This window comes from Pseudomonas sp. NPDC087598, from assembly GCF_044743525.1.
GTDB lineage: Bacteria > Pseudomonadota > Gammaproteobacteria > Pseudomonadales > Pseudomonadaceae > Aquipseudomonas.
The window spans coordinates 1-93,097 of sequence record NZ_JBIUWQ010000023.1; the positions used below are offsets into that span (position 1 = coordinate 1).

The window sequence follows — 93,097 nt, forward strand, 5'->3', positions numbered from 1 at the left end:
CCACTTCGTCCACCGTTTCGCAGTGTTCCGCGACAGCCTCACAGGCAGCGCCGGGCAACTCAGCTCGTTCCAGGCCCTGATGCTCAGCCTTGCCGGCCGTGTCGGTGCAGGCAACATCGCCGGTGTCGGCATCGCCGTGACCCTTGGTGGTCCGGGTGCGGTGTTCTGGATGTGGGTGACCGCACTGGTCGGCATGTCCAGCAGCTTCTTCGAATGCACCCTGGCCCAGGTCTACAAGCGCGCCGAAGGTGATGGCCTGTACCGTGGTGGCCCGGCCTACTACATCCAGCACGGCCTGAAACTGAAAGGCATGGCGGTAGTGTTCTCGATCCTGCTACTGGTCACCTACGGCTTCGCCTTCATTGGCCTGCAGTCCTACACCGTGACCCATTCGCTGCAGAACGCCTTTGCCTTCAACCCACAACACACCGGTATCGTCCTGGCGGTGTTGCTGGCCATCACCTTCATCGGCGGCATCAAGCGCATCGCTTCGGTGTCCGACCTGCTAGTACCGATCAAGACCCTGGCCTATATCGGCGTGACCCTGTACGTGATCGGCACTCAGATCGAACACGTGCCAGCCATGCTGGAAACCATCTTCAAGAGCGCCTTCGGTCTCGACCCGGCCTTTGGCGGCCTGCTCGGCAGCGCCATCGTCATGGGCGTGAAGCGTGGCGTGTTCGCCAACGAAGCGGGTCTGGGCAGTGCGCCGAACGTCGCCGCCGTGGCTGCCGTGAAGCACCCGGGCGCCCAAGGCGTGGTCCAGGCCTTCAGCGTGTTCCTCGACACCTTCGTGATCTGCACCTGCACCGCGCTGCTGATCCTGCTGTCGGGTTTCTACACCCCGGGCTTCGAAGGTGACGGCATCGTCCTGACCCAGAACTCGCTGGCCGCCGTGGTCGGTGACTGGGGTCGCATGTTCGTCAGCGTCGCGCTGTCACTGTTCGTCTTCACTTGCATCCTCTACAACTACTACCTGGGCGAGAACAGCTTGCAGTTCCTCACCCGCAATCGCGCTGCGCTGATGGTATTCCGCGGTCTGGTGCTGGCGCTGGTGGTATGGGGTTCGATGCAGGACCTTTCGACCGTGTTCGCCTTCGCCGACATCACCATGACCTGCCTGGCCTTCGTCAACCTGGTGGCCCTGGCCATGCTGTTCAAGGTCGGCATGCGTGTGATGCGCGACTACGACGATCAGCGCCGCGCCGGCGTCAAGCAGCCTGTGTTCGACTCCAGCAAATTTACTGATCTGGATCTGGACCTGAAGGCCTGGCCGACCACTCAGCCGGCCGCCGCTGGCAAGACTGAAGCCGAGCCGCAAGGCGTGCCTGCAGCGCAACGCTGACAGATGAATGACGGGCGCATCCCCTGCGCCCGTCAGTTATTGTGATGCAATAACTTGTAGGAGCGAGCCTGTTGTGGTCGCTGGCTTTCAGCCAACATCCCTGTTGAATGATGAACCGCTATCGCGAGCAGGCTCGCTCCTACAGTGTCATCTCTTGTGGAGACCTCAGATGATTGCCAATTCTTACCCCGCCGCCCAAAACGTCATGGTGCTCTACACCGGTGGCACCATCGGTATGCAGGCCAGCGCCAATGGCCTGGCCCCGGCGTCCGGTTTCGAAGCGCGGATGCGCGAGTACCTGCACAGCCAGCCAGAACTGATCGTGCCGCAGTGGCGCTTTCGCGAAATGTCGCCGCTGATCGACAGCGCCAACATGACCCCGGCCTATTGGCAGCAACTGCGTGAAGCAGTGGTCGACGCCGTGGATGTGCAAGGCTGCGACAGCGTGTTGATCCTGCACGGCACCGACACCCTGGCCTACAGCGCTGCAGCGATGAGCTTCCAGTTGCTGGGGCTGAATGCTCGCGTGTGCTTCACCGGTTCCATGCTGCCGGCGGGCGTCACTGACAGCGATGCCTGGGAAAATCTCGGTGGTGCGCTGGTTGCTCTCGGCCAAGGCCTGGCACCGGGCGTGCACTTGTACTTCCACGGCGAACTGCTGGCGCCGACCCGTTGCGCGAAAGTGCGCAGCTTCGGTCGCCATCCGTTCAAGCGTCTGGAGCGTCAGGGCGGCGGCGTGAAAGCATCGTCGATTCCGGCTGCGCTGAACTACAACCAACCCAAGCAACTGGCCAAGGTCGCCGTACTGCCACTGTTTCCCGGCATTGGCGCCGAGGTCCTCGACGGCTTGCTCGACAGCGGCATTCAGGGTCTGGTGCTGGAGTGTTACGGCAGCGGCACCGGCCCGAGCGACAACCCTGAGTTTCTGGCCAGCCTCGGTCGCGCGCGGGATAACGGCGTGGTGGTGGTGGCGGTCACGCAGTGCCATGAAGGTGGCGTCGAGCTGGATGTGTATGAGGCTGGCAGCCGTCTGCGTGGCGTTGGCGTGTTGTCCGGTGGCGGCATGACCCGTGAGGCGGCGTTCGGCAAATTGAATGCGCTGCTCGGTGCCGGCTTGGCGACAGACGAAGTCCGTCGACTGATCGAACTCGACCTCTGCGGCGAACTGATCTGACACACCACACGACCCTGTAGGAGTGAGCCTGCTCGCGATGGCAATCTTTCATTCAACATTGATGTTGGCTGCCAGACCGTAATCGCGAGCAGGCTCACTCCTACAAGGGAGTTTCGTCCGGCATGTAACTTGCTGCGTTCCAGTCATCCCAAGGCTGGAAGATCCTATGCTGCACTCCCACCTCACCACCCTCAACGCCGTCTCTTTGGTGCTCAACACCTTCAAGGATCAGGGCCTGTCCAGTGACGCCTTGCTCACGGGCAGCGGCATAAGTGCGGCGGATCTGGCCCGGGCCGATACGCGCATCACCACCAATCAGGAGATGCAGGTCTGTGCCAACGCGGTCGCGCTCAAGCGCGACATCGGTCTCGAACTGGGCCGGCGCATGCACGTTTCCTGCTACGGAATCCTCGGTTACGCATTGCTCACCTGTGCCACCTTCGGTGACGCTTTGCGCCTGGCGATCCGTTATCCGGCGCTGCTGGGAACACTTTTCGAACTGAGTCTGGAAGAGGACGGCGAGCGTGTCTGGTTTGTCGCCGCCGACTATCGCGAGAGCCCGGCGATGGCGGTGTTCAATGCCGAGTTCTGCCTCGTTTCGCTGAAAGTCATCTGCGATGACTTGCTCGGTCATCCGCTGCCGTTGCTGGCCACACGGTTCGAACACGCAGCACCGGACTACCGCGCCAGCTACGCCGAACACTTCGCCAGCCCGCTGCACTTTGCCGCCAAGGACAACGCTTTCGCCTTCGACCGGCACTGGCTCGATCAACCGCTGCCGCTGGCCGACAGCATCACCCATCAAGCGATGGCCGAACGTTGCCGCAAACAGAATCTGGAGTTCACCGGGCGTCAGGCCTGGCTGGGACGGATTCGTCAATTGCTCAGCGCGCAGTTGAACGCCGCGCCGGGGCTGGAAGGCCTGGCTCAGCAGATGAAATGCTCACCGCGCACCTTGCGCCGGCATCTCAAGGACATGGGCAGCAGCTATCAAGAATTGCTCGATGAACTGCGTTTCGAGCGCGCCAAGCAGATGCTGTGTGAGGAGCAACTGCCGATCTACCGCATCGCCGAGACACTGGGCTTCAGCGAAACCGCGAGTTTCCGCCATGCCTTTGTGCGCTGGAGTGGCGTGGCGCCCAGTCAGTTCAGGCCTTGAGATAAATCAGGCACTGCGTCGAGGACTGCACTACATTACGCGGCCTGATTCTGTCGCCGGTGTTTTTGCTCGATGGCCCTTTTTCGTAACTGCGCACAACGTATCCTATTCGCTGTTCTGATCAACCTGCCCATGGCTGCCCATGCCATTGAGCTGAACTGGTGGGGGCTGCCGCCCAAAGCGCTGGTCGACACGCCCGAGTACGCTCGCACCATCATTCCGATGCCCACTGCTGCCGAAACACCGACGCCGTTAGTGGGGTTGCTCAGTGGCTTTCGCGGTCTGTTCTACCTGAACGTCTATCGCGATCAGGACTACCGCGAACGCACGCAAAAACTCGGGCCGATTCCGCTGCTCACCGCCGACGAGTTTCGCAGCTGCATTACTGACTTCCAGTACTTGAATCTGGGTTCGTCCGCCAGTCGCACCGATATCGCACCCGGCATCGTGGTCGATACGCTGACGTTCGACTGCGTCAAAAGCAGTGGCTGGGAAACCAAGCGCTACCTGCTGATCGATTGGCGCGCACCCGGCACGCCGCTGCTGGCGCTAGGCCGGATCCGCAACGATCACCTGCTGTCGTTCCAGCCGTTGCAGGACACCCCGGCCACAGTGCTCGACACCTGGCTCAAAGGTGTCGAAGGTGCCCGGGACGCCATGCGTTACAACGTACCCGACGCTCCGCTGAGCATTGAGGTCGATCCACAACCTTACGTTGCCGGCGACGGCGCCCTGCAACTGTGGGACCTGCATCGGCAACTGAGCCAGGCCAGCGACAAAGGCCCGGGGCTGAAGAAAGTCGATGAGCTGTTTTTGAATCAGGACTTTCGCCGGATCGGTGCTGACCAGAAAGAATTCATCGGCCAGCTCAACGACATTGCGTTCTGGAAAAGCGAACTGACACCGGATGAAGGCTCCCGGCAATGGCTGCTGGAGGTAGTGCGTCGCGCCCCGCAACGTATTCCGGTGTATTTGAACCTCGCGGATCAGGCCTGGCAAGGCTATGAAAAAGCGCCTGCCTACACCACCCAATACGCCATGGCGCTGGAGTATTACCGGATCTATTGCGGCCTGCGCCTGCAACGCAACCTGAGCGTGCCCGAGCGCGTGGTGCAACGGTTGGGCCTCAGCCAGGCCGAGCCTCAAGCGTGCCAGGCCCAATGGCCATTGATCGAGGCCGTCGACAATCAGGACGAGCCGCGCGTGCGGCAGTTGCTCGACAGCGGCCTGCAAGCCAAAACCCTCGGCGAGGACGGCCGCAGCGCCTTGTTGCACGCACTGGATGCACCGAACTTCGCCATCGCCCGCCTGCTGCTCGAACGTGGCGCCGAAACCCACGGCATCAACGGCAACGAACCGCTGGTGATGCAGGCACTCAACAAGGATCTCAAGACCGACAAGGATCCACAGCAAGGCCAGCGCACGCAGTTCCTGCTCAACGCCGGGGCCGCCATCGACGAACCCGATGCGCGGGGCGAGACCCTGCTGATGCAGCGCGCATCGACTAAGGATGACGAGGTGTTCAACTGGCTGTTCCAGCACCCGCAGAACCTCGATTTGCGGCAAAGCAAGGAACAGCGAACCGCGCTGTACGAAGCGATTTACCGCAACAACTATCCGGCGGCAAAACGTCTGGTCGACGCCGGCGCGCAGCTGAATTTTCTCTATCCTTCCGGACGTTGCTACAAGGGTGATCGCCTGGACTCGGTGCTCTATCTGCTGGCGAGCCAAGCCCCAAGAGGCAACATCGACAAGGAACTCGACCATCAGCAAATGTTCGGGCTGTTCACACTGATGCTGGAAAAAGGCGCCGACCCGACGCTGGGAAATGATTGCAGCGAGGATGCCTACAGCAAGTTGCGCAAGGTGCTTGAACAACGCGAGCGACCGGATTGGCTGGAGGCGCTTGACCGCCATCAAGCCGCGCCGGATAAAACCGCCAGTCGTCCCTGAATCCGTATGGCGCCCCACCGAGGGGCGCCTTGGTCTGTGATGGGGCGATTTGCGGTCAGACTTTTTGGCCAGATCAATCCCCTTTTGGCCTTTCCTGCCGTTCTCCGAATCGCTTTGCGCCGCAACACTGGGCACAACCGAATCAGCCCTGCGGAGAACAACAAATGCTGACGATCTACTCGGACGATCACCACCTGCACCATGGCCGCTGCGAATTGATCGATGGCCAGCTCAAACCGTGTTTCGAGATGCCGTCGCGCGCCGATCATGTGCTGCAACGCGTGCAGAACCAGCATCTGGGCCCGGTCGAGGCACCGAAGGATTTTGGCCTTGAGCCGATCGCCCGCATCCACAGCCGCGACTACCTCGACTTTTTCAAAGGGGCGTGGCAACGCTGGACCGAATTCAACACCGACGGCGATCTGCTGCCCTACACCTGGCCGGCGCGCACCTTGCGCGCGATCAAACCGACCAGCCTGCATGGCCAACTCGGTTACTACAGCTTCGACGGTGGTGCGCCGATCACCACCGGCACCTGGCAAGCGGCGTACAGCGCAGCGCAGGTCGCGCTGACCGCGCAAGCGGCCATTCAGCATGGCGCACACAGTGCCTTTGCCTTGTGCCGACCACCGGGACATCACGCGGCCAGCGATTTGATGGGCGGTTATTGCTACCTCAACAACGCTGCCATTGCTGCGCAGGCATTTCTCGATCAGGGCCACAAAAAGGTCGCGATCCTCGACGTCGACTATCACCACGGCAACGGCACGCAGTCGATTTTCTATGAGCGCAGCGACGTGTTGTTCACTTCGATCCACGGCCACCCGGAAGCGGAGTTCCCGTTCTTTCTCGGCTATGACGATGAGCACGGCGAAGGTGCCGGTGAAGGGTTCAATTTCAACTATCCGCTGCCGGCCGGGTCGGGCTGGAATGTCTGGAGCGCAGCGCTGGATCAGGCCTGCAACCAGATCGACCGCTACGGCGCCGACATCATTGTCGTCTCGCTCGGTGTCGACACGTTCAAGGACGATCCGATCTCGCAATTCAAACTCGACAGCCCGGACTATCTGGCAATGGGCAAACGCATCGCCGCCCTTGGCAAACCCACGCTGTTTGTCATGGAGGGCGGTTATGCAGTGGAGGAGATCGGTATCAATGCGGTGAACGTGCTTGAGGGCTTCGAAAGCGCCCAATAATCAGCCCGTCGCCAGAGACCCGCAACTGCGGGTCTTTTTTTGCCTGCAAGCTGTATGTACCGCACACCGCCGGCACGCGACTTTTACCTTGCCCTGACCCGGCGCCATTTAGCGCGCCGCCCTTGTCAGAGCAGGAATTGCCCATGCCCGAAATCTCCTTGCCCAGCGCCGTTGATGTACTGACGCAACTGGTGACCGGCCCCTCGCTGCGGGAAGTCGCCACCCAGGCGCTGCGCCCCGCGCTGAAAACCCTGTATCCGAATCTGGATATCGATCCGCAACAGGCCATGGTCGTGACCCCGACCTGGATCGTCAAAGACGACCGTGTCGTTCGCGGCGGCAATCAGGTCGAATCCCTGACCGACGTGCTGGTGCGGCTCGGCCTGTCCGGTACCACCGTCACGTATCTGGACGATGAACAGTTTCTGACCCTGCATCCCGGCAGTGAGTCAGCGATCCAGTTACCCGTGGAAGTCGACGCGCTCGCCAGCCTGCTCAACGAACTCGCGCCGCTGCTGTTCGTGGCGTACCGCGAACAACAGGTTGAGTACTGGAATCAGCACACGTCGCTCGCACAGCCGCGCTGGTATCAACTGTCGGATGCTTTGCACAACCTGTGGAATGTCGACGAGAGCCTGGGCTGGGACGAGCATCAGCTAGCCATGGCCCACGCGGTTTTCCGTCACCCCGACAAACAGCAACGGCTGTCCGCAGACAAATACAAAACCCGCGCGTGCCTGATCGACCTGGATCAGGGCAACGGTGAAAAGCACACTCACCTGCACGTTCTCGATACCGCCGTGCTGGTCGGCATCCACGAGAAGCGCACGCTGATCGTTACGCATTCGCTGGTGAATGGCTTCCGGCGTTTCGATTCGATGGAGGAGCTTGGGAGTGCCCTGCCGCGTCGGTATCGAGAGAACACCGCCGCCGGTGGCCTGCACTGGCGGCTGTTCGAGCCCGACGGCAATTTTTTCGATCAACAGGCTTGCACGCTGATCGCTCTGGAGGCCGACGCCCTCGGCGAAATCAACTTCTTTCAAGGCTCGACCCTCAACAACCTCTTCCCGCAAAACGGCACGGGCGGCGATCACTCAGAGCCGGCGCCACGCCTCAAACCGCACGTCGACCGTCTCCAGCCGATGCTGCCGCCCTGGCTCGACAACGCGAATGCAGCCGATCAGACCGGCTTCAGCCGACACCTGCTGGACCTGACTGTGGTGCAACACCAGAACGCCGGTAAGTCGTTTCAAAGCGAGGTCGACAATCTCGACACTTTTACCCGCGATGCGTTGACCCGACAGATCCTCACCGATCACCCCAAGGCCGGCGAGGTAAAAATCGACGAGATCGAAATCAGCATCACCAGCCTGGAGGTCTGGGGCACGTTTGTCTTGCCGTTCAATAGCGACAACCAGACGTTGTCGCTGAGCGAACTGACCCTGCAAAACCTCGAAGGGTTGCCGCTGGGCAACAAGACCGTACGCTATCGGGATGGCAGCGCTTTGCCGGACTGGCTCACCGTGACCTACGTGGAAAAACTGGTCACCACCGTAAACATCGGCAAGACCTATCCGGCGTACCTGAAAAAGCTTCTGGTCGACGATAACGTCCAGGCCGCAGCCCTGCAGAAGTTGTATATCCGCCAGTTGCCGATCGAACTGCCGATGCTGGCGCTGCAACACAAGATCCGTGGCGAGGCCGGCATTGATGAACAAGGTTATCGCTACCTCCTGGCCGCCCTGAGTGACAGCGCCGAGGGTCGCTTGGTCGACGGGCAGGAAATCATCATCAGTCCGCTGGCGTTCAATGCCCACCGCATCAGCTCAAGGGCCGACACCGTGGTCAACATGTTTGTCATCGGCCCGCGTCAGTCCGACAAGGGTCCCTACCTGCTCTATCGACCGCTGTTCGAAAAACCGCTGATTCAGTATCCGAGTCGCACCAATCTGCTTTATGCGATCAAGCACTCGCGACTGCTGCGCGAATCGGTGCTCGCCTGGTTGCCGGATGATGTTCGTTTCAATTACAGCCAGTACGTATTCCCGGCCAAGATGCCGTCGGTGTGGGTCATTCCACAGACCGTGGTCAATCCGGTCAGCGCCATCGACATGCTCGGGGTGGTCAAGCTTCACACCAGCGCAATCACCGGCGATATCGTCGAGACGCTGCACAAGGCCAACGTTGCCGCCCTCCTCACTCAGGCTGATCGCCAGACGGTCTCGAATGCCGAGGCGCGCTGGGCCACGGTAAAACGCGGCGGCTGGATGCTGTTCAACGCCGCCCTGCCGTTTCTTGGCCGTGGCGTCAGTACCGCCGCCTGGATCTGGCAAATCATGGACGACCTGCAAGAGATCAGCGATAGCGAAAACCAGCAGAGCGGCAAGATCGCCTGGACGGCATTGGCGGATATCCTGCTGGCGCTCGGCATGGTGCTGGCCCATCGCGCCGCCGTCGGCAAGGCAACGCGGCGCAAGACCGGCACCGTGTCGGAAACGGCAGAACAGTTGACGCCAAAAGTCGTTCCCGAAGCCATCAAACCCGTGCGCATGCAGGACGTTACCAGCCTCGAACTGCCAGTCGGTCATGACACCTCGCTCAATGCGAGCGCGGCACTAGGGCGCTCACGTCCCGGTCTTGAGTCACTCCTCGACAGCCTGAAAACCATAAAACCCAAAGGGCTCGGCGCAGCGGCCACCGAGGGTCAGCACCAGCACCTCTACGCTCACCAAGAAAAATGGTACGCGCCCGTCGGCAAGCGCTGGTTCGAAGTGCAATTCAACGACAACGGCGATGTGCAAATCATCGATTCGCATCAAGTGCCCGCACGTACAGGGCCCTTGCTGACCCGCACGGCGAGCGGGCAATGGGTCGTCGATTTACGCCTGCGTCTGCGCGGAGGCGCCCTGCGCAGCCGCATCGCGCAAGCACGCCTGGAAAAACAACAGAGGCTGACTCAGTTGAAGAGCGACATCAGCGCCTTCGATGTGACGATGAAACCCAAGCAGGACACACTGGCCGACTTTCATACCGCGTTGCTTGAGGCACTGCCGGAAAAAGTCGAAGCGATACGCAAGGAGTACCTCGACACCATTGAAGCGCAGCTCAGCCAATACACGGTCCACATTGACAAGCTCAAGGCCCTGAATCTGGCGGAGCCGATACCCAACTACCGTACGGCCATGATCGACCGGCTGACCATGCAGATGTTTCTGTGTCACTCCTGGTTTCTCGAACGCAATGGCGAGTACGGCAGTACCCTGACCACGACGATGAATCTGTTCGAGAACAAAGTGACGTCGCAGGCCGATCACGTCGCGGCCTTCGAAAAACTGAATGGGCTGACCGGCAAGTTCATTGCGAAACTGGAGTTCGCCCACACGCGCTTCGATGAGCTGAAAATGCTTGGCAAAGAGGGGGTCGAGACCCAACGTAATTACCAGACCAAGCTCCCCGCCTATGAAATCAACGACCTGAAAATGCTCGAGATCAGCCTGGGGCAGAAACTCTGTCTAAAGGCTGTCCCGCCAGACAGGGCGACTGAGGCTAGAGTAGCGCTGGAGAACGTCATCGAAGATGCCGCCCTGAACATTCAGAGCTCGATGGACCTGAGCACTGATGAAAGCCTGGACAACCTCGCCGAACGGATAGAAGCCACCAGCAATCTGGCCGAGCAATTTACCGCCATCGACCAGCGCTTCGTCGATCTGCTCGTCGAATATCCCAAGCACTACCAGCCCGAGCGTTTGGCGCAGGTGCGCAAGCGGATCAACGAATTCAGCGAAGCCACGATAAACCGCCTGGGAAACCTGTTGCGCGACCAGATTCTGCTCGGGCCGAAGCCCGGCCCTTCCCGCCCCTGGGCCGGTTCCGGCAGAAAAATCATCAAGACCCGCTACAAAGGCACGCTTGTCGGTGAAGTCCGCAAAAGTACCGATGGCCAGGACACTGACCTGGTGGAGGTGCGAGCAAAAGTTTCGGGCAGACTCATCGCCACGTTTCACGAAAAAACGCCCGGGGAGTGGGTCGAGCGCATCACACCGAAACCGTCCCCGACCAAATCCAGGCCGAATCTGAACAACAGCCTTGCAGCGGGACAAGCCTTGATCGACGACCTGCCAGCGTTCCACAGACGAACCGAAGGCCACGTCAAACGTGCCAAACGCATACCCGCCGAGGCTGAAGCCCTTTATCAAGTACACGCCGTGAGTCTGCGCAGCGCCAGAGAGGCAATCGACCAGGCCTTGATCGCCAGCAATGAGCCGGCAGATCGCGTGGCATCCGAGTTGGTGGACGCACTCGACAGCGCAGCGGCAGCCCTCGACAAAAAGGGCCGCAAAACGCGTATTACCCTGATCAAGCAACAGCCGCCGACGGCCGCCCACGTGCAATGGTTGAAAAACATCGGAGAAGTGAAAATCGCCAAAATCGGTCTCCGCCGTCGGTTCAAGGGGCGGGCCAATGACTTTCTCGATGAATATGAAGTCAGCGACGCCAGAACCGGTACAGCGTTGTGGTACGCGCACCTTCACTATGACAACGCTAAAGACCCGGTCACTGCGTCAAAGGCGCGCCATATGAAAACCCTTGAGCAGCGGCACCTTGGTGGTGCCTACGAAATGCATAACCTGAACAATCAGGAACTCATTGCCATTCATCGCAGCGGGATGTCGCTTAAATTGGCCGAAGAGTTGTTTTTCCCACCTGCCACGCCTGACGCAGGCGCATCAGCGCCGCATTGATCGCCGGCTCAGGCACAGCGGCAAAGCCCAGTACCAGACCGGCGCGCTGATCTGGAGCGATCGAGGAATCGGGCAGCCAGTAATGGCTCAATCCGTTGATTTCCACGTCTACACGAGCAGCCTGTTCAATCAGTTGCTGCTCGCGGGCGATGCTCTCCACGGGCACGGTCAGGTGCAATCCTGCTGACACTGCCGGCAGTTTGCCGACGCCGGCAATGTCCGCCGGCCAACCGTCGAGCAAGGCATTGCGACGGCTGAGCGCGGCCCGGCGCATGCGCCGGATATGCCGCTGAAAATGCCCGGCGGCCATGAACTCGGCCATCACCGCTTGCGTACTCACCTCGGAATGCCGGACGTCCACCGCCCGGCGTTGCGAGAAAGCTTCCACCAGCCCCGGTGGCAACACCAGATAACCAAGGCGCAACGCCGGGAAGGCGACTTTGCCGAAAGTGCCGACATACAACACCCGTCCCTGGCGATCGAGGGCGGCCAAAGGTGCCAATGGCGCGCCGGTGTAGCGGTACTCGCCATCGTAATCGTCCTCGACGATCCAGCCTTGGCTACGTTCGGCCCAGGCGAGCAATTCCAGACGCCGCGCCAGACTCATCACCACCCCTGTCGGGTATTGATGGGAGGGCGTCACATAGGCCACGCGACAATCACCGGCCGCCGACAGCGCTGCGCAATCCATGCCCTCTTCATCCACCGCGATACCGTGCAAGCGACCACCCGCCACAGCGAAGGCATGACCCGCCGCGCGGTAACCGGGATTTTCGATGCCAACGCCATCGCCCGGCTCCACCAACAGCTGTGCACAAAGGCTGATGCCTTGTTGCGCGCCACTGGTGATCACAATTTGTTCAGCCGAGCACTGCAAACCGCGTGAGCTGCGCAAATAAGCCGCAATCAGGCTGCGCAAGCGCGCATCGCCGGCAGGATCGCCGTAGCACAATTGCTGAAGATCCGGTTTGCGCCAGAAAGCCGCGTTGAGCTTGGCCCAGACGTCAAACGGGAACAGATCAAAAGCCGGCACACCCACTCGAAATGCCCGTGGCGGCCCACTTGGAGGACGAGCCAAATGGTTGTTCTTGACCCGACTCAATGGTTCGCTGTGGATAACTTTGCTGGATGGATCAACAGGTAAATCCAGCCAATTTGTGGATAAGGCTGTGGGTAAGCCTGTTGAAAACCCTGTGGATACTTTTGTGGATAGTTTTTTGGCGGAAGACGCGGTTTGCGGTAATTGAGCGACGTAGGTGCCATCGCCAACCTTTCCTTCGATAAAGCCTTCGGCATACAACTGATCGTAGGCTCGCACCACGCTGTTGCGGGAAATACCCAAAGCCAGCGCCAGATCCCGACTGGCCGGCAAACGTGTACCGCTGGCCAGACGGCCGTCGAGCACGCGCAAGCGCAACGCCTGATAGAGCTGACGCGTCAGGCCCTGACGGCGATCAAGCTCGATACCGGCCGGATTGAAGGGCATGGACAACGTGGACGAATCAGGCATGGCAATGGACCTATGAAATTGGTCATCAATGGCTCTTACAACAGACCAATAGCCTGCCTACGATGCAGACATTCGCCAAGGAAAATATCTCCATGTACACGCCGCGCCCCTTTGCCATCGACGAGTTGTCGCAACTCCACGAACTGATCCTCGCCACCCGCCTCGCCATTCTGGTGACCCACGGTGAAAACGGTCTGCAGGCCAGTCATGTACCGGTGCTGCTGCATTGCGAGCAAGGTGAGTACGGCACGCTGTACGGGCATCTGGCCAAGGCCAATCCACAGTGGAAAGACCTGCGCGACGGCGCCGAAGCCATGCTGATTTTTGCCGGCCCCGACGCCTACGTCAGCCCGGGCTTTTACCCGAGCAAGGCCGAACACGGCAAAGTCGTGCCGACCTGGAACTACATCGCTGTGCACGCCTACGGTCACGCGGAAACCTTCAGCGACGGCGGGCGACTGCTCGACATCGTCAGCACCCTCACCGACCGCCATGAAGCGGGCCGCGCGCAACCGTGGAAGGTCGACGACGCCCCCGCCGACTACATCGACGGCATGCTCAAGGCCATCGTCGGTTTCGCCATTCCCATCGACCGGCTGGAAGGCAAGCGCAAGCTCAGCCAGAACCGCAGCGCCGAAGATATTGCCGGCGTGCGCGAAGGTCTGGCCGCCAGCCCCGACATCAACGACCAAACCCTTGCCCAATTGATGCGTTAAGGAAAGCCCATGAGTCAGATCGAGATCCGTCAGGTCAGCGCCGACGACCACGCCGCGTGGTTGCCGTTGTGGCAGGCCTACCTGCGCTTCTACAACACCGAATTGCCGGACGCCGTCACGCACAGCACCTGGCAGCGTTTCCTCGACCCGAGCGAGCCGACCCACGCGGCATTGGCGTGGGCTGACGGCAAGGCTGTGGGCATGGTGCATTACATCTACCATCGCTCGAACTGGAGCATCGAAAACTCCTGCTACCTGCAAGACCTGCTGGTCACGGAGCACACCCGCGGCACGGGTGTCGGTCGCCAACTGATCGAACACGTCTACGTCACCGCCAAGGCTGACGGTTGCTGCAAAGTCCATTGGCTGACCCACGAAAGCAACGCCACCGCGATCCAGCTCTACGAGCGCATCGCCGAGCGCCCGGGCTTCATCCAGTTTCGCAAAGCCATTTAAGGAGAGGCACGCATGAGCATTTCACCGGCCGACTGGAAAGGTGTCCCCGCCCCCACCGCCACCCTGCTTGAAGGACGCTTCATCCGCCTGGAACGACTCGACCCGACGCGTCACGGCGATGGGCTGTTCGCCGCACTCGAGGGTCCGGGCGCCGATCCGAAACTCTGGGATTACTTGCCCTACGGCCCGTTCCCCGAGCGCAGTGTGTTCAATGACTGGCTGAACAATCACGCGGCGAGCAGCGATCCGTATTTCTTCAGCGTCATCGACCGCGCCAGCGGCCAGGTGCAAGGCATCCTCAGCCTGATGTCGATCGTCCCGGCCCAGGGTCGCATCGAAATCGGCCACGTCACCTTCGGCGCACCGATGCAACGCTCGCCGAAAAGCACCGAGGCGGTTTACCTGCTGGCCAGGCACTCCTTCGAGCTGGGCTACCGGCGCCTCGAATGGAAGTGCAACAACGGCAACGCCCGCTCCAAATACGCGGCCGAACGCCTGGGCTTCAGTTTTGAAGGCGTGTTCCGCCAGCACATGGTGGTCAAAGGCCAGAACCGCGATACGGCGTGGTACTCGATTCTGGATTCGGAATGGCCGGCGATTGCGGCAGGGTTCGAGCAGTGGTTGAGTGATGCCAACCAGACGCCGACCGGACAGGTGAAAGGCTTGGTCGAGTGCCGCGCCTGAATCGTTAACAGCAAAAGATCGCAGCCTGCGGCAGCTCCTACTCAAGTTAAATGCAGGAGCTGCCGCAGGCTGCGATCTGTTGATCTTTAACTGATATCTCGCCGAATCCGCACAACGCCCATCTTCATCCCAAACGGACGAAACACGGCGTTCAGCGACTTCAGCGTCTGATTGCCTTCGCCGTGCTCGATGTGCACCAGGGTTCGAACCGAGATTTTGCACATCTTCGCAAACTGGGTCTGATGCAGGCCCGTCACTTCTACGCGCAGGCGGCGAACGGCCTCACCGATCTCAAGCGTTCCCTGGGCCGATGCTTCTTGAATGTTTTCGATGAGCAGCGTGCGCTCGGCAACGGTCAGGCTCATTTCAGGTCCCACTCTTTCAAGCGTTGCTCCAGATTTCTCAGGTGAATCCCCGGATGGTTCGAAGATGCAATAAAGTGCATTTTTTTGACGAGTCAGGCCAAAATATCTGCAACAAAATGCAGATATGCCACGGTCTATTCTGGGGCAAACACAAAGTAATGCGGATGGATGTTTGACATCATTTTGTAAAAGCCGCTGAGCATAACGACTCGCTTACAACCGCGAGTCATCCGTCCACGCTGGAATGTAACGTCCATCCCACTTCTAAAAGCAAAAGATCGCAGCCTGCGACAGCTCCTACATTTGCCTTATGCAGGAGCTGCCGCAGGCTGCGATCTTTTGATCTTCGCTTAAGCGAGTTTCTGCGCAAGCACCGCAATGTGCTCCGGTCCGATCCCGCAGCAACCGCCTAGGTGACTCGCGCCACGCTGCTGCCAATCAATCGCCCAATGCAGATAACCCGGCGGATCGAGATCGTCACGCAACGGGTCGAGTCCGTCATTGGCCGTCGCTTCTTTTGGCTGCGGTGGAAACGCATTGGCATAGGCGCCAATGTGAATCCTCACCCCCAGACGTTCGAAGGTGTCGCGCGCCGCATCAATCGCCGCGCCGATCACTTCCGGCTGACTGCAATTGAACAGCAGCGTCTCGACGCCCAACTCAGCCGCCGCAGCCGCCGCCTCTGCAACCGGCTCGCCGGAGCGCAAACGCGGCACTTCGTCGGTGTCTTCATCCTTCAAGGTAAACGACAACCAGAACGGCTTGCCGTCCTGCGGCAGCCCTGCGTGGATGGCGCGTGCTTCGATGATCGAGCTCTGGGTTTCCGCCAGCCATAGATCAACGTGGGGGGCCAGGCCATTGACCAATGGCGCCAGCAACTCTGTCACTCGGCCAGCCTCGAACAGATCCGGACGATACGAACCGAACAGCGGCGGTAACGAACCCGCGACCTGTACGGCTTTGCCTGACGCCTTCACCGCACGCCGCGCCAGCTCACCGGCCAACGCCGCCAGCGCTTGCCCTTCAGCGGCGAAACGTTCTTCGCCAATGTGGAACGGCACCACCGCGTAACTGTTGCTGGTGATCACATTGGCGCCACTGGCGATGTACGCGGCATGTACCGCTTCGACCGCTTGCGGTGCTTCGCTGAGCGCCAGCGCCGACCACTCCGGCTGGCGGAATGGCGCCCCGGCGCGTTGCAACTCACGGCCCATGCCGCCATCGAGAATAATCGTGCTTCCTGCGCCCATATGCTTTTCACTCATATGCTTATGAAAATAACTCACTATCAGAGTCGTTCTTATAACTATTTAATACGCACCATTCGGTTAATAACAACCTCTTTTTTGTTCAGGGATCGACTGTGAAATTTCAACCGCTATTGGCCTTGGGCCTGACAGTTCTGGCCGCTTCCACCCAAGCCTTCGGCGGCACCACACTGGATCGTGTCGAGCAGAAAAAAGAGCTGGTCGGCGTGCTGATGGAAAGCTATCCGCCGTTCTCGTTTCTCAACGATCAGAATCAGCTCGACGGCTTCGACGTCGATGTCGCCAAAGCCGTGGCAGACAAACTCGGGGTCAAGCTGCGCCTCGAAACGCCGTCCTGGGACGTCATCGCTGCCGGCCGCTGGAGCGGGCGATACGACATCTGTATCTGCTCGATGACCCCGAGCAAGGCCCGCGCCGAAGTGTTCGATTTCCCGGTCGAGTACTACGCCTCGCCCGCTGTGATCGTGGTCAACGCCAAGGACGATCGCATCCACGGCGCCAAGGATCTGAGCGGCAAGAAAATCGGTCTCACCAGCGCTTCCAGTTATGAAAGCTACCTGAACAAGAGTCTGGTCATCGAAGGCGCTGAAGACACGCAGTTGCAGTACCCGTTCGAAGACGTGCAGATCGCCCCGTACGATACCGACAACGTCGCGTTCCAGGACTTGGGCCTGGGCGCTGGGGTGCGCCTGGATGCAATCCTTACCAACCTAGTCACCGCGCAGCCACGCCTGAACGAAGACCAGCGCTTCAAACTGGCCGGCGCGGCGCTGTACTCGGAGCCGAACTCCGTTGCCATCGAAAAGGGCGATGCGCAATGGGACGCCAAAGTGCGCGAGGTGTTTGCGCAACTTAAACAGGACGGCACCTTGAGCAAGCTGTCGCAAAAATGGATCGGCGCCGATATCAGTCAATGACTTCTTTCCCGACACCTCCAAAACCAGCGGTGACTGAATCACCGCTGCGCCGATTCTTCGGTTTTCGTACGCGGCTGTACCTGACATGGGCGGCGATGTTCTGTCTGTTCGCCGGGTTCTTCCTGAGCTTCGACCTGAAGTTCTCGATCATCCTCGACAAACTGCCCAATCTTGTCGGCCTCAAACTCGCACCCAATGGCTTTCTACAAGGCGCGGCGCTGACCCTGTTTCTGTGTGTGTGCTCGATTGTCGCTTCGTCATTGCTGGGCTTCGTTACCGCCTTGGCACGACTGTCGAAAAGCGCGGTGGCGTTCGGCATCGCCAGTTTCTACGCCTCGTTCTTTCGCGGCACGCCACTGCTGATTCAGATCCTGCTGATCTACCTCGGTTTGCCGCAACTGGGCATCGTGCCCGGCGCGATCGTCGCCGGGATCATCGCCTTGTCGCTGAACTATGGCGCCTATCTCAGCGAGATTTTTCGCGCCGGGATTCTTGGCGTTCCCTACGGCCAGCGAGAAGCTTCACTGGCGCTGGGCATGCGCGACTCGGTCATTCTGTGGCGCATCACCCTGCCCCAGGCAATGCGCACGATCATCCCGCCCACGACCAACCAGTTCATTTCGATGCTCAAGGATTCATCGCTGATTTCGGTGATGGGCGTTTGGGAAGTGATGTTTCTGGCGCAGTCCTACGGACGCTCAAACTATCGCTACATCGAGATGCTGACGACGGCGGCGATCATTTACTGGCTGATGTCGATCGGTCTGGAACTGATTCAGGCGCGGATGGAACGGCATTACGGCAAGGCTTACGTACGCCGCTCCTAAGGTGAACCGCAACGCAACAGACATCATTCTGTAAAAACCCATCGCTATACAGGACGGCCCGCTTATAACAAAAAGGCCTTCCGCTCATGCCGTTCTCGCCCCAACGTCTTTCGCTCGCCATTGCCCTGTTGATCTCGGCCACCGCCGCTCACGGTAAAACCGTACAGATCGACACCGCCACCACGGCGTCGCAAACCCTCGGTGGCAGCGATACGTTGACGATTTCGGCGCCGGGCAGCATCACCAACAGCGGCAAGACCGTGAGCCTGAAGGACAAGACCAGCGGTGCCGGGGTGGTGATTGATAACGCCGGCAAAATCATCTCCACCGGTGGCCGCGCCATCGACAGCAGTGGCGACCTGACCCAAGCGCGCAACTACGCCATCTACAACCGCAGTGGCGGGCAGATTCTCGGCGCCAATGACGCTCTGCGCATCGACAGCAACTTCGTCAGCGGCAGCCTGTTGATCGATAACAGCGGCATCATTCGTTCGACCACCGGCCAAGGGCTGGATCTGGATGCGTTGCGCAGCGACGGCGTGAAAACCACGATCATCAACCGCGAAGGCGGCTTGATTCGCGGCGATGCCAGCGACGGCATGAAGACCGGCGCCAACGCGACGATTACCAACTACGGCGAGATCTCCACGGGCGACTCGCACAATGCCGACGAGAAGTTCGACGGCATCGACATCGACTCTGCAAGCGGCGTCAGTGTGACCAACTATGGGGTGATTTCCGGCGGTCGTCACGGCATCACCACCGACCTCGGCGCGACGCTGGTCAACTATGGGCAGATCACCGGCAGAAACGGCTCGGGTTTCGGCTCCGACGGTGACGGCACGGTGATCAACCACGGCACCATCACCGGCGCCTATTCGGGCTTGCAGGCGAACGGTGACGGCGATGGTGTGGACATCGACAAGATCGCCCACATCGAAAACTACGGCACGATTCAAGGTGTAGGCGCCGGCGGTGTCGACAAGGGCGGTTTCGCCAATGGCAGCGAAGGCATTGCCCTCGGCGGCGGCTACATTCGCAACGCCAGCGGCGCGCTGATCAGCGGCGCCAACAGTGCAATTCTGGTCGATGACGGCAGCGGCGGTTCCGGGTTGGCGGCGACCACGCTGGAAAACTTCGGCACGATTCAAGGCCTCGACGGTTTCGGCGTGAAGTTCGTCGGCGAGTTCGCCGACGTCGTCGTCAACGGCGGCACCATCAGCGGCAGCAATGGCCTGGCACTGGATCTGGGTAGCGGCAACGACAGTCTGACCTTGCGCAATGGCAGCCGCTTCGTCGGCGCCGTGGACGGCGGCAGCGGTTATGACCGGGTGGTGATGGACGATGCGGCGGGCGGCAGCTTCGGCGAGAGCCGCAACTTCGAATGGCTGGAAGTCAGCCAAGGTGCGTGGACGCTGACCGGCAATGGCGATTTCAGCGACGGCGGCGCAGTGCGCAACGGCGCGACGCTGATCAACCAGGGTGGTATCGCTGGCAACCTGACAGTGGATGCCGGCGGTGTATATGCCGGTGGCGGATCGGTGGGCAACCTCAACATCAACGGCACATTGCGTACCGACACAAGCCTCGGTCGCGTATCGGTTATGCATGACCTGAACATGGGCAGCAGCGCCACCCTCGCCTACGGCGTCAATGCCGACGGCAGCAGCGCGCCGGTGCAGATCGGCGGCACGGCCAATCTCAATGGCGCGACCCTGGCGGTGAATCCCGGCAGCGGCACCTATCCGTGGCAGAGCCATTACACCGTGTTGCAAGCCGCGCAGGTCAACGGCACCTTCGGCAAAGTCACCAGTGACTACGCGTTTCTAACGCCGACACTGGCCTATACGCCGACCCAAGTCGATCTGACCTACACACGCAACGACGTGGCTTTCAATGATTTCGCCGCCACCGGCAACGGCGGCAAGGCCGCCAACAGTCTGGCCTCGATGGGCAAGAACAACGCGCTCTACAACGCCCTGCTCAACACCACCCAAAGCACGGCCGGTGCAGCGATCGAGCAGCTGGTCGGCGCCAGCAATGCCAACCTGACCAGCGCCACCCTCGGCGCCAGCAGTCAGGTAGGCAGCAGCATGCTCTCGGCCATGCAGCAAATGGGCGGCAGCACGGGGTTGATGGTCGGCCTCGATCAGCGCGATACCCCCGTGTTGGCAGCGAACGGCGTACCGTCCGCCGCCCGCAATCTGAACGATCCAAACGCTCGCGGCCGACTCTGGCTGCAAGCTATCGGCGGCTACGGCAAGCTCGACGGCGAACACGGCAACAGCGGCCTGGAACAACGTACCAAGGGCAGCGTGCTCGGCGCCGACTGGTCACTCAATCCGCAATGGCGACTGGGCGTGCTCGGCGGTTATTCGAAAACCGATCTGGACGCTACCGGCGTCGATGGCAACGTCGAGAGCTGGCACGCAGGCGTTTATGCATTGCATCAAAACGGCCCGATGTCTGTGCGTCTCGGCGCGGCCTACAGCGGCCATCAGGGCGAGAGCAAACGCACCGTCGCCTTCAATGGTTTCAGCGATCGTCCGAAAGGCGATTACGACGCCGACAGCCAGCAAGCCTTCGCCGAACTCGGTTACGCCATGGGCAGCGGGCGTCTCAGTGCCGAACCTTTCGCCAACCTCGGCTACCAGCGCTACCACCGCGACAGCTATCGGGAAAAGGGTGGCGCGGCGGCGCTGCAAGTCGACAGCCAGACCCAGGACAACTTCAGCAGCACCTTCGGCTTGCGTCTGGCGCACCTGAGCAGCCTGGACAATGGCATGAGCGTGACACCGCGCATGGCCGCCGGCTGGAAGCACACCTATGGTGATGTCAGCAGTTCGACGCGTCAGGCGTTTGTGGTCGGTGGCACGGCGTTCAGCGTTGATGGCAGCTCACTGGATCGCGACAGTCTGGTGCTGGAAGCCGGGCTGGATGTGGGTATTTCGGCACGGCATACGCTGGGCGTGGGCTATAGCGGCGAGATCGGCAGCAACAGTCGCAATCATGGATTGATTGGGCAGTGGCAGATGAGTTTTTGATTTGAATAGCCGGCGAGGTCCGGGTTGGTTGTAGGAAAAGGGATCGGTGCAGCCGAGTAAAAGCACCGGTTCGTACCACCGAGGCGATTTTCTACAAAACGATCCGACGTCGCCTGCAAGGCTGCGGGAAGTAGCCGACATCGGAAATTTCGGTGCATCAATAGAGTGGGGTCTCCTGTCAACAGAGGCCTTTCTTGATGCCCGCTCAACACAAATTCAAACCGAAATACCTGGCTCTGGCCATTGCGCTTACTGTTTGTGGCGTAGAGACCTCAGTCGCTCAGAATGCAGATGACCCGGTTATTGTTGCCGCCGCGGAAGGAAGCAAACCGCGTAAAAAACCCAAAGCGGTTGCTCCTGCTGCGCCAGTCATATCCGAGGCAACCATTGATGATTTCGAGCCTATCGAGGATATCTTTGCGATCCCGGACTTTATCGGCGCGCTGGAACATTCCTCCCCTTCGACAGAGCCGAGTGAGGACTCGACAACCCAGTCGCCAGGGACACAACCAGCCAAAGCCGTTGTTACGTTCGATGATGCATTCTATGAAGCTCTCGAATTCCCCGAGCCAGCCGCTGGCGAAACCGCAATTGCCGAGACAGATGAAAACCCGTTCGACGATTTTCAGAATGCCTATACCACGCAGCTCACATCCCTCTCGGAAGCATTCCAAAACAGCGACGGCGCATTAAAACTCGGGGACGGGGACGACCTGCTAGTTATCAACAACGGTGACCGGTGGGCAGGCCGGCTAGACGGTGGCGCAGGCACCAACGCCTTGCTCTTGAACGCCTCCGAGGGAGGCGAAATTGGTGAAACAGCCAACTTTGAAGGCATGCGAGTCGCTCGAGGAAACTGGCAACTGCGCCATGATTTCAACGGTAGTGCCGAGGTTAAAACGAGCGCTGGCCTGATCAACAACGGTTCGATCAAAGGTGATGCTTACGTTGACGCAAATGCCGTTTACGGCGGATCCGGTGATGTCAAAAACCTGCACGTAGAGGGTTTCCTGATCGCCAACCCCGGCCTTGGATCGCCAAAAATCAACGGCAATCTGACGTTAGGTGAAGGGGCGACAGTTTCCTACGCAGTAACCCCTGACAAGTTCTCTGATGCCATTTTGGTTGACGGTACCGCCACACTGGGAAATGCCGATCTCGTTGTTTACGGTACCCCCGGCGAATACGCCGACAGCACAGTACGTCCGGTTTTGCGTGCTGGCAAAATCGACGGTGAATTTGCAAGAGTCAGTACCAACCTGGCGTTCATGACGCCGACGCTTTCTTACACCGAAACTGCCGTCGCACTGACCTATCAGCGCAACGACATACCACTCGCACAAGTGGCAACATCCACCCAAGGTCAGGCCTTGGCCCGCAGCGTTGATACACCGAAGGCTGCAACTATCAACACCGCCGTTCGTGCCCTTGTGAACAGCAGCAAAACATCCGCCCCCATCGCCATCGAACAACTCGCCGCCGGCAGCAACGCCAACCTCGCCAAAGCCACGCTGAGTAGTATCACACCCGTGAGCACCAGCATGCTCTCAGCCATGCGCCAACTGGATAACCGCACCGGCCCCGCCCACGGCTCGGGTAACTCACCTCGTCAGGCCGCTGGCGGTGCAGATTCCGGTCGCGTCTGGGTACAGGCACTCGGCCATGGCGGCAAGGTCGATCGCGAGTTCGACAGCACTCTGAAACATGCCACTCAAGGTCTGGTCATGGGCGCTGACTGGCGGCTCGATGAGCAATGGCATGTCGGCCTGCTGGGCGGCAAATCGCAGACCCGACTCGATGCCCGTCAGTACGACGGCGACCTCGACAGTTGGCACCTCGGTGCCTACGCCGTGCGTCAGGACGGACCGCTGGCACTGCGTTTGGGGGCGACCTATGCCAGCCACGACGGCAGCAGCAAACGTCGGGTGGCGTTCAAGGGTTTCAGCGACCGTCTCAAGGGCGACTACGACGCGAACACCCAGCAAGCCTTTGCCGAACTGGGCTTCAATCTCGGTCGTAACAACGTGACACTGGAGCCCTTCGCCAGCCTCGGCTATCAGCGCTATCAACGCGACAGCTACAGCGAAAAAGGTGGGGATGCGGCACTGAAAGTCTTTGGGCAAACCCGCGACAACCTCAGCAGCACCTTCGGTCTGCGCACGGCGAAAATCACTCGCCTGGACAACGGCATGAATCTGACGCCGCGACTCAGTGCCGGCTGGAAACACACCTTCGGCGAGCTCGACATCGATACACGGCAGCAATTGGTCAAGGGTGGCAAGCGTTTCGAAGTGGCCGGTACGGCGCTGGATCGCAACAGCCTGGGCGTCGATGCAGGCCTCGACTTCGGCCTGTCTGCAAATCACACCGTAGGGCTGGGTGTCGCCGCTGACTTCGGCACGGAAAGTCGTACTCACAGTGTGATGGGCCAGTGGCGAATGGCGTTCTGATGATCTGAACACCGTCACTGTGGGAGCGAGCCTGCTCGCGAAGAGGGAGTGTCAGTCGACATGTTCTTTGACCGATAGACCGCATTCGCGAGCAAGCCCCCTCCCACAGGGGGACAGCGTTAATCGGAAAACCCAGGCAAAAAAAAAGGGGAGCACCATGCTCCCCCGAGGTTTAAAGCGTTTGATCGCGGCTGTTATCTCAGCCTTCGATCTCGATCAGGATTTCGCCCGGATTCACCCGGTCGCCTTTAGCGACGTGGATGGCCGTGACCTTGCCGGCAATGGCGGCCTGGACTTCGGTTTCCATCTTCATCGCTTCGGTGATCAGTACAGCCTGGCCAGCCTTGACGGTGTCGCCCTCCTTGACCAGCACATCAACGATGTTGCCCGGCATGGTGGTGCTGACGTGGCCCGGCGCGGACGCCTGTTTGCGTTTGCTGCTGCCACCGCTGACGAATTCGTTGAGCGGTTCGAACACCACTTCTTCCGGCATGCCATCGATGGACAGGTAGAAGTGACGCTTGCCTTCGGCCTTCACACCGACACCGGTAATGTCGACGCGGTAGGTTTCACCGTGGACGTCAATGACGAACTCGGTCGGTACACCTTCGCCACCCGCCGACGCCACAGCACCAGCCTCGGGAATCGGCAGCAGCACTTCAGGCACGAGGGTGCCGGCGGCACGCTCTTCGAGGAACTTGCGGCCGATGTCCGGGAACATGGCAAACGTCAGCACGTCTTCTTCCGACTTGGCCAGGGCGCCGATATCGGCACGCAGCTTGGTCATTTCCGGCTTGAGCAGATCGGCCGGACGCACGTCGATGACTTCTTCGCTACCGATCGCCTGACGACGCAGTTTCTCGTTGACCACGCCCGGCGCCTTGCCATAGCCGCCCTGCAAGTACAGCTTCACTTCGTTGGTGATGGTCTTGTAGCGCTCGCCGGCCAGCACGTTGAAGAACGCCTGAGTGCCGACGATCTGCGAAGTCGGCGTCACCAGCGGTGGGAAGCCAAGGTCTTCACGCACGCGCGGGATTTCCGCCAGCACTTCGCCCATGCGATTCAGCGCGCCCTGCTCTTTCAGCTGGTTGGCGAGGTTGGAGATCATCCCGCCCGGCACCTGGTTGACTTGCACTCGGGTGTCGACGGCGGTGAACTCGCTTTCGAACTGGTGGTACTTCTTGCGCACGGCGTAAAAGTACAGGCCGATTTCCTGCAGCAGTTCCAGATTGAGGCCGGTGTCGTATTCGGTGCCTTTAAGGGCCGCGACCATCGACTCGGTGCCCGGGTGGCTGGTACCGGAGGCGAAGCTGGAGATCGCGGTATCGATGTGGTCGGCGCCGTTTTCGATGGCCTTGAGCTGGCACATGGTCGCCAGGCCAGCGGTGTCGTGGGAGTGGATGAACACTGGCAGCGACTGCTCGGCTTTCAAAGCACGCACCAGTTCACCGGTGGCATATGGGGTCAGCAAACCGGCCATGTCCTTGATCGCTACCGAGTCGCAACCCATGGCTTCCATCTGTTTGGCTTGAGCCACAAAAGCGTCGATGGTGTGCACCGGGCTGGTGGTGTAAGCGATGGTACCTTGGGCATGTTTGCCAGCAGCTTTCACCGCTTCGATGGCCACGCGCAGGTTACGCACGTCGTTCATCGCGTCGAAGATGCGGAACACATCGATGCCATTGACCGCAGCCTTGGCGACGAAGGCTTTGACCACGTCGTCGCTGTAGTGGCGGTAGCCCAACAGGTTCTGCCCGCGCAGAAGCATTTGCAAGCGGGTGTTAGGCAGCGCCGCGCGCAGTTGGCGCAGACGTTCCCACGGGTCTTCTTTCAAAAAACGTACGCAGGCATCGAACGTCGCGCCGCCCCAGCATTCCAGCGACCAGTAGCCGACTTTGTCGAGCTTGTCGCAGATCGGCAGCATGTCTTCGGTGCGCATGCGGGTGGCGAGCAGCGATTGGTGAGCGTCGCGCAGGATGGTGTCAGTGACAAAAATCTTCTTGGACATTGTTGTATTCCTCACAGGCCTGCGTGGGCGGCGATGGCGGCGGCGATGGCCAGGGCCAGCTCTTCGGGTTTGCGCTTGATCGAGTAGTTGGTCAGTTCAGGGTGGCTTTCAACGAAGCTGGTATTGAACTGGCCGCTACGGAATTCCGGATTGCGCAGGATTTCCTGGTAGTACGCGGCGGTGGTCTTCACCCCCTGCAGACGCATGTCGTCGAGGGCGCGCAGGCCGCGATCCATCGCCTCTTCCCAGGTCAGCGCCCAGACCACCAGTTTCAGGCACATCGAGTCGTAGAACGGCGGGATGGTGTAGCCGGTGTAGATCGCTGTGTCGGTGCGCACGCCCGGACCGCCGGGGGCGTAGTAACGGGTGATCTTGCCGAAGCTCGGCAGGAAGTTGTTCTTCGGGTCTTCGGCGTTGATGCGGAACTGCAACGCGAAACCACGGTGCTGAATGTCTTCCTGCTTCACCGACAGCGGCAGGCCGGAGGCGATGCGGATCTGTTCGCGGACGATGTCGATCCCGGTGATTTCTTCGGTGATGGTGTGTTCCACCTGCACCCGGGTGTTCATCTCCATGAAGTAGACCTCGCCCTCGGCGAGCAGGAACTCCACGGTGCCGGCGTTCTCGTAGCCGACAGCCTTGGCCGCACGCACCGACAGGTCGCCGATGTAGGCGCGCTGTTCCGGGGTCAGTTGCGGGCTCGGAGCGATTTCGATGAGCTTCTGGTTGCGCCGCTGGATCGAGCAGTCACGCTCGAACAGATGCACGACATTGCCGAAGCTGTCGCCGAGGATCTGCGCTTCGATGTGCTTTGGATTGACGATGCATTTTTCCAGGAACACTTCGGCAGAACCGAAAGCCTTGGTGGCTTCGGAAATCACCCGAGGGAAATTCTGTTCGAGTTCTTCACGGCTGTTGCAGCGACGGATACCGCGACCGCCACCACCCGAAGTGGCCTTGAGCATCACCGGGTAACCGATACGGTCGCCTTCGGCCAAGGCTTCTTCGATGTCGGCAACGTTGCCTTCGGTGCCCGGCGTGACCGGTACGCCGGCCTTGATCATGCTGCGGCGCGCTTCGGTCTTGTCGCCCATGCGGCGAATGACTTCTGCCGACGGGCCAATGAATTTGATGCCGCGCTCGGCGCAGATGTCTGCCAGCTCGGCGTTTTCCGACAGAAAACCGTAGCCGGGATGCAGTGCATCGCAACCGGTTTCAACCGCCAGGTTCACCAGCTTGCGCGGATTGAGGTAACCGGCCAGTGGCTCGGCACCGATGCTGTGGGCCTCGTCCGCACGCTTCACATGCAAGGCATGACGGTCGGCGTCGGAAAAAATCGCAACCGAGCGAATGCCCATTTCGGCGCAGGCTCGCACGATTCGTACGGCAATCTCACCACGGTTGGCGATCAGGATCTTTGTTATCACTTGGAGGTTCCCTTGAGCCGGTGGCACCACGACCTGCTAGACCCAGGTCGACGCGTGACCAAATGTTTCAATTTAGTCGCAGGTCCACACTAGCGCTCATGAGGGATTAACAAAAATGAATAAAAATTGGGTCAGGCATAAGTAAAGACTTATAGTCAGCGCATCCTCCCGTGTTCAGAGTCGGTAGAAAATGCGTAAGTCCTTGATGCGTATGACATTACGTCAATTGCAGATCTTCAACGAAGTGTGCGATTTGCGTTCTTACAGCCGCGCAGCGGAGGAAATGTCGCTCACACAACCGGCTGTCAGCCTACAGATTCGTCAGCTTGAAGAGCTGATCGGGCAGCCATTATTCGATTATGTCGGCAAAAAACTCTACATGACCGAAGCCGCTGAAGCACTTCAGCGCGCCAGCCGGGACATTTTCGGACGCCTGGAAAACCTCGACATGCAGCTGTCCGACATGCAGGGCTCGCTGCAAGGGCAACTGAAACTGGCGGTGGAATCCAGCGCCAAGTATTTCGTGCCTCACCTGTTTGCAGCGTTCAAGCGCCAGCATCCGGAAGTCAATCTGCAACTGACCGTGGTCAACCGTGGCCAGGTGATCCGACGCCTGTCTGACAACCGCGACGACCTGGTGATCATGTCGATGGTCCCGCAGGACATGGGTCTGGAGTTTCTGCCGTTTCTCAATAATCCAATTGTTGCCGTAGCGCGTCCGGATCATCCGCTGGCACACATGGGACCCTTGCGTTTGCAGGACCTTGAACCGTACACGCTGCTGATCCGTGAGCCCGGCTCGGGTACGCGATTGGCGTGTGAGGAGTATTTCAAGGAGAAGCGTGTGCACTTCACCCAGACCCAGGAGGTCGCTTCGGCAGAAGCCCAACGCGAATGCGTGCTGGCGGGTCTGGGCCTGGCGCTGTTGACGCGCCACGCCCTGAACCTGGAGCTGGCGACCGGCGGCTTGGTGGAGTTGCCGGTCGAGGAGCTGCCGCTATTCCGTAGCTGGTGCCTGGTGCAAGCCAAGGCCAAACGGCTGTCACCGGTGGCGCACGCCTTCCTGGCGTTTATCCGCAGCGAACGCGTGCAGATCAGCGCGCTGGTTGAGCGCTTCGACGGGAAGCTGCGGGCGCTGCCTGCCAGTGATTGATTTCGGGAAAGTCGCCGATTTCAGCCTCAAGCTGACGAAGCTCGAAGCGATCTTCGATAGCGCGGCGAAATTCCATGCGGCGCTGGTCTTCCTGCTGACGACGGGTTTTCGCGGCGCTGTTGCGTTCTTCGTAAGGCTGAGCCATTTCGAGTCTCCCAAGGCGTTTACGGGAGTTTCACGATAGGCGGAAGGGATGACGGTTTGGCTGCCGGGGGATGACAGTGCGATGAAACTTTGCAGATTGCGTTTCATTGTGGCGAGGGAGCTTGCTCCCGCTGGACTGCGAAGCAGGCCCGGCCTTTTCAGGGCCGCTGCGCGCCCCATCGGGAGCAAGCTCCCTCGCCACAAAAGCAGTCATCAGTCATCCAGCGCTTTCACGGCTTTTGGCGACAGCCGCAAGCTGCGCAGGCTGCGCTTCACGCTCTTGAGGTGGTTGACCAGGCTCGGCCCGCGCGCCATGGCCACGCCCATCGCCAGCACGTCGATCACCACCAGGTGAGCGATACGCGAGGTCAGCGGCGTATAGATTTCAGTGTCTTCGTGCACATCGATCGCCAGGTTGACGGTGGACAGCTCCGCCAACGGCGTCTGGCTCGGGCACAACGTGATCAGCGACGCCCCGCTCTCGCGAACGAGGTTGGCGGTGATCAGCAGGTCTTTCGAACGCCCGGACTGGGAAATACAGATCGCCACGTCGGTCGGCTTCAACGTCACCGCCGACATCGCCTGCATGTGCGGGTCGGAATACGCCGCTGCGGTCAGTAGCAAGCGGAAGAACTTGTGCTGGGCATCCGCCGCCACCGCGCCTGACGCGCCGAAGCCGTAGAACTCGACCCGCTGCGCCTGCGACATCAGGGTCACCGCACGCTGCAACTCCACCGGATCGAGCTTCTCGCGAACCTCCATCAGCGTGTGCAACGTGGTATCGAAAATCTTCAGGCTGTAATCGGCGACCGAGTCGTCTTCATGGATCGCGAACTGGCCGAAGCTGGCACCCGCCGCCAGGCTTTGCGCAAGCTTGAGTTTCAGATCCTGAAAACCGGAACAACCGATGGCGCGACAGAACCGCACGATGGTCGGCTCACTGATGCCGACGCTGTGGGCCAGGTCGGCCATGGAACTGTGCATCACGGCCGCAGGGTCAAGCAGCACGTGGTCGGCGACCTTGAGCTCCGACTTGCGTAACAGGTGACGTGACTGGGCGATGTGTTGCAGCAGATTCAAGGGGCTGGACTCTTCTTATGGTCGGGGATGTAGCAAGCTTGTAGTTATACTACATGAATCGGCTTTTTGCCTGCTCAATGCGTAACTCCATGTCCCTATATCAGGCGCGATGGCATCCATGTAGCCCTTAATGCGGGTTTTCCTGTTCACGCAAAAGCCCGGCCAGCCCGGCAGCTTCCACCGGTCGGCTGATCAGATAGCCTTGTACTTCATCGCAACGCTCGGCGCGTAAAAAATCCAGCTGTTCCTGCCGCTCGACCCCTTCGGCCACCACTTTCAGCGACAAGCCATGAGCCATGGCAATGATCGCCCGGGTAATCGCCGCATCTTCACTGCCCTCGCCCAGACCACGAATGAACGCCTGATCGATCTTCACGTAATCCACCGGAATGCGCTTGAGATAACTCAGCGACGAATAGCCGGTGCCGAAATCATCGATGGCCAGTTTCACCCCCAGATCGCGCAGTTGCTGGAAGGTCGCGATGATGTGCTCAACGCTGTCGAGCAATTGGCTTTCGGTCAGCTCCAGCTCAAGGTAGTGCGGCGCCAGCCCGGTTTCTTCGAGCACCTGACGCACCAGGCTGACCAGTTTGCCCTGGCGCAGCTGATGCACTGACAGATTCACCGAAACCCGGATCGGCTCCAGCCCCTGACGCTGCCACTCGCACGCCTGCCAGCAGGCCTGACGCAACACGAACTCGCCGATCGGCCCGATCAGACCGGTCTCCTCGGCCAGACCGATGAAATCCCCCGGCGGCACCCGGCCCATCGTCGGATGATCCCAGCGCACCAGCGCCTCCGCCGCATTCAGACGTCCCGTTTGCAGACACAGCTTCGGCTGATAGAACACCTTCAATTGCTGCTCATCGATGGCTTTGCGCAGCTGGTTTTCCAGCTGCAAACGCTCAAGGGTGCTGGCCTGCAAGCTCTCGGTGTAGAACTGGAAGTTGTTACCGCCCAGATGTTTCGCGTGCTGCATGGCCATGTTCGACTGACTGACCAGCGCAGAAATCTCCCGCGCATTGTCCGGCAACATGCTGATGCCCATCGACGCGCTGACCACCAGTTCATGCCCATCGACCGTCAGCGGCAGACGCAACTTGGTCGACAGCCGCGTGGCGACACGGGCCAGGCTCGACAGGTTGCCGTAGGCATCGAACAGCACCGCAAATTCATCACCGGACAGCCGCGCGATAGTGTCGGCTTCCGGCAAGGCATTAATCAGGCGACGGGCCATTTTCTGCAGCAACTGGTCAGCGACTTCATGACCGAGGCTGTCGTTGAGTAACTTGAATCGGTCCAGATTGATGTGCAGCAGCGCCAGACTGCGCCGCCCGCCCTGCCGGACCCGTTGATGCGCTTCGTGCAGGCGCTCGCGGAACAGCGAACGGTTGGCCAGCCCGGTAAGTTCGTCGTAGTGCGTCAGGTAACGCATGCGTTCTTCGGATTCGCGTCGAGCGGAAAGATCGGAGAAGAAGCCGACGATATGACTGACATTTCCCCGACTATCGCGCACCGCATTCAGTTGCAGCCACTGCGGGTACAACTCGCCATTCTTGCGGGTCTCCACCAGTTCGCCCTGCCAGCTGCCGTGCTGTTCCAGCGCGTGACGGATCGCCACGTAATGACGACGGGCATCACGGCTGCACGGCAGCTCGACGACGTTGCGCCCGAGCATGTCGTCGATGTCATAACCGGTGACCCGACTGAAAGCCTGATTGATCGCGATCAACGCGTAGTTGGGGTCGAGAATCACGATGCCTTCGCTGGCTGCTTCAAATACCGTCGCCGCCAGTCGCTGCTGCTCTTCAAGGCTTTTGCTGGCACTGATGTCGCGCCGCGTGCCGACCATCCGGATTACTCGCCCGCTGTCGCTGCGCTCCACGGCGCGACCACGGTCTTCGATCCACACCCAGTGGCCGTCGCCATGACGCACGCGATACTCGATCTGATAATCCTCGGTGCGCCCCTTCAGGTGTTCGACCAGTGCATGCTTGAGCGGCGGCACGTCTTCCGGATGCAGGCGCGGCTTGAGGTCGCGCAAAATAGCGGTGACGTATTCAGGAGCAAGGCCGAACAACTCCTGAATCTGCGTGTGGTGGACCTCGTCGCTTTGCAGATTCCAGTCCCACAGCCCCAGCTCACTGGCCTTCAATGCCAGCGCGAGACGCGCTTCGCTTTTGCTCAGGGCCTGATTGGCCGCGTCGAGTTCGCGGCTGCGCTGGGCGACACGGTCCTCCAACTCGACCTGCGCTTCACGCAACTTACCCTCGGCACAGCGGCGATGGTCGATTTCTGTCGCCAGTTCATGATTAAGTTGCTCGCTGCGCATTTGCGTCTGTTGCAGGTGTTCGATCAGGCGCTGATTCTGAAAGCGCCGCACCAAGCCGCGATCAATCAGCCGATTGACCTGCCACGCCACCACGCTCAACGAACCCAGCAGGATCAGCCCGAGCCAGCCCCAGCCTCGCGCCAATTCATCGCCGCCCCAAAACAGAAAACCGATCGCCGGCAGCAGGCACGGCAAGGTAAACGACAGGAACGCTGGCAGGCTGACCGCATAAGCGACGCTGGCCGACAGCGTCGCGGCGCCGATCAGGCCAAACACCCAGGCCTGTTGCATGAAGTTGTCGGCAGGCACCAAAGCGATGCCGGCGCCGGCCAGGGTCAGGCCGGTCATGGTCGAACCGATCAGAAACATTCGGAACCAGATGGGTTGGGCCTGACGGTTAGGGATCGCCGAATCGAACGCCGCGACCTGAATCACCCGCAACGCCACCAGCGACAGCAACCACACCAGCCAGACGCTGACCACGAAATAGCGCTGCGGGCTCCAGAGCAAACCGGCGCAGACCAGACCATTGATCAACATGAACAGGGTGGGCAACAAGGAGCCCTGATACAGCAGGCGCGTGCGCTCCACCGCCATTTCGACGGCATAGTGCTTGCGGATAACCCGGGGTTCCACGGAGGGGCCCGACAGTTCGGCGCTGAGGGTCATGGGCAACGTTCTTGTTCTTATAAGGAGGGCGTGCGCCCGAAACGTGGACGGAGCATACACAAGCCGCCCCCTTTGCCAAACTGCTCCAGATCATAAATTGAGCGAAACTTTATCTCCCTGTCGCACCGGCAAAACCCGCCAAGCGAGACGGACCAACGCCTGTAGCCGGTGACCGACCGGTCGTCATCGGCAGCACTTTCATCGGCTAATGCAAAGCTCGGTTTGCCCGGGCCTGCGGCGCACCCTAGAATGCCCCGATGCGCGATGATCTCTCCCTTCTGCTGAACTCTCTCAACGATGCCCAACGCCAGGCCGTAGCTGCCCCCGTTGGCCGTCAGTTGGTCCTGGCCGGTGCTGGCTCCGGTAAAACCCGAGTGCTGGTGCACCGTATCGCCTGGTTGATCCAGGTCGAAAACGCCTCGCCCCACTCCATTTTGTCGGTGACTTTCACCAACAAGGCCGCTGCCGAGATGCGTCATCGCATCGAGCAGTTGCTGGGTATCAACCCGGCCGGCATGTGGGTCGGCACCTTCCACGGCCTGGCACACCGCTTGTTGCGGGCGCACTGGCAGGAAGCGGGCTTGAGCCAGACCTTCCAGATTCTCGACAGTGATGACCAGCAACGTCTGGTCAAGCGGGTGATCCGCGAGCTGGGGCTGGACGAACAGCGCTGGCCGGCCCGTCAGGCCCAGTGGTTCATCAACGGGCAGAAAGACGAAGGTCTGCGTCCAAAACACATTCAGGCCAGCGGCGATTTGTACCTGGCGACCATGCGCGGCATTTATGAGGCCTACGAGGCCGCGTGCCAGCGCGCCGGCGTCATCGATTTCTCTGAGCTGCTACTACGCGCCCTCGATCTGTGGCGCGATCACCCGGGCCTGTTGGCACATTACCAAAAGCGTTTCCGGCACATTCTGGTGGACGAGTTCCAGGACACCAACGCCGTGCAGTACGCCTGGTTGCGCCTGCTCGGCAAGGGTGGCGACAGCCTGATGGTGGTCGGCGACGACGATCAGTCGATTTACGGCTGGCGCGGCGCGAAGATCGAGAACATTCATCAGTACTCATCGGACTTCCCGGACTCCGTGACTATTCGCCTGGAGCAGAACTATCGCTCCACCGCCGGCATCCTCAAGGCTGCCAACGCGTTGATCGCCAACAACACCGGGCGTCTCGGTAAAGAGCTGTGGACCGACGGCGGTGATGGCGAGGCGATCAACCTGTACGCCGCGTTCAACGAACACGACGAAGCACGCTACGTTGTCGAAACCATCGAAAGCGCGCTGAAAACCGGCCTGGCTCGCAGCGATATCGCGATTCTGTACCGCTCCAACGCCCAATCGCGCGTTTTGGAAGAAGCCTTGCTGCGTGAACGAATTCCTTACCGCATCTATGGCGGTCAGCGCTTCTTCGAGCGCGCGGAAATCAAGAATGCCATGGCCTACCTGCGCTTGCTGGAAGGGCGCGGCAACGATGCGGCGCTGGAACGGGTAATCAACGTCCCCGCTCGCGGTATCGGCGAGAAAACCGTCGAAGCAATCCGCGACCATGCCCGTCACAGCGATGTGTCGATGTGGGAAGCGATGCGCCAACTGGTCGCCAATAAAGGCCTGACCGGTCGTGCGGCGGGTGCGTTGGGCGCGTTTATCGAGCTGATCGAGAACCTTGCCGCCAAGTGCATGGAAATGCCGCTGCATTTGATGACGCAAACCGTCATCGAGCAATCGGGCCTGATCGCCTATCACGAAGCGGAAAAAGGCGAGAAAGGCCAGGCCAGGGTGGAAAACCTTGAGGAGTTGGTCAGCGCCGCGCGCAACTTCGAAAACACCGAAGACGACGAAGAGCTGACGCCCCTGGCGGCATTCCTCGGCCACGCCTCGCTGGAGGCCGGCGACACGCAGGCTGACGAGCACGAAGACAGCATTCAACTGATGACGCTGCACAGTGCCAAGGGTCTGGAATTCCCGTACGTGTTCCTCGTGGGCATGGAAGAAGGCCTGTTCCCGCACAAGATGAGCCTGGAAGAACCGGGGCGTCTTGAAGAAGAGCGTCGTCTGGCTTACGTCGGCATCACCCGGGCAATGCAGAATCTGGTGATGACCTATGCTGAAACCCGACGCCTGTACGGCAGCGAAACCTACAACAAGGTTTCGCGTTTCGTCCGCGAAGTGCCGAAAGGTCTGATTCAGGAAGTGCGCCTGTCGAACAGCGTCAGCCGACCGTTCGGCGGCAACCAGTCGATGAGCGGCAGCAATCTGTTCAGCGGCAGCGAGATTCCGGAAACCGGCTTCAGCCTTGGGCAAACCGTACGTCACTCGATCTTCGGTGACGGCGTGATCCTCAACTTCGAGGGCGCAGGCGCGCAGGCCAGGGTGCAGGTGAACTTCAGCGAAGGCAGCAAGTGGCTGATGCTTGGTTACGCGAAGCTTGAAGCCATCTGAAGCCGGTTTCGCTTTTCTGTGGGAGCGAGCCTGCTCGCGAATGACGTCACCGCGGTTGATCTGATAAACCGCAGTGTGGCTTTCGCGAGCAGGCTCGCTCCCACAGGGTTAGGTGTTGGCTGATTGATCAAGGATATTTCCATGGGCTCAGGCTTCTTTTCCTCCTGGACATTCTGGGCCCTGCTCTCGGCAACTTTCGCCGCATTGACGGCGATCTTCGCCAAAGTCGGCATCGAAAACGTCAATTCCGATTTCGCCACCCTGCTGCGCACCATCGTGGTACTCGTCAGCCTGGCCTTGATTTTGTACGCCACGGGCCAATATCAGTCGTTGGGATCGATATCCGCCAGGAGCTATCTGTTCCTGTTGCTGTCCGGTCTGGGCACCGGCGCGTCGTGGTTGTGCTACTTCCGCGCATTAAAGGTAGGCCCGGCGTCACTGGTCGCTCCAGTGGACAAGCTCAGTGTGGTGCTGGTGGCGATACTTGGCGTGATCTTGCTGGGCGAGAAACTCGATCTGCGCCAATGGGGCGGTATCGGCTTGATCACTGCTGGCGTGGTGATGCTGGCATTTCGTCGCTAAGCAGCTTTCTCACTGAACCTGTCGCTCTTTCCTACAGCCAAATGTACATGGCCTTATTGCCCCGACCGAGCTGAACGTAACCTGTCAGGCAAAAGCCCGAAACACTCTCTCGCTAGCCAGTGCCACTTCAGCTGTGCAACATGGCGCGCGTGTCTCCACAAACGGGAATTCCCTTTATGAAACGTTTTCTTAGCATCGCCATGGCGTTGTGCATCGGCCTGACGATGAGCCTCGACGCCAATGCCAAGCGCTTTGGTGGTGGCAAAAGCGCCGGCGCTGCGCCGACGCACCAGACCAGCCAAATGGCTCCTTCTTCTCCAGGCATGGGCGGCGCTGCGGCGACCGCTGGTGCTGCCGGTGCCGCCGGTGCTGCTGCCAAGGCTGGCGGCGCTTCGAAATGGCTCGGCCCTCTGGCCGGCATCGCCGCCGGTGGCCTGCTGGCGTCCATGTTCATGGGCGGCGGCTTCCAGGGCATGCAGATCTTCGACATCCTGATCATGGCCGTGATCGCGTTCGTGATCTTCCGTTTCATCGCCGCTCGTCGACGCAAGCAACAGGAGCACCTGGCTCCGGCCGGCGCGCCAATGCAGCGTGAAGCGTTCGAGCAGAAGCCTGCTGCCATGGGTTCGATCTTCGGTGGCTCGGCTGCACCGGCTGCCGCTCGTCCGGTCATCAACGCTCCGGCATGGTTCAACGAACAGAACTTCCTTGCCGCCGCGCGCAGCCACTTCCAGGCGCTGCAGCAGCACTGGGACGCCAACGAAATGGACAAGATCGCCGAGTTCGTGACCCCGCAAATGCTTGAGTTCCTCAAGCGTGAGCGTGCAGATCTGGGCGACGCCTTCCAGTCGACCTACATCGACAACCTCCAGGTGCAACTGGACGGCGTCGATGACCGCGCCGACAAGACCATCGCCACCCTGACATTCAGCGGTGTGTCGAAGACCTCGCGTTTCGACCAGGGCGAAGTGTTCAGCGAAAGCTGGAACATGGAGCGTCCGCAGGGCGACAACCAGCCTTGGCTGGTCGCCGGTATCCGCCAGAACGGCTGATCCCTCCTGCGTCAGTCAGGTAACAGTGAAAACCCCGGACTTGTCCGGGGTTTTTCTATTTCGCGGTTGCATCTATAGCGAGCTACTGTATAAACCGGCCCATATAAACCGCGCCATTCAAGCAAGAGGATCCCGGACGTGGAAGAAATCATCGAACAACTGCGCGAAGCCAACGAACCCGTACCGGTTCCACTGGAATTGCCTGACGAAGACCAACTGGTGGAAGTCGAAGAAGAACTCTTCATCAACATTCCGTTTGTCTTCAAAGAGTTTCTGCTGACCGTCAGCGACGTGGTTTACGGCAGTCTGGAGCCGGTGACTGTCACCGACCCGCAATCGCATACCTATTTGCCGGATGTGGCGGCGAATGCCTGGGACGCCGGCGTGCCGCGCGACCTGATTCCGATCTGCCAGGACGGCGACAACTACTACTGCGTCGAAGAAGACGGCACTGTGGTGTTGTGGTCGGGCGAAGAAGAGCTGATCACCGAAGAATCCTGGGAATCGGTGTGGCACTGGGCGCGGGACGTCTGGCTGGAAAGCTGATTTGCCCAACGCCCCGGGTGGTCAATGCCCCGACGATTCCTTGTGATTGTCGAGGGTTTCCAGCAAAGCCACCTGCATCCGCGTGTGCACTCGGATGAACCAGCGCCAGAGTAGCGCCGCCACGGCGGCCGCGACCACGGCGATCAGCACCAGCAACTTGTTGGTCGGCAGAATACTGGCCGACAAGGCTGCCAGCAGCAGGAAAATCACCAGCAGCGAGAGAATCGGGATCACCTCGGAGATCACCCGGCGCACTCGCTGCGTGTGCCTTCCAGCCATCTCAGGCTTCACTCCCATCTCGGCCAGCAGCATCGACAACGCCTTGAGCTTGCGATAGGCGGCGATCAGGAATGGCAACGACAGCAGCAACGCCCCGCCCCAGATCAACGCCTTCTGCCAGCTCGGATCGCTGATCCAGTCGTGCAGCGACAGCGAGATTCGTTCAGCGAAAAACGCTCCGGCGAAGAAGATCGCAATCACCAGCGCAAGATTGACCCCCACCTGCAACAGAATCCGCCGGATCATCGACGCCAGTATGGCGCCCTCGCCTTGCGGCTGGATACTGCGCAGCCATTCGCCATACATACCGAACACACGCCCGAGACGCTGCGGCATCGCGGCAGACAGCTTGATCGACAGCGGATCCGCCGCGCGAATCAGGTACGGTGTCAGCAGCGTGGTGATCACCGACACCGCCACGGCCACCGGATACAGGAAGTTGCTGGTGACCTGCAGGGTCATGCCCAATGCGGCGATGATGAAGGAAAATTCGCCAATCTGTGACAGCCCCATCCCCACACGCAGTGAGGTGCGTCCGTCATTGCCGGCGATAAACGCACCGAGCCCGCAGGACAACATCTTGCCCAGCACCACGGCTACGGTGATGACCGCAATCGGCCACGCGTATTGCAGAAGAATCATCGGATCGAGCATCAGGCCGATGGCGACAAAGAAAATTGCACTGAAGAGATCACGAACCGGCTCGATCAGCCGCTCGATCTTCAGCAGTTGCCGCGACTCGGCCATGATCGCGCCGATCAGAAACGCACCGAGCACCATGCTGTATTCAAGCTTGACCACCAGCAGGCAAAAGCCGAAACACAGGCCCAGCACAGTGATCAGCAGCATCTCGTTGCTTTCGAATTTGGCGACGTAAGCCAGCAAACGCGGCACCAGCAAAATGCCGATGACCAAAGCGACGATCATGAACAGCGACAACTTGCCGACCGTGGAAAACACTTCGCCGGAGCTGACTGTACCGCTGACCGCGATGCTGGAAAGCAGCGCAATGATGCCGATGCCGAGGATGTCCTCGACGATCAGCACGCCGAAGATCAACTGCGCGAAACGCTCGTTCTTCATCTTCAGATCGTTGAGCGCCTTGACGATGATGGTGGTCGAGGAGATCGCCAGAATCGCGCCGAGGAACAGCGAGTCCATGGTGTTCCAGTCAAACCAGCGGCCGATTTCGTAACCGATCCAGATCATCAGAATGATTTCGAGGAACGCCGCAATAAACGCCGTGGCGCCGACCTTGAACAGCTTGCGCAGGCTGAACTCCAGCCCGAGGCAGAACATCAGGAAGATCACCCCCAGCTCGGCGAGGGTCTTGATCGTTTCTTCGTCGTGGATCAGGCCGAACGGCGGGGTGTGCGGGCCGATGATGAATCCCGCAACGATGTAGCCCAGCACCACCGGCTGCTTGAAACGGTGAAACAGAACCGTCACCACACCTGCGACCAACATGATCACTGCCAGGTCTTGAATGAAACTGATGGCATGCATGGCGTGGGCTCCTTGAATGACGAGGCTCGCAGTCAGGCATCAGAAAGATCTGAGCGAGCGGGGTAAAAATCCGCTTTTCGTGTGGGAATTGCCCTTGAGGCGGGCTTTTGCAGGGTAACACCGCGACTTACGCCTGAAAGGCGGTGCAATATATGGAAACAGATCGATCCCGGCGTGACGGCGGCCAGTCGCCCGGCGTCCCGATAACGGTGCTTTTGAAAAGCGACCAGGCGCCCGTAGAGGCGCTTCCAGCAAACCAGCCTTGATCCGTGAGAACGTTATGGAACCCGGAAACGCCCAGCTGTCGATGACGGTACTGATGACCCCCGACATGGCCAACTTCTCTGGCAATGTCCACGGCGGCACCCTGCTCAAATACCTCGACGAAGTGGCCTACGCCTGCGCGAGCCGTTATGCCGGCCGCTACGTGGTGACGCTGTCGGTGGATCAGGTGATTTTCCGCGAGCCTATCCATGTCGGCGAACTGGTGACTTTCCTCGCGTCGGTCAACTACACCGGCAATACCTCGATGGAAGTCGGCATCAAAGTGGTGACCGAGAACATCCGCGAGCGCTCGGTGCGCCACACCAATAGCTGCTTCTTCACCATGGTCGCGGTGGATGACCAGCGCAAACCGGCTGCGGTGCCGCCGCTGCAACCGCAGAACAGTGAAGACAAACGCCGCTACATGCAGGCTCAGCAGCGCCGGCAGATTCGCCAGGAGCTGGAAAAACGTTATCAGGAGATCAAGGGCGACGCCTGAGATTGGTAGCGATCTGATGAAAGCTTTCGCGAGCAGGCTCGCTCCCACATAGGATCGGTGGCGTACACAAAACCAAATGTGGGAGCGAGCCTGCTCGCGAATAAAGGCAACGCGGTCTTACAGACTGATCGCGGTCGCCTCGAATTTCACCCGCGGATGCGCAATCCGATCCTGCGCCCGCACCAGTTGCAGCTCATAACTGGCGCAGGCCTGAGTCTCCAGCAGCACTTCATGCACCGCCGCCGCCGTGAATTCGAATGCGGCAACCAAGCTGTCGCCCAGCAACACCCGCGCCAGAAACAGCCCGGACGTCAGATCGCCCACGCCCACCGGCTGACGCGGAAATGCCAGCATCGGGCGACGCAGATGCCAACTGCCCTCGGCGGTCACCAACAACATCTCAAAACCATCAGCCGGTTTACCCGGGTAATCCAGATGCTTGACCAGTACGGCTTTCGGCCCACGCGCCAACAGCGCCCGCGCCATCGCCAGGCAATCGAACAACGACTGCGGCTTGCGTCCGGAGAAGCTATCCAGCTCCAACTGATTCGGGCACATGAAGTCCGCCACGGCGGCCGCCTCGTCCAACAGAAAGTCGCTGACTTCGGCCGGCACACTGCAACCCTTCTCCGGATGACCCATCACGGGATCGCAGAGATACAAAGCCTTGGGATTGACCGCTTTGATGCGCGCCACGCCACTGAGAATCGCCCGGCCCTGCGCCGCGCTACCGAGATAGCCGGACAGTACCGCGTCGCAGTTGCCCAGCTCGCCGATGGCGGCGATACCGTCGATCAATTCGGGAATCTGCTGCGGCGGCAGCACTTCGCCCGCCCATTGGCCGTACTGCGTGTGGTTGGAAAACTGCACGGTGTTGAGTGGCCAGACATTCACCCCGACGCGCTGCATCGGAAAAACCGCAGCGCTGTTGCCGGCGTGGCCGAACACCACGTGGGACTGGATGGCGAGCAGATGAGGCGTACGTTTCATTCGGGGTTTTCCGTAAAACGATTGAAATTCAAGCCGCGCAGTATGCGACGAAACGCAGCCTGTACGACAGACCAGCGACGCAGTTAAGCTGACGCTATCTTTTGGAGTTCCTTGTTGATGCTGACCCTCGAAAACATCTTCGTGCTGATGCTGTTCGCCGCTGCCGGCACCTGGTTGTGGCACAACCATGGCTTGCGCGAGCGGGCGCTGGAGCGGGTCAAGCAGCACTGCCTGAACGTGCGTGTCGAGTTGCTCGACGGCAACGTTGCACTGAAGAAAATCGGTTTCATCAAGGACGCCAACGGGCGTCGACGCCTGGCGCGGGTGTACAACTTCGAGTTCACCGTGACCGGCGAGACCCGTCACAACGGCACCATCACCCAATTTGGCGCGCACAGTGCGCAGATCGAGCTGGCGCCTTACCCCGCTCCGTTCGACGATACGCCGCCGGTCGTCGAGGTGCACAAGCCACGGGCCGAGGTGATCGAGCTGAGTCAGTGGCGGCAGGAACACACCAAGTGGAAGCCGTGAATCAGCTCGCCTGAATCCGGCACTGCGCCAATCCGGCCTGTAATTCAGCGATATTCTGTGGATCGGCGAAGATCAGTTCGATCCGCGAGTCCCTGCGCCATTCACTGGTTTGCCAAACCAGCGCTGCATTATCCAGTGCATTGGCCGAGATCCAGCCATCGCTGCTGTGGATAACCATTTTTGCTCTGTTCCAGATCAGGCCTTTGAGCCAGTCGTGGAGGCGTTGTCGGTCGAAGGTCTGGCCCGGATGCCAGCGCCAACCGATGCTCCAGCCGCCCTCTTGGGCCTGACTCAGACAAATCGGCTGCGTCGGATCGTTCCAGATGGGCGGCAGTTGCGCCGTGCCGTTGGGCATGACCAGGTTATCCACAGCCGCCACCGCTTGAATTGCCAATCCCGGCAATTCACTCACTGATAGCTGCGCCTGCTGCGTCCAGATCTGCCTGACGGGCGGCAACTGACTGGATATTGTCTGTCGGGCCGCTTCATCGAGATTTTCAGCCTTGTTCAGCAACAGCAAACCGGCGCTGGCCAATGCCTGCTGTTGCGCTACCGGCAATGGTTTACCCGCCTGGAGTGCCTGGGCATCCAGCACCAACACACACGGCTGAACCGCGAGGACGCCCAGCCATGGCGCCTCGCTTAGTTGCTTGAGCAATTGCGCAGGATGGCCCAAACCGGACGGTTCTATAAACAGCCGATGCGGCCTGGCCTTGCGCAGCAAACGTCCAAGACCGATCTGAAACGGCGCACCATTCACGCAACATAAACAGCCCCCAGCCACTTCGCCCAGTGCGATACCATCGCCGTCGCGGGTCAGCAGCGCGGCATCGAGGCCGATCTGGCCGAACTCGTTGATCAACACCGCCCAGCGTTCATCCGCCGGCCGTTGCGCCATCAGTTGGCGAATCAGGCTGGTCTTGCCGGCGCCTAGCGGGCCTGCGATGACATGGGTAGGAATGTTCTGCAACATGGCTGGCGTTTGTCTGTGGAGAGTTTCTGAGGGGTCGAAGATGCGCTTAATCGGATGGTCGTTGCTGTTGCTGCTGGTGTCGAGCGAAGTCTTGGCTCAGGCCTGCGTGGTGCACAGCCAGAGCGAACGGCTCGACGTCAAAGTCTGCCAGCAGAACCGCAACATCCCGGAAAAACTGTTTAACGACGGCTTCTGTCAGCCAACGCTGGCCGGGCAAAAAGTCGACGTGCAGTACGTCGATCAATGCCCGAGCGGGGCATTCGGCGTGTGCAGCAACGCCCAAGTCGCCAATATGCCCTATCGTCAGGATATCCACTATTACGGCATTGCCACCGATGCAGCCTACTTGAAACCGTACTGCGAAAGTCAAAGCCAGGGCGCGTGGCTCAAACCTTGAAGCGCTAGCCGAGCCAGTCGAGGGTCAGCATCAACCGGCGCTCGTCGGGCGCCAGTTGCGGCGAGCGGTGGATCAGACCGAAACCTTCGTTGCCGTGCCACTTTTCGCCTTTCAATAGCGCCACTTCGCCACTCGTGAGTCGCTGAATCTGCCAGACCTCGTGCGGCTCGGCATTTGCCTGACCAAGCTGACGACGATCCATTTCGCCTTCCCTGAGCCATTCACTGCCAATGCCCGCGTAGGTGGTGATAAGTCGCACCGGTACATGATCGACGTGGAAACGCGGGCACATGGCTTTATCCAGCACGCGCAAGCGCAGGCCAATGCGTCGCGCGCCGAGCAGGCAGGCGAACGCGCCGACCAACCATTTCAAGTCAGCGATAAAGCCTTCGTAGCCCTCCAGATCGCGAAAGCCTGAAGCCAAACCGGTGAGGTCAGGATCGACGTCTTCGTCCGTGATATCCAGGTACAACGACTCTGCCAAGGGTTCGTTGAGCGACAGTAGCAAACTGGCAAACTCGGCAATGTGCAGCGGTAGCTGTCGCTGCCAGATGGCAAGGTTTACATCATCTTCAAGAATCCGTATCAGCGTTTTTGGCGTATTGCCTTGATACTGGTGGCGCGTCCGGTCCTGGAGCATTTTCAACGCGAGCATCAGGCCACCTCTGCGTGCCAAGGGCCGAACGGATCTGCCAGCAAACGCCAGCCTTCCACACCGAGCGCCATTTCCTCGTCGGTCAGCAGGCAATCATCAAGTTCGTCTGAGAGCTGTGGGAAGTTGATGTTCTGGCCAATAAACACCAGTTCCTGACGGCAGTCTCCTACGCTCGCCGTCCAGTTTTCCATAATCGCCACGGTGCTTTCCTGATCTTGCGGCCATTGGTCTTTAGGTACAAAGCGCCACCAACGCCCGGCAAAACCATGACGCATCAAACCACCGGCCTGCGACCAACTGCCGGCGTCATTCGGCTTGCTTGCCAGCCAGAAAAAACCTTTGGAGCGCAGCAATTTGCCGTTAAGCCATGGGCGGTCGATGAAGTTGAAGAAGCGTTGCGGATGAAAGGGTCGTCGTGCGCGGTAGGCGGTAGAGGCGATGCCGTATTCGTCGGTTTCCGGGACGTGCGCACCGCGCAACTCCTTCAGCCAACCCGGCGCTTGCGCGGCTCTTTCGAAGTCGAAACGACCGGTATTGATGATGCTCTCCAACGGCACTTCACCCATCACCATCGGGATGATTTCAGCCTGGGCGTTGAGGCGCTTGAGAATGGCGGTCAGTTCTTCACGCTCCCGCTGGCTGATCAAATCAATCTTGCTGATCAGCAGCACGTCAGCGAACTCGATTTGCTCGATCAACAAGTCGGTGATGGAGCGTTCGTCCTCTTCACCAAGAACTTCCCCGCGAGAGGCGAGGCTTTCCGCGGCCTGATAGTCGAGGAGGAAATTCACCCCGTCGACTACAGTGACCATGGTGTCCAGCCGGGCAATATCGGCGAGGCTTTGCCCTTGTTCATCACGGAAAGTGAAGGTCTCCGCGACGGGCAATGGCTCGGAGATGCCGGTGGATTCGATCAACAAGTAATCGAAACGGCCCTCTCGGGCGAGTTTGCTGACTTCTTCAAGCAAATCCTCGCGTAACGTACAGCAGATACAGCCGTTACTCATTTCCACGAGTTTCTCTTCTGCGCGGTTCAGGCTGACATCACGCTGAACTTCGCTGCCATCAATATTGATCTCGCTCATATCGTTAACGATGACTGCGACGCGCAGCCCTTGGCGATTACGTAGTACGTAATTCAAAAGTGTACTTTTTCCGGCGCCCAAAAATCCGGAAAGAACGGTCACAGGCAGTGCGGCTGACATTGGGTAATCCTCTTCAGGTAGCAGCCGATCTGCGCTTTTGCGTAGCGCTGGACGTTCTTGGGCTTCAAACAATGGATTCGCAGGAAGCTAAACGCTTGAAATCGGCCGAATCAGGCTCAGTTCAAATTGATGTTATAGTATAACAATATGAATTAGCCAGCCCCGCTCTTGCTCTTCACGACCAAGAGTCGGAAGCTGCGATCAATACGTCGCTCAGGAAATGTCATGAAAGAAGCGCTGAAATGCTCAATATTGAGCCTCGCGTTATTAACTGCCGCCAACGCTTGGGGACAAAATCCTGCGCTTGCCACCTGCACACGCAGCGCCAATCTGCTGGCCTGCATGGACGCCGATGGCAATGCCTACAGCGTCAACTCTGTTGGCAATACGCTTTACCTGCGTGGCTTCGAAAAGAACGGCCAAAGATATTGGGCACAAACCAACAGCCGCTTCGGTCAACTGACGTTCTTCACCGGTATCGCCTCCGACGGTGAAGCCTGGGTGGGCTACACCCGTCGGGTGGGTTGGACGACCATCAATCGCTTCTCCAGCTCGGGAGGCAGCAGCGCTAAATTTACCTGTAGCCGGATTACTGGCTGCTAAACCAGGCCTTTGTGTTGTTCCTGTTGCCAGGCCAGGAAGCTGTCGATCGGCGGATTTTTCTGAAAATAGCGCTGCAAACCTTCATATAACCCGTCCGCAATGGCTTGCTGATGCCTCTGGGTGACCAGTCGCTGACTATCGCGAGCATTGGAAATGAAGCCGGTTTCGACCAGGATAGATGGCACATCAGGCGACTTCAGCACAGCAAATCCTGCCTGCTCCACACGCTTCTGATGCAGCGTGGTAATCCCCGCCAGACTCTCCAGAATCGTGCTACCGAGTTGCAAGCTGGCAGCAATGGTGGCGTTCATCGACATGTCGAGAATGACGCCCGCAAGCATCGGATCCTTATCTTTGAGGTTGAGCAGACTGGTAGCGCCGAGCAGGTCTGCGCCGTTCTCGCGCTGCGCCATGAATCGCGCCGTCGCCGATGTCGCGCCACCTTCGGAGAGGCAGTAAACCGATGCGCCTGAGGCCGTCAGCCGTGGTGCTGCGTCAGCATGCACCGAGATAAACATGTCAGCCTTGTGCTGACGGGCAATCTCCACCCGCTTGCGCAAGGGCACGAAGAAGTCATCGTTGCGCACCAGTTTTACGTCAAAACCCTTCTCTTTTTTCAGGCGTCTGGCGAGTAATTGAGCGATGGAAAGCACGACATCCTTCTCACGCTCACCCTTGGCGCCAACTGCGCCGGGGTCTTTTCCGCCATGGCCTGGATCGACAACCACAATGATGTCGCGCTTTCGATGAGCCTTAATCGCGGGTGTTTCACGTGGAACCATTGCGACTGTTGACTCTCGTTTGGCGCTGACCAGGTCCAATACCAGCCGATGACCCTGCCCATCCTGAGGGGCCAGCAGGAAGCTGTTTAGTAGTACCGGAGCCTTCAGATCGAGAACGATACGGATATCGCCCCGCCCAATTTGCCCAGATCGAATCGAGCGAATCACCGTATCGCTGAGTGCCAGTTGACTCAGATCTCCATTCAGCGCGGCACCGCTCACATCAATAATCAGTCGCTCAGGGGCGCTGAGACTGAACGCTTTGTAGCGAACCGCTGCGCTTAAATCGAACACCAATCGAAGCTTTTCAGCGGAGCGCCAGATCCTCGCCTGACGGATTTGCGTAGCAGAAGCGGAGGCACCGATGGGTAAAGCGAAGGCCGCGCTGGCCAGAATCAGATTGAGCAAATGACGTCTGTGCATATGAAAGCCTGTTCATGAAAAAGGCATCGTGATTTGAATTGTTATAATGTAACATCCAATTCAATCAACACGACGGTCCCGTACATGAATTCTCTGACACTCCCGGATATCGCCGCGCAGTCCGCTCGCCAAGCCTTGCCACTCGAATGGGTGGGTATGCGCGGCATAGCTTTACCGGTGGTGTTGGATGGCCAACGCTTGAGCGCGAAGGCTGATGCAGGCGTGAGCCTTGATGATGGTGACGCGCGTGGCATTCATATGTCGCGCTTGTATCTGGCTCTGGAATCTCTCGAAAAAGAGAGCCTCTGCCCCGCTCTATTGCGTCGAGTACTTGAGCATTTCCTCGACAGCCACGACGGGTTATCCAGCAACGCGTATCTGAATATTCATACCGATTTGATGCTGAGAAGGCCGGCGATGGTCAGTCCTCTGGCTGGATGGAAGTCCTATCCTGCGATCATTTCAGCCAGCCTGAAAAAAGGATTGTTCCACGTGGAACTCAAAATCGAGGTGCCCTACTCCTCAACTTGCCCTTGCTCAGCAGCCTTGGCGAGACAATTGATCCAGCAACAATTCATTAACGATTTCGCCAACAAGCCTCTGCAACACGCCGAAATCCTCACTTGGCTAGGCTCGTCCCAAGGCATTGTTGCCACGCCACACAGCCAACGCAGTACCGCTCAACTGCACGTGCACCTCGACGAGTTCATAGATGAATTGCCGCTCAGTGCGATCATCAACGACGCTGAAGCAGCACTGGGCACCGCCGTACAAACAGCGGTGAAACGCGCAGACGAACAAGCCTTTGCCCTGGCCAATGGACAGAACCTGATGTTCTGCGAAGACGCCGCTCGCCGTTTGAATCTCGCTCTACGCCGCTCCCCGGGAGTCAGCGCATTCCACTTGCGCGTGATTCACGCCGAAAGCCTGCACGCCCATGACGCTGTTGCAGAAAGCACCTGGCGCCGAGAGCTAGCATGATTCGCTGCCAAGCCCTGAGCTGGGGCGCACCCGGCCAATCACTCACCTCGCCCCTGACCCTTGAGCTTGAAAGCGGCAGTCTGACGGCAATCATCGGGGCCAATGGTTGTGGCAAAAGCAGCCTGCTGAAAGTCATTGCCGGACTGCAAAAGCCCTTGGCAGGACAGGTCACCCTGAGTGTTCCACGTCAGAGTGGTGTGTCCTTCCTCCCGCAACAACAGCATCTGGATCGTCAGTTTCCGATCAGCCTCCAAGAGCTGGTTGCGGCGGGTTTCTGGGGGCGCCGACTTTCCACCCAGTTGCGCGCCCAACGTCTCGCGACGGCACTGGACGCCTGGCACCTGAATGGCCTCGACAATCGCCCGCTCATGGCCCTGTCCGGTGGTGAACTACAACGCGCCCTACTCGCGCGATTGAGCCTGACCGACTCCCCTGTGCTGCTACTCGACGAACCCCACGCTGCTCTCGATGAGCTGGGACAACAACTGCTTTGGCAACACATCCACGCCTGGCAGGCCGAAGGTAGAACGCTGGTTGTGGTGTGCCATGACCTCGCTGCCGTTCGCCAACACATCCCGAAAACGTTGCTGATCAAAAACCGGGACTGTGTTTATGGCTCGAGCGCAGAACTCATCCAGCAATCCCCGCACATGCAGGTGGCCTGATGCTCACCGTCGCTCTCTGGCAACCATTCAACGAGTTCGTCTTCATGCGCCGAGCATTGCTCGGCGGCCTGGTGCTGGCCTGCAGTACAGCACCGCTCGGTGTGTTCTTGATCCTGCGTCGCATGAGCCTGATCGGTGACGCCGTCGCCCACGGCATCCTTCCAGGCGCAGCGCTCGGATTCTGGTTCGCAGGTCTGAGTTTGCCGGCGCTGACACTCGGCGGTCTCGGTGCAGGTTTGAGCATGGCCGGCATCGCCGCATGGATCACCCGCCGTACCGGCCTGCGTGAAGACGCAAGCCTCGCCGCGATCTATCCCATATCGCTGGCCAGCGGCGTGTTGATTCTGGGTATCGCCGGTAAACGCCTCGACCTGCTGCACCTGTTGTTCGGCTCGGCATTGGCTGTCGACGGACCGACCCTCACCGGCATGTTGTGGGTCTCGGCCGTCAGCCTGATCGCCATGGTGTTGATCTACAAACCGTTGCTGCTCGACACCCTCGATCCACTGTTCCTGAGAACCGTCAGCCGCCTAGGCCCACTCGCCCACGGCGTATTCCTGACCCTGGTCGTACTGAATCTGGTGATCGGATTCCAGGCGATCGGCGCACTCATGGTCGTCGGACTGATGATGCTGCCCGCCGCGGCCTCACGTTTCTGGAGTCGACGCTTGCCGATCCTGATTGCCATCGCCGCCCTCCTCGGCTGCTTGTCGGTTTGGCTCGGTTTACTGCTGTCTTTCTATTACTCGCTACCCAGCGGCCCGGCCATCGTATTGGTCGCCGGCGCCGGTTATCTGCTGTCCGTGGTGTTCGGACCGGTACACGGTCTGCTGCGCCGCCCCCCGTTGCTCACATCCCAATGAGGTGTTTCCCGATGCGCGTTCTACTCGTGCTGTTCAGTCTGATGCTGTCGATGTCGTTGTCGGCGGCGGCGGCGGAGAAATTGCCGGTGGTCACCAGCTTCAGCATCCTCGCCGACATGGTTCATCAAGTCGGCGGTGAGCACATTCAGATCACCAATCTGGTCGGCCCGGACGCTGACGCGCACACCTACGAACCGACACCGGACGACGCCAAAGCGTTGCTCAAGGCCAAATTGATCATCAAGAACGGCTTGGGTTTTGAACCATGGCTTGATCGCCTGGTGAGCAGCGCCGACACCCAAGCCGCAGTCATCAGTGCCACCCATGGTGTGATTCCACGTTCGCTGGATGAGGACGGCGAAACCGTTCCCGATCCGCACGCCTGGCACAATCTGGCCAACGCCGAGTTGTACATCGCCAACATCACCAAGGCGCTGATTGCGGCCGACCCGACGAACAAAGCGGACTATGAGCGCAACAGCCAAACCTATTTGAAGCAGATCTACGCCCTGCTCGACGAAGCCAAGGGCAAGCTCGGTTCGCTACCGCCGGGCAATCGCAAGATCGTTACCAGCCACGACGCCTTCGGTTACCTCGGTCAGGCGTATGGCATCGACTTCATGGCCCCGCAAGGATTGTCCACCGAACGTGAGCCGTCGGCGGCAGAAGTGGCGGCGCTGATTACCCAGATCCGCCAGGCCAAAGTCAAAGCGGTGTTCATGGAGAACATCAAGGACGCGCGATTGCTCAAGCAGATCGCCGACGAGAGCGGCGCGCACATTGGTGGCACTCTCTACTCCGATGCCCTGGCTGCCAGCGGGCCAGCCAGCACGTTCACCGGACTGTTCGAATACAACCTCAACACCCTCTACGACGCGCTGAGCCAACCATGATCCGCAAGAACCCTTCAGGCGATCTGCCGCAAATTGCCGAGTCGGCCTACGTCGACAAAACCGCGATCATCTGCGGCAAAGTAGTGATCGGTGAGAACGTCTTCGTCGGACCGTACGCGGTGATCCGCGCCGACGAAGTCGATGCGTCCGGCGAAATGGAGCCGATCACCATCGGCGCCAATTCAAACATTCAGGACGGCGTGGTCATTCACTCCAAGTCCGGCGCGGCGGTGACCATTGGCCAATACACGTCCATCGCTCATCGCTCGATCGTGCATGGTCCCTGCGTGGTCGGCGACCGCGTGTTCATCGGCTTCAACAGCGTGTTGTTCAATTGCGTGGTCGGCAACGGCTGTGTGGTGCGTCACAACTCGGTGGTCGACGGGCGCGACTTGCCGGATGCGTTCTATGTGCCCTCCACTACTCGCATTGGCCCTAACACCGACCTCTCGTTATTCCCGCCGGTGAGTGTGAGTGCCTCGGAGTTTTCCGAAGACGTGGCGCGCACCAACGTCGATCTGGTGCGCGGCTACAAAGCCTTGCAGAACGAGTTCTGAATCATGAGCAGTGTGCTGATCCGCAACGCACGGCTGGTCAACGAGGGACGGGAGTTCGACAGCGATCTGCTGGTCAGCAACGGTCGCATCGTCAAGATTGCCCGCAGTATCGAAGGCGAGAACGCCACCGTGGAAATTGATGCCAGCGGCCAATGGCTGCTGCCGGGCATGATCGATGATCAGGTGCATTTCCGCGAACCCGGCGCGCCGGCCAAGGGCAGCATTCACACCGAATCGCGCGCGGCAGTCGCCGGTGGCATCACCAGTTTCATGGACATGCCCAACACCCACCCGGCGACCCTCACCCTCGAAGCATTGGCCGACAAGAAGCGTCGGGCGGCAATCAGTTCGGTGGCCAATTACGGCTTTCACTTCGGTGTCAGCCAGAACAACCTCGACACCGTGGCCGCGCTCAATCCTTGCGAAGTGGCCGGGGTCAAAGTGTTCATGGGCGCCTCGACCGGCAACATGCTGGTGGATGACCCGCAGATTCTTGAACGACTGTTCGCCGACGTGCCGACGATTCTGTTGGCCCACTGCGAGCACACGCCGAGCATCAACGCCAATGCGGCCAGCCTGCGAGAACGCTTCGGTGAGCATCTGCCGCCAGAGGCTCATGCGCTGATTCGCAATGCCGAAACCTGCTATCGCTCCTCTTCGCTGGCCGTGGATCTCGCCAGACGCCATGGCACCCGTTTGCATGTTTTGCACCTGACCACCGCTTGCGAACTGGCACTCTTTGAAGATAAACCGCTGGCACAAAAACGCATCACCGCGGAAGTTTGCCTGCACCATTTATTGTTCGATGATCGCGACTATCCAGATCTCGGCAACCTGATCAAATGCAATCCGGCGATCAAGACTCAGGCCGACCGCGATGCCTTGCGTGAGGCACTCCTGAGCAATCGACTGGACGTGATCGGCAGTGATCACGCGCCGCACACCTGGGCCGAAAAGCAGCGACCTTACGCCGATGCACCTTCGGGTTTGCCATTGGTACAGCATGCGCTGCCGGCATTACTGGAACTGGTGGCGGATGGCGTGTTGCCGATGACTACGCTGGTAGCGAAGACCAGCCACCGCGTCGCGGACCTGTTTGCCATTCCCGATCGAGGTTATTTGCGTGAGGGGTATTGGGCAGATCTGGTGTTGATTCAACCGCAGATGCTGGAGGTGTCTCGACAGCCGATACTGTCGCAGTGCGGCTGGACACCGTTTGCCGGTCGAAGCTTTCGGCATCGGGTGAGCACGACGTTGGTGTCGGGGCAGATCGCCTGGCACGAGGGTCGCGTGAATGATGGGTGTCGAGGGTTGCCGCTGCGATTCATGCGCTGAGTAATCTTCGCCAGATACCCAACTCTGTAGCATTCGAGTGAAACGAGGCTGCGATCTTTTGATCCGGATTCTTGAAATCAAAAGATCGCAGCGTGCCGCAGCTCCTACAGGGGCAGCTTTTAAGCTCTCGGTTTGACGGTGCCGCAATCCTGACCCAGCCACACCGCGCGGGTTTCCAGGCTGCCCTTCTGATTGATGCCGATCGCATTGAACGTACCGTTGGCAACGGTGGTGAATTCGCGATCACTGAGGAACGTAGCCACACCCGTACCCTGCGCTTTCGGGCAGCTGAAACGGAACTTCCATTGGTTGCCGTTACGCTCGGTGATCTGCTGTTTGCAGCCCGATTGCGGATCGGCCAGCGGAATATCGTTAGTCGCCACTTGCTCAGGCGTCAGGCAAGCGCGGATACCCTTGCCGCCGATATTGATGCCGTTCTTCTCCAGCGCCGCCCGCTGTTGCGGTGTCATCTGGCCCTGAAGCTGGCCAAGGATCGATTGCACATCCATCGGCTGATCATCGACTTTCACATTGCTTGAGGTCATTTCCCACAGACCCGGCTGCAGCATTTGCGCCTGCGCAATCACCGGCAATGCCAAACCCAGGCCCAGCGCCAAACCCAGCAGACGAACGTTCATCGAGTAACTCCTGATCAGTAGTGGCCGTTAGACGTCGGCCGATTGCTTCGGTTCATGCACCAATTAAATAGCGACATTCGCCACAGAACATGGTCTGTTAAGGCATTGAATCTTGCGGAGCAAGGCTGCCCCATGGATTATTTCGGACCGCACATTTTCGGTTATTTGATCGCCCTGATACACACCTTAGGCTTGATCGCCGCGATTCACGCAGTGCTGACGGTGCGCACGGCCCAAGGCTCGATCGCCTGGGCATTGTCGCTGATCTTCATTCCTTACCTGACGCTAATTCCTTACCTGGTGTTCGGCCGCAGCACCTTCGATGGTTACATCAAGGCGCGCCGCCAGGCCAACGAACAAATGCGTCAGGCCATCTCCGAGCTGAACTGGCGCCCCTGGGTGGAAGAAGCGCTGACCGCCCGCGCCTCGAATGCCTACGCATCGCTGCGCGCCATGCCGAAACTGGGGCGCATGCCGTGTCTGGCGAATAACGAAGTTCGTTTGCTGGTCAACGGCACGGCAACGTTCGAGGCAATCTTCCACGCTATCGACCAAGCGAAGGAAGCGGTGCTGATCCAGTTTTTCATCATTCACGATGATCGTCTCGGCCAGCGCCTGCGTGATTTGTTGCTGAAGAAAGCCGCCGAAGGTGTGGCCATTCATTTGCTCTACGACCGCATTGGCAGTCACGCCCTGCCCCACAGTTATGTGCAGGCGCTACGCGATGGCGGCGTCGAGGTCAAAGCGTTCGCCACGCGCAGCGGTTGGCTCAATCGCTTTCAGGTCAACTTCCGCAATCACCGCAAGATCGTCGTGGTCGATGGCGTGCTCGGATTTGTCGGCGGGCACAACGTCGGTGATGAATACCTTGGCGAGAAACCACCGCTGGCGCCGTGGCGCGATACGCATGTGCAAGTGCGCGGCCCGGTGGTGGCGTGCATGCAAGAATCGTTTGCCGAAGACTGGTTCTGGGCCGCCCGTGCCCTACCCCCGCTGATTTTGCCGGATGAATACCCGGATGACGGCGTGCTCTGCCAACTGCTCGCGAGTGGTCCGGCAGATGCCTACGAAACCTGTTCGCTGTTCTTCGTCGAGGCTATTCACGCAGCGACGGAGCGCGTATGGATCACCAGCCCCTACTTCATTCCTGATGAAGCCGTGTTCGCCGCTTTGCGCCTCGCGGTGTTGCGCGGCGTCGATGTGCGTTTGCTGCTGCCGTCGCGTCCTGATCACCGCATCGTCTACGCCGCATCCAGCCTTTACGCCTTCGAAGCAGTTCGTGCCGGCGTGCGGGTGTTCCGTTACGAGCCCGGTTTTCTGCATCAGAAAGTGGTGTTGATCGACAGCGAAATCAGCGCCATCGGCAGTGCCAATCTGGACAACCGCTCGTTCCGGCTGAATTTCGAAGTAATGTTGCTGACCGTCGACAGCGCCTTCGCCGCCACAGTGGAGAACATGCTCATCGCGGACTTCGAGCAATCCTACGAGATCGCCAAAGAAGAAAGCCGGGAGATCCACCGCCTGCAACAACTCGGCATGCGGATCGCCCGGCTGATTTCACCGATTCTTTGACAGCCCCCTCTCCAAGAGGAAAGGCAACAGCGGGTATCAAGGGTGATAGATGTCGTCGCGAGTCCATGGCAGTTCATGGCTGCCATCGGCGTGCGCTTTCACTGCAAGGATCTGGTGCAGATTGATCCAGCCACGGGCGAACGCGTAAGCGCAACCGGCGAGGTATAGGCGCCAGATCCGTAGCGCCTGATCGGGCACCAGTTTCCCGGCGGCTTCCAGGTTGTCTTCCAGTCGCTCGCTCCAATGGTCCAGCGTCCGCGCGTAGTGCAGACGCAGACTTTCGACGTCGACAATCTCCAGCCCTGCTTCACTGATCTCCGCCGAGATCATCGCCAGATGCGGCAACTCACCGTTGGGGAACACGTATTTCTCGATGAAATCGCCGGCTCCGCGACCCACCGGACGGCCATCAGTGTGTTTGGCGGTGATACCGTGGTTCATCACCAGACCGCCCTCTTTCACTGCACCGAACAGGGTTTTGCAGTATTCGGCGAGGTTGGCGTGACCGACGTGTTCGAACATGCCGACGCTGACTACTTTATCGAATCGACCGTCCTGCGGCAGATCGCGGTAGTCGAGCAATTGCAGTTCGACCTGGTCTTCCAGGCCTTCGGCTTTGACACGTTCGCGCGCCAGCTCCAGCTGTTCCTTACTCAGGGTGATGCCGAACACCTTGGCGCCGAATTCCCGCGCAGCATAACGTGCCAGTCCGCCCCAACCGCAACCGACATCCAGCAGATAGTCACCGGGCTGCAAACGCAGCTTGCGACACAGGTGACGGAACTTGGCTTGCTGCGCCTGTTCCAGCGTTTCGCTGCCAGTCTCGAAATAGGCACAGGAATACGCCATATCGCTGTCCAGCCAGAGCTGGTAGAACGCGTTAGACAAGTCGTAGTGGTAGGAAATGGCTTTGGCGTCGGTTTCCTTGTCGTGCACCGAACGCACAGGCTGACTGTCGTCATCTTCGCCCAGTAAGGCATTACTCAGTTCGTCGCAGACCCGGATGACCTCGCTGATCGAGCCCTCCAGTTCGAGTTTGCCTTCAACGAACGCCGCCCCTAATGCGTCCAGGCTTGGATGGGTGAACTGGGTGACCATCTGCGGGTCCTTGACCACGATGGTGACGCTGGGCGTCGGCCCCAGATTGAATTCATGGCCGTCCCAGAGTCGCAAGCGAAGCGGAAGCTGCAGATTCTGTAAGGCCGGTGGAAGTTGCGCGAGCATGGAAAATCCCCCTTGTTTCAGACGTCAGATCTGAGGGTAGACCATCCTGAAAAAATAGCAGGCTATCGATTTGATTAGCCGAAACTATCGTTGCAGACGCTCCAGCAAACCATCCTGCACCCACTGTTTCAGCCAGGTAACCGCTTGAAGTGGCGCGTCCTCACCATAAGTGACTGCCAAATTTGCGCACAGTTCGGCGAAGCTCCAGCCTTCATTGAGCAGGCCATTCAGCGCAGCTGCTTCAGCCGAATCAAGACTGCGGTAATTGCAAATAAGCTCGTGGCGCCAGATCAGGCAGGCGTTAGGTGTATCGAGCGCCGCACTGGCAGGGAAATCAGTGTCCTCCTTGACCGAGCGCCACAGCGCGAGACTGTTGAAGCGGCACTCAAGCCACTGCAAAGAAGGTATCGGTTTGAACTGCAGCTCTGGCCATTCTTCCGGGGCCAGCGTCGCCATGTTTTCAATCGTCAGCGGTTCACCCGCCGGCGCATCAAAGGCCAGGGTGAATGCCCACTCCAGCGCGGCCATTTCGGCCAGCGGCGCACTCTGTTCGGGCACCAGATACTCGCGAATAAAACCTTCAAATCCCTTGCCCAGCCAACGCAGGCTGTAGTGCGCCGACGGGTATTGGCGAAGGTAGGACGTAGCGAGCAGGTCAAACTCCTCGTCGCCCATCCACTGCCAGATCACCTCGAAGTCGTTGCGCAGCACCTCCAGCAAACGCGCCTTGTAGGCGTTGTGATAGATCGCAAGGCCCGTACCGATATCCAGTGTCGGGCCACCGATCAGGCTCCCTTCCAATCTCAGGTTCGCTGTTGCCGCTTCATCGAGGAGAAATGTTTCGAACGCCAATTGCCATTCTCTCAGGCGCATTGCTGCCTCCCGGCCAAGGCCTTGGTGCCTAGCTCACGAGCCTTTTGCAATTCATCAAGGAGTTCTTCGAAGGGCGGGAAATGATCGTCCCGCTCCAGCAACGTGGCCACCGGGCCGAAGTGTTCCAGCGTGCGTTGGTATAACGCCCAGACGGGGTCACTGACAGGATGGTCGTGGGTGTCGATCACGTAATCCCCGTAATCGCTGTGCCCGGCCAGATGCAGTTGGCGGACTTTATCGACAGGCAGGCTCTGAATGAAGGTCCACGGATCGAAGCCGTGGTTACGCGAACTGACATAGACGTTGTTCACGTCCAGCAGCAACTCGCAGCCGCTCACACGACTCAACAAGGCGAGAAACTCCCACTCGGTGAAATCGTCCGAAGCCGCACGGACGTAACTGGAGACGTTCTCCAGGACCAGCGGGCGCTGCAAAATGTCCTGAACCTGCATCACCCGTCCGGCGATGTATTCGAGGCTTTCTTCGGTGTAGGGCAACGGTAGCAAATCATGCAATTGGTGGGCGTTACCGCGGCTCCAGCACAAGTGATCGGAGATCCACGCGGGCCTGACCCGTTCGGCCAGTTGCTTGAGTTGTTTTAGATATTCGACGTCCAGAGCATGCGGGCCGCCGATGGACAGCGACACACCATGCATCACCAGCGGATAACGCTCGGCGACGGCATCGAGGTGATACAGGGCCTTACCGCCCTGCACCATGAAATTCTCCGAGACCACTTCGAACCAGTCCACGTTGGGCTGCTGTTCGAGGATCTGCTGGTAGTAAGCGCTGCGCAATCCCAGGCCGTAGCCGAGAAAAGGAACTGAGGTGGACATGAGCGAACTCCTGATAAAAAGTGGCCGCAGTGGCGTGAGCCACTGCGGCGGCACTTGCCGGTCAGTTATTCGCCGACCTTGCCACCTTCTTTTTCGCAAGCCGCTTGAGTCATCGCTTTGAAACCCATACCTTTGCAGGAGCCCTGGCCTTTGCACGCATGGTCTTTGGTTTTGCAGTCGTTCTGGCCTTTGCAGGCGTTCACGCCGTAGCAGTGAACGTTGGCATCAGCAGCCATCGCGTTGGTTGCGACACCGGCAAACATGGTAGCGGCGGCCAAAGCGAGGGCGGCACCGGCAGCAGCGGTCTTGATAGTCATTTTTATATCCTCGGTCATCGTCAGGGGGTGTCGGCTGGAAGTTTGTTCAGTCCCGACATGGCACTAGAGAGAGCAGCCTCGACGGCGTTACAGACGATCGAAAAATATTTTCAACTTTCTTCCTTGAGCTTGAGCAGCGGTTCTTGAAAGCGCAGTAATCGCCCGGCATTGCCCAACACCAACAGCGTACTGAGGTTATGCAGCAACGCGGCAATCATCGCCCCGGCGGCCCCCAGCCAGCCGAACGCGGCGAACACCACAATGGCCAGCGTCCAGCCCAGGCCGATGATCACGTTGACCTGCAATGTCCTGCGGCACTGACGACTCAGCCGCACGCAGGTGCCGAGCCGGCGCAGATCACTGCCGATCAGCACGATGTCCGCCGACGCCAGTGCGATGTCTGCACCGCCCGCCCCCATCGCGACGCCAACCACACCTGCCTTGAGCGCGAGCGAATCGTTGATACCGTCGCCAACCACCATCGGCCGGAAGCCGTTGTCGATTTCCTTGAGCACGCGATTGAGTTTGTCTTCGGGCAAGGCCTGGGCTTCGACCTCGTGCAAGCCGACCTCTCTGGCCAGAGCCTGCGCCACACTGTGCCGGTCGCCCGTGAGCAGCAGTTGCCGTCCAAGGCCCAGTTCACGCAATTCAGCGAGGGCAAATCGGGCTTCCGGTTTGACGCTGTCAGCCAGCAACAGCCATGCGAGAAATTCGCCCTTCAGCGACAGCCCGGCGATGGGGCCGTCGTGATCAGGAACCGTGGTCGTGGTGATACCCAGTTGCGCAAACAACTCGGGGCGACCAAGGGCCGCTTCGCCCTGCCCGGTGAACGCCACGACGCCAAGCCCCTGCCGCTCATGGATATCGCTTAGCGACACATAGTCCTCCTGGCGCACCAACCCGGCGAGTGCGCGGCTGACCGGGTGACTGCTTGCCGCGCCGAGACTGGCAGCCAGCGCCATCACCGAGGACGCATCCGCGCAAGGGCTGTTGATCGACTGCAAACGCAAGGTGCCGAAAGTCAGGGTGCCGGTCTTGTCGACCACCAGCGAGGTAAGGTCGGCCAGCTCTTCGAGGAAGGCCGAACTGCGGATCAGGATCCCGTGACGCGCCGCCACCGCGACACCGGCAATCGCCGTGGCCGGAGCCGACAACACCAAGGCGCAAGGACACGCCGCCACCAACACCGCGAGCATCGCTTGCGCATCGTTGGTGACAAACCAGGTCACTGCCGCCAGCAGCAACACCAGCACCATGTAACTGCCGGCATAGCGTTCGAGCAGTCGAGTGATGGGCGGTTTTGAACGCTCGGCGTTTTGCATCAGCGCGATGACTTTACCGAGTGTCGACTCATCGCCAGTACGGGTCACTTCGATATGCAGCAGTCCGTCGAGATTGAGCGCACCGCCGAACACCGTCATGCCGACGCCTGCTTCTACGGGCACGGATTCGCCAGTAATCGAAGCGGTATCGAGACTCGCCTGCCCGGATAACACCCGACCGTCTGCCGGGACACGATCACCCGCGCGCACCTCAACCGTGTCGCCCGGTTTGAGCGTGCCGTTGTCGACTTCGATGATCGAGCCGTCAGCCTGAATCTTGCGCGCGTGACTGCGGGTCAATTGGCCGAGGGCGTGAATCGCTTCCTGCGAACCAATGACGCTACGCTCTTCCAGCACATGGCCGAAGATCATGATGATCGGCAGTAGCGCGGCGGTCAGCAGATCGCCTGTCGCCCACGCCCCGAGCATCGCCAGGGCAATCAGTTGATCGGTAATGCCATGCAGGCTCGGGTAACGCAGGCTGTACCACGCCGAGCGCATCACCGGTACGGCGACTAATAAAGAAGCAAAACCGAGCAGCAACTGGCTGACACCGGTTTGTGCCGGCAGCAGCCAACGCCAGATCAGACCCAGGCCGAGCAACCCGAGTGCGAGCATCGCCAACGTCAGTTGTCTGGCTGCGCGCCGTTGTTCGGCCGAAGACAACAGACTCGGTGCAGCGGTGGTCGCGCTCATTTACTGGCTCCCTGAATGATCAGGCGGGAATCGTCTTTCGGATCGACCGTGGTCACCGACCCAGCCTGGCCGAGGATTTTCGGCATGCGCTCGCGGTACAGACGCAGGAGCATTTGCGGGTCGGTGCCTTGTTGTTGAGCCTTGGCCAGACTCAGAACCGTGGCGGTATCGGCTGACGCCTTGGCCAGTCGTTCACCGGCTTGAGCGTGGGCGACTTGCAGCGTGCGGTCGGCTTGCTCGTTGGCGGACTGGGTGAGTTTCTCGGCATCGGTGCGGGCATTGGCCACGGCTTTGTCGGCCTGCTGACTGGCGGTCAGCACTGCGTTGAATGCACTGACGGCGGGATCGGGCAGACTCGATTGCACATCGACCCGCGCCACTTCGATGCCGATGCCCTGCCCGCTCGCCTTGAGTTCAGCCAGGCGTTTATTGATGCCTTGCACCAGATCACCCCGCAGGCGTTCACGGCGTTCGGCGGCCTGATTGTCAGCGCCAATGAGTTCCGGTCGAGCAACCAGAATGGTGTCCAGATCCCGTGCGGCGGTCAGTGCCACGGCGCTGCGAGTGACCAGCCGATCCAGCGCCGGCAGCACATGATCGCCCTGCAGCACGAAGTCATACGGATCGGTGACTTTGTAAAACACCCGCACATCCAGTTGCACCACACCGGCATCACCGGTCAATAAATAACCAGATCCGGCTAGTGCATCGCTGATCGGTGTAGCGAACGAGGCAACTCGGTCGGCCTTCAACGCCTCATCGCTGCGCAACAGATTCTCCACCCGCCGCTCAATCACTCGATCCGCCGCTGGCAGCAGAATTACTTGCTCGAATGGCTGCGGCCAAGCCAACAGCAACCCGGCATTCTGGATGCGATCCAGCGCGCCAAAGTGCAAGACCACCGCACGATTCTGCGGATCGATCTGCCGCACATTGGAGAACGCCCACGCCAATGCGGCCAACACAGTCACCGCGTACAAGGCAAAAAACGCCAAGCGTCCAGCCTGAATCCAGGGACTGTTCAGCGCATGTGTTCCACGTGGAACTTCTTCACTCATGGCTGCGATCCGAGCTTGGTGTCTAGACTCGGCGGGCCATCGACTAGCACACGGAACGGCGCGGCATCGGTGCGCAGTATCAGTTTGGTGTCTGGAGAAACGATGGTGCCGAGGGTATCCAGCGAACGCAGCAGGTTGTAGAGCTGCGGCGAACCGGCATAGGCGCGTCCGTAGATCTGCGCCGCTTCGACGCGGGATTGCGCTTCGATGTCGGCGGCCTTCACTGTTGCGTCAGCCTGAACGATTCGCGCATCACGTTCGGCGGCAGAACGGATTTGTGCCGCTTCGCGTTTGCCAATAGCGGTGCGTTCGGTGGCGATGGTTTCACGCTCGGCGCGCATGCGATCGACCGTGGCGGTGAGGGTCACCGAGGGTAAAGTCAGTCGTTCAATACCGACTTGCACCACACGAACACCATAAGTGGCGAGCAGTTGCTGATCGATCTGCTGGCGCAACTGCGCCTCGAAGTCGGCGATACGTACCTGACTGGCATCGGTGTTCACCAGATTCGCCAGATCAAAACTGCTCGCGGTGGTTTCCAGAGCCGAGCCGACAAACGTGCGAATCTGCCGCGCCGCCTCGTCCGGCTGGTTCTGAACGGCGCGCATGAAGCGTTGCACATTGTCCGGATCGCCCTGCACCTGCCACGCCACATAGGCCTGAACGATGATGCGCAGACCGTCGCGGGTGCCGACATCCTGCAAGCCACTGGAAGTCGTGCGCAGACGCAGGTCCACCGGAATCGCCGCTTCGAACGGTGCCGGCCAGCGCCAGCTCAGACCCGGGTCGAGCAACACCCGCGAGGGATTACCGAAACGCGTGATGACCGTGGCCTCGCCGGAGCGCACTTGCACCAGACTCGCCGCAGCGATGGCGAAAGCCACCAGCAACGCCGCCCAGCCCATGCGTCGCCACGGGAATGGGCCCGCCACTTCCTGCGCGCCGTGGTGGTGATGACCGTGATGATGGTGATGCCCGCCATGGCTGTGATCGTGGCCGCTGTGGTCATGATGATCGTGTGTATGCGACTGGCTCAATGGGCGACTCCTGGTTGAGCGGTGGTACGCGCGGGCGTCGGGTCAGCCGGCAACGTGAACGAGCGCAGGTCGATGGTCGGTGCGTTGCTACTGCCGCCCAGTCGATGGTCGAGTACCAGCAATTTGGCTTTGCTCAGGCCTTGGCTGAGTTGACTGAGGTATTGCTCCAGCACAAACGCCTGGCCGGCACTGGCGTAAGCTTTTTGTTCGGCGCTGAATTTCAAGTCCGCGGCCTGCGCGGCGGCGCTGATTTCGCGGGCGTTGGCGCTGGCCTGATCGCGGGCCAGGCTGGCCTGCAACTGCGCCTGATTACTCGCCTCTGCCGCTGCACCGCGTTCACGCGAGATCAACGCCTGTGCACCAATCTGCGCGGCTTGCACGCTGTGATAAGCGTTGGCGGCGCCGGCTGGCGGATGAATTGCCTCGACGACCGTGGCGAGAATCTCCACACCGCTGTCGAGCTTTTGCAGATCGCTTTGTACGGCGCGGCCGATGTCTTCTGCCAGCCCTGCACGGTCCTCGCCGAGCAATCCGTCGAGAGTGCGCGAGGCGAAATCGTGTACCAGAATCCGGCTCGCGGTGCTGCGGATCAGCGTCGGCACATCGGCGCTGTTGTAGGTTGCCGCCAGCGCAGCTTGATCGCTCAGACCAATGCGATAGACGAAACGCACGTCCATGTTGACGATCTGAAAGCTCTGCTGCTCGCCACGGCTGCTGGCGATGACCTGGGATTTATCGTTGACATGGCTGGCGTCCCACAAACGGTTGGCCGTGAACGGCGCCGGTCCTTCGGCCGGTTCGGATTGAACAACCGCCGGCGTTTCGCCAACACTGGTCGCCAATTCATGCACCACACCGTTTTCAACGCTCAATACCCGCCCCAACGGCCACGGTAAACCTGCGTGCAAGCCGGGGCCGAAGACCTGCACCGGTTTGCCGAAACGCTCATAGATGCCCCGGCCTTGCAGGGGAATTTCGTGGAGGCCGGTCAATGCCCAGCCAACCACTGCGACCAATGACAACACTGGCAGAAATGCCTTGCGCATGTAGCTGAACGCCCAGATCTGGCGCAGATCGATGCCAAAACGGTTATGCAATTCGTGCTGCAACACAAGCAAGGGTTGCGGCGGCCAGCGCAGCATGTCGGCGACAAAACTGCGCGCCAGCAAGGTCGGTTCAAGCTGATCACGACGAGGGCTGAACAGCGACAGAACGGCGCGCAATAGCAACTCGATCGCGACCAATCCAGGCAAGATTCCCACCAGTACTGCCAGGCGAACCGGCCACAACGACTGCTCACTGGCGAACAATAAACACAGCGCGCCCAGCACCAGACTGATAATTGCCACTCGCGTCAGTTGGGCCAATGAAGCAGCTTCGGGCCATTGCGCCGGATTTTCCTGAGCCAGTTGCCGTTCCAGCACCAACAGACCGAACGCCAACAGCAAGGCGAATGCCGCGCCCACCGTGGCGGACACGCCTACAGCGGCGGCCGGCAAGGCGAGGTTCCACACCTGCTCGATACTGAGCACCACTATCAGAGCCCAACCGCCCAGCCACAACGTCGCCGCGCCGATCAGGCCGAGCAGATGCACGCTGCGCCGACTCAGACGATCAAGCAGCCGCTCATACCAGCCATCCGGCGCGAGCGACTCATCAACCGCAAGCGGTAGCGACACCAGCGGACTCATCACCCGGGCTCGCCATTGCGTCACCCACCACGCCGATTGCAGCCCGGCCACCAACACCAGCAACGCCGCCCCCTGATTGACCAGCAGCGGCAGCCATAATGATTGCGGCGCAAACAACCCGACAAAAAACGCCAGCCCCCACCCTGCCCCGGCCAGACTGCCAAGGCCAATCGCCAGACGGCGTAAGCGGCGGCCTTGCGTCGCTGCCTGCTGAAAACGCGGCAGGCCGGTCACTTGCGTGCCATCAACCTCCAGATCGACTTGCATATCACCCCAAGCTCATTGGCCCACTCTTCTAATCGTTACGATATAACGAAAAGCGTGAAATATTCGTACACAATTGCGCTTATTCAAAGACGCCCAACCTGTCGCTTGCCTGAAGCCTTGACCGAAATGTCCGGAAACGCACATATTACGTTCGTAATTTTAATCGACGACTACTTTTAGCGATCCGCATCCCTCAACCAGGAGTAAGCGCATGAGCAACTATGACGTAGTGATTCTGGGCGGCGGCCCCGGTGGCTATAACGCGGCGATCCGCGCCGGCCAGTTGGGCCTCAAGGCTGCCTGCGTGGAAGGTCGCGCCACCCTTGGCGGCACCTGCCTGAACGTCGGTTGCATGCCGTCCAAAGCTTTGTTGCACGCATCCGAGCTATACGACGCGGCCATGGGTGCGGAATTCGCCAACCTCGGCATCGAAGTCAAACCGACGCTGAACCTCGCGCAAATGATGAAGCAGAAAGACGAGAGCGTGGCCGGCCTGACCAAAGGCATCGAGTTTCTGTTTCGCAAGAACAAGGTCGACTGGATCAAGGGCTGGGGTCACATCGATGGACCGGGCAAAGTCACGGTCACTGGCGATCAGGGCAGCAAGATCGAGCTGACCGCCAAGGACATCATTATCGCCACCGGCTCCGAGCCCACGCCCCTGCCGGGGGTCGAGATCGACAACAAGCGCATCCTCGATTCAACCGGTGCGCTGTCACTGAGCGAAGTGCCCAAACATCTGGTGGTGATCGGTGCCGGCGTGATCGGCCTCGAACTCGGTTCGGTGTGGCGCAGGTTAGGTGCGCAAGTCACGGTGGTCGAGTACCTCGATCGCATCTGTCCGGGTGTCGATGGCGAGGCCGGAAAAACCTTGCAGCGCTCGCTGAGCAAACAAGGCATCGCCTTCAAATTGAATTCGAAAGTCACCAGCGCCACCACCTCGGCCAACGGTGTGCAGCTCAGCGTCGAACCGGTAGCGGGCGGCGCAGCAGAATTGCTGGAAGCCGACTACGTGCTGGTGGCCATCGGTCGCCGCCCGTATACCCAAGGCCTGGGCCTGGAAAACGTCGGCCTGAGCACCGACAAACGCGGCATGCTCGCCAACAAACAGCACCGCACCGAAGCCCCGGGCGTCTGGGTGATTGGCGACGTAACCTCGGGGCCGATGCTCGCCCACAAGGCCGAAGACGAAGCGATGGCCTGCGTTGAGCAAATCCACGGCAAGGCGGGAGAGGTCAATTACGACTTGATCCCCAACGTGATCTACACCAAACCGGAGCTGGCCAGTGTCGGCAAGACTGAAGAGCAGCTCAAGGCTGAGGGTCGCGCCTATAAAGTCGGCAAGTTTCCGTTCACCGCCAACAGCCGGGCGAAGATCAACCACGAGACCGAAGGTTTTGCCAAAGTCATCGCCGACGAGCGCACGGACGAAGTGCTCGGCGTGCACCTGGTCGGCCCGAGCGTGAGTGAAATGATCGGCGAGTTTTGTGTGGCGATGGAGTTCAGCGCTTCGGCCGAAGACATCGCCCTGACCTGCCATCCGCACCCGACACGTTCCGAAGCGTTGCGCCAGGCAGCGATGAATGTCGAGGGGATGGCGACGCAGATGTAACGATCAAAAGATCGCAGCCTTCGGCAACTCCTACAGGGTTACGCATTCCCTGCCGAAGGCTGCGAACTTGGCTTTTCAGGCAGGCAGATGTCCCAGCGGCAAGGCTCCCGGGGTCTTAACGGTGTGAATCGCGAAGTTGCTGCGGATGTCACTTACCCCCGGCAGCTTCAACAGGCAGCCGCTGAGAAAACGGTCATACGCGCGCAGATCCGGCACCACCACCTGCAGCAGAAAGTCCGACTCTCCGGATACCAGAAACGCTGAAATCACCTCCGGCAATGCGGTGACTGCCCGGTAGAAGGCCTCTGCCTGCTCATCGTTATGCCGCTCGACCTTGACCCCGACAAACACCGTCAGCCCCAACCCCACTTCATCGCGATCCAGATTGGCCTGATAGCCGCGAATCACCCCGGCCTCTTCCAGCATCCGCACCCGCCGCAGGCAGGGCGAAGCCGACAAGCCGATCTCGTCTGCCAGCTCGACATTGCTCAAGCGTCCGTCCCGTTGCAACGCGGCGAGAATCTTGCGATCAAAAGCGTCAAGTTTCATCTTTGGCAGATCCTGATGGTGTAAGCCCGAAAAGAACGCAGGTTATGCCAAATGTGCAAGCTTTTGAAGCTGACTACGCAAGCACCTGCCCCGCCCTTCAGCCCTAGACTGGCGTCACCGAATCGACAACGAAAGGGGTATGACGTGGCGAGTCTCTGGCTGTTTTTCCTGGCATTGGCCGTGGTGTTTCTGTTGCCCGGGCCGGACATGATCCTGTTGCTGCAAACCGGCGGCCGTCAGGGTCGGGGGGCAGCGCTGGCTACTGCAGTGGGCTTGGCGATTGCCCGTGGTTGTCACGTGGCATTGGCAGCGTTGGGGCTGGCGGCGTTGTTCAAGGCTGCACCGTGGACGTTCGACGTAGTGCGGCTGGCCGGGGCGGCGTACCTGCTGTGGATCGGCATTCAATGCTTGCGCAGCACGCTGCTGCCGAACCTGAATGCCGGCGACATTGCAGACACGCGCGGGCAGTGGCGCGAAGCGATCCGTCGCGGCGTGTTGACCAATCTGCTCAACCCCAAGGCGCTGCTGTTCTGTTCCGTGCTGTTGCCGCAATTCATCGTCGCCGACGGCGCACCGGTACTCAGCCAATTCACCGTGCTCGGTATCTTGCTGGTCGGCGTCGGCCTGCTGTTCGACAGCGCCTACGCCCTGACTGGCGCCGCGCTGGGCCGTTGGCTGCAACACAGTCCAACGGCGCAACGGGTTCAGCAGTGGCTGTTCGGCAGCCTGTTGATCGGCTTTGCGGTGCGCCTGACTTTCGTCCAGCAGGCTTAGCCTTTGCGGGCCTTGCGACGACGACCGAACATAAGCAACGCAGCAGCGCCGATCAGCACCACGGCACTGATCACCGGCCATTTGTACGGCCGCAGCGCAGTGCGCACGGCATCGGTCACTTGGGTGACGTAACGCTTGTCGGCGTTGGCAAAGTCCGGTTCCTCGCACTGCCGGCCAAAATTCTCCGCCCACTGCACGTAAGGCCCTTCCTTGACGTAACGCTGATACAGCGCTTGCTGATCTTCCACGCTGGTGTTGAACCCGGCGGCCCTGCACAACACGGCGGCAAACGCCTGGCTGGTGTGCGGCAGGTTGTCGGCCGCACGATTGGCCAACTCCGACGCGACGAAACGGTAGTGGAAACGATGCTTGGTCAGCGCTTCGCTGGCCTTCTGCCGTTGTACTTCGTCTTCGCTGACCAGCGGCCCGGCTTGCAACGCCGGGATCCCGAGCGAGTAGAAACCGCCAAACGACACATAGTCCGGCGCCATCTCATAGCCCAGAATCGAGAAGCCGTCTTCACGCGCGGCCACGGCAGCGTTGAACAACGCCGTGGCGCGTTTCGTCGGCCACCAGGCGTTGTCTGCCGCCAGGCGTTGTTCGCCGTAGTACCTCGCCTCGTCTTTTAGCGTGCTGCTGTCGAAATAGTCGATTGCCTCGTTGTAATGCCCTTCCCGCAACAAACGCCGGGCGAGCAGGTAGCGCAGGTTTTCGGCTGTGTGCAGTTGCTCGGCGTCCGCTTGCCCATCGTCAATCGGCTCTGCCGGGGCCGGGACGTTTTCATCGACATACTGCTTGAGCTCTGCGACCGTCAGCACGCGCTCGGCCACCGTCGCCGCATCGAACCAGTAGATGCTGTTGCTGCGATACAACTGCACGAAGGCTTGCAGGTATTCGCCCCGCTGCAAGGCCAGAATCGCGCTTTCGCCCTCGACCCGGCATTTCGGCTGGACGGTTTCAAAGGCCCAGTCCGCCGTGCGCTGATAGCCCCAGCTTTCGTTCTGCGGGAACGCTTGTGCGGCTTTGGCGTATGCCGCGGCGGCGGCATTTTTATCGCCATCGCGCACCGCCAGCTTCGCCCGCAACCACCAGGCCAGTCCGCCGTCGCCGGCGTTTTCCAGGAAGGCCTTGGCACTGGCGTAATCGCCCTGTTGATAATTCATTGCCGCCAGCCGATCGGCGTTTTCGAGGGTGCCGCGGGTGCTGTTCTGCAGCAGCGTGATGAGTTTTTTCTCGTTCGGTGGCTGCTCGCCGTACGACCAGTCGAGACGACTGACCAACGACGCAGTCACCAACTGCTGCACCGCTTTGCGTTGCAGCAATTTCGCCAGATCGGCCTCGGGCAACTCGGCCAGCTCGTTCACCAATTGTTTCAACGAGGTGTAACCCACGGCCGAGCCATGCAGGTTTTGCGCTTCATACAGTTCGATGGCGCCGCTCCAGTCGCCGGCGGTACGCAAGACCCGCGCCTCCTCACCCAGACTGGCAACGCCCAATTCCAGCGGATCACTGAAGCCGTCGATGCTCATCTGACGGGTCTGGCGGAACGCTTCGCGCGATTGCTCCAGCGCAGTGATGGCGTCGTCCACCTCGCTGCTCATAGCCAGCCACGTACGACCCAGGGAATAGGCCGCCCAAGTGCTGCGCAACGGACGCTGATCGGCGGGCAGTGCCAGCAGCTTGTCGAAATACTCGACTGCCAGTTGATGATCGCCCGTCGCAAACGCTACCGCGCCCGCCACGTATAGACGGATTTCCGTCGGCAGGCTGGCGCCCTGCTCTTCGGCTTGACGGGCATCGGTCAGGCCACGCAGCTGTATGACCAGCGCTGCCTGCTCGCTGTTCAGGCCAAGTTGCTCGGCTTGTTCGCGGGCCTTGGCCGGTGCCTCTTCATCACCGTACATATCATCGGGATTGTGCGTGGCAGCGGTGACGTTCTTCAGCCCTGCGATGGTCATGCCGAGACGACTGATTTCGAATTTGAAGTTGCCCGCCGGCAGATCGGCCAGGGTCTGCCCGCGATCATCGAGCAGACGGTTGGGGAAATCCGGCCCGCAGGCCACAGCCGAACCCAGCGGCAGGCTGAGGCTCAGGCAGAGCAGATGGCGGGGCCAGTTACGGGTCAACATGCGAACCTCCTTGATCAATTTGTGCACAACGCGCCCAACCGATGGCGCGCTGCCCGTCCGCCGGCAAGCGGCCGTCGCGAAGGCGGGTGAAGGTAAGCAGATCCGGGCTTTGTTGCAACGAATAACCGGCGAGCGCATCCGACCCTTCACAGCCCCGGGCCTTGACCATGATCCGCGCGGGCCAGGCGCTGTCGAGATTACCCGGGTTGTTCAACGTGATGTCGTAGAGGCCATTCTGTTCGCTGAAGGTCAGGCCGAGCTGGCTGTGCAACCCATCGCCTCGTGCCACGGCGCGCAACGTGGTCAGACTCCAGGCGCGCCTGTCGTTGGCCAGCGGCAGTCGAAACCAGATCAACCCGGCCAGATGTGCAGGCGGATCCTCACGCAATGTCTGGCCGAGTCGGCTCAGTTGCAATGGATCGGCGAGCAATTCGCGGCGCTGACCGCCCCGCTCAAGCGGCACTTCACTTTCCACCAGCGGAGCACCGTCGCCATCCGCCAGCAGCGCCACGCCATAGGCCGGTAGCGCCAGATAGAACGGTTTGGTGGTGACTTTCCCCCAAGCGTCCGCCCACCGCCTTGCCTGCTCGGGATCGAATAGACCACGGCGCGGGTCGCTGACGGCATGCACTTGCAGCACGCTGCTATCGACCGTGGCCAGCAAGGTCGGCAGTTGCGCACTGTCGAGCCACGCTGGCAACGCGGTGATGCTCAGCGGCAATGACGCCGGCAACGCCGAACGCAAATGGTTGAGGAATTTTGCATAGTCCGGCAACCGGGCGTTGCCGGCATCGTGGTCGATTTCCACGCCCTGCACGGTGAGGCCCTGCACCTGCCAGTCCTGGATGATCTGAAGAATTTGCGCCGTGACCTGCTGCTGATCCAGCGCCTTGAGTTGGCCATCGAGACGAATCACCGCGATCAGCGGACGGCCATCGATTTTCAACAACGCTGCATCGATACGCGCCCGGCTCCAGCCTGCCCCCGGAAAAGCCTGCAACGCCAACACGCGCAAGGTGGAGAATTCATTTCGGCTATCGCGCAACGCCGCCGCATGGGCGGGCGTCCACTGGCGTTGCCAGACGTAGAGTTGCTGATCGAGTGGCGGTGTGTCCCGTTGTTCACACCCCGCCAGCCACAAAGCCGTGATCAGAACCACATAACCAAACCGCATGAAATCGCCAATCCCTGCCGAAGAAAACATGCAGGGTACACAAAACCACCGGAAGCAGGCTCCCGGCGATAAAGCTTCAGGGCTTTCGGGCAATGATGATCTGGCATCTCGGCACCACCGCATCCAGTGCCTGTTTGATCTGCAACCCGCGCGGCGTTTCCAGCAGTGCCTGCCAGGTGGCGGCCCAATGGTTGAGCAACGGGTGATCGGGATTACTCAGGTCAACCTTCGCTTCCCAGAACAACAGCATCCACATGGCCCAATAGAAACCGTGCTGGCTGTGGCTGATGACTTCCAGGCCCGCGTCACTGACCATTTCCTTGAACTGCTCTTCGCCGATGATCCGTACGTGGTTGGGCTTCTCGAAATACACCGGCGCGGCGATGCCTTTTTGCAGGTGTTCGGAGCTGGGGTGCGGCACGCTCAGCAGATACAGCGCGCCCGGGCGGCCGATACGCACCAGTTCGGCGAGGAACTGCGCCGGATCGTCGACGTGTTCGATGACTTCAGTGGACACCACGCGGGTCGCGGTGCCATCGGCGATCGGCAAGGGATTGCAGTCAGTGACATGGCATTCGATGTCGCGCGCCGGGGTATCGCTCAGACGCTGGCGGGTGGCTTCGACCTTGGCGCCGTCGATGTCGGCAATGATGATCTTCGCCCCGCGCATGCCACAGAAATGCACGTTGCCGCCATCACCGCAGCCGACGTCGAGCAGCGTGTCTTCGGCGCCCACAGGAAAGCCTGTGAACAGCTCCCCGGTCTTCTGGTTGAACCAGCCGCTGAGCTCCGAATCGTAGAGGCCGAGCAGGAAGGGATCGACCCTGGCCGCTTCCGGGCTGGCGGGGGGTGCAACGGCGGGAGCAGGCGCCGCCACTGTGCGTTTCTTCAAAAAGCTCAGCATGAGGTGGCTCCAGAGGATGGGACAGCGGATCGGGACGTACCGAGGCGCGCCACCAGGGCGGCGCCGCGTTTGCGCATGGGCATTTCGACGAAGCGGTAATTGAGTTCGCTGAGCAACGCGATCAGGCCCAGGGCAATCAGCGAAGTCAGAATCGGATGCCCGGCGGGGCTCGGCAGCCCGGCTGCCTGCAAGCGAAAGATCAATTCACGCACCAGTAGATAGGCCGGAACATGGATCAGGTAGATGCCATAGGAACGGCTGCCGATCCAGGCCATCAGCTGCTGCAACCGGCCGGCCGGGAGCAAGTAATCGCGGTTGTACGAGGCGATCCACACCAGCAGCGCGCTGAGCACGGTGAGCGAACCGATGCGATAGCTGGCAAACGTAAATCGGTCGGTGGCCATGAAACACAGGAGCAATCCGATCACCAGCAACACCGTTGTGCCGACCCCGGGCAAGCGCAGAAAAGTCGGTTCCCAGCGTCGGTAGGAAGGTTGCGCACTCCACATTGCCAGCAGCACACCCACCGCCAGCGCATCGGTGCGCACGAACATCAGAAACGGCGTGCGCACCGTGAGAATCTGCACCGCGACCAGCACCAGCAACGCCCAGACCAGGTGTTTGCGCAACAGCAGAATCAGCAGCGGGAACAGCAGGTAGAACTGCTCCTCCAGCGACAGGCTCCAGTACACAAAGCTGCTGCCGTATTCGTAGTGGAAGAAGCTGTCGGCCAGGCGGAAGTTGGCGTACTGCAGCACACCTGCCAGCGTCGCCTGCAGGTTAGCGGACAGCGAACCGAACGCCCCCGAGCGATTGAGAAAGACACACGCCAGCAGCATCAGCGCCAGCCACAGCCAAGCCGCAGGCAACAACCGGAAGGCGCGACGCAGCCAGAAATTGCGGGTCTGCTGCCAGTACTCCTGACGACTGCTGCAACTGCGCAGCGCCGGGATCAGACTGCGAGCGATGACAAACCCGGAAATCGCGAAGAACAGATCGACGCCCCACCACGATTGCGCCCACAGCTGAATCTTCACCAGCAGCGGCACGGTATCGGTAAACAGGCTCCCCTGCACGTGATGGAACAGCACGCCCAGCACGGCGATAGCGCGCAAGACTTCGATGTCCATGATTCGCTTGTCGCTCATGGTGCTCCTCCGCCATCCAGTGGCTTGCGCGCGATGATCACCTGACTCTTGGGCATGAACCGGTCCAGCGTCTGTTTGACCAGCAGCCCGTCAGGCTGATCGAGCAGGCTCTGCCAGGCCCTGGCCCAGTGCTCCATCATCGGCGTGAACGGCTCATGGATGCGGTCACGCACGGCCCCCGAGAGTTCACGACCGGCAGCCCGTTCGCCGGCCCAGAAGAAGATCATGCCCATCACCCAGAAAAAGCCGCTGGCCTGACGATGCTCGATCACCAGGCCAGCGTCCTCTACCAGTGCGGCGAAACGCTCCGGGGTAAAAATCTGCACATGGTTGGGCGACTGGTAGTAACTGGCCGGAGCGATGCCTTTTTGCAGATGCTCGCCGACCGGCGCCGGCACGCTGAGCAGGTACTGCGCGCCAGGACGGCCCATGCGCACCAGTTCGGCCATGAATGCTTCGGGCTGGTCGACGTGCTCAAGCACTTCCATGCACACCACTTTGCTCGCGCAACCATCGGCCAGGGGCAATGGCAGGCTGTTACTGACCAGCCCCAGATTCAACTGACGGCTTTGCGCGTCGACTTGCCGCGCCAGTTCGCGCACCTTGTCGTGTTCACTGTCGGTGAAGATCACTGATGCGCCCTGGCGCACGGCAAACAGTGTCGCTACGCCGTCACCGCAACCGACGTCGAGCAACGTATCGTCAGCGTTGATGGCAAAGCCTTTGAGCAACTCGCCGCTGTCACCTAGAAACCAGCCGTCGAGAACCGCGTCACGCAATCCGACATACAACGGCGACGCCGTATCGGGCGCGGCAGGCGCCGACTCTTCGACGGGGAGCGCTGCTGGCGCCGGGCGAAATCGAGCGAGCAGGCGCCGGATCATGCGACGGCGACTGGCGCAGATGAGGAGCCCGCCGCTTGCAGCAACGGCTTGAGAAACGCCTGCAAACGCTGCTCGGCGCCGGCCTGACTGCAGAAGCGCTCAAGGCTGCGCACCGCTTCGGCCGACATCGCGGCATAACGCTGTTCATCAGTCTTCGCCACGTCGTAGCTGGCTCGATACGCCGCACACAGCGAGTCCCAATTGGTCATGTAGCGCATCGTGCGATAGGCCGCTCGCGGATCGTGTGGCCAAGCCGTCAGCTCTTCGGTGAAGTCGACGATGAATGCGTTGTCGCCGCTCACGTAGTCAGCCATCGCGGTGTTCAACGGCGCAATCGCCGGTTTGCCGCAGGACATGAACTCCATCAGCGGCAGGCACTGGCCTTCGCCGAAGGAACTGTTGACCACGTAGCTGGTGGCCTGCACCAGGCGCTCGTAATCGACATCCGCCAGATAGCCGTGGATCAGCACGATCCGGCATCGGTAAGACTGGTTCTTGTAGAGGTGGTGCAACATGTCGGTCAGCGCATCGGCGATGTCATGGTGCGTGAGTTTCAGCACCAGAGTCGCATCGGTGGTATCGCGGAACGTGGTGCAAAACGCGCTGAGCATGTCCTGCCAGTTCTTGCGCCCATCGTAGGGGTTGAACACCGAGGAATAGACCACGCCGTCAAGCTGCAGCGAGCAATCCTGCGCCGGCCCGGCGAAGGACATCGGCGTGCCTTCGCACCGCCCGGGTGGCCCATAGGGGCGTAAATCCACAGTGCGACTGTCGATCAGCAACCCGCGCAGATTCAGGGTGACCGGTTCGACCACCGGGCGTCGATCCAGATGTTCACCGCGCGCGGCGAAACGATCCCACACCGGGGCGGGGATCGCGCAGATCGGATAATCAGCGCCCATCGCATCGCGCACGGTGTCGACCGTGAAGCTCGAATGAGTGATCGCCCGGCCGCACGCCTCCAGCACCACACGCCAATCATGGCGAGGTTCGCCCTGCCAGCTTTCGGTGGGAATGCTGCTGAACTCCCAGGCAAATACCGGGATGGTCGGGCAGGCGTAATGAATCGGTGTGCGATGCGGCGGCGAGAAGGACAGAAAGACGCAATCTTCGCCACGGCTCAGGCAATCGAAATACAGGCGATCAACCAGTTCGTCCGGATTGCTGACTTCGATCACCTGGCCGATTCGCTCCAGCACCGGGCGGAATTCCTTGAGGACGAAGTAGTAGCTGTACTCGGGGCGGCCGAGGTTCTGCTGTATGTTGCTCTTGTTGGTTTCCGAATGAATGATGATCAGCATGCGGCAGTCCCCGCCTCGGCCATCAGCGGTGTGATTTCGCTGTCCGCCTTCAGGTCGAAAAACGCCATTACGCGCTGCTGCACCGGGGTAAACCCGCAGTAATCGCGCATGCGTTGATTGGCGGCAGCGGCCATGGCCAGATAAGCCTGCGGGTGGTTTTTGGCCATGGCATAGCTGTCCTCATAAGCGGCTTTCAATGAACTCCAGTCCGGACGGTGGCGCACGGTGCGGTAGAGGATCCGCACGTCTTCCGGCCAGATCGTCGGCTCGTGACTGGACTTGACGATGAACCCGACCTGCTCGTCGATGTAGTCGCGCATCGCCGTGTGGTTCGGGGCAATCACCGGTTTGCCGCACGACATGAACTCCATCAGCGGCAGACACAAACCTTCGCAGCGGGACGCGTTGACGTAGAAACTCGCGGCACCGTACAACCGGGCAAACTCCTCATCCTGCAAATAGCCGTGCATGACCACGACCCGGCAGGCGAACGGCGACAGTTGCGAAAGCAAGGTAATCAAGTGGACGTAGTAGCTCGTCAGGTCGTTCTGGGTGATTTTCAGCACCAGCGTGGCGTCTTCGTTGTCACGCATGGCCCAGCAGAAGGCCGTGATCAGGTGATGCCAGTTCTTGCGACCGTCCTCGGGATTGAACACGCTCACGTAGACCACGCCACTGACGTCGATGGCCACTTGCTCGCTGGTGTCGGGCAGTACCGCTTGCGGATGCCCTGCGGGGTCCAGCGCTTCGCTGACCGTGGTGGCCACCGGCAGTGGCTGCGGTGCTGGCGTACGCAATCTCGCCAACTGCTGGCGGAGGCCATCCGGCACCAGATCGCAAACGGCTTCGCGATACCACAACAGCAGATTGTGCTTGAGCAAAAACAGCGGCGGATGTTCGCGAGGGCCGACCAGCGCCCGGCAGGTTTCGCGCAGGTAATGCTTGGTGATGAATGCACGCCGACGCCAGGTCAGGGGCGGCGCGGCCTCGGGCTCCGGCTCTGGCTCGGCCAGGCCGCGAAGTTGCAGTTCCTGCTCATTGTGTATCGGCGCGATCAAGCCATCGGCGGACAGGCCCATCGCGCGACTGTCGATGATGCAACCCTTGATCTGCAAAGTCGTGCCCGGGTTTACCGGGACGCCTGGGTAGTCTTGTCGCACCTGCGCAAAGCCCTCCCACAACGGCGTGGGCAGCACGAGTACGGGGAAATCCTCACCCAGAGTTTTGCGGATCGCCTGCGCCGTATGCGTGGACAGGGTAATTACCCGGCCATGGCGTGCCAAGGTCTGGCTCCAGTCCTGGCGGGGATCGTCGTCACAGCTCTCGGACGGGATCGAGTCATATTCCCAGGCAATCACGCAGACCATCGGGCATTGCAGATCGGTCGGGGCTTTATGCGGTGGCGAAAACGAAAGGAACAGACATTCCTCACCGGCCTGACTCAGCTGTTGATACAGCGGATCGACATCAGCGACGGACGCCACCACATGCACGCGACCAAGGCTTTCCAGCACCGGGCGATACGCCTTGAGCACGAAGTAGTAACTGTATTCAGGACGACCGAGACTCTGGCTGATGGAACGGTCATTGACGTCCGAGTAAAGAATGAAATTCATGGCATCCCACGATGAAGCGGCCATTCCGGCAGCCTCATGCTATGACGGCCCGGCATCGGATCAAGCCGGTATCACCGGTGCTTGTCCTTACTCTTGAGGCCCGTCTTCGTTCTTGTTTTAGTGGTCGGTTTCACCCTGTTGCGCTACGTCCACGGCGAACCCCGGGCATGGCGACGAGGGGCATTCTAAACACATCCGTCGAGCATTCGTGAACCGCGCGGCGAGAAAAAACCTGACTACGCTAATGAGAACTGACCGGTCACGGTTTGCCCTGTTGAAATTGCCGAGCAATTGGAACAGATTGGTAACAAACAACTACAACATTTGACTTCGCCCGTCCCGCAGACGCCTTTTCTTTCGATCTGTCGGATATTTCCTTAAGGCCTGTGGGAAAGTGGCGCAAGTTCAAGACCAAGGGGTCGCTGTTTGAAAAAGCGTCTGTTCGTCACGGGTCTAAGCGGATTCGTGGGACACCACATCCAGTCACGTCTGGCAGTACCTGATTCGTCTTGGGAGCTGCTGTCTGTCGCTTCGCCCTATGACCTCACGAATGCCGACAGCCTCGTCGATCTCTGGCCGCAATTGCCCGACGCTGTCATTCACCTGGCCGGGCAGACCTTCGTCCCCGAAGCATTCCGTGACCCGGCGCGCACCCTCGACATCAATCTGTTCGGCACTCTCAATCTGTTGCAGGCTCTCAAGGCGCGCGGTTTTGCCGGCACGTTCCTGTATGTCAGCTCCGGCGACGTTTACGGCCAAGTGGCTGAAAACGATCTGCCGATTACCGAGCAACAACCGCCCTGCCCGCGCAACCCTTATGCGGTGAGCAAACTCTCGGCGGAATTTCTCAGCCTGCAATGGGGCCTGAGCGAGCAGTGGCCAGTGCTGGTGGCGCGCCCGTTCAATCATATCGGCACCGGGCAGAAAGACAGCTTTGTCATCGCCAGCGCCGCCCGCCAGATCATTCGTATCAAGCAGGGTCTGCAAACGCCGCAACTGGAAGTCGGCGACATCAATGTGACGCGGGACTTCCTTGATGTCGGCGATGTGGTATCGGCCTACTTTGCGCTGCTCGAGAAAGGTCAACCGGGGCAGGTCTACAACATCTGCTCGGGGCGCGAGCAAAGCATCCGCAGCCTCATTGAACAGTTGGCGGACCTCGCCGAAGTCGAGATGCAACTGGTTCAGGACCCGGCGCGCATGCGGCGCGCCGATCAGCGCCGCGTGTGCGGCAGCCACGCAAAACTGGCCAACACCACCGGATGGGCGCCAGACATCACTACACAACAATCCCTGCGGGCGATCCTGTCCGACTGGGAGACGCGAGTACGACAAGAATGACTAAAAGTGCATTGATCACAGGGATCACCGGCCAGGACGGCGCCTATCTGGCCAGACTGCTGCTCGACAAGGGCTACAAGGTTTATGGCTTTGTGGCTCGGCGCAGCAGCGATTCGCGCTGGCGTCTGCGCGAAATGGGCGTAGAGGCCGACATCGTCTATCTGGACGGTGACATGGCGGATGCCTGCTCGGTACAACGCGCTGTCATTCAATCGGCTCCGGACGAAATCTATAACCTGGCGGCGCAGAGTTTCGTCGCAGCTTCGTGGAACCAGCCGGTGACCACCGGCATCGTCGATGGCCTGGGCGTTACGCACTTGCTCGAAGCGATCCGCCAGTTCAGCCCGCATACTCGCTTCTATCAGGCGTCGACCAGCGAAATGTTCGGCCTGATCCAGGCTGAGCAGCAGGACGAAAACACGCCGTTCTACCCGCGCAGTCCGTACGGTGTGGCCAAGCTGTACGGCCACTGGATCACCGTCAACTACCGTGAAAGTTTCAACCTGCATGCCAGCAGCGGCATCCTTTTCAACCACGAATCGCCACTGCGCGGCATCGAGTTCGTCACCCGCAAAGTCACCGACGCCGCCGCCCGCATCAAGCAGGGCAAGCAGCAGGAACTGGCGTTGGGCAACATCGACGCCAAGCGCGACTGGGGTTTCGCCGGTGATTACGTCGAGGCCATGTGGCTGATGCTGCAACAGGACAAACCTGATGATTTCGTGGTCGCCACCGGCGTCACCACGACGGTGCGCGAAATGTGCCGTATCGCCTTCGATCACGTCGGCCTCAACTACCGCGATTACGTGAAAATCGACCCGGCCTTCTTCCGCCCGGCCGAAGTCGAAGTGCTGCTCGGCAACCCGGCCAAGGCTCAGCGCGTGCTGGGCTGGAAGCCGAAGACTGACCTGGACACCTTGATCCGCATGATGATGGATGCGGACATGAAACGCGTCGCCAAGGAGTAGGCCATGCTGATCCCCGTGATTCTGTCCGGCGGTGCCGGCACCCGTTTGTGGCCGGTGTCCCGCGAGGACCACCCCAAGCCGTTCATGACCCTGCCCGACGGCCAGTCGTTGCTGGGCAAGACCTATCAGCGTGCCGCCGCATTGCTGGACGGCTGGGGCGACATCGTCACGGTGACCAACCGCGAGTACTACTTCCAAAGCAAGGATCACTATTGCGCGGCCCACGTATCTCGCCATCGCGGGCACTTCCTGCTGGAGCCGACCGGGCGCAACACCGCCCCGGCGATTGCCGCCGCCGCGCTGTCACTGCAAGCGCTGCACGGCGACGACGCGATCATGGTGGTGATGCCGGCCGACCATTTGATCGTCAATCAGAACGCGCTCAAAAGCGCCGTCGAACACGCCGTCAATCTGGCGAAGGACGGTTATCTGGTGACCTTTGGCGTGGTGCCGACGGCGCCGGAAACCGGCTTCGGCTACATCGAGACCGGTGCGCCACTGAACGCCAGAGGCGCTGCAAAAGTGCAGCGTTTCGTGGAAAAACCTGACCTGCAAACCGCCACGCATTATCTGGAAAGCGGCAACTTCCTGTGGAACTCGGGGATGTTCTGCTTCACCACCGCCACCGTGATCGCTGAACTGCAATTGCATGCCCCTGAGTTGCTGGAACAAACCCGCGCGTGCATGGCCGCCAGCGCCCCGGTGGAAACCGTCGGCTGCCTGCAACAGGAACTGTCACCGGCGCTCTTCGCTGCAATCACCGACATTTCCATTGACTACGCGCTGATGGAGCGCTCGGAAAAAGTCGTCGTGGTGCCCGCCGGTTTCGACTGGAGCGATATCGGTTCATGGGGCGCCGTGGCTGCACTGGTGCCGGCGGATGCCGAGAACAATCGCGCCAGCGGCGAAGCGATTTTCATCGACAGCCATGACAATTTCGTCCAGAGCGAGGGCCGTCTGGTCGCCGCTGTCGGTGTGGATAACCTGATCATCGTCGACACCGCCGACGCCGTGCTGGTGGCTCACGCCGACCGCGCACAGGATGTCCGTCGCGTGGCCAAACAGCTCAAGGACAAATCCCACGAAGCCTATCGCCTGCACCGTACGGTCAGCCGCCCGTGGGGCACCTATACCGTGCTGGAGGAAGGACCGCGCTTCAAGATCAAGCGCATCGTGGTCAAGCCGGGCGGCAAGCTCTCCCTGCAAATGCACCATCACCGCAACGAACACTGGGTGGTAGTCGAAGGCATGGCCAAGGTCACCAACAACGGCACCGGCACGCATCTGGTGGCCAAGAACGAATCGACGTTCATTGCCGCCGGGCACCGGCATCGCCTGGAGAACCCCGGCGTGATCGATCTGGTGATCATCGAAGTGCAAAGCGGCGAATACCTGGGAGAGGACGACATCGTGCGCTTCGAAGACGATTACGGCAGGACGGCCTGAATGCTGCTTTCCTTGTATCGCTCGCTGCGCAGCTACCGTGGATTCATCCTCGGTAGTGTCAAACGGGAGTTTCAGGCGCGATATCGCAATTCGCTGTTCGGCGCGCTGTGGACCGTGCTCAATCCGTTGTCGATGATCGTCGTGTACACGGTGATCTTTTCCCAGATCATGCGTGCACGCCTGCCGGGTGTGGATGACGGCCTGGCTTACAGCGTGTACCTGTGCGCCGGCCTGCTGACCTGGGGTCTGTTTGCGGAAATCACCTCGCGCAGCCAGAGCATGTTTCTGGAAAACGCCAACCTTCTGAAGAAAATCAGCTTTCCGCGTATCTGCCTGCCGGTGATTGCGCTGTTCAATGCCGGGATCAACTTCGCGATCATCCTGGCGCTGTTTTTCGGTTTCCTGCTGATCAGCGGACGCCTGCCCGGCATGGCGTTGCTGGCGCTGATACCGCTGCTGATCGTGCAAGTGATCTTTGCCGCCGGACTGGGGATGATCCTCGGCATCCTCAACGTGTTCTTCCGCGATGTCGGGCAGATGTTCGGCATCTGTCTGCAATTCTGGTTCTGGCTGACACCGATCGTGTACCCGCTGTCGATTCTGCCGCCAGGCATCCAGCACCTGATCAGCCTCAACCCGATGACGGCGCTGATGACCAGTTACCAGAACGTGTTCCTCTACAACCAGTGGCCGAACTGGCCGTCGCTGATGCCGCTGCTGATCATCGGCCTGCTGTTCTGTGCCTTGGCGCTGCGCCTGTTCCGCCAACGCATCGGTGAAATGGTGGACGAACTCTGATGGGCAGCATACGTGTCAGTGGCCTGGCCAAGGCCTATAAGCAATACCCCAATCGCTGGAGCCGTCTGCTCGAATGGATGGTGCCGTTTTCCCGGCCCAGGCATCACTTGCACTGGGTCTTGCAGGACATCGATTTCGAGATTCAACCCGGCGAAGCCGTGGGCATCGTCGGCGTCAACGGCGCGGGCAAAAGCACGTTGCTGAAGATGATCACCGGCACCACCCAGCCGACTCGCGGACAGATCCAGTTGCAAGGTCGAGTCGCTGCACTGCTGGAACTGGGCATGGGCTTTCATCCTGACTTTACCGGTCGCCAGAACGCGTTCATGGCCGGCCAGTTATTGGGCATGCAGGTTGAAGAGATTGAAGCGCTGATGCCGCAGATCGAAAGTTTTGCCGAGATCGGCGAGGCCATCGATCAGCCGGTGCGCACGTATTCCAGTGGCATGCAGATGCGTCTGGCGTTCAGTGTCGCCACCGCGCGCCGCCCGGATATCCTGATCGTCGACGAAGCGCTGTCGGTGGGCGATGCCTATTTCCAGCACAAAAGCTTCGAACGCATCCGCAGCTTCCGCAAGGCCGGCACCACTCTGCTGCTCGTCTCCCATGACCGCTCGGCCATCCAGTCGATCTGCGACAGCGCGATCCTGCTGGAGCACGGGCGTCTGGCGATGCGCGGCAAACCCGAAGAAGTCATGGACTACTACAACGCCATGCTCGCCCAGCGCGAAGGCCAGATCGTGCGCCAGGAGATGCTCGCCAATGGGCAGGTGCAAACCATTTCCGGCACCGGTGAAGCGGGGATCGTCAGCGTGCGCCTGCTCGATACCCAGGGACGCAGTCTCGAAGTCGCGGAAGTCGGCCAGCCTGTGGTGCTGGAAGTGCAGACCGAAGTGCGCGAAGACATCGAACGGCTGATTCTCGGCTTCATGATCAAGGATCGTCTGGGTCAGGCGATTTACGGCATCAACACCCATCGCCTCGATAAACCCGTCACCGATCCGAGTGCCGGCGAGCGCGTGACCTTCCGCTTCGCTTTTGACATGCGCCTGGGCAAGGGCAGTTATTCGGTAGCACTGAGCCTGTCGCGTCTGGATTCGCATCTGGATCGCAACTTCGAATGGCGCGACTTCGGTTTGATCTTCCACGTCATCAACAACCGTCAGGAAGACTTTGTCGGTTGCGCCTGGCTGCAGGCGCAAACTGAAATCACCCGTTCCAGTGAACACCTCGCGCCCCTGCCTGACAGAGAGATCTCGAAATGACGCGACTGTTGGTGGAATGCACTTACGTCTTCGAACACCCCGACGCCAACTCGGGTATTCAGCGTGTGGTGCGCAACGTCATCCAGCAACTGCCGGCCGCCGACGAAAACCTTGAATGCATTCCGGTGGTGATGATCGACGGTGGCTTGTATCAGGTTAAGAGTCTGGCCCCGCTGAAATCGCTGAAGCTCGATCTGATCGGCCTGCGGGTGAAACTCGAACAGTGGGCCAACGCCTTCTGGTTGCGCCATCGAGCCCTGGAGCGGCGGCGCCCGTTCAGTCAGTCGCACTTCGTACGTCGAGTCTTGTATGTCGGCTGCCGGCTCACAGCTTTCGCCTGTTTCAGCCTGCCGATGCGCCTGCTGGGACGAGCACTCAAGGGCAAACAGATCCCCGAGCGCTGCGTGCCGTTGCAGCATCGGGCCGGCGATCAACTGGTACTGCTCGACTCGTCCTGGCACGCCAACTTTTTCCCTTTGGCCGAGCAACTCAAGCGTGAAGGGGTCGGTATCGTTTCGGTGATCTACGACTTGATCCCGCTGACCCATCCGCAGTTCTGCGATGCCGGGTTGGTCAAGGTATTCAACGACTGGTTCGACTGGATCGCCCGCACGGCCGATGGCTACGTGGCGATCTCGACCACCATCCGTGATCAGGTGCACGAAGAAATGCTGCGGCGCATCGGCGCGCAACAGGTCGGCCAGCGCTGGTTCGATTATTTTCACCTCGGTTCGGAGCTGGACTTGAGCGACGCCGAAGCCGAAGTCGATCGCGGTTTGTTGCGACTGTTCGAAACGGCGGATTCGGTGTTCCTCATGGTCAGCACCATCGAACCGCGCAAAAACCATGCTTACCTGCTGGATGCGTTCGAGCGCGCTTGGGCTGCGGGGTCGAAAGCGCGGTTATGCATCGTCGGCAAAATCGGCTGGAAGTGCGAGGCGTTGATCGAACGCATCCGCCGGCATCCCGAGCTGAACCGACGCTTGCTCATGTACAACTCGCTGTCCGACAAAAGCCTCGAACATGCCTACTCCCACGCGACGGCACTGGTGTTCCCGTCCCATGTCGAAGGTTTCGGTCTGCCGCTGGTGGAAGCCATGCAACGCGGCTTACCGGCGATGGGCAGCGACATCCCGGTGTTCCGCGAAATCGGCGGCGATTACATGGCGTATTTCGATTTGGCAGACCCGCAGAGCCTGACCGATCTGGTCACCGACATGGAACGCAGCGAGGTTTTCCCTGCTCCCCTCGGCCTTGAACAATGGCGCTGGCTGAGTTGGCGCGAAGCGAGTGCGCAGCTGGTCGAGCGTATCGCGCGCAATGTGAACCCTTCAGCGGTCGGCCCGCAGAGTCAGCATGCGCATTGCTCTTAACGCGCGGATTCTGCAGGCGCCGCGCACCGGCATCGGCCACTACGTCGCCGAACTGGTCAACGCCCTGCGCAGCGAACCTGATGTTGACGTGAGTCTGTTTCACGGCTGGGGCTGGAGTTCGGCGTTGCCGGAAGCGGCCATGCCCGGTTATTCGCGTTTGACGCCACTGCTGCGGCAGATTCCCGGGGCGTACCAGGCACGCCGTTGGCTGGAACAGAAACGCTTCGATCACGGCAGCGCGCAGGGCTTCGATCTGTATCACGAGCCGAGTCTGTGGCCGCTGGCCTTTGACGGCCCGACCGTGATCACTCTGCATGATCTGACCCACCTGCATTTTCCCGAGACCCAGCCACCGGCACGGCTCAAGGAAATCGACCGGCGACTGTCCATCGGGGTACAGCAGGCGCGGCTGATCCTGACGGACTCGCAGGCGATTGCCGACGAAGCTCAAACACATTTCGGGCTGCCCGCCGAGCGCTTTGTCGTGGCGCCATTGGGTGTCGCCGAACGCTTCCATCCCCGCGAGCCAAACAGCATCGACAAGGTGCTCAAGGCGCATGCCGTCGAGGCGCGCGGGTATTTCCTGTGTGTCGGTACGCTGGAGCCGCGCAAGAACCTGAGTCTGGCCTTGCGCGCCCACGCCTTGTTGCCGGAAGGCGTGCGCGAGCGGTTTCCGTTGCTGATTGTCGGCATGGCCGGTTGGCAGCGTGAGCAGTTCAGTGAACCCTTGCGCCAGGCACTGGCCAGCGGACATGTGTGCCTGCTCGGTTATCTGCCCGACGAACACGTCGCGCAATTGCTCGCTGGCGCCCGGGCACTGATTTTTCCTTCGCTGTACGAAGGTTTCGGCCTGCCGGTACTGGAAGCGATGGCCAGCGGCACCCCGGTGGTGACCACCCGCTCTTCGGCCATGCCGGAAGTGGCGGGTGACGCCGGTAATTATATTGACGCTGACGATGCAGACGGCTTACGCGACGTGATGAGTCGCCTGATCGACGATCAAACACACTGGCAGGCATGCCGAGAAGCCGGATTGCAGCAGGCACGATTTTTTTCCTGGAAGCGTTGTGCACAGGCCACGGCCGGTGCCTACCGACAGGCCATGGGAGGTTGAATGCGCGTACTTCATTTTTTCAAGACGTACCTGCCTGATTCGGTCGGCGGCATCGAACAAGTGATCTTTCAACTGTGCGAAAGCGGCGCCCAACACGGCATCGACGGCCAGGTGCTAACCCTCAGCGCTGATCCGACGCCCGCCGTGGTGCAACTGGGGCAGCATCAAGTGCACCGGGCGAAACTCGACATTCAGTTCGCCTCCACCGGATTTTCCTGGAGCGTGTTCAAACTGTTTCGCGAGTTGGCCGCCGAGGCCGATGTGGTCAATTACCACTTTCCTTGGCCGTTCATGGACCTGGTGCACTTCGCCAGTGCCACGAACAAGCCCAGTGTGGTGACTTACCACTCAGACATCATTCGCCAGAAACACCTGCTCAAACTCTACCGGCCACTGATGAATCGCTTCCTCGCCAGCGCCGACCGCATCGTCGCCGCCTCCCCCAATTACCTGCACACCAGTGATGTGTTGCAGCAATTTCAGGACAAGACCCGGGTCATTCCCTACGGCTTGAACAAATCAGGTTATCCACAGCCGGACACCGAGCGGATGAATCGCTGGCGCCAGCAGCTTGGGGATAAGTTTTTCCTGTTTGTCGGGGTGATGCGTTACTACAAAGGCCTGCATATCCTCCTCGATGCATTGAAAGAGGTGGATTACCCGGTGGTCATCGTCGGGGCCGGTCCGCTGGAGCAGGAGCTGCATGCCCAGGCGACGGCGCTGGGGCTGCGCAACATTCATTTCCTCGGTCGCCTGGGTGATGAAGACAAGGTCGCGCTGCTGCAACTGAGCTACGCCATTGTGTTCCCGTCACACCTGCGTTCCGAGGCGTTCGGCATTTCCCTGCTCGAAGGCGCGATGTACGGCAAACCGATGATCTCCAGCGAGATCGGCACCGGCACCAGTTACATCAATATCCACAACGAAACCGGGCTGGTGGTGCCACCGAGTAATCCACAGGCGTTCCGCGAAGCCATGCGCACCTTGTGGGAAAACCCGCTGCGCGCCGCAGAGATGGGGATGAAGGCTGAGGCGCGCTATCGGCAGTTATTCACAGCCGATGAAATGGGCCGCAAGTGGACGGATCTGTACCAGGAGCTACTGGAGGAAAAGGCGTTGTCCTACGCCTAAGCAGAATTGAATCTGGTACCCGTGTAGGAGCTGCCGGAGGCTGCGATCTTTTGATCTTGTTTTTTAAAATCAAAATCAAAATCAAAAGATCGCAGCCTCCGGCAGCTCCTACACGGGTATCGCTGATCAGAGATCCAGCACCAGCGGTTGTTCACTTTTGGCTGGCACCGCACAACAAATCAGCACATGCCCCGCTTCCGGAATGTCCGCCGGAGGCTGTGGATAATTCACTGCTCCGCTAACCAGCCGGGTCTTGCAGGTACCACACGAACCACCTCGGCAACTGAACTCCGGGCGCAGCCCACGGCTTTCCGCCAGTTCCAGCAGACTGCCGCCGTCCGGCTGCCAACGCGCCTCTTTCGCCGAGCGTTCGAAAACAACCGGCACAGACGTGGTGGCAGCGGGTGGTTGTTCGATCACCTTGGCGTCCGGATCGGGCCGACGCTTTAGGGTCGATGGGCCAAAGGTTTCTGCGTGGATCTGCCGATCGCTGACGTCCAGTTCACGCAGGCTGTCGTACAGCCCCTGAGTAAAACCGCCGGGGCCGCAGAGGACGAAATCGATCTGATCGTAATCCGCGACCTCCAGCAGATTCCTCAACAGGTTGGCGTCGATGCGGCCCTGCAGATCAAAATCCTCGCCTTGATGCACATCCGCTTCCGGCTGACTCAGCAGGCGCAAGACCCGCACGGCATCACCCGCCTCTTCCAGCAAGCGATCCAGCTCTCTGCGAAACGGTTGATCGGCGAGGCTGCGTGAACTCTGGATCAACCACGTCGGACGAATCCGTCGAGTGCGCAGGCCCTGATACACCACCTCGCGCAGCATCGACAGCAACGGCGTGATACCAACCCCGGCCGCCAGCAGCACCAAAGGCCTGCGCTCCAGCGGTGCCACGGTGAAATGCCCTTGCGGCGCCCGTGCTTCAAGGACATCGCCGACACGAATCTGCTCATGCAAGTGCGTGGAAATCCGTCCTTCGCGTTTCACGCTGATGCGGTAGAAACCGTCCGACGGCGCACTCGACAGGCTATACGTGCGGATGTGCACTTCACCATCGAGGGTGAAGCGCAGCGGCAAGTGCTGGCCCGCCTGAAACACCGGCAAACCGACGCCATCGTCGGGCTCCAGATAGATCGAACGGATGTGCCGGCTTTCCATGTCGATCTTCGCCACCCGCAACGGCCGCCAGCGGTTGCCCAGTGCTTGCGCCTGCAAACGCGCATCGGCCTCGGCCCAGCTGCCGGTCAACAGACTGGTCGGCGACATGCCGTCGAAGCGCCAACGCAAGGCCAATGCCGCCGGGCGTCGCACCAGTTTTTCCACCTCGAATGTCCATAGTCTTTCCGCACCTTGAAAGGCTGCGATTTGCGGGTCATCGAGCATGATCTCGGTACGACCGCTCAGTTGCAGCAGATCGCCTGTGGAAAAGTCGATGAACAGCAAGCCAGCCTTGGGGTTGAGCAGCAGATTGCCGAGGGTGTTGAAGTGCAGGTTGCCGGCAAAATCCGGGATGGTCAGGCGGTTGCCTTCCACGCGCACAAACCCGGCCTGACCGCCTCGGTGAGAAACATCCACCGAACGCTGGCCGTCGACGTCGACGTAACTGGCGACAAAGAACGTGTCAGCGCCTTCGATCAGAGCTGTAGCCGCGTCGTCGAGCCTGTCGAGATGCTGAGGCGGACGCGTCTGCGGATCACTCAGCGCAACACGCTGAAACTGCCGAAGCTGAATGTACTGCGGGCAGTTGCCGAACGCTTGATCGACGCTCAGGGTGAAACCGAAGCCATTCAAATCGCCGACATGGCCGTTGAGGCGATTGCGCCGACGGGTGTGCAGTTCGATACCGAGCAGACCGATAGGCTCGCCGCTGCGCAACGGCGCCGGATCATCGGCAACCGGGAGCGTGGAGAAGTGCAGATGCTCAGGGTCTGGCGAATGCGCAAACCCCGGCGCGCCTTCGAGCACGCTGGCCCACGGACGGCCTTCAGAATCGACCGCGCCGTACAACATGAACGGCAATTGCTGATAGAACTCGCGGTGCTGGTCCGGCATCCAGGTGCGAATCACCTTACGGCCGAATTCCTCCATGCGTTCAGCAACGCCTACATGCGCTTGCAACTGTTGCTCGCCAGCGTGCCACGGTGAACGTTCCATCACGGCGTCTCCCCTGCGCCGCTGGCGCAGTGTGCAAGGCCCGGACTGTGCCGGGCCGATGGCTTCAGGCGGTTTTCTGCAAACCCGCCACCGTGCGCGGCATGCCGACAAAATTCGGCAAGCCCTCAACCCGGGCAAGCCAGGCACGCACGTTCGCGTAGTCATCCAGCGAAACGTTGCCTTCCGGTGCATGGGCGATGTAGCTGTAGGCGGAAACGTCGGCGATGGTCGGTTCGTCGCCGGCCAGATACGGGGTTTTGCCCAGTTCCTGTTCCATGACTTTAAGTAAATTGTGCGCGCGGCTGATGGCGTCTTCAGCATTCAGTTGCGCACCGAACACGGTAACCAATCGCGCCGCCGCCGGACCAAACGCAATCGGTCCCGCTGCCGCCGACAGCCAGCGTTGCACGCGCGCAGCACCCAGCGGATCGCCCGGCAGCCAGCGACCGTCGCCATACTTTTGCGCGAGATAGACCAGAATCGCGTTGGAATCAGCCAGCACCACGCCGTTGTCATCAATCACCGGCACCTGGCCGAAGCTGTTGAGCGCAAGGAATGCCGGCTGTTTGTGTTCGCCCTTGGCCAGATCGATCAGGATTGTCTCGGTCGGCAACTGCAGCAGGGACAGCATCAGCTCCACCCGATGGGCATGGCCGGAACGCGGGAAGTTGTAGAACTTGATCGGTTGCATGGTCGACTCCGCAGGATGATCGCACCGCTCCGGGAGTGGCAGCGCTGGGAAGCCATCTTCCACCTATCCTTGCAGCAACAGAATCACCAGCATTCGCAATCGATTATTTCAGCTCACGCAATAACGCGGCGTTCTTCAGCGCCGGATGCGCACGCAAGGCATCTACGGTGAAATCGACAAAACTACGCACCCGCGCCGGTGCTTTGCGCCCGCCCTGATACACCACATGAATCGGCAGCGGCGGCAGTTCGAAGTCAGCGAGGACAATTTCAAGCTCACCGGTCGCCACTTTGTTTGCCACTTGATAAGAAAGCACTCGGGTCAGCCCCACGCCCAGGCATGCCGCAGTGATTGCAGCCTGATTGGCGGTGACCACCAAGCGGGATTCAGGACGCACACTCAGCGCTTCACCCTGATCAAGAAATGGCCAACTGCGCAGCTGACCAATTGACGAAGTGGCGACTACCGGCGCGCCGGCCAACTCCAGGGGATGGGCGGGCCTGCCGTTGACCGCGAAATACTGAGGGGAGCCACAAATCACCCGCCGCACCTCGCCCACACGAATCGCGTGTTGATTGCTGTCCGGCAACTCACCGATGCGCACCGCGACATCAATGCCCTCCTCGACCATGCTGACGATGCGATCGACCAATAAGGCATTGATCGAAACGTCCGGATACTGCGCCAGATAACCGGCCATCACCGGCGTGACAAACAACTCGCCGAACAGCACCGGCGCCGTCACCGTCAACTGCCCCCGCGGCTGGGCGTGACTGCCGGCAGCCGAATCCTCAGCCTCCTGCACCTCCGCGAGAATCCGCCGACAGTCCTCCAGATAACGCTGCCCGGCCTCGCTCAGATGCACGCTGCGCGTAGTGCGAACCAGCAATTGCGTACCGATCCGCAACTCCAGCGCCGCCACCGCCCGCGTGACACTCGCCGCCGACAAACCGAGGCGCCGCGCCGCTGCGGAGAAACCTTGCTCCTGAGCGACGGTGGCGAAGATCTGCATTTCCTGGAAGCGGTCCATAGAGGCCCTCAAGTCAGATACAAAAATCGCAGCCGAAGCTGCGATTATTTTGTGCATCACTCAACTGTGGATAACTTATTCCACTGTCACCGACTTCGCCAGGTTACGCGGCTGATCCACGTCCGTCCCTTTGAGCACAGCGACGTAGTACGACAGCAGTTGCAGCGGGATGGTGTAGAGGATTGGCGAGAGGATGTCGTGGATGTGCGGCATCTGCACCACGTGGGTGCCTTCGCCATTGGTCATCCCGGCTTTCTCGTCGGCGAACACGATCAGTTCACCGCCACGGGCGCGGACTTCCTGCAGGTTGGACTTGAGCTTCTCCAGCAGTTCGTTGTTCGGCGCCACGGTAACCACTGGCATGTCGTTATCCACAAGCGCCAGCGGGCCGTGTTTCAACTCGCCGGCCGGGTAGGCTTCGGCGTGAATGTAGGAGATTTCCTTGAGTTTCAAGGCACCTTCCATCGCCACCGGGAATTGCGCACCACGGCCGAGGAACAGGGTGTGGTTCTTCTCGGCGAACAGCTCGGCGATTTTTTCCACAGTGCTGTCCATGGCCAGCGCTTCGCCGAGGCGGGTCGGCAGGCGACGCAGTTCTTCCACCAGACGCGCTTCGACACCGTTGGCCAGAGTGCCGCGGACCTGACCCAACGACAGGGTCAGCAACAACAGGCCAACCAACTGCGTGGTGAAGGCTTTGGTCGAGGCCACGCCGATTTCGCGACCGGCCTGGGTCAACAGGGTCAGGTCCGATTCACGCACCAGCGAGCTGATGCCGACGTTGCAGATTGCCAGACTGGCGAGGAAACCGAGTTCCTTGGCGTTGCGCAGCGCAGCCAGGGTGTCGGCGGTTTCGCCGGACTGCGAAATGGTCACGAACAGAGTGTCCGGCTGCACCACTACTTTGCGGTAGCGGAACTCGCTGGCCACTTCGACCTGGCACGGGATGCCGGCCAGTTCTTCGAGCCAGTAACGGGCGACCATGCCGGCGTGATAGCTGGTGCCACAGGCAACGATTTGCACATTGCGCACTTTGGCGAACAGCTCGGCCGCTTGTGGGCCAAATGCCTGAACCAGCACCTGATCGTTACTCAGGCGACCTTCAAGGGTACGTTGCACCACCGCTGGCTGCTCATGGATTTCCTTGAGCATGTAGTGGCGGAACTCACCTTTGTCGGCGGCTTCGGCGCCATCGGTGTACTGCACGGTCTGACGCTCGACGGCTTTACCGGTTACGTCCCAGATCTGCACGTTATCGCGACGAATTTCAGCGATATCGCCCTCTTCGAGGTACATGAAACGGTCAGTCACCTGACGCAGGGCCAGTTGATCGGAGGCGAGGAAATTCTCGCCAAGACCCAAACCAATCACCAGCGGGCTGCCACTACGCGCAGCCACCAGACGATCAGGCTGCTTGGCATTGATCACGGCCAGACCGTAAGCGCCATGCAGTTCCTTGACCGTGGCTTTGAGGGCGACGGTCAGGTCGTGCAGATCCTTGAGCTTGTGGGTCAGCAGGTGGGCGATGACTTCAGTGTCGGTGTCCGAGGTGAACACGTAACCCAAGGCTTTCAGTTGTTCACGCAGGGCTTCGTGGTTTTCGATGATGCCGTTATGCACCACGGCGATGTCGCCGGAGAAATGCGGGTGGGCGTTGCGTTCGTTCGGCGCGCCATGGGTTGCCCAACGCGTGTGGGCAATACCGAGACGACCGATCAGCGGATGCTCGGTTAGCGCAGCATCCAGTTCGCTGACTTTGCCTACCCGGCGCGTGCGCTCAAGAGTTCCGTCGTTGGTATAGACCGCCACACCTGCGCTGTCATAGCCGCGATATTCCAGACGCTTGAGGCCTTCGAGCAGGATGGCGGTGATATTTCGTTCAGCAACGGCGCCGACAATTCCACACATGCTTATTTCTCCTGACTGACAGTCGCGCAAATCAAGTTGATACCGCGAGCCTGAATCTGATCGCGGGCCTCGACGGACAGGCGATCATCGGTAATTAGGGTATGGACGCTGCTCCATGGCAGCTCCAGGTTGGGAATCTTGCGGCCAATCTTGTCGGCCTCGACCATGACGATGACTTCCCGCGCCACTTCGGCCATGACCCGGCTCAAACCGAGCAGTTCATTGAACGTCGTGGTGCCACGGACCAGATCGATACCGTCAGCGCCGATAAACAACTGATCGAAGTCGTAAGAGCGTAGTACCTGCTCGGCCACCTGGCCCTGAAAGGACTCCGAATGCGGATCCCAGGTACCACCGGTCATCAACAACACGGGCTCGTGCTCGAGTTCGCTCAAGGCATTGGCAACGTGCAGGGAATTGGTCATCACCACCAGACCCGGTTGCTGGCCAAGTTCGGGAATCATCGCGGCGGTGGTGCTGCCGCTGTCGATGATGATGCGGGCGTGCTCACGAATGCGTTTTACCGCAGCGCGGGCAATGGCCTGTTTGTATTTGGAAACAGATTGAGGCGTTTCAGCCACCAGCTCTTGCGGCATGGTGATCGCCCCGCCATAACGGCGCAGCAATAGCCCATGGGTTTCCAGCGCCGCCAGATCCTTGCGAATCGTAACTTCCGAGGTTTCGAAGCGTTTGGCCAGCTCATCCACACTGACTTCGCCCTGTTCATTGAGCAAAGCGAGAATATTGTGGCGACGCTGAGGCGTATTGCGTTTCGACATGGCGGCTTAAGTTTCGATTCGAAAGATAACGGAAGCAATCAAAACCTATCGGCGTTAAATCGTCAAGCAGGTGCTCAAAAAATATTCTGTGGATAAAAGCATCGCGGGCAAGCCCGCTCCCACATGGATTCGCTGTGTGTTGAAGAACTGTGCTTCAACACGAACCTTGTGGGAGCGGGCTTGCCCGCGATGGCAATCGAACGGCCTGTGTATAACTCAGCTCTTCTTGATCTTCTCCGGACGCTTCCAGCCGTCGATGTTCTTCTGCCGCGCACGGCCGACGGCCAATTGCGCGTTATCCACATTCTGCGTGATGGTCGATCCGGCAGCAGTGGTCGCACCGTCGGAGATATCCACAGGCGCGACCAAGGAGTTATTGGAGCCAATGAACACGTCTGCACCCAGCACGGTTTTCCACTTGTTGGCGCCGTCGTAGTTACAGGTGATCGTGCCGGCACCAATGTTGGTGCGCGCACCGATTTCTGCATCGCCCAAGTAAGTCAGGTGGCCGGCCTTGGCGCCTTCGCCCATGCGGGCGTTTTTCAGTTCAACAAAGTTACCCACATGCGCACGCGCTTCAAGCACAGTGCCTGGACGCAGGCGTGCGAACGGACCGGCATCGCTGCCTTCACCCAGCACCGCGCCTTCGATGTGAGAGTTGGCCTTGATCACCACGCCTTTGCGCAGGGTACTGTCTTTGATCACGCAGTTCGGACCAATGATCACGTCGTCTTCGATGACTACGTTGCCTTCGAGGATCACGTTGATGTCGATCAGCACGTCGCGACCAACGGTCACTTCGCCACGTACATCGAAACGTGCCGGATCACGCAGGGTCACGCCTTGCGCCATCAGACGGCGGCCAGCGCGCAACTGGTAATGCCGCTCGAGCTCCGATAGCTGTTTGCGATCGTTGGCGCCCTGCACTTCCATCGGATCGTGCGGTTGTTCAGTGGCCACGACCAGACCGTCGCTGACCGCCATCTCGATCACGTCAGTCAGGTAGTACTCGCCTTGGGCATTGTTGTTCGACAAACGGCTCATCCAGTCGGCCAGGCGATTGGCCGGCACGGCGAGGATGCCGGTGTTGCCTTCGGTGATTGCGCGCTGGGCTTCGCTGGCGTCTTTGTGTTCGACGATGGCCGCAACCTTGCCATCGGCATCCCGCACGATTCGGCCATAACCGGTCGGGTCATCCAGCTCGACTGTCAACAGACCCATCTGGCCTGGGACGACGTGCTTGAGCAGACGTTGCAGAGTTTCAACTTCGATCAGCGGTACATCTCCGTAAAGGATCAGTACGGTGTCGGCCTTAATGAACGGCACTGCCTGAGCGGTAGCGTGACCGGTGCCCAATTGCTTGTCCTGCAGGACGAAATTCAGATCGTCTGCGGCCAGGCGCTCACGCACCACATCGGCCCCGTGGCCAATGACCACATGGATGCGTTGTGGATCAAGTTGCCGGGCGCTGTGGATAACATGGCCCAACATGGAATTGCCGGCAATCGGATGCAGCACTTTTGGAAGCGCCGAACGCATGCGAGTGCCTTGGCCGGCCGCGAGGATTACGATTTCGAGAGACATGACTGGCTACCAATCCTGGGTGGTCAGCAACTGCGACCGGGGTTGTAAATTCGGAAAAGAAAAAAGGGTAGCCGAGGCTACCCTTTTTTATCAATCGCACAACAAGTGACTGACGGATTAACCGCCAAACTTCTTGCGGATCTGCTGGACGGTGCGCAGCTGAGCTGCAGCCTCGGCCAGACGTGCGGACGCAGCTCCGTAATCGAAATCTGCGCTCTTCACATGCAGAGCAGCCTCGGCAGCCTTGAG

78 protein-coding genes are annotated in these 93,097 nt (G+C 60.1%); 39 read left to right on the plus strand and 39 right to left on the minus strand.

The window, feature by feature from the left end; genetic code table 11:
• From ACIOWE_RS14625 to ACIOWE_RS14650, 6 genes are all read left to right on the plus strand, one after another.
• The coding region (locus ACIOWE_RS14625) for an alanine/glycine:cation symporter family protein (protein WP_401392469.1) at positions 1-1,345 on the plus strand (1,345 nt) is incomplete at its 5' end.
• 169 nt (positions 1,346-1,514) lie between these two features.
• Complete coding sequence (locus ACIOWE_RS14630) at positions 1,515-2,519, plus strand: asparaginase (protein ID WP_401392472.1); 1,005 nt, start codon at positions 1,515-1,517, stop codon at positions 2,517-2,519.
• 166 nt (positions 2,520-2,685) lie between these two features.
• Positions 2,686-3,678, plus strand: a complete 993-nt coding sequence (locus ACIOWE_RS14635) for an AraC family transcriptional regulator (protein ID WP_401392475.1) — start codon at positions 2,686-2,688, stop codon at positions 3,676-3,678.
• A 132-nt stretch (positions 3,679-3,810) separates the two neighbouring features.
• Entirely contained in the window at positions 3,811-5,631 is a 1,821-nt protein-coding gene (locus ACIOWE_RS14640; RefSeq protein ID WP_401392478.1) for an ankyrin repeat domain-containing protein, read from the plus strand.
• Positions 5,632-5,795: 164 nt separating this feature from the next.
• Complete coding sequence (locus tag ACIOWE_RS14645; protein ID WP_401392481.1) at positions 5,796-6,827, plus strand: histone deacetylase family protein; 1,032 nt, start codon at positions 5,796-5,798, stop codon at positions 6,825-6,827.
• A gap of 143 nt (positions 6,828-6,970) precedes the next feature.
• Positions 6,971-11,569, plus strand: coding sequence for a hypothetical protein (locus tag ACIOWE_RS14650; RefSeq protein ID WP_401392484.1), 4,599 nt, complete (start codon positions 6,971-6,973; stop codon positions 11,567-11,569).
• Here the strand turns inward: ACIOWE_RS14650 and ACIOWE_RS14655 are convergent.
• Positions 11,502-13,079, minus strand: a complete 1,578-nt coding sequence (locus tag ACIOWE_RS14655; RefSeq protein WP_401392487.1) for a PLP-dependent aminotransferase family protein — start codon at positions 13,077-13,079, stop codon at positions 11,502-11,504. The two genes, ACIOWE_RS14650 and ACIOWE_RS14655, sit on opposite strands and share 68 nt — an antisense overlap.
• 92 nt (positions 13,080-13,171) lie before the next feature.
• Between ACIOWE_RS14655 and ACIOWE_RS14660 the strand changes: the two genes are divergently transcribed.
• From ACIOWE_RS14660 to ACIOWE_RS14670, 3 genes are read left to right on the plus strand one after another with little or no spacing between them, the layout of a single operon-like run.
• Positions 13,172-13,795 carry an FMN-binding negative transcriptional regulator gene (locus tag ACIOWE_RS14660; RefSeq protein WP_401392490.1) on the plus strand — a complete coding sequence of 208 codons (624 nt, stop codon included), beginning with the start codon at positions 13,172-13,174 and terminating at the stop codon, positions 13,793-13,795.
• Positions 13,796-13,804: 9 nt separating this feature from the next.
• On the plus strand, positions 13,805-14,251 hold the full coding sequence (locus ACIOWE_RS14665) for a GNAT family N-acetyltransferase (RefSeq protein WP_401392493.1): 447 nt from the start codon (positions 13,805-13,807) through the stop codon (positions 14,249-14,251).
• A gap of 12 nt (positions 14,252-14,263) precedes the next feature.
• Positions 14,264-14,935, plus strand: coding sequence for a GNAT family N-acetyltransferase (locus tag ACIOWE_RS14670; protein ID WP_401392496.1), 672 nt, complete (start codon positions 14,264-14,266; stop codon positions 14,933-14,935).
• Positions 14,936-15,021: 86 nt separating this feature from the next.
• On the opposite strand, the gene ACIOWE_RS14675 is transcribed toward ACIOWE_RS14670, so the two are convergent.
• On the minus strand, positions 15,022-15,300 hold the full coding sequence (locus ACIOWE_RS14675) for a helix-turn-helix domain-containing protein (RefSeq protein WP_401392499.1): 279 nt from the start codon (positions 15,298-15,300) through the stop codon (positions 15,022-15,024).
• A gap of 350 nt (positions 15,301-15,650) precedes the next feature.
• Positions 15,651-16,550 carry a homocysteine S-methyltransferase family protein gene (locus tag ACIOWE_RS14680; RefSeq protein ID WP_401392501.1) on the minus strand — a complete coding sequence of 300 codons (900 nt, stop codon included), beginning with the start codon at positions 16,548-16,550 and terminating at the stop codon, positions 15,651-15,653.
• Positions 16,551-16,663: 113 nt separating this feature from the next.
• On the opposite strand from ACIOWE_RS14680, the gene ACIOWE_RS14685 reads away from it, so the two are divergent.
• The 3 genes from ACIOWE_RS14685 to ACIOWE_RS14695 all read left to right on the plus strand — a co-directional run bounded on the left by ACIOWE_RS14685 (position 16,664) and on the right by ACIOWE_RS14695 (position 21,356).
• On the plus strand, positions 16,664-17,485 hold the full coding sequence (locus ACIOWE_RS14685; protein WP_401392504.1) for an ABC transporter substrate-binding protein: 822 nt from the start codon (positions 16,664-16,666) through the stop codon (positions 17,483-17,485).
• On the plus strand, positions 17,482-18,312 hold the full coding sequence (locus ACIOWE_RS14690; protein ID WP_401392507.1) for an amino acid ABC transporter permease: 831 nt from the start codon (positions 17,482-17,484) through the stop codon (positions 18,310-18,312). The genes ACIOWE_RS14685 and ACIOWE_RS14690 overlap by 4 nt, the downstream gene beginning before the upstream one ends.
• 86 nt (positions 18,313-18,398) lie before the next feature.
• Complete coding sequence (locus ACIOWE_RS14695) at positions 18,399-21,356, plus strand: autotransporter domain-containing protein (protein ID WP_401392510.1); 2,958 nt, start codon at positions 18,399-18,401, stop codon at positions 21,354-21,356.
• A 272-nt stretch (positions 21,357-21,628) separates the two neighbouring features.
• On the opposite strand, the gene ACIOWE_RS14700 is transcribed toward ACIOWE_RS14695, so the two are convergent.
• Positions 21,629-21,808: a hypothetical protein gene (locus ACIOWE_RS14700; RefSeq protein WP_401392513.1), complete on the minus strand. Its 180-nt coding sequence runs from the start codon at positions 21,806-21,808 to the stop codon at positions 21,629-21,631.
• 384 nt (positions 21,809-22,192) lie between these two features.
• On the opposite strand from ACIOWE_RS14700, the gene ACIOWE_RS14705 reads away from it, so the two are divergent.
• Entirely contained in the window at positions 22,193-23,806 is a 1,614-nt protein-coding gene (locus ACIOWE_RS14705; protein ID WP_401392516.1) for an autotransporter outer membrane beta-barrel domain-containing protein, read from the plus strand.
• A 199-nt stretch (positions 23,807-24,005) separates the two neighbouring features.
• On the opposite strand, the gene oadA is transcribed toward ACIOWE_RS14705, so the two are convergent.
• A complete protein-coding gene (gene oadA, locus ACIOWE_RS14710) occupies positions 24,006-25,814 on the minus strand; it encodes a sodium-extruding oxaloacetate decarboxylase subunit alpha (protein ID WP_201236243.1) in 1,809 nt (602 codons plus the stop codon).
• 11 nt (positions 25,815-25,825) lie between these two features.
• Positions 25,826-27,241, minus strand: coding sequence for an acetyl-CoA carboxylase biotin carboxylase subunit (locus ACIOWE_RS14715; RefSeq protein WP_025112637.1), 1,416 nt, complete (start codon positions 27,239-27,241; stop codon positions 25,826-25,828).
• 190 nt (positions 27,242-27,431) lie between these two features.
• Between ACIOWE_RS14715 and ACIOWE_RS14720 the strand changes: the two genes are divergently transcribed.
• The gene (locus ACIOWE_RS14720; RefSeq protein ID WP_103302748.1) at positions 27,432-28,394 is read left to right on the plus strand and encodes a LysR family transcriptional regulator; all 963 of its coding nucleotides are present in this window, start codon (positions 27,432-27,434) and stop codon (positions 28,392-28,394) included.
• Here ACIOWE_RS14720 and ACIOWE_RS14725 read toward each other — a convergent pair.
• The 3 genes from ACIOWE_RS14725 to ACIOWE_RS14735 form a co-directional block, all read right to left on the minus strand.
• Complete coding sequence (locus tag ACIOWE_RS14725) at positions 28,336-28,539, minus strand: PA3496 family putative envelope integrity protein (RefSeq protein WP_401392520.1); 204 nt, start codon at positions 28,537-28,539, stop codon at positions 28,336-28,338. The genes ACIOWE_RS14720 and ACIOWE_RS14725 overlap by 59 nt on opposite strands.
• Before the next feature lie 212 nt (positions 28,540-28,751).
• Positions 28,752-29,618 (minus strand): transcriptional regulator HexR, encoded by an 867-nt coding sequence (gene hexR, locus ACIOWE_RS14730; RefSeq protein WP_007962240.1) that lies wholly within the window; start codon positions 29,616-29,618, stop codon positions 28,752-28,754.
• A gap of 127 nt (positions 29,619-29,745) precedes the next feature.
• Positions 29,746-32,619 (minus strand): putative bifunctional diguanylate cyclase/phosphodiesterase, encoded by a 2,874-nt coding sequence (locus tag ACIOWE_RS14735; RefSeq protein WP_401392523.1) that lies wholly within the window; start codon positions 32,617-32,619, stop codon positions 29,746-29,748.
• A gap of 257 nt (positions 32,620-32,876) precedes the next feature.
• On the opposite strand from ACIOWE_RS14735, the gene uvrD reads away from it, so the two are divergent.
• The 4 genes from uvrD to ACIOWE_RS14755 all read left to right on the plus strand — a co-directional run bounded on the left by uvrD (position 32,877) and on the right by ACIOWE_RS14755 (position 37,240).
• Entirely contained in the window at positions 32,877-35,060 is a 2,184-nt protein-coding gene (uvrD, locus tag ACIOWE_RS14740; protein ID WP_201236240.1) for a DNA helicase II, read from the plus strand.
• Positions 35,061-35,201: 141 nt separating this feature from the next.
• On the plus strand, positions 35,202-35,642 hold the full coding sequence (locus ACIOWE_RS14745) for an EamA family transporter (protein ID WP_401392527.1): 441 nt from the start codon (positions 35,202-35,204) through the stop codon (positions 35,640-35,642).
• Between the two features lie 176 nt (positions 35,643-35,818).
• Entirely contained in the window at positions 35,819-36,694 is an 876-nt protein-coding gene (locus tag ACIOWE_RS14750; protein WP_401392530.1) for a Tim44 domain-containing protein, read from the plus strand.
• Positions 36,695-36,832: 138 nt separating this feature from the next.
• A complete protein-coding gene (locus tag ACIOWE_RS14755) occupies positions 36,833-37,240 on the plus strand; it encodes an SMI1/KNR4 family protein (RefSeq protein WP_007995855.1) in 408 nt (135 codons plus the stop codon).
• Between the two features lie 21 nt (positions 37,241-37,261).
• On the opposite strand, the gene ACIOWE_RS14760 is transcribed toward ACIOWE_RS14755, so the two are convergent.
• On the minus strand, positions 37,262-39,025 hold the full coding sequence (locus tag ACIOWE_RS14760) for a cation:proton antiporter (protein ID WP_401392533.1): 1,764 nt from the start codon (positions 39,023-39,025) through the stop codon (positions 37,262-37,264).
• Positions 39,026-39,305: 280 nt separating this feature from the next.
• On the opposite strand from ACIOWE_RS14760, the gene ACIOWE_RS14765 reads away from it, so the two are divergent.
• Positions 39,306-39,788, plus strand: coding sequence for an acyl-CoA thioesterase (locus tag ACIOWE_RS14765; RefSeq protein ID WP_003229693.1), 483 nt, complete (start codon positions 39,306-39,308; stop codon positions 39,786-39,788).
• Between the two features lie 117 nt (positions 39,789-39,905).
• Here ACIOWE_RS14765 and pdxY read toward each other — a convergent pair whose 3' ends face one another.
• Entirely contained in the window at positions 39,906-40,778 is an 873-nt protein-coding gene (pdxY, locus tag ACIOWE_RS14770; RefSeq protein WP_401392535.1) for a pyridoxal kinase PdxY, read from the minus strand.
• Between the two features lie 117 nt (positions 40,779-40,895).
• Here pdxY and ACIOWE_RS14775 point away from each other — a divergent pair, with 117 nt between their 5' ends.
• Positions 40,896-41,309, plus strand: a complete 414-nt coding sequence (locus ACIOWE_RS14775; protein ID WP_401392538.1) for a DUF3301 domain-containing protein — start codon at positions 40,896-40,898, stop codon at positions 41,307-41,309.
• A gap of 1 nt (position 41,310) precedes the next feature.
• On the opposite strand, the gene ACIOWE_RS14780 is transcribed toward ACIOWE_RS14775, so the two are convergent.
• Positions 41,311-42,282 carry a CobW family GTP-binding protein gene (locus ACIOWE_RS14780; protein ID WP_401392541.1) on the minus strand — a complete coding sequence of 324 codons (972 nt, stop codon included), beginning with the start codon at positions 42,280-42,282 and terminating at the stop codon, positions 41,311-41,313.
• A 40-nt stretch (positions 42,283-42,322) separates the two neighbouring features.
• On the opposite strand from ACIOWE_RS14780, the gene ACIOWE_RS14785 reads away from it, so the two are divergent.
• Positions 42,323-42,679, plus strand: coding sequence for an NADH:ubiquinone oxidoreductase (locus ACIOWE_RS14785; RefSeq protein WP_401392544.1), 357 nt, complete (start codon positions 42,323-42,325; stop codon positions 42,677-42,679).
• A gap of 4 nt (positions 42,680-42,683) precedes the next feature.
• Here ACIOWE_RS14785 and ACIOWE_RS14790 read toward each other — a convergent pair whose 3' ends face one another.
• Both ACIOWE_RS14790 and zigA read right to left on the minus strand, forming a co-directional pair.
• Positions 42,684-43,334 carry a DUF1826 domain-containing protein gene (locus ACIOWE_RS14790; protein ID WP_401392547.1) on the minus strand — a complete coding sequence of 217 codons (651 nt, stop codon included), beginning with the start codon at positions 43,332-43,334 and terminating at the stop codon, positions 42,684-42,686.
• Entirely contained in the window at positions 43,334-44,539 is a 1,206-nt protein-coding gene (gene zigA / locus ACIOWE_RS14795) for a zinc metallochaperone GTPase ZigA (protein ID WP_401392549.1), read from the minus strand. Before zigA ends, ACIOWE_RS14790 begins: the two co-directional genes overlap by 1 nt.
• Before the next feature lie 225 nt (positions 44,540-44,764).
• On the opposite strand from zigA, the gene ACIOWE_RS14800 reads away from it, so the two are divergent.
• Positions 44,765-45,142 carry a glutamine synthetase gene (locus ACIOWE_RS14800; protein ID WP_401392551.1) on the plus strand — a complete coding sequence of 126 codons (378 nt, stop codon included), beginning with the start codon at positions 44,765-44,767 and terminating at the stop codon, positions 45,140-45,142.
• On the opposite strand, the gene ACIOWE_RS14805 is transcribed toward ACIOWE_RS14800, so the two are convergent.
• Positions 45,139-46,347 carry an N-acetylmuramoyl-L-alanine amidase gene (locus ACIOWE_RS14805; protein WP_401392553.1) on the minus strand — a complete coding sequence of 403 codons (1,209 nt, stop codon included), beginning with the start codon at positions 46,345-46,347 and terminating at the stop codon, positions 45,139-45,141. The two genes, ACIOWE_RS14800 and ACIOWE_RS14805, sit on opposite strands and share 4 nt — an antisense overlap.
• Before the next feature lie 84 nt (positions 46,348-46,431).
• Here ACIOWE_RS14805 and folE2 point away from each other — a divergent pair, with 84 nt between their 5' ends.
• Genes folE2 through ACIOWE_RS14835 form a run of 6 tightly spaced genes read left to right on the plus strand, consistent with a single transcriptional unit; the run spans position 46,432 to position 51,641 of the window.
• A complete protein-coding gene (gene folE2 / locus ACIOWE_RS14810) occupies positions 46,432-47,328 on the plus strand; it encodes a GTP cyclohydrolase FolE2 (RefSeq protein ID WP_401392657.1) in 897 nt (298 codons plus the stop codon).
• A complete protein-coding gene (locus tag ACIOWE_RS14815; protein WP_401392555.1) occupies positions 47,325-47,993 on the plus strand; it encodes a metal ABC transporter ATP-binding protein in 669 nt (222 codons plus the stop codon). Before folE2 ends, ACIOWE_RS14815 begins: the two co-directional genes overlap by 4 nt.
• Positions 47,993-48,856: a metal ABC transporter permease gene (locus ACIOWE_RS14820; protein WP_401392558.1), complete on the plus strand. Its 864-nt coding sequence runs from the start codon at positions 47,993-47,995 to the stop codon at positions 48,854-48,856. Before ACIOWE_RS14815 ends, ACIOWE_RS14820 begins: the two co-directional genes overlap by 1 nt.
• An 11-nt stretch (positions 48,857-48,867) precedes the next feature.
• Positions 48,868-49,749 (plus strand): metal ABC transporter substrate-binding protein, encoded by an 882-nt coding sequence (locus ACIOWE_RS14825; RefSeq protein WP_401392561.1) that lies wholly within the window; start codon positions 48,868-48,870, stop codon positions 49,747-49,749.
• Positions 49,746-50,306 (plus strand): carbonate dehydratase, encoded by a 561-nt coding sequence (locus ACIOWE_RS14830; protein WP_401392564.1) that lies wholly within the window; start codon positions 49,746-49,748, stop codon positions 50,304-50,306. The genes ACIOWE_RS14825 and ACIOWE_RS14830 overlap by 4 nt, the downstream gene beginning before the upstream one ends.
• A gap of 3 nt (positions 50,307-50,309) precedes the next feature.
• Positions 50,310-51,641, plus strand: a complete 1,332-nt coding sequence (locus ACIOWE_RS14835) for a dihydroorotase (protein WP_401392567.1) — start codon at positions 50,310-50,312, stop codon at positions 51,639-51,641.
• A 119-nt stretch (positions 51,642-51,760) separates the two neighbouring features.
• Here the strand turns inward: ACIOWE_RS14835 and ACIOWE_RS14840 are convergent, their stop codons facing one another.
• Complete coding sequence (locus ACIOWE_RS14840; RefSeq protein ID WP_401392570.1) at positions 51,761-52,279, minus strand: DUF3617 domain-containing protein; 519 nt, start codon at positions 52,277-52,279, stop codon at positions 51,761-51,763.
• A 132-nt stretch (positions 52,280-52,411) separates the two neighbouring features.
• Between ACIOWE_RS14840 and cls the strand changes: the two genes are divergently transcribed.
• Positions 52,412-53,851, plus strand: coding sequence for a cardiolipin synthase (cls, locus tag ACIOWE_RS14845; protein WP_401392572.1), 1,440 nt, complete (start codon positions 52,412-52,414; stop codon positions 53,849-53,851).
• A 36-nt stretch (positions 53,852-53,887) separates the two neighbouring features.
• Here cls and cfaB read toward each other — a convergent pair whose 3' ends face one another.
• The 8 genes from cfaB to hflK (ACIOWE_RS14885) form a co-directional block, all read right to left on the minus strand.
• Positions 53,888-55,075, minus strand: coding sequence for a C17 cyclopropane fatty acid synthase CfaB (cfaB, locus tag ACIOWE_RS14850; RefSeq protein WP_401392575.1), 1,188 nt, complete (start codon positions 55,073-55,075; stop codon positions 53,888-53,890).
• A gap of 84 nt (positions 55,076-55,159) precedes the next feature.
• Entirely contained in the window at positions 55,160-55,948 is a 789-nt protein-coding gene (locus ACIOWE_RS14855; RefSeq protein ID WP_401392578.1) for a putative DNA-binding domain-containing protein, read from the minus strand.
• Positions 55,939-56,784, minus strand: a complete 846-nt coding sequence (locus ACIOWE_RS14860) for a DUF692 domain-containing protein (protein ID WP_401392580.1) — start codon at positions 56,782-56,784, stop codon at positions 55,939-55,941. Before ACIOWE_RS14860 ends, ACIOWE_RS14855 begins: the two co-directional genes overlap by 10 nt.
• A gap of 65 nt (positions 56,785-56,849) precedes the next feature.
• Positions 56,850-57,101 carry a hypothetical protein gene (locus ACIOWE_RS14865; protein ID WP_401392583.1) on the minus strand — a complete coding sequence of 84 codons (252 nt, stop codon included), beginning with the start codon at positions 57,099-57,101 and terminating at the stop codon, positions 56,850-56,852.
• A 110-nt stretch (positions 57,102-57,211) separates the two neighbouring features.
• Positions 57,212-59,119, minus strand: coding sequence for a heavy metal translocating P-type ATPase (locus ACIOWE_RS14870; RefSeq protein ID WP_401392586.1), 1,908 nt, complete (start codon positions 59,117-59,119; stop codon positions 57,212-57,214).
• On the minus strand, positions 59,116-60,177 hold the full coding sequence (hflK, locus tag ACIOWE_RS14875) for a protease modulator HflK (protein WP_201236216.1): 1,062 nt from the start codon (positions 60,175-60,177) through the stop codon (positions 59,116-59,118). Before hflK (ACIOWE_RS14875) ends, ACIOWE_RS14870 begins: the two co-directional genes overlap by 4 nt.
• Complete coding sequence (hflC, locus tag ACIOWE_RS14880; protein ID WP_401392589.1) at positions 60,174-61,214, minus strand: protease modulator HflC; 1,041 nt, start codon at positions 61,212-61,214, stop codon at positions 60,174-60,176. The genes hflK (ACIOWE_RS14875) and hflC overlap by 4 nt, the downstream gene beginning before the upstream one ends.
• Complete coding sequence (gene hflK, locus ACIOWE_RS14885; protein ID WP_401392592.1) at positions 61,211-63,172, minus strand: protease modulator HflK; 1,962 nt, start codon at positions 63,170-63,172, stop codon at positions 61,211-61,213. Before hflK (ACIOWE_RS14885) ends, hflC begins: the two co-directional genes overlap by 4 nt.
• Before the next feature lie 211 nt (positions 63,173-63,383).
• Between hflK (ACIOWE_RS14885) and lpdA the strand changes: the two genes are divergently transcribed.
• Entirely contained in the window at positions 63,384-64,784 is a 1,401-nt protein-coding gene (gene lpdA / locus ACIOWE_RS14890) for a dihydrolipoyl dehydrogenase (protein ID WP_401392594.1), read from the plus strand.
• A gap of 75 nt (positions 64,785-64,859) precedes the next feature.
• Here lpdA and ACIOWE_RS14895 read toward each other — a convergent pair whose 3' ends face one another.
• On the minus strand, positions 64,860-65,333 hold the full coding sequence (locus tag ACIOWE_RS14895; protein ID WP_103302808.1) for an Lrp/AsnC family transcriptional regulator: 474 nt from the start codon (positions 65,331-65,333) through the stop codon (positions 64,860-64,862).
• Positions 65,334-65,477: 144 nt separating this feature from the next.
• On the opposite strand from ACIOWE_RS14895, the gene ACIOWE_RS14900 reads away from it, so the two are divergent.
• Positions 65,478-66,107, plus strand: coding sequence for a LysE family translocator (locus tag ACIOWE_RS14900; RefSeq protein WP_401392597.1), 630 nt, complete (start codon positions 65,478-65,480; stop codon positions 66,105-66,107).
• Here ACIOWE_RS14900 and ACIOWE_RS14905 read toward each other — a convergent pair.
• From ACIOWE_RS14905 to ACIOWE_RS14935, 7 genes are all read right to left on the minus strand, one after another.
• Positions 66,104-68,236, minus strand: a complete 2,133-nt coding sequence (locus tag ACIOWE_RS14905; protein WP_401392600.1) for a hypothetical protein — start codon at positions 68,234-68,236, stop codon at positions 66,104-66,106. The two genes, ACIOWE_RS14900 and ACIOWE_RS14905, sit on opposite strands and share 4 nt — an antisense overlap.
• On the minus strand, positions 68,223-69,410 hold the full coding sequence (locus ACIOWE_RS14910) for a DUF3142 domain-containing protein (protein ID WP_401392603.1): 1,188 nt from the start codon (positions 69,408-69,410) through the stop codon (positions 68,223-68,225). Before ACIOWE_RS14910 ends, ACIOWE_RS14905 begins: the two co-directional genes overlap by 14 nt.
• Before the next feature lie 76 nt (positions 69,411-69,486).
• Positions 69,487-70,314, minus strand: a complete 828-nt coding sequence (locus ACIOWE_RS14915; RefSeq protein WP_401392610.1) for a class I SAM-dependent methyltransferase — start codon at positions 70,312-70,314, stop codon at positions 69,487-69,489.
• Positions 70,308-71,462, minus strand: coding sequence for an acyltransferase family protein (locus ACIOWE_RS14920; RefSeq protein WP_401392613.1), 1,155 nt, complete (start codon positions 71,460-71,462; stop codon positions 70,308-70,310). The genes ACIOWE_RS14915 and ACIOWE_RS14920 overlap by 7 nt, the downstream gene beginning before the upstream one ends.
• The gene (locus tag ACIOWE_RS14925) at positions 71,459-72,346 is read right to left on the minus strand and encodes a bifunctional 2-polyprenyl-6-hydroxyphenol methylase/3-demethylubiquinol 3-O-methyltransferase UbiG (RefSeq protein WP_201236206.1); all 888 of its coding nucleotides are present in this window, start codon (positions 72,344-72,346) and stop codon (positions 71,459-71,461) included. Before ACIOWE_RS14925 ends, ACIOWE_RS14920 begins: the two co-directional genes overlap by 4 nt.
• Positions 72,343-73,647, minus strand: coding sequence for a glycosyltransferase (locus ACIOWE_RS14930; protein ID WP_401392617.1), 1,305 nt, complete (start codon positions 73,645-73,647; stop codon positions 72,343-72,345). The genes ACIOWE_RS14925 and ACIOWE_RS14930 overlap by 4 nt, the downstream gene beginning before the upstream one ends.
• Positions 73,641-75,263 carry a glycosyltransferase gene (locus ACIOWE_RS14935; protein ID WP_401392620.1) on the minus strand — a complete coding sequence of 541 codons (1,623 nt, stop codon included), beginning with the start codon at positions 75,261-75,263 and terminating at the stop codon, positions 73,641-73,643. Before ACIOWE_RS14935 ends, ACIOWE_RS14930 begins: the two co-directional genes overlap by 7 nt.
• 426 nt (positions 75,264-75,689) lie before the next feature.
• Between ACIOWE_RS14935 and ACIOWE_RS14940 the strand changes: the two genes are divergently transcribed.
• From ACIOWE_RS14940 to ACIOWE_RS14975, 8 genes are read left to right on the plus strand one after another with little or no spacing between them, the layout of a single operon-like run.
• On the plus strand, positions 75,690-76,604 hold the full coding sequence (locus tag ACIOWE_RS14940) for a GDP-mannose 4,6-dehydratase (RefSeq protein ID WP_401392622.1): 915 nt from the start codon (positions 75,690-75,692) through the stop codon (positions 76,602-76,604).
• On the plus strand, positions 76,601-77,572 hold the full coding sequence (gmd, locus tag ACIOWE_RS14945) for a GDP-mannose 4,6-dehydratase (protein WP_095188704.1): 972 nt from the start codon (positions 76,601-76,603) through the stop codon (positions 77,570-77,572). Before ACIOWE_RS14940 ends, gmd begins: the two co-directional genes overlap by 4 nt.
• Positions 77,573-77,575: 3 nt before the next feature.
• Positions 77,576-79,018 (plus strand): mannose-1-phosphate guanylyltransferase/mannose-6-phosphate isomerase, encoded by a 1,443-nt coding sequence (locus ACIOWE_RS14950; RefSeq protein ID WP_401392625.1) that lies wholly within the window; start codon positions 77,576-77,578, stop codon positions 79,016-79,018.
• Entirely contained in the window at positions 79,019-79,816 is a 798-nt protein-coding gene (locus ACIOWE_RS14955) for an ABC transporter permease (RefSeq protein WP_401392628.1), read from the plus strand.
• A complete protein-coding gene (locus tag ACIOWE_RS14960) occupies positions 79,816-81,081 on the plus strand; it encodes an ABC transporter ATP-binding protein (protein ID WP_401392631.1) in 1,266 nt (421 codons plus the stop codon). The genes ACIOWE_RS14955 and ACIOWE_RS14960 overlap by 1 nt, the downstream gene beginning before the upstream one ends.
• Positions 81,078-82,454, plus strand: a complete 1,377-nt coding sequence (locus ACIOWE_RS14965; RefSeq protein ID WP_401392633.1) for a glycosyltransferase family 4 protein — start codon at positions 81,078-81,080, stop codon at positions 82,452-82,454. Before ACIOWE_RS14960 ends, ACIOWE_RS14965 begins: the two co-directional genes overlap by 4 nt.
• On the plus strand, positions 82,438-83,568 hold the full coding sequence (locus tag ACIOWE_RS14970; protein WP_401392636.1) for a glycosyltransferase family 4 protein: 1,131 nt from the start codon (positions 82,438-82,440) through the stop codon (positions 83,566-83,568). Before ACIOWE_RS14965 ends, ACIOWE_RS14970 begins: the two co-directional genes overlap by 17 nt.
• Entirely contained in the window at positions 83,569-84,699 is a 1,131-nt protein-coding gene (locus ACIOWE_RS14975; protein ID WP_401392639.1) for a glycosyltransferase family 4 protein, read from the plus strand.
• Positions 84,700-84,825: 126 nt separating this feature from the next.
• Here ACIOWE_RS14975 and ACIOWE_RS14980 read toward each other — a convergent pair whose 3' ends face one another.
• The 7 genes from ACIOWE_RS14980 to ACIOWE_RS15010 form a co-directional block, all read right to left on the minus strand.
• Positions 84,826-86,856 (minus strand): pyridoxamine 5'-phosphate oxidase family protein, encoded by a 2,031-nt coding sequence (locus ACIOWE_RS14980; RefSeq protein WP_401392642.1) that lies wholly within the window; start codon positions 86,854-86,856, stop codon positions 84,826-84,828.
• A gap of 64 nt (positions 86,857-86,920) precedes the next feature.
• Positions 86,921-87,547 carry a glutathione S-transferase family protein gene (locus ACIOWE_RS14985; RefSeq protein ID WP_401392645.1) on the minus strand — a complete coding sequence of 209 codons (627 nt, stop codon included), beginning with the start codon at positions 87,545-87,547 and terminating at the stop codon, positions 86,921-86,923.
• Between the two features lie 103 nt (positions 87,548-87,650).
• Positions 87,651-88,577, minus strand: a complete 927-nt coding sequence (locus ACIOWE_RS14990; protein ID WP_401392648.1) for a LysR family transcriptional regulator — start codon at positions 88,575-88,577, stop codon at positions 87,651-87,653.
• A gap of 75 nt (positions 88,578-88,652) precedes the next feature.
• Positions 88,653-90,485 (minus strand): glutamine--fructose-6-phosphate transaminase (isomerizing), encoded by a 1,833-nt coding sequence (gene glmS / locus ACIOWE_RS14995; protein ID WP_401392651.1) that lies wholly within the window; start codon positions 90,483-90,485, stop codon positions 88,653-88,655.
• 2 nt (positions 90,486-90,487) lie between these two features.
• Positions 90,488-91,264 (minus strand): DeoR/GlpR family DNA-binding transcription regulator, encoded by a 777-nt coding sequence (locus tag ACIOWE_RS15000; RefSeq protein ID WP_201236193.1) that lies wholly within the window; start codon positions 91,262-91,264, stop codon positions 90,488-90,490.
• Positions 91,265-91,480: 216 nt separating this feature from the next.
• A complete protein-coding gene (glmU, locus tag ACIOWE_RS15005) occupies positions 91,481-92,848 on the minus strand; it encodes a bifunctional UDP-N-acetylglucosamine diphosphorylase/glucosamine-1-phosphate N-acetyltransferase GlmU (protein WP_401392654.1) in 1,368 nt (455 codons plus the stop codon).
• Between the two features lie 117 nt (positions 92,849-92,965).
• On the minus strand, positions 92,966-93,097 hold a 132-nt coding region (locus ACIOWE_RS15010; RefSeq protein ID WP_401392660.1), incomplete at its 5' end, for an ATP synthase delta/epsilon chain alpha-helix domain-containing protein.

Excerpts from the sequence above, each read along its gene's own strand:
- ACIOWE_RS14630 (WP_401392472.1), top strand. The coding sequence starts at position 1,515 with ATGATTGCCAATTCTTACCCCGCCGCCCAAAACGTCATGGTGCTCTAC.
- ACIOWE_RS14635 (WP_401392475.1), top strand. The coding sequence starts at position 2,686 with ATGCTGCACTCCCACCTCACCACCCTCAACGCCGTCTCTTTGGTGCTC.
- ACIOWE_RS14640 (WP_401392478.1), top strand. The coding sequence starts at position 3,811 with ATGGCTGCCCATGCCATTGAGCTGAACTGGTGGGGGCTGCCGCCCAAA.
- ACIOWE_RS14645 (WP_401392481.1), top strand. The coding sequence starts at position 5,796 with ATGCTGACGATCTACTCGGACGATCACCACCTGCACCATGGCCGCTGC.
- ACIOWE_RS14650 (WP_401392484.1), top strand. The coding sequence starts at position 6,971 with ATGCCCGAAATCTCCTTGCCCAGCGCCGTTGATGTACTGACGCAACTG.
- ACIOWE_RS14655 (WP_401392487.1), bottom strand. The coding sequence starts at position 13,079 with ATGCCTGATTCGTCCACGTTGTCCATGCCCTTCAATCCGGCCGGTATC.
- ACIOWE_RS14660 (WP_401392490.1), top strand. The coding sequence starts at position 13,172 with ATGTACACGCCGCGCCCCTTTGCCATCGACGAGTTGTCGCAACTCCAC.
- ACIOWE_RS14665 (WP_401392493.1), top strand. The coding sequence starts at position 13,805 with ATGAGTCAGATCGAGATCCGTCAGGTCAGCGCCGACGACCACGCCGCG.
- ACIOWE_RS14670 (WP_401392496.1), top strand. The coding sequence starts at position 14,264 with ATGAGCATTTCACCGGCCGACTGGAAAGGTGTCCCCGCCCCCACCGCC.
- ACIOWE_RS14675 (WP_401392499.1), bottom strand. The coding sequence starts at position 15,300 with ATGAGCCTGACCGTTGCCGAGCGCACGCTGCTCATCGAAAACATTCAA.
- ACIOWE_RS14680 (WP_401392501.1), bottom strand. The coding sequence starts at position 16,550 with ATGGGCGCAGGAAGCACGATTATTCTCGATGGCGGCATGGGCCGTGAG.
- ACIOWE_RS14690 (WP_401392507.1), top strand. The coding sequence starts at position 17,482 with ATGACTTCTTTCCCGACACCTCCAAAACCAGCGGTGACTGAATCACCG.
- ACIOWE_RS14695 (WP_401392510.1), top strand. The coding sequence starts at position 18,399 with ATGCCGTTCTCGCCCCAACGTCTTTCGCTCGCCATTGCCCTGTTGATC.
- ACIOWE_RS14700 (WP_401392513.1), bottom strand. The coding sequence starts at position 21,808 with ATGTTCCAGCGCGCCGATAAAGTCCGGGATCGCAAAGATATCCTCGAT.
- ACIOWE_RS14705 (WP_401392516.1), top strand. The coding sequence starts at position 22,193 with ATGCGAGTCGCTCGAGGAAACTGGCAACTGCGCCATGATTTCAACGGT.
- oadA (WP_201236243.1), bottom strand. The coding sequence starts at position 25,814 with ATGTCCAAGAAGATTTTTGTCACTGACACCATCCTGCGCGACGCTCAC.
- ACIOWE_RS14720 (WP_103302748.1), top strand. The coding sequence starts at position 27,432 with ATGCGTAAGTCCTTGATGCGTATGACATTACGTCAATTGCAGATCTTC.
- ACIOWE_RS14725 (WP_401392520.1), bottom strand. The coding sequence starts at position 28,539 with ATGGCTCAGCCTTACGAAGAACGCAACAGCGCCGCGAAAACCCGTCGT.
- ACIOWE_RS14735 (WP_401392523.1), bottom strand. The coding sequence starts at position 32,619 with ATGACCCTCAGCGCCGAACTGTCGGGCCCCTCCGTGGAACCCCGGGTT.
- uvrD (WP_201236240.1), top strand. The coding sequence starts at position 32,877 with ATGCGCGATGATCTCTCCCTTCTGCTGAACTCTCTCAACGATGCCCAA.
- ACIOWE_RS14745 (WP_401392527.1), top strand. The coding sequence starts at position 35,202 with ATGGGCTCAGGCTTCTTTTCCTCCTGGACATTCTGGGCCCTGCTCTCG.
- ACIOWE_RS14750 (WP_401392530.1), top strand. The coding sequence starts at position 35,819 with ATGAAACGTTTTCTTAGCATCGCCATGGCGTTGTGCATCGGCCTGACG.
- ACIOWE_RS14760 (WP_401392533.1), bottom strand. The coding sequence starts at position 39,025 with ATGCATGCCATCAGTTTCATTCAAGACCTGGCAGTGATCATGTTGGTC.
- ACIOWE_RS14765 (WP_003229693.1), top strand. The coding sequence starts at position 39,306 with ATGGAACCCGGAAACGCCCAGCTGTCGATGACGGTACTGATGACCCCC.
- pdxY (WP_401392535.1), bottom strand. The coding sequence starts at position 40,778 with ATGAAACGTACGCCTCATCTGCTCGCCATCCAGTCCCACGTGGTGTTC.
- ACIOWE_RS14775 (WP_401392538.1), top strand. The coding sequence starts at position 40,896 with ATGCTGACCCTCGAAAACATCTTCGTGCTGATGCTGTTCGCCGCTGCC.
- ACIOWE_RS14780 (WP_401392541.1), bottom strand. The coding sequence starts at position 42,282 with ATGTTGCAGAACATTCCTACCCATGTCATCGCAGGCCCGCTAGGCGCC.
- ACIOWE_RS14785 (WP_401392544.1), top strand. The coding sequence starts at position 42,323 with ATGCGCTTAATCGGATGGTCGTTGCTGTTGCTGCTGGTGTCGAGCGAA.
- ACIOWE_RS14790 (WP_401392547.1), bottom strand. The coding sequence starts at position 43,334 with ATGCTCGCGTTGAAAATGCTCCAGGACCGGACGCGCCACCAGTATCAA.
- zigA (WP_401392549.1), bottom strand. The coding sequence starts at position 44,539 with ATGTCAGCCGCACTGCCTGTGACCGTTCTTTCCGGATTTTTGGGCGCC.
- ACIOWE_RS14800 (WP_401392551.1), top strand. The coding sequence starts at position 44,765 with ATGAAAGAAGCGCTGAAATGCTCAATATTGAGCCTCGCGTTATTAACT.
- ACIOWE_RS14805 (WP_401392553.1), bottom strand. The coding sequence starts at position 46,347 with ATGCACAGACGTCATTTGCTCAATCTGATTCTGGCCAGCGCGGCCTTC.
- folE2 (WP_401392657.1), top strand. The coding sequence starts at position 46,432 with ATGAATTCTCTGACACTCCCGGATATCGCCGCGCAGTCCGCTCGCCAA.
- ACIOWE_RS14815 (WP_401392555.1), top strand. The coding sequence starts at position 47,325 with ATGATTCGCTGCCAAGCCCTGAGCTGGGGCGCACCCGGCCAATCACTC.
- ACIOWE_RS14820 (WP_401392558.1), top strand. The coding sequence starts at position 47,993 with ATGCTCACCGTCGCTCTCTGGCAACCATTCAACGAGTTCGTCTTCATG.
- ACIOWE_RS14825 (WP_401392561.1), top strand. The coding sequence starts at position 48,868 with ATGCGCGTTCTACTCGTGCTGTTCAGTCTGATGCTGTCGATGTCGTTG.
- ACIOWE_RS14830 (WP_401392564.1), top strand. The coding sequence starts at position 49,746 with ATGATCCGCAAGAACCCTTCAGGCGATCTGCCGCAAATTGCCGAGTCG.
- ACIOWE_RS14835 (WP_401392567.1), top strand. The coding sequence starts at position 50,310 with ATGAGCAGTGTGCTGATCCGCAACGCACGGCTGGTCAACGAGGGACGG.
- ACIOWE_RS14840 (WP_401392570.1), bottom strand. The coding sequence starts at position 52,279 with ATGAACGTTCGTCTGCTGGGTTTGGCGCTGGGCCTGGGTTTGGCATTG.
- cls (WP_401392572.1), top strand. The coding sequence starts at position 52,412 with ATGGATTATTTCGGACCGCACATTTTCGGTTATTTGATCGCCCTGATA.
- cfaB (WP_401392575.1), bottom strand. The coding sequence starts at position 55,075 with ATGCTCGCGCAACTTCCACCGGCCTTACAGAATCTGCAGCTTCCGCTT.
- ACIOWE_RS14855 (WP_401392578.1), bottom strand. The coding sequence starts at position 55,948 with ATGCGCCTGAGAGAATGGCAATTGGCGTTCGAAACATTTCTCCTCGAT.
- ACIOWE_RS14860 (WP_401392580.1), bottom strand. The coding sequence starts at position 56,784 with ATGTCCACCTCAGTTCCTTTTCTCGGCTACGGCCTGGGATTGCGCAGC.
- ACIOWE_RS14865 (WP_401392583.1), bottom strand. The coding sequence starts at position 57,101 with ATGACTATCAAGACCGCTGCTGCCGGTGCCGCCCTCGCTTTGGCCGCC.
- ACIOWE_RS14870 (WP_401392586.1), bottom strand. The coding sequence starts at position 59,119 with ATGAGCGCGACCACCGCTGCACCGAGTCTGTTGTCTTCGGCCGAACAA.
- hflK (WP_201236216.1), bottom strand. The coding sequence starts at position 60,177 with ATGAGTGAAGAAGTTCCACGTGGAACACATGCGCTGAACAGTCCCTGG.
- hflK (WP_401392592.1), bottom strand. The coding sequence starts at position 63,172 with ATGCAAGTCGATCTGGAGGTTGATGGCACGCAAGTGACCGGCCTGCCG.
- lpdA (WP_401392594.1), top strand. The coding sequence starts at position 63,384 with ATGAGCAACTATGACGTAGTGATTCTGGGCGGCGGCCCCGGTGGCTAT.
- ACIOWE_RS14895 (WP_103302808.1), bottom strand. The coding sequence starts at position 65,333 with ATGAAACTTGACGCTTTTGATCGCAAGATTCTCGCCGCGTTGCAACGG.
- ACIOWE_RS14905 (WP_401392600.1), bottom strand. The coding sequence starts at position 68,236 with ATGTTGACCCGTAACTGGCCCCGCCATCTGCTCTGCCTGAGCCTCAGC.
- ACIOWE_RS14910 (WP_401392603.1), bottom strand. The coding sequence starts at position 69,410 with ATGCGGTTTGGTTATGTGGTTCTGATCACGGCTTTGTGGCTGGCGGGG.
- ACIOWE_RS14915 (WP_401392610.1), bottom strand. The coding sequence starts at position 70,314 with ATGCTGAGCTTTTTGAAGAAACGCACAGTGGCGGCGCCTGCTCCCGCC.
- ACIOWE_RS14920 (WP_401392613.1), bottom strand. The coding sequence starts at position 71,462 with ATGAGCGACAAGCGAATCATGGACATCGAAGTCTTGCGCGCTATCGCC.
- ACIOWE_RS14925 (WP_201236206.1), bottom strand. The coding sequence starts at position 72,346 with ATGATCCGGCGCCTGCTCGCTCGATTTCGCCCGGCGCCAGCAGCGCTC.
- ACIOWE_RS14930 (WP_401392617.1), bottom strand. The coding sequence starts at position 73,647 with ATGCTGATCATCATTCATTCGGAAACCAACAAGAGCAACATACAGCAG.
- ACIOWE_RS14935 (WP_401392620.1), bottom strand. The coding sequence starts at position 75,263 with ATGAATTTCATTCTTTACTCGGACGTCAATGACCGTTCCATCAGCCAG.
- gmd (WP_095188704.1), top strand. The coding sequence starts at position 76,601 with ATGACTAAAAGTGCATTGATCACAGGGATCACCGGCCAGGACGGCGCC.
- ACIOWE_RS14950 (WP_401392625.1), top strand. The coding sequence starts at position 77,576 with ATGCTGATCCCCGTGATTCTGTCCGGCGGTGCCGGCACCCGTTTGTGG.
- ACIOWE_RS14955 (WP_401392628.1), top strand. The coding sequence starts at position 79,019 with ATGCTGCTTTCCTTGTATCGCTCGCTGCGCAGCTACCGTGGATTCATC.
- ACIOWE_RS14960 (WP_401392631.1), top strand. The coding sequence starts at position 79,816 with ATGGGCAGCATACGTGTCAGTGGCCTGGCCAAGGCCTATAAGCAATAC.
- ACIOWE_RS14965 (WP_401392633.1), top strand. The coding sequence starts at position 81,078 with ATGACGCGACTGTTGGTGGAATGCACTTACGTCTTCGAACACCCCGAC.
- ACIOWE_RS14970 (WP_401392636.1), top strand. The coding sequence starts at position 82,438 with ATGCGCATTGCTCTTAACGCGCGGATTCTGCAGGCGCCGCGCACCGGC.
- ACIOWE_RS14975 (WP_401392639.1), top strand. The coding sequence starts at position 83,569 with ATGCGCGTACTTCATTTTTTCAAGACGTACCTGCCTGATTCGGTCGGC.
- ACIOWE_RS14980 (WP_401392642.1), bottom strand. The coding sequence starts at position 86,856 with ATGGAACGTTCACCGTGGCACGCTGGCGAGCAACAGTTGCAAGCGCAT.
- ACIOWE_RS14985 (WP_401392645.1), bottom strand. The coding sequence starts at position 87,547 with ATGCAACCGATCAAGTTCTACAACTTCCCGCGTTCCGGCCATGCCCAT.
- ACIOWE_RS14990 (WP_401392648.1), bottom strand. The coding sequence starts at position 88,577 with ATGGACCGCTTCCAGGAAATGCAGATCTTCGCCACCGTCGCTCAGGAG.
- glmS (WP_401392651.1), bottom strand. The coding sequence starts at position 90,485 with ATGTGTGGAATTGTCGGCGCCGTTGCTGAACGAAATATCACCGCCATC.
- ACIOWE_RS15000 (WP_201236193.1), bottom strand. The coding sequence starts at position 91,264 with ATGTCGAAACGCAATACGCCTCAGCGTCGCCACAATATTCTCGCTTTG.
- glmU (WP_401392654.1), bottom strand. The coding sequence starts at position 92,848 with ATGTCTCTCGAAATCGTAATCCTCGCGGCCGGCCAAGGCACTCGCATG.